Source organism: Xylanibacter ruminicola, assembly GCF_900107775.1.
Lineage (GTDB): Bacteria > Bacteroidota > Bacteroidia > Bacteroidales > Bacteroidaceae > Prevotella > Prevotella ruminicola_C.
Genome location: NZ_FNRF01000002.1, coordinates 530,829 through 645,398 on the forward strand (window position 1 = coordinate 530,829; position 114,570 = coordinate 645,398).

The following is a 114,570-nucleotide window of genomic DNA, read 5'->3' on the forward strand; positions in this document are numbered from 1 at the left end:
ACAAAATAACAGAGTAAAGTGAGCGAGAAAAGTATTTCATATTTTGTGTTGTCTATTTAAAGATGTAGTCATACTCGTGGACATTGAACGAAGGACAGGCCTTGGCTGCGAATTCGCGGTGGCCATGAAGAGTGGCTTGTGGGTAGCGTTTGTGAAGTTCCGTCAGGATCTTCACGAATGCTTCCTTCTGGGCTGGTGTTCGGGTATCCTTCTCGGTAAGCTTAGCGTCTTTAGCGCAACCGCCGACATAGCAGACTGCGATGGAGTGCTTATTATAACCTGAGCAGTGTATGCCAGGGATGGACTCATCCAGGCATTGATGGATGGTGCCGTCGAGGTATATCAGATAGTGATATCCGATGTGGGACCAGTGATTGTCCTTGACGTGCATACGTCTGATATCTTCGACAGTCTGGACTCGGCCTTCGGGCGTAGCCGTGCAGTGGCAGATAATCCTGTTTATCTCTCTCATTGGATACCTCCCTCCTCTATTGTGTCGAACCTAGATTTTAGTTCGGCAAACTTGGTGTGAATGTATATACTCACGCCAAAGATAGAACCTGCGTATATTAGGCACTGGGCGAAGAATAAGAGTACTGAGTCTGAGATAATGCCTGTAGGGGCAACTATGAAGCCAGCTGTCGCCAGAGCTACACCTGCTATAAGCATGGCGATTGCCGAATAAATTTGGATGTCTGTCCTTGTTTCTTTGGTCATGATGCATTGGTTTAAATTTGATGGTGCAAAGGTATTTCATGACTCTGTTTTATGAAAAGACAGCATTTTCTTTGTTTAGTTCTTTAATTTTTGTATATTTGCAGCAAAATCGCGAACTATAATAGTATATATTATGATTATTACTTCCACAAATGACATTAAGGGATATAAGATAATTAGATATCTTGGCCTTATAAATATGAATGTTGTAGTCGGAGTCAATTTCTTTTCTGACTTCTTTGCATCGATCACAGATGTTTTTGGTGGTTATTCAACGGAATACCAATCGAAACTCGATAAGATATATGCTGATGCAATTCGTGCATTGGAAATTAAAGCAATTGCTTTGCGTGCTGATGCTATTATAGGCGTTCATTTTGATTTTGATGAAATCAGTGGAAAGGGCAAACAGATGTTTATGGTTACTGCTTATGGTACAGCAGTAATGGCCGAACCAATAAAAGAGGAGATTAAAAAGGTAGAAAGATACGAAGTATATGAGAGACTTTATAACTTATCTATATTTAAGGATAAGGGGGTAATTACTCCTGAGCAATATGATGAAGAAAAGAAGAGTATTCTATTTAGGTTTGAAGAAGCAATAAATAAGGAACTTGAAGATATAAAGGCTGATAATGCTAATAAAGAGGTCGAAATTCAGGCTCAACTTGCTTATCAAGAAAAGAAAGAGAAAGAACGTATTGAATTTGAAAAAGAAAGAGAGAAAAGAAGACTAGAGGAGATCGCGAGGATGTCTGAAAAAGAACAATTTGCTTTACTTAGAAAGGAAAAAGAGGAAGATATCAATAAGGCTATTGATGTTTTCACTACCAATGCTCCGCTTCTTCTGGTTAAAATAAGAGAATTACTTGAGAATAATATAAAAGATCCTAAGGAAGAATTGTCGAAATTAACCAAGTCTGAAATAGATTGTGCTAATTACGGTGATATGGGATTGAAACCAACTGATAATACTGCTTATTGTATTGGATTGTTCTTAGTAAAAGAAAGATATGCAGACGCTTGTAAATACTATATTGACCTTGTCAATGATGATGATATAAATGAAGCAATATCATATATCAATAGTGTATATGATATATTGTCCTTTAAGAGTCAATCAGCTTTTGTGGCTATGGCTAAGAATCTTGTCGAATTAAAGGTTTTAGGTAAAGAGGAAGACGCTATTTGTGAATTTGCTAATTATGCACTCTGTAGCCAGGAAATAGCTAAACAGGTAATTGATATGCTTTAATGGTTATAGCGACGATAGTTATCATCAAGGGCTTTGGCTACCACACCGACGAATGACTGGCCGATGTTATCAGCCAGGAAATCACGGAGGTTGAGAACTGAGGAATAATACTTTCGAGAGAACCACTTCTTAGCGACACGTCGCTTTTCACGACCAATATCCCCGGAGTTGCCTCTGGGGATTTCTTTTCCTGTTCCGAAGTCCTGCCAAAGTCCGTATTCTAGGAAGGCTTGAGACAAGCCTATCTCAATAAAACGGCCGTCAGCTCTAACTGGTAAAGCGCTGACGGAGTGCAGCAGCCTGCCTGTGTCGATGACATCCAGCAGCGTGATCTGCTCTTGCCAGATTTTAAGCATAGTGTCGTTGAAGGCGAGAACGTATTTCTCGCGCTCGCCTTGTGGATCGGGATGCTGATTCAAGTCCATTCCTCTTGGTTGAATTGTAAATCGGTGTAGGTATCAACGGCGATTTGGAAGTATGCGCAAGCGCAGCCTGAGAAGAAATAGCGGTCGATTTCCTGGAAGGAGATACGAGGGTCGATATAGATAGAGTGCTGCTGCAGACGAGTGTGCTCCTGGATCAGGACAGACATAAACTGTCGGAACAGCTCGCGCATGGCATCCATACAGGACTGACGGGCCACCATATTATCTATGGTGTGGCGCATGGCCAGGAACACCGTTTTAACACGGCGAGTGTGCGGTGTGTTATTGATGTCCGTAAATCCCTGTGAGATGTCGGACACGCAGACGAAAGCCGCTTTTGTCTGCAATTTGGCCAGGGCTTCTTCGAAGCCGTCAAGCCCAGAAACTCGACAGAAGGTGAAGTGCTTGGACTGAGCGAACTTGTTGCGCTTGGTCAGGTCTTCAAAGAACGATGTGGCATCCCAATTGAAGGTGTCGTTGTTCTTTGTTTGTGTCGGCTGTTCAGGCGTATGTGGGAGAAATGGTAACATGAGTAAAGGTATAAGAAATAAATGTAAATGCTTGGTAAATAGGCTGTTGTTTAATAACGGCGAAACAATCTTGCTAAGGCTTCTTATAAGCCTTTCGAAGCTCTTCGGCTTCCTTCGCCTTAGCGTCAAGCTCGGTGAGGGCGCGCCAAGTATCCATCTTCAGGATGCGCTCTTCTTTGGTGATATCGCCACCTGTGAGGGCGCGGATCATGGCATTCGTACTGTCACGCAACTGGCTATAGATATCTGGCTGGCTGCTGCCCAGCAGGTTGCCTTCGCCTTTGGCTGGGGCTGGTTTGTAGAAGTTCGAAAAGAGCGAGGCAAAGTACTGTTTGAGTGAGGCCATCCAGTAGAAAATACCTACAAGATGGGCTTTCGTGGGCTTCACATGGTCGCTTCCGTATAGGATTTGTGCCATCTGAAGCAACAGTTCATCCTGCTGTGTGTTGAGATAACCCTGGAACAGGTTGTCAACATACAGATATTGCTCAAACGGAACCTTCTCGAAGTCCGCTGGCAAAGCACGGTGCTTGCCGATACGTGCGATACGAATGGGCATTGGGGCGAAGGAATCAAGGAAATCAAGAACTGAGGTGGCTTGCTGAATCTGCCTGGCTTTGAGCACAACCTGCTCTTTTCCTCGCTTTATGAGGAAACGATGGCGCGGCAGAGTGGCAAGCACCTTTAAGTGATTCCACTTCATGAGGCAGAGGGCCTTGACCTCTGCTGCAGACAAGTCGCGTGCGAATAGGTGAAAGACCATGAGGAGTTGCTTGTCTGTGAGTTCGGCCCAATTGGTGGGCGATTTTATATTGAATACTTTCATGTCGCAAAGATACATAAGCAGATATAATGTGTAAAAGACACCATTATCATTCTTCATTTATTAAAGAATCCTAAATATTTCCTTATTCCCTATCAAAAACGGCCAATAAAGGCTTTGTAACGTTTTGTTATTCGTATTATGGAATAAGTAAAATTGTTAAATATGAAACTTGAATTAAGAACAGCATTAGAGTTAAAGTATAATGCATTTATAGGCGAGACTTTTGAGGAACTGGTGTTTCCAGAAGGAATGATAGAAATTCCAGGATCATTGTGTGAGGATTGTCGCCAATTAAGAAAGGTTGTACTGCCATCAACTATCAAGCGTATCGATGTAGGTGCGTTCAACGGTTGCATAAAACTTGAAGAAATTAACTTGCCTGATGGCTTAGAAGAAATTGCGGATGACGTTTTCCAAGGTTGTCACGCTTTAAGAAATATCACACTACCTCCTGGCCTTAAAAGCTTAAGCCCAGAAATATTCGATAACTCCGGTTTGGAGACTATCGAATTACCTGATGGTTTGGAGAGCATTGGGTATTGGGCTTTCTATGGTTGCAATTCCTTGAAGTCGTTAGAAATACCTTCGTCAGTTAGAGAAATTGGGTTTGGCATAGTCTCAGCTCATGATGATTTCAGACTAGTTTGTCATGCAGAGGGCTTTCATGTAGAGAATGATGCCCTTATTGATGACAAGAATAAAGAACTGTTGTGTTGCTGGACTACACAAGAGCATTATGTGGTACCTGAATGTGTTGATAAGATTGCATGCATCAGTAATAATGCCTACGTCAAAACCATCTCGGTAAAACAATCTGTTGAGCTAACAACAGAAGATACTTTTGCTTTTGACATGGGCCTGAAAGAAATAGATTTTAAAGGCGGAGCCACAGGAATTACAAAAGATACCTTCTATCTTTGTAATTATCCCGATAAGATAAAGGTAAATATTATATAGTATGATGATAGAATATAACAAACCGATTAAGAATGACGGAAGCGAGGCCTTCCGCAAGTGTGTAATGGATTTCTGTTTGGCACCAAAGATAAAAACTATCCGAATCACAAAAGAGGACATTGAACAGTTGCTTATAGACAAGGAACTGACTGTGGTTTTTGATAAAACCAATAACTTACAGGACATGATAAATGATCTCCAGTCCAGCAAAGAGCGTTTCTCAACGTGTATCATAAAGATGGTATATCTAAAGATTAATCCACATTGTAACCCAAAGGTTGAAGAAGTGTTCCCTCTGAATGATTTTATTAGATTGTTTGCTAACACGGAAACTCCCTTGTGGGGATTTGCTTCAGACGGAAGTGTGGTGGCGAGGATGGAGATTATGTATGCTTATAGCCCCAAATAGTCAGAACATGAACAGGCGCGGTTTCCTAAGCAATCTATTCATATCATCCAGCAGGGCTGCATTAGAAAATACTATGCAGCCCTGCTGGATTATTCCGTAGCCATCGGGAAAAGATATATCTTGGGAACTGTAATAGTATCAGGCATAGTGTATCCCCATTCTGGAGATTTCAGTTTCACAAGAGGCTGTACTTCCATAAAGGTCCAATGCCATTCATCCCAGTCCTTGACATAATCTTCGTATGTTGGATAGTAGTCTTTGGGATCATTCATTTCCCAATCTTTTCTTTCTGATTCCTTTGTGATTTCCCCAACAACAATGCATGGTAGGAAGGCAAAATAAGGAGCATGGACAGCAGCAAATACCCTTTCGCCTTCAGAAAAATTTAAAGCCTCATGAAAATGTTCCTCTCCAGGAATGCATATTTGAAGAGGAATTTGGTTAGCATCTTTTTCAATTATAAAAGCAACCAAACCTTCTTTTTGTGGATTATCTTTTATGTATTGACAGGCTTCTTCTACTGAATCAAATTTTCCCAATAGAAGGTCCTTGAGATTCCACCATTGTATGTTGTTCTCATTTATAATTTCAATGGAAGATTTATCTACTGAAGATTTAAACAACCCCAATAGATTATACCGTTTACTTGTAGTTGCCCGTTTGATGGTTCTCTTTATATTGGCCATAGTTTACTATAGTTTGTAGTTAAGATATTTATTCCAAAATTCAAAAATCTGATTCGGATGAGAGGCTATTACTAATTTTTGCCATTCAAGTGCAATAACGTTATTTTTATATTCATCAGCAATATACTCGCTTAAGAACTGGTTCAACTGGCGATAGGTATGTGGATTATTTGCGTCATAGACGAAAACGACATACTTATTCTTGTCAGTTGTACGAATCGTATTCCTTAAAAGCTGATAATTAGTTCTGAATTCTTCCCCATATTTGACTTTCTTCTTTAATGCTGGACATTCGTCCAACTTCTCAGAGTAGAAAGAATCATACTTCTCTTGGTGACGAAGAAATTCATCTTTATTCTTACGAAATGTTCCAAAGCCGTTTTCAGTATATTTTATCTCGAAGAATACCTCTACATCGCCAGACCTCAAGTAGAAATCGAAATTGGTGCCTTTTGAATTCTTTGTACGTTCCCCCTGCCATTCTTTTTCTTCTTGCTCATATTCGAAGAAACATTTAGCATTGTTGGAAAATGATACAGGAACATCCGCTGTCTGAAGAATGGTGAAGAGTTCCTTTGTAGGTGTTCCTTTTTCTGAGATATAGGGACGAAAGAAATTATAGCACATCATCTGTGACGAATTAAGATGATGAGCATATCTATGTAATTGTTCTGGAGATAACAAGAATGTCTTTGTCTCAGCAATGCTTTTCAGCGTATTATATTGCTTGACGGCGTCCACTTGTCCATCTTTCAAAGGCAAAATGTAAGGATAAAGAGTGCCAGGGTTTCGTAAATAGACTCCATCTGGTAATTCAGGATACGACTTTTTCTTATATTCAGTCAAATGTTTTTTAATCTGTTCTAAATATTTTGTCTGGCTCAGATTTCTTCCTGCATCTATCAATACCATTTTATATTTTGAGCCTCTAATAATAATCTCAATCCTATTCGCGCCAATCTTAAAAATCATATCATTATTAAGATTGAGCTTTACCCAATCACTTAAAACATGGTATACTTCACAATTTACAAATACTTCAATTTCACTATTACTATCCATATTGCTAATTGTTCTGAATTAATTTAATACTGGCTGGACCCCAGCTTTATATTGTAAACTTGATCTCTCCATGTTCACCATAAACATAGGTTGTACCACCTTGCTTCACGGTAACAGTGCTTGATGTATAACCAACAAGATTACCTGTCTTGTTGAACATAAAGCTGCCTGTCTCGCTGTAAACCATAACATTTGTTCCTTGCTGTTTGGCCATTCCTATCATACGATCTTACACTAAATTTGTGACGTGCGCAACTTTTATTCGGATTTACTTCACATATTCTTTATTTCCATTACTAAAACTTAATACGAATAACTGTTTGTTCCTAAAGCAAAAATGGAATATATTTGGTGGCAAATTATATAATTTTAACGGAACAAGCAAGTATTACTGGCTATATTCTACAAGCTTAGAATGTAGTGACTTATATGATCCTGACACATCTTTATAACAAGATGTGATAAATAGACAAGTGAATAATATTAGAAATAATATCTTCATAATTATTATAGGCTTTTGATATTTGGGGCAAATATACAAAAAAATCCGCTTAAAACCAGTAAGCGGATGATTTTTTTTTGTTTTGGAATACCTTTGGGGTGTAGAGTGCGGCGACGGGGGAGGTGTGCCAGGCGGGGAATATGTCTTCGTGTTCTCGGATGGTGTTGACTAGGTCGTAATAACATTGGGGGTGAACTTGGATGTTGTTTAGTAGCTCCAACTCGTAGGACTGCAGGGATTTAATCACCTGCTCTTCGAGGGGAGATGCGCTGCGGTGCTGGGTGAATACGTGGGAGCGGAAGACTTGCATCTGCTCGTGAGAGAAGTATGTGTCGGCAAGAACGGACTCTATCTTTATGAGACGTTCGCGCAGCTGCTGGTAGGCGTCCCAGATATGTTCGCGGATGGCGAGACGGCGGCAGAGGCTCAGGAACGGGAACATTGTGGCGGCGAAGTATTTACCTGGTTCGCTTTGCTGCCAGTCTGTTCTGCTGGAGAGACGGATGATGAGGGCTTCGATAGCGGCGTCGCGCTGAGACTCGAGAGAGGCGATCAATGCGCCGACGCGCTCACGAGAAGCGGGAACAACAGTCTGATTTGAGACGATGCCGAAGCCATTTGGGGTTAAGATCAAATCAAGCGAAGGGATAGCTGTCATATAGGCATGATAGGCAACGAGCTTTTCCAAGGGGTAACGGAAACGCTCGTTAGGACCAGAGCTGTCAGCTTCATCAATCTCGTCGAATATGGTTTCAGGAACAAAAGTGTCCATTACCCACTGCTCGGCTGACTCGAGATATGGGTAAAGCTTCTCAATCAATGTAGGCTCACCCTCAACGGTGGCCAGTACGTTAGGTATGAGCAAGCGCAGCTGCTCGTCGGTGGTAATCAGTTTCATTATTCTTCTGTCTTATTCGGTGTAACAAGCTTAGCGTCTCTATTTTCATCAAGCGTTGAAAGCATGATGAATGGACAATCGGGATGAACGCCTTCCCAACCGTTGAACCTTATAATGATATGGTGAACGGTGAAAAGAAGGTCGTGATATGGCTTCTGCAGAGCCTGAGCGATGGTATAGAGCTCACGCTTGTCAGAACCGGAGTTGTTTGTCTGACTCTTTCCTGGTACTGAGCCGACGAGGTTAGAATGAACGCGCATCGTAAAACACATCATGTTGACGGCTTCGATAATATCTGTCGACCAGTCGCCACCTTCCTTTTCCGTTTCTACCTTATTAATAACTACGTCATGTTGTTCGTGACCATCTGGGGAGATGTAGAACGTAGAGAAAAGAACCTTACCAGAGTTCTCCATACCCGTCAGGAAGTTGATGATTTTTTCCTTCTCCTCCACTACCCTATCCATCTGCTTCTTACGGTCGGTAATTCCTTCGGCTTTGAAGATTCCGTCCCAGAATCGATTGGCGATCTCGATGTGATACTTGATAGGTGCAGAATTCTTCAATTTAGCTTCCTTTGCCATGCCGATGAGACGCTTGATATTATACCAGTTGCCCTTAAATAGAGAACCATAATAAGGGATGGGATAATAGGTGCTGTCAGGTGTTGGAACACGGCTGACGATGGCGAACTTGCGGGTGCTGGATTTGGGCTTATTACCTTTAGCGGGCTTGAGACGCTCCTGCAGATCTGCCCAAGGAGAATGGAAATCCAGGAGCTCTATCTTCTCGACTTCGTCCTTACTGGAGATAGACTTTCGCCAGTTCGCATACAGGATATACGGTATGCGGCCAGACTTGTCTGCAGGAGCAAAACGGCAGTAGCAGGCCTCTTTGCGAAGAATACGTACAACTTTTGAACCATCAGAACTCAGAATGATGATAGACACACAAAAACCGAAATGTTTGAAATCCTGGCAGACACCGAGGAAATACGAGGCCAGAGAGTTATCCATCAGGAACTCCTGGACTTGTGACTTGGTGGCAGCACTGGCCTGGGATGTGTCATAGACCAGGCCGGAACCATAGCAGACTTCAGCGTTGAAGATCTGACAGGTGGATAGTGTCTCGTCGGACTCAATAAGCTCGAGAATGCGGTAAGGCATCTCGTTGTCTGCGCCCCAGGGCATATACTGGTAACCTTCGGCCAGTGTACGGGGGATGATATCATACTGCTCCTTGAAGACTTCGGAGCTGTTGACAGTGAATGCGGCGCTGGCTTTGAGGTCCGGGATGGATTCAACAGAGTTGAAGGAAACGAAATTATTCATATCGGTGATTTTTCTGGCAAAGATATGAATATGACTAGGGATGAAAAAAGACACAAAAAATGGCGAGCTTCACAGCCAGCCATAATCTATACAATTATATAATCTAACCCGAGGCAGGAATAAAACCTGTACTCACTCATTCTTGCCCTTCACAGGGGTATGAATGAAAAAATTTAGGTATGGGCAAAATGCCCATGGCCAAAAACCAAACGCAAAGGTACAAAGAATAAATGAAATACAAACATTTTGGCTAATAATTTTTGGAATTAGTGAGAAAATTGTAATTTTGCAGCAAAATGAAGAAAATGAAAGAACCAGATATACAAAAAGCAGATGTATCTACGGAGCTGGAGCTGCCGATGTACGATGCGATAGCAGCCGGATTCCCTATTACCAGTGACTATCCTGCAGACAGGCTGGATTTCAATCGCGACTTTATCAAGCACCCCGAAAGTACTTTCTATGTGCGTGTGAAAGGCGATTCTATGAAAGAGGCCGGCATCTTCGATGGCGACTTGTGCCTGGTAGACAAAGCAGAAGAGATGGTACACGGCAATATCGTGGCTGCGTATGTTAACGGTGGGTTTACGGTGAAGTACCTGGATACGTCGACTAAGGATCAGGGCTTTATCCGATTGGTGCCAGCCAATAAGGATTTCAAACCGATTATCATCGATTCATCAGACGAGTTTACTGTCTGGGGAAAAGTAATTTTTACAATTAGAGACTGGAGGAATAGCTATTGTTTGCCATTATAGATTGTGATAATTGCTTCGTGAGCTGCGAGCGTGTATTCAGGCCCGATCTCAACGGAAAGCCCGTCGTTGTACTATCGAACAACGATGGCTGTGTTGTTGCACGCTCAAACGAAGCAAAAGCAATGGGCATCAAAGCTGGAACTCCCTACTTCCAACTAAAAGACCTCTTTCCTGGACAGGAAATAGCGGTATTCTCGTCGAACTACGAACTGTATATCGATATGACCGACAGAGTGATGTCGCTTATCCGAAAGGAGGTGCCTGAATTCTATCGTTACAGTATAGATGAAGGCTTCTGTATGCTGAAAGGTATGGAGCATCTCGACCTGAAAGCATGGGGCGAGGAGATGCATCAGCGCATCAAACAATGCACGGGCATGCCGGTAAGCATCGGCATTGCCTCTTCTAAGACCTTGGCAAAAATGGCCAGTCATTTTGCCAAGAAATACCCAGGATTCCACCATTGTTGCTATATAGATAATGTGTCACGTCGCGACAAGGCCCTGGAACTTTATCCTATCAGCGAGGTTTGGGGCATAGGCCGACAGTATGCGAAGCGACTTGAAGCTATAGGCATCAAGACAGCCTATGATTTTGCAACTCAAAGCCGAAGTTGGATTCGATCCACCTTTAATGTGGTGGTTGAGCGCACCTGGCGTGAACTGAATGGCGAGGATTGCATTTTGCTGGAGGATATGAGCAAGAAGAAAAGCATCTGTACCAGCAGGAGTTTCCCCGGGATGGTGAACGACTTTGAGACGCTGCGAACCAGTATCAGCAACTTTGCCGCCCATTGTGCCGAGAAGCTACGCAAACAACAATCGGCAGCGGCGATAGTGAGTGTGTTTATCGATACTAACCACTTCAGAGAAGATTTGCCCCAGTATTGGAACTATGCCGAGGAACGACTGCTAACACCCAGCAGTAGCACACAGGATATCGTGCAATGTGCGCTGCGATGTACCCAAAGGATATTCCGACAAGGGTACCAGTACAAGCGAGCTGGTGTAATTGTGATGGGCATCTGCCCTACTTCGGCTGTACAGACCAACTTCATCGACTACGATTCCGAAAAATATGAAAAGAAGCGAAAGCTGGATGAAGCCATCGACCGTATCAATAGAATAAACGGTAGTGAAACTGTCGTGCTTGGCTCGCAACAATATACGGCCAAAGACGGCAAAGGTAAAGCAAGTGTTTTCCGAGATAGCATTAAGCACGACTTCCGCAGTCCGAGCTACACTACGAAGTGGAGCGACATTCCTGAAGCAGAATAAAAAAGTGGCTGGCTTTCACAAGCTGGCCACTTTACTCATTAAAATTTACTTATAGCTTAGTCAATTTCTAAAAGAAAAAGACTGTGGATCATACATGCCTTCACAGGTGGTATAGTCCCAAATACAAAATATCTTTTGCTGATGCTTCTGGCTAGTTTGATTTATACAAAAAGAACGTGGACTTGCGTATCCCACGTCTTCACACTCAGGCTCTGGATTGCCGTAAAGAAAAGAACATGAGACGACAAGCCCACGAATATATACGTGAACCGTCGTACCCCGTCTTGTTCTTTGTTTGAATTTTCCAGATTCGAGTGTGCAAGACAGAAGCGCGTCAGCTTCGTTAACCAATAAGATGCTGCAGAAGCACAGATGCATGAGCAGCAGGAACAGCGACGACCTTTTTAGTCCGCTTGTTCCGGGTGCAAAGATACGAAATATTTCCGAATAAGCGATAATTCTTCGGAAAAAGTTCGGCATAAAGGCATGCTACAGGTAGACTTCCATGCCGTTGAGCATGAAGATACAGCACTCGCGAGTCTGACGAATCTGATTAGAATCGAGCAGCTTGAACTTACGTGTGCCTTTGTAGTGGTCGTACTTGATACAGATACAGCGGTGCCACTCCTGGATCTCGCCCTTAGACGTCCATAGACGGATATCGACAGGCTCAGGACGGTTGAGAATCAGCCGGGCTGTGGTGATGTGGATACTATTCATTGGAGAAACTCGTTTTGGTCCGCATAAGTCCAGGTGAACTTCAAGCGGATGGGGTTAGAATTATTATCAGATACTTCTGATGATATATCAGATATTATGACTGGAGCGAACAGCCCGTCAGCAACTTCTCGAGTGATTTCCTGGGAAGAGAGAAGCTGAGTAAGGAACTGTGCTTCGGATAGTGTAAGTGGTGCTGTCTCCACTTCGTGTTTGACTTTGACGGAAGTGTCGTAATAAGCAACCTTATTACCACAGATAGCTTCAGAACGGTCGATCTCCGTTTTTGAATTAGTAGCGCCGAAAAGGCAAACCGTTTCCCAAAGATTAAAATTACCTTTGAACTGGAATGTATCAGATGGAGCGGTGGGTGAGAAATATATATTGAACTCGCGCTCCCCTATTCTATAAAAAACCCGATGTATGGTGGCGTTGTAAATGCCACTAAGCGCCAACAGATTCTGGAACCGCGCATAACTGGCCTCAGATGCGATGATTTTGGGTGTGTCGGACTGTTTATTGCCGAACGTAACTGTTGATTTGAGCATCGACTGTACTGATGGCATGTTGTAATAGATATCGCAATAGTTTGAACTCTGCTGATATGGCTGGGCATAGTTGTATAGCGTAAAGGGGCATGTTTGTGATAGCAATGCACTTTTGCGTGTAGTGAGGAAAGCGCCCAAAAGTGCTTGTTCTGCGCCTTTAAGTGATTTCAAATGACTGTATACTACCTTGATGACACCCGATGTGTAGGTAAAGTTCTCGTAATCCTTGACATTCAGGACGAACGAGGCGATGGCCAGCTTCTTTTGCAACATCGCTGACTCGACGATAGACTGGATGTCACGTACATATGCCTTCAATCCGTAGATATAGTACGCTGAGGAAAAGACTTCCACCTCGTCGATGCTTATAGTGACAGTGACTTGCGGTGTGAGCGATTCTATCTCCACCTCTTCAGGCAAGTCAGCTGTGAGGCATATGGAGGAAAACTTTGTATTGATAACGGTGGCCATATCTTTTTTCTGCAAAGATACAATTGGGCGGTGGGCGGGGAAAAGACACGAAAAGATGTTTAAAAAAAGTGTAACATTGTTTAATCTGCGCTAAATAATGTAGAATCAACAAAAAATGACGAAAAATAAACATCAATTCCGAAAGAAATGTATATCTTTGCAGTGGTTAAGGTTTATGGTTGATTAATTTAGTTTTTTAAGTAATTTTTTTCAGGAAAGGTTCGCTGGGAAGCGAGCCTTTTTTGATGGTATAAGGAACAGCTTATTTTAATTCTGTAAAAAGATAGCACTCCTTAAAGGAATGCTATCAATTCTTGCTGTGGCTCTGGAGCCATCTGAACCACTTTGGGCTCCTTCTTAGCGCGAGGCTTGCGCTGCTTCTTAGGCTTCTCTTCAGCCTCTGGCTGCTGGGCCTCCTGCTCTGCAGGCTTCTCTGGCTCGGCAGCAGCAGCTTCAGCTTTCTGCTTTGCAATTTCCTCTGAGAGGGCCTTGAGGGATGCATCCTCGATGCTATATCCTGTCTGCTTCTTCAGGAGAAAAGCGAAACGCATGGCTTTGTATGGGCTCTTGCAGTATGCCTTACCTTGTTCTTCACCTGTGATGGCCACCATCCAAACATTGTTCTCACTCTTGTTAGACTTCACTACTGAAATGATAATAACTTTTGCTTCCATAACTTTAATATTTTTAAATTGTTAGACTTATCTTTGAAATACTTTATTCTTAAACTTTATATACTTCGACATATGTGATATCTGCCATCAGATCATTGGCCATGCTCTCTGCTATCTCTGTAGCCTTAGCAAATGTATCGGCTTCAACCTCGTACTCGTAATACTCACCACCTTCGCAATTAACAACTACATTGTAGATATTGCCCAGATAATAACGCTTGTTATACAACCTGCTGTGGGTGAAAACTGATGTTTGTACATTCTGTGTCATAATTCTTATTTTTTTAATGTTTGACTTCTTGTTAATGATAAGCTCCGAGGAGCTTTTGTAATTTTTACGTGCATATAAGAGCAGCAATCGGAAAGAGCTTTAATGCAAGGAATTACCAGCAAAAATAACGGAATACCCCATTTTCTTTAGGCCCTGACGTGAAGAAGAAAATGCGGAAGGCTGCTGTGATTTTTGAGCAGGAATCGGGAGCTAGTGACCAGTACTTGAGGAGCACGGGATTGCGCTAAATTTGCAAAGGAAAAATAAGTAAAGGGCCTCATAGGTAGCTATCATGAGAAGTCCGACATGTATAGAGAATGTCAATGACACAGATTCAGCAAACATCCAACCCACGGCAGGTACTAACAAGTGCTATTGCTACCCCATCCTATTTTGGGCTATATCTGCATTGTCTTTCCTTTGTGTATAAGGTGTGGTGAGTGATGTACGAGGTATGTGTGCTGATTTTCCTATTTACCTTGTGGTACAGGGGATAGCTGAGAGTGGCCACTACCCTACTTTACTGGCAGATTACATCGAAGTACAGATAAGTTTTAGAGATTTGACGATAAAGTATCAAAGTAAGGATAACAAAAATGTTGAAGTGGAAAGCAAAATACCTCTTTCGTGGATGTGAAGGCATTCAAGCGTGAGATGAACAATGGATGGTGGCAAATCTGAGGATGTAGAACTGGATTATTTGGGACGTCTCCGGGAGACATCAAGCCTCTGGGACGTCTGCGGGAGACCTTTGAGACGCTTTCGGGAGACATTTGGGACGTTTTCGGACGAATTTGGGAGAAGCACGAGACAGTGTGTCTGCTAAATGAGAAAGCTGCAAATAACAGAACGGCGGACCTCACGGCTCGCCGTCTCAGACTTTTGGGTAATATAAAAAGCATTTGCTATTATTCAGCGTCCAAGAAGCCTCGCAGGAAATCCAAGACAGAGTCCAAAGAATAAGTCAGCGATGCCCACGCTTTAGCAAAAAGTAGAGTCTCACGACTCAATGTCTCAAATAGTCGGCAAAAACGATACAACCTCGCGGGGGAATGAGGGGTACGTTTTATGTCGCAAATATAGTAAAAAGAAAGAATTGTTGATTGATTTAGAGACAAAATATTATGATTTGTGTACTTTTTGGTTGTACGATGGAATAATATCCTTCTTTTTTTGTATTTTTGCATTGTATATTCTAATAACGACAATATGAAAGGTTTCTTGAAAGAGTATTGGCTTTCCGCATCTGTATTGCTAGCTTTGGCAATTATAGTTACATGCAGTACCAAAGGAACGGTAATATCTCATAACGCGAATACGAAGGAGTCAATAGCTATACAAGATGATACTAATGCGGAGGAATTTGATATTCAATCGATAGATATTCCTTCGCCTTTGCAAAATGTATCGGAGCAAATTCTTTATAGGAAAGGATATGTTGTCTCTTATAACAAAGATACAAAAATTCCTAATTGGGTTGCATGGCATTTGACTTCCGATCATACCACAGGTAGCTTTAAGAGGTCTGGGAATGCGTTTCATGAAGATGTAGATGTCCCATTACCTAGGGCAAATAACTATGATTATAAAGATTCGGGATGGAGCCGTGGCCATATGTGCCCAGCAGGTGATAATAAATGGAATCCTGATGCTATGTATGAGTCTTTTCTTTTCACTAATGTATGTCCTCAGAATAGAAATTTGAATAGTGGGGTTTGGAATCAGATTGAAATATCATGCAGGAACTGGGCTGATAGATATGGTGATGTTTATATTGTTTGTGGTCCAATCTTATTCAATCAAGAGCATGAAACGATTGGGCAAACACAAGTTGTTGTTCCTGAAGCATTTTTTAAAGTTGTTCTATGCCTTAATGGTGAACCTAAAGGCATCGGGTTTATATGTAGGAATACTGACGGAAATAGGAAAAAGGATATGTATGTGAATTCAATAAGTCAAGTTGAACGTGTAACAAAGATGAAGTTCTTTCCTCACCTTGATGATGATGTTGCAGAAAAAGTTAAGCACCAGTCTGATTTGTCAGACTGGTGATGAGAGTGAGGCACAATCACATTTTTGATACTGCCTCTGCTAAATCTTTTACTATCAATGTTCGTATATTCTTCTCCTTCTTTGTGATACCAGACTCATCCAGCTTAAGAAGTATTTGATGAGCGGTGTTGAATGTACAAGACATTGCCTTCTGTAAAGATGCCTCATTACATTTTCCGCCCTGCAGTAGTATAGAAACAGCTTGTATAATTGTATTTTTATCTATATCGCTGCATGAAATAGAATGCAACTTGGGTTGCTTTTCAGGTAAATCGATGGAATCAGACTTAATCCTATATGATTCAATAATAGGATGTGTGTTAATATACTGCGTAACGATGTCTTTCGTGTTTTTATCTATATACGGAGTAGAAAAATGCTTTATTGATGCTGTCGTAGGATCAAACAATAAAGCATCCCCAATTGCATATAAATCTACAGCGTCAGAAGAACCTAAAACAGACTTTGACTCGATAGATGATTCTAACTTAAAAGAAATACGAGCTTGGAATGCTTTTTTCATTTCTTCTGTAAGCATATTCCTTCTGATATTTTGACGTGTGGATGCGACAATATGAAAGCCATATTGAGCACCTTCTGATAGAATGTATTTCATTGTGCTCTGATAGTTAGAAAGTTGCATTATATCAGATAATTCGTCAATAATGATAATGATACGAGGTGTAAAACTGTGGCCTTCCAAAGGATCAAGTTCACCTGACAGATAGAGCTTGTTATATTCATCTATGTTATTACATGAGGCTTTTAAGAAATGGCTTTTGCGTAGGGTGAGATCTTCAGCCAGACCAAATAATAATTGAGCTGCAGAAACTGTCGTATCTGCAATGTTAGAACTTTCTCCAAATTCAACTAGATAATTCTTTTGAATGCCCTCATAGATATTTAGACCAGCACCTTTCAGGTCAAAAAGGGCTAACTTAAATTCGTATGGGAAGTAGCAACTAATAAGCGAGTAAATTATCGTATTCAGAGAATTGGTTTTTCCACTGGTAGGCTGGCCACCAATTAAAGCATGGCCTACTTTACTAAAATCTATCGACAATGGACAACCATCAGCCATAAGTCCTAAAGAACAGCAAAGTGAGTCTTTCGGCTTTTCTTGAGGAAGTATCGATTGGAATGAAGGAGCCATTGGCTGTTCTTTGATAAGCTCTATTCCGATTTTGTTTGTACCTGGAATGGGAGCAATAATTCTACAGCCTGTAGAAGAAATTGCTTCAGCAATCGTGTCTTTAAGATAGATAAGTTTTGTGATTCTTATGTTTGATGCAAGTGTTATAACAGCATAGTACATGGATGGAGTCTCACTAAAATCTATATCAGCAGTATCCACCTTGAATTCAGACAAAACATATTTTATATGTTCTTCAGCAGCTTTGGCTGCAGCTCGTTCCAAGATCATACCTTTAGAGTCTTTGACTCCAGTTGTTTTGTTGGATGATTTAGAAAATGAATCAACAGGCAGCTTGTATACTTTATCAATAGCTCTTGGGTCTTTGACTTTATATTTTCCTTTGATAATAATCTCTTTTATTGGAGCTTCCTGCTCAACATGGAGTATAGATTCAAAAGGTACTGTAACTATACCCAGACTATCAGACAACCATTTAAAGACGGTTATTAACTTTTGTACCTGATAGCCGGTTTTCTGATGAACTTCGGATATAAAAGAACATATCTTTAAACTGTTGTCCTGTCTGTCAGGCTGCAGCATTATCATTTGTTCTGCATAGCCTTCATCAATGATATCTAATAATATTCGACGCTCAGCGCGTAAATCCTTAAGAATACCATAGTCTGACAAAATGTAGACTAAACGCCGCTCTTTAATTATGTCACGGCCATAGGTACTTATTATCTTTTGAATTTCTATCTGAATATTCATATTACTTACGGTATTTATCTATGAAAGCTTGAGCTTCATTATATTCCTCCTGATTGAACATTCCTGGTTTAACGGTTAACCAACAATGTGGGCAAACACATTGGAGATTAGAAGGTCTATTATCATTCATGTGCCCGTTTTTATGGTGCACTTTCATATAATGATAATCCGTTCTTGAAGATACATGGGAACCACATAACTCACATGTATAGTCCTTTTCCCGAAGATAATTCTCAAGGATGTATTTCCCAAATTCATTTATAATAAGTGATTCCGCTTTCGATGGAGTCTTTTTGGTTTCTTCTGCATAGCAGATGGGGCATAGAGTAACTAGGTTTGAGTCTCTGTTATCTGCATTTTTACCATTTTTGTGATGAACCTTTAAGAGATGGAAATCAAATGGATTTGACAAGTGAGTTCCACATTTCTCACATGTGTAATTTGATTTTTTCAGATATCGATCCTTTATGGTCGCCCAGTCTTTTGTATATCCCCAATGGTCCACCTCTGTATCTGTGTCTTCGCTAATTGTTTCTCCTTCTTCTTTCAATTTTTCAACAAATTGGCTTGATGTAATAACATGAGGAAACTCATCAGATGCCATTTTTTGGCAGAACTTACAAAGAGGAAGATCTGTAACTTCCGTTTCTGTATCATCATTGTCTTTATCCCTGACAGTTACAGTTTCCACATTAGCACCTCGGTAGTCTGCATGAAAAGCACCACGTCGAATGAAATCAGATATTACTTCGCATTGACGAATATGAAAACGTGGTTTTCCATGTTCTGAAAGCCTATAACTACGCTTATACATGAAAATCTTTCTCAGTGTTCCAGTATCGTCTCTATAAAAAATACCATCATCCTGCATGACAATATTGTTGCGAATTTCTGATTCACCTAAATCTGTTACAGGCAAAGGGCGATATCCCTCTGCATTTCCTACATTATATCCTAATGAGCGCAACAAGTCTTTAAGCCCATCAAATGTATAAATAGGAGTTGGCTCCTCGTTATTGTGATTGTTATTTGGCATCTTTAATCTTTATTCTTTTTTACGAAGTTCTCCAATACCTCTTCACCAGATGTAACAATGCGGAATTCCACTCTTCTTGACTTATCTAGGTCAATAGGATTCTTAGAGTCATAGCAGAAGTTACCATCCGCATCAAGTGCTCTTCCGTATGAAAGACCGTTTGCTGTAAGCCAAAATTCTATCATTCTTCGCTGTTCTTCTGTGTAGTTGTTAAAAGCCGGCATATTTCTAATGTGCATCAAGACACTAACAGAACGAAGCTGTGAAAGAATAGTATTTGCTATATACGGGTCTTTGTTGAATTGAGGAGCAGGAACATTATCAGTATGGCCTTCAATTCGAATCTCTTTGATTTTCTCGTGAAGCGGGTCGTTAACGAGAATATCAAAATACTTAGGAAGGAACTCGTCGAGTATTTCCTTAAACTCTGGTGTTAAATCATAACTGCCAGTTGCGAACAAAACACTGGGGTTGTTGAAACGCATAGACAAGTCATGGCCAATTGTCATTTGCCATCTGGCTGTGTCGCTTTTAAACTTATCTACTAATTTATCATGCAACTGCGTCCTTGTGTCTACATAATCTGTTAGCACATTCTGGTTCTTCTTCACGCGACTGATATATGCAATCGCAATGAAGAGGAAAATAATCATCAAACCTGTCATCAGGTCAGATACAGACATCCATACATTATGTTTCGCCATACTTATCTCTTATCTTTAATCATCGCCTGAATACATACATCAAGCTGAGAGAGCGTTTCACTCAACCTATTGTAGAAGTGCTGGTCAAGGGTCTGAATTTCGCCTTGCAAGAATTGCGCGCTATCGTGTAGCTGCTTTTGAGCATCCATAAGATTCTTCTTGGCATCTGCCCAGAACTCATTGTTGTAGTCACGGAGTTTGTTAAGCTCTTCAAGTTTGTAAATAAGGTCATTGACAACTTGTGCAAAGTTACGCTGCTTTTCCACCCATTTATTCAAGTTCTCGGTGTATTCTTTATATTCTGCGATATTCTTAGAATTAGCTTCTGCTGCATCTCTCATTGCCTTTGCTGTAGCAACGAAGTCTTTATCTTTAGCCATCACTTGTTCAAGGCCCAGTACAATTTGATGTAGCTTTCCGCCGTCGTTAATAAGAAGTTTTGTGTCTGCTTCAACTTCTTTAAGCGTCGTCGATGTTTCTTCGAAGTTGGTATTCATTTGTGTGTATTTACTTGTCAACGAAGTAATCATATTCTTATTTTCCTCTTGCCATGTAATCATACGACCAACACTTTCGTTTAGCTGTTCGAAGTTTTCTTTTATCAGCTTACTTATCAGAGCGTTCATCTGTTTCTCGAACTCTTCAGTAACGCCCTTCATTACTTCAACCAATGCCTCAGTATTGCTCTTTCTCAATAGCTCAGAGAACTCCTCGAATTTCTCTGTTAAGAGGACATTAGTTTCACTCATCTTTTCCTCAATTTCAGTCACTTCGTCTCTGATAACTGGACTTAGTTTCTTTATTTCATCGATAATCTCATTCTGGGTTGAATAAGTTCCAGTAGAAGCTTCTACAATTTCAGCAACATTGTCGTTGACAGCTTTAACGGAGTCGTTGAGCGTGTTAACAGATTTAGTTTGATTTCCTAACGCTTCTTCGACGTTTCCTACAGAAATTGTTATACTTTCCAATCTACCATCGATAGCGTTATTAAGGTCATCCAACTTCTGGATAGTTGCTTCAAATCTATCCTTCAGTAAAGCTTGAGACTCACTATTAGTTTTAGCGATATCTGCAGCAACCGCACAAGTTTTGCCTACTATAGCAACACTCTCATTAGAGTGGCTTGCAATTTCATCTAAGGTATTTTTGATTTCATAATTAGTATGGGCAATGTCGGCAGTTATAGAACATGCTTTGCCTACAGTATTAACAACCTCATTTGTGTGGTTTGCCATAATATTCAAAGCTGTTCTCATTTCTTGAGAGTCTTTTGATTGCTCCTGAATCTTAGATAAAAGAGAAGTAAAGAAGGACTCTTGTTTTTGATAAATTAAGCCCATCTTATTTATAAACTCATCCTGTTTTTGGGTGATTAAGTTCATTTTTTCGGCACTGGCTTTTTCCATCTTTGCAACGGATTCCGTAATCAAGCCAGCAGCCAAATTAATGTCTGATACGCCTTTGTCTATGCTGTCATAGCCAGAACTTACTATTTTGGAAAGGAAAAGTGACCCTATCATACCAGCAAGTGATGTAAAGAAAGCAGTTTTCAAGCCGCTAAGCAATAGAGGAATACTTGCATCAAGATTGTTAGGGTCGAAATTTACAAGGCCCAGTGTGATACCTGCGAAAGTTCCAAGTACACCAATCGTAGAAATAAACGTTGGAAGGTTCTCTATCCAGCGTCTTTTTTCAATAAGTCGGTCCTGGTTTTTCTGATATACGAAATATATCCATGAAATAAGAAAACACAGTACTACTATACCTAAGAAGATGAACGAAATATAATTCAGCGTTTCTTCTGTGAAAAATGTCTGACTTATCTGATCCATATTTATTATACTTTTTATCTTAAACAATTTAATAGGTTATTTAATGAATTTTCATCATTGATAAGAACCTCGCGAGGCTTAGAACCCATGGCGGCACCTACCACGCCAGCTTTCTCAAGCTGGTCCATTATTAATCCTGCTCTATTATAACCGATGGCGAATTTTCTTTGAATAAGTGATGTCGAACCACTTTGATACATAACAATTAGACGTGCGGCATCATCAAAAAGTGGGTCTAGATGTGACAAGTCAATAGGAGGAAGTGGCTCTGGAATATAATCATCGAGTTCATAAACACTGAAATATCCTTTTTGCTTTTGGATGAAATTGCATACTTTATCTATGTCTTCAAATGAAGGTTGTGCACATTGTATTCTTAGTAGTCCACTGTTTCTTGCGGTAAAATACATATCTCCGTTACCTACGAGTTTCTCGGCTCCACCATAATTTAAGATGAGCCTTGAGTCAGTCGTGGTATTAACCCTAAATGAAATTCTTCCCGTTAACTCTGATTTAATGCTGGTACTTATTACGTCGGCAGTAGGGCGATTTGTGGAGATTATAAGATGTATCCCAACTGTTCTGCCTTTTTTTGCAATTTCGAGAATAATAGGTTCAAGTATTCTAGAAGCATCGTTCATTAGTTCACTATATTCATCAATTACTATGACAATGTATGGTAGGAACTTATGTCCGTCTGCAGGATTTAAACGTCTGCTACAGAATTTCTTGTTGTAATCTTGGATGTTTCTCGTTCCAGAAGATGCTATTAATTCATATCTAGAATCAAGTTCGACCTTTAAAGCGGCAAAGGTTTTAAGGGCTTGTTCAGAACTGGAGATGATTGGATTTTTATCATAATCCACATGAGCAGCCAAAAAATGATTTGCGATGGCAGCATAAGCGCTCAACTCTATCTTTTTAAAGTCAATCAAGACTAACTTTAAATCTGATGGATGTTTTTTGAATAGTAATGAAAGTAAAATTGTATGAATACAAATTGATTTTCCTTGTCCAGTTGCTCCTCCTATTAATAAGTGAGGTAAAGTACACAAATCAAACATGAATACCTTAGAGTTTGTTTCTTTTCCTATGACACAGGGGAGTTCCATAGAAGACCTTTCAAACTCTTTACAATTAACTATAGATTGAAAGTATAGACAATCTGGATTATTTCGCGGGACCTCAATTCCTAGTTTATTAGATCCAGGAATAGGTGCAAGAATTCTCACTCCCTTAGGGGAAAGGAACATAGTAAATTCTTCTTCTGCATCTTTTAATAACCCAAAACTCATTCCTGGAGCAGGTTCTATTTCCCAGAAGTCAACGTTTGCTCCCCTAACTAACTTGATAGAAGATATTTCAAATCTAAATGAATTCTTCAGAATTTCGATAATTCTATCACGTATTGAGTCTATTTCAGCCTTATCCATGTACGGTCTGTTGGGAAATTCAAGTAAATCCCAGTTAGGGAAGCTGTAATCTGGAAGGTCTCTATGTGGGTCATAGTCTTCATTAGTCTCAATAATTACGTTTTCCGTAGATACTTGTTCTGACACTTCTTTACTCTTAGTCTTTTTTGACTCATTCAGAAATGTTGGTTTTTCTTTAATATACCCCAAGCCATAACCGAAAGAATTAATTATAAATGAGACTAAATTTTGCTTGGTACCGAATTCATTCACATACTGTTGGCAGATGGATAATGATTCTACTTCCCAGCTGTTAACAGACGTCATCCTTTTAATGTATCCTTCATCTAACATGCTTAACAAAACATTTTTAGCTGCTGGATTATCCTTTAATAGATGAAAATCATTCAAAATATTAATAAATCCTCTATTGTTCAAGGAGGCACGCCCCAGTGTTGAGACTATAAATTTAATAGCTTCAGGAATGTCTTTAGGCTCATTTGTTTTTGGGGATTCTTCAACATAGGTATCTTTATGTCCTTTTACTTGTGTCTGTTTATCTTTAACATAGGAATCTATGAATCGTACTTTTTGGGGCTGAGGATCGTCAAAAATCAGTTCTTCTTCAGAATTATCTAGTAATTCTGATTGATTAGTTTCTTTTTGATTTTTATGACCAAATAATTTTGAGAATATATTCATTGTCGCTTTCTTTTATATCAGGTTAATAACATTCAAAATAAATGAGCAGTCAAAACCTTGGAAAACAAGGCGCTTAACATTATTTCCATCTCTTTGAACCTCCATACCATCAGAGTATGGGTTTATTCCAATTATCTTTGTATATGGGACTTTGATACTACGTGATTGTCCCATAAAGATGATGTTTTTATTTGTAACGTAAAGACTTCCCAGACCCATATTTTCCATATAACTGGTTTCTACAGGATGACCTTTGAATCCGCCAGTACGGTATGTTACACCTTTCATTACGCGGAAGCTAAATCCACTGTGACTACCAACGAATTCCTTTCGGACTTTCTCCTGATACATTGTGACGTTATTGTAGCACCAAAGCGCTGTTTCACCGCGTGTAAGAATAATAGGAGCTTGGATGTTGTAGCGTGGTGGACGGCCAGCCTGAAGGTCAGAAAGGATTGAGGATTGACCAAGCTCCTCGATATGTGAACCCTTCAAAGAAGGTGGGAGATTTATTAATGATAAGCCTAAAGTGGAAACATATTCATCTACCTTTTGTTGTTCAGATGGTGACATAAGACCATTTTTTAGGTAGTTTTTTCCTGCTTGACCCAGCATTTCATAGTACGCATCCTGCTGCTGCTGTCTAGTCAGTGGCATAGTACGCATTACTTGTTCAGAAATCTGCAAGCTGCGCTGTAGTTGCTTCTGGCCTGTAAAGTACTCTGCCATAAAACCTCTTAGCATTTTCTGGCAAAGCCTATCAAGTGCACCGGACTTGTTGATTTTGCTATACGATATTGTAATGCAACTCAAAAGATCTTTTACCTTCTGCAGGTGCTGAGTATGAAATGGCCAATGGATTACGTTTGCCCATTCATCTATGCACTTTGATGTAGAATCAGCGATGTCATCTTCTGAAGCGAAGTATGATTGTCTAGCGAGAAGTACGACCTTTTGTAACTCCTGCGGCGGCGTACTATTCTTAAAAAAAGAGCGAAGAGCACCCTCCAAGATAGTAATGCCTTGGATGTGCTTTTCTTCGCATTCTTTGTGAGCGTGAGAGAAAAGCCCTGCACCTTTACCGCAAAATTTACAATCTCCCATACTAAGTTTTATAAATCGTCGTTAGCTATATTGTTCTTTTCACTTTCTCCTATGTCAGAATTATGCTTATCCTCGTATACCATCGTTACGCATCCGTTCTGTGACATGCGTACAACAATAGTTCCCCCAGTTTCTTTGTCTGTAAAATATGATGAATACTGACAATGCTCATTGCTTAGAGCAGACATCTCATATCCATCCCCCTCATAATATGGTTCTGAAAAATATTCATAACTCTGAGGAGTGCCATATTTTGTTGTGAGTTTATTTTTCCACTCTTGATATTCTGATTTAAGAGAGAACCATATTTGTTGCTCTGGAAGACTTATCACAACTCTACATGTTAACATAGAAATAGGTGTTCCTACAACTAAAATTTGGCAATTATTTACACCTGCAAATTTTCCTGTTAATATTGCTACATTGTACTCGTGATTATATGAGTTTGTAACTGTATAACCTTGTGATTCGAGTTTTCGAATAAAATTCTGTACATTGCCCGTAATAGGAATTTGACGGAAAGTCAGGTGTTTCTTTCCATCATCAACATCTTCTACTTCAATATCGGGTTCTACTTTTGTTCCTGTATCCGTAGATACGGTGTCACTATTCATGGTTGGAATGTCTTCTATCCATCCTAATGCAAAAGCTATGCTTTTCAAAACATATTCAGATAAGCCTTCCTTGAAGCCATAATTGTCAACCAAGTTCTGCTTGTTATTTGCTATTATAGTTTCATAGTCATTCTGCGATTGACCTTCAAAAATAAATTTTGCCATCAGGCCCTCTGAAATCAAACTTTTTATTACGAACTTTGCTGCTGCAAATTCTTCATAAGCTTTAAAATCGCTTAGAATGTTCACTAGGCGAGCATCCTTCAATATATCTGCACTTTGCAGTGATACAATGTTTTTTAAGGCATTATATAGCTCCATAATTTTGGTAGTACTTAGTTATTTATATGATTACTTTTTAGAATATTCTTTTGAGAGTTGTTGCATCAAAACGTCGTATTTATTAAGCTGTTTGAAATAATCTTCTTTGGCACGACTTAAGTCCTTCTTGGCATAGTCAAGTTCGATACGTTCTTTTTCGTCTCGAATGAACTTTGTCCCAGAAATTTTATTCTCCAGCTCTTTTATACGAGTGTTAAGCTGCTGTACGCTGTCTTGAGTAGTATTAATCTGGTACTGGATGAAGTCTGTAATATGTTCCTTCAGTTCTTCGGGATTGTAGATAAACGCAATAGACATATCGTCCTTGCTTCCAATTTTGCTGAGTTGGGGCAGGTCGGATTCTATCGACAGTATTGTTTTATCTAAACCTTCATCAACCAGAAGTTTCATGACCTGAATATAGAAATTCACCAGATTTGTTTCAGCACCAAATGAATCGTCCATACCGTCAGAACCTAAGAATATGGCAGTTGGGAATTTGCCATCACCTTCATAGCAATAACGAAACTCGTTGATTGCTTGTGAGTCGCACAATGAAGTGGTCTTATTCAGAAAACAATCGTCGTCCCATGGAATTGGTTCATCCCATATAGGGTCTTCCTGGAATGAATAACATTTACCGTCGCCAATATGAAATGCAAACCAGTAGTCTTTGGTTTGAACATATACCATCAGCGTGCAGCCATAATGCTTTTCGAAGGTTTCTGATGCTAAGAACCTATCAAGATACTTTTGAGGTACGTTTGCTTTTTCCCATTCTGTTAGCTCGTTCTCTTGGGCATGCTTTTTTATTTTCTCGTTCCATTGGTAGATAATAGAGGAGAAAAGCTGTCTCATAGCTTTGTCGACATTCGTTGGCTTGTCTTTTACTGCTTCGGCTTTGGTCGTGCCAACAGCTGTGAATGGTTGGCCTTTGAAAAGGTCACCTCCACCGTTTTCGACAAAAAAGGTGATTGAATGCAATGCTGCTTCTGCCGCATATTCAGCACCTACGTCGCTACGGAAATATGGCTCACCTCCGTGACCATCACAAACAATGGCCACGGAGAGAGAGTCATCAGCTACAGCCATGGAGTAGTCTTGACAGACTTTGTCTGTTGCTTTATGACTTTCTCCTTGACAAGAAAAGCTATATGCTTTAATCATATATTACCCCCAATCGTCAATGTACTGACTGCTATCGACGTTGTTTACAGAGGTACTATCTGCTGGTTCTGCACCATCGATATCCTTAGCAGCGTCTTGTACGTCCTTAATTACCTGCTCCTGTTTTGTTGTGTCACCTGCAGTACTACTCTTACTACCAATCTGTGAAGATGTAACTGCGACAACACGAATTATTTGCTTCAAGGCCTCGATGTTGTGCACTGGTATTACTGCTTCAGAAGAACCTGTGAAATCTTTCAGCACGTCCTTATCAGCATCGTCGCCGATAGCAATTGCAATCTTAATAGCTGCTTTGAACCAGTTGTTATCTTTCAGTTTTCGAAGTCCTGACTGATAGTCATCTGTTGGACCACCATCTGAAAGAAGAATAATGGCTGGTGCAAATGAACCACTTGCTGCCTGCATAAAACCAGAACGAGACAGTTTTGCTGACAGTTCTTGGCATGCTTGGCCTAGAGATGTGAGGCCACCTGCTACAACATCTTGCCAAATGAAGTCTTTAGCAAGCTTAGGCTCGTCATACAGCCAAGTGCATCCACTTGAAAATTCCAGTGCTGCAACTTTAATCTCTGCGTCTGGGTTTGATTCAGAGATGTCGTCCAGCATTGGCAATACGTTAGCTACTGCGTCGTTTACGGCGCCGATTTTGTTACCTTCCATACTTCCAGATGTATCAATCAGGAAGAACAGGGTCATTGTTCTACGAGGAACACTTACGGTTTCGTCTAATAATCCCATAGTTCTACAGTTTATTTGTTATGCTAAAATTTCTCCTTTTGCGCCTGGTGCGCCTTTTATACTTGAACCAAATGAAATCTTCAGTCCGTTTAGTACAGGCATGAAGTCGTTTGGTTCTACAACTTTGACCTTTCCGCTTGGTGTATCAACATGCCAACTTGAATTTGTCAGATTGCGAACGATACACAATTTGTCGTCATTTGGGAAAACACCCACTTCTCCATCAGGTATGTTGTCATTGTCAATATAGAGCTTAGTTCCTGGAGTCAAGATAAGATTTCGGTTGTTTATCTTTAACTGCCTTGAAACATCGATGTCTTTACCACAGTTAATGCACTTATGACTTCCAGCCTTCAGGTCAAGGAAAGTCTCTTCGTGGCAGTGTGGGCATACTACTAATTCATCACGAACTTGTGTGATGATTTTCTGCCAGGCTTGTTCAATGATTCTCTTCTGAGGATTCTTTAGTTTATCCTCACTGAATTCTTCAATGAATGTGTCCTTGAGAAGAGATGGGAACACTGGCCAGCGACGAATAACATTCTGGTGAACGCCGCGGACAGGAAGATTGCTCTTGTCATTTGGGTTGAAAATAAAAAGTGCATCACTACCGTAGAAGCTCTTTTCATATTTCTCGGTCATACATGGGCATGCTACAACTTTTGCACCCTCGAAAGGATGGTTTGCATAGAAAAGCATGAATAGGATAACAGACAAGGAGAAGCGGTCGCTGTATTTGTCTGGTTTACCTCCAGCAACAATCTCTGGAGCCATATAGCGAGCTTTTCCCATAATGCCAGACTTTTCACCTTGTGGCATTACGTTGTCGTTATCGCATATAAGAACGTCACCATCTGTTGGTCGGATAAAGAAGTTACCATCGTTCAAGTCCTGATAACTGTAGCCGTGCAAATGAAGCTTCATGAAGCCATCACAGATCTTCATAGCTGCAGCCAGCATAGCATCGAAAGACTTGAAACTCTTCTTGGCCAGCAGATAGTTTCCGAATTCAAAGTAATCATTAGGACGAAGGCGCATGATATATCCATAGCTGCCTTTCTCTTTTACGGTCAGGTATTCTGGCCAGATAAAAGCATCACTTGGAGCTTTAGCATTCACGTTATGCTCCAAATTCTTGTAGAAAGCATCACCTGGGGATGTATGGTACCATTTAAGTGCCATCTCTTGACCTGCAAGATCAACGAGATAAACAGTTCCTTGTCCACCGCTTCCCAGTACTTTCTTAACAGTTGCGGTTGTTCCAATGGTCAAATTGACCTTGTCATTTACTTTTAGTTCCATATCTTGTTTTATTATAATCCTCCACCTGATAGTTCAATACTTGAAACCATTTCCAAACCTCCGCTATATCCACAGTTTGGACATGTAACGTGCTTTTGTCCATGCCAACAAACGACGGTACCACAGCCACAAATCCAGAATTGATTGGTGTGACAGTGGGGACAGCCAGGAAAATTAGCATCGTATATAACGGCACCTCTTACTTTATGCGCATCAAAACGCTCTCGAAGTGCCTTGGCTTTATCAATCTTGAAAGCCCAAACGAATTTTAGGTTGCCTCCTTTTGGGTCAACAGTAATTGCGAAGGGCTTTTTGGTCTCTTCGCATGCAGCCATTACTGCAAAGGCTTCTTTTGATACTGGTGTTATTTCTGCCATAACTACGTATTTGTTATAAACTTGTTGCACATTTAGCCACTAACCAAAACAGAGAACAGAAAATGACGATGGCCATAATTGTACTAACAACATTAGCTCCAGCTTCTGTTGCTTTTTCTGTAACGGTCTTTGTGTCCACAAAGAATTTGTCACATATAGAATATACACTATACTTTATTGTGTTAATAAAATTCTCTTCGAAACCATCGACTGTATATTTTTTACTATATCCATGAAGCTGGTCTCTTACTGCGATTGCTGAATTTTTAATTCTAAGTACATCCTCGTCAGTAGAATTATACCATGCAGGAGTAGAATAATAGCTAACTCCTACATAACCTCTGTTTGACTGCAACTCCATAGCTTTGTACTTATCGCGTAAAGTATAGATAGCCAAATTGAGTTTAGCACATGCCTTCAACAGATTTATAGCCAATATAGCCGAGTTGAAACTTTTAAAACCAGCAGAATCCTTCCCGAACTTATCGTTTAAGTAATCTGTTTTCATTTTCGATACATAAGGGGGATAATTGTATGAAGCCATCTGCTCCTCACTTAGATTTGAAAAATCATCAATAAGTGATGACAAAGGACCTGACATATTTTTAAGGTATGTCAAAGCTCTTTCAAAATTGATGGGAGGAAAGCTAATCAAAATGTGGTCACTCGTCATAACACTCGAACTAATTAATCAAACTTCAATTTAGGTAATGCATTCACAATGTCGACAGTTTGGACTGAGACATTTATAACGGAGAGTAGAAGATCCAGGATGTAACGGGGCTGGTGATGTTCACGAGCCCAGTCGTTAGCATCATTCCTGATGAGGGATTTTGTGTCTTGACTGACACAGTATCTCTCAACAATCCATTCAATAGCGGACTTACCGTTTACAATATATTCGTAGGCCTTAGCTGGAATATTTTCGATGGTGATATTACCGTTGAATATGATTGTGGACTTGTCCTGCTTAGACTTGAAACGCAGCTTATCTACAACTCGGAAGTAGTCATAGTCGGCATCTGTGCCTGTAAGCTTGCGGTCGCCATGTACGATTACTCCAGGATATGCAGGAACTGTCTCGTAGTTCAGATGCAAGTCGGCCAGCTTCTTTCCATACGTATAGAAGTCCATGAAGTCGTTCACGTTTTCTACGATAGGAATACGTGGTAATGACTTCTTAAGGTCGGCTGCAAAACGCTCGCGGTATGCAGGAGAGTGTAGAATTCCATATACATAGTAGAAAACCATTTCCTTTGTGATGTTTCTAGCTCCACCATAACGGCTTCGAATTTCTTTAAGAATCCAGTCTGTTATACCATCTCTACGAATATATTTTTCATTGGAAACATCATCAAAGAGCGAGCGTTGCTGAATTTTATTTTCTTCGTACCAATAAAGAGGAAAACACCTGGCGCCAGCACTTAAACTATTATAGTCCGTTATGGAATGTGTAATAGAAATCGGGTTTTCTTTATTATTACCCATACCACTAACGCATATAATAATATTCTCAGTTTCTTCTGATGGAAATAAATTTTTCCACTGAGCAGGACGTTCAATCAGAGATGAGTCATAATACACATATTGTTTCTGATATGGCCTATATACCGCCTCTTTTATACATGATTTATCATATTTGAGCGTTTTGTTGTTTGATTGGTATTTTTTTAAATTTGCAGACCAGCTTATCTTTGAAGGGTCAGAGAATAATTCTGAATCCTTTTTCCCCAACTGTGAATTGTAGACTTCTATCATGTTGGAAATAGATGATTGTAATTTTGAACAACCATATGAATACACCCAATTATCGCGACTTGTTGCAATACCTAAAACTATATTATTAAAAATACTCTTTGGCTTGATTGAATTCTTGTCTGGAGATACTGGAATAAGTGAATCATATAAGCCATCACGCATATTTATCCAATCATTTTTCTCATTTGGTTCTAATTCTGACCATTCAATATTACTTATAGAATTAAAATCATGAACAACCTTTAGCTTTTGCTCGCGAGTAAGGTAATCACCAATGTCGTGATAAAAAATCCGGGCTTCACCTCTTTTAGTAGGATTTTTTACAAGTAACGTTATCGTTATTGGTGTTCGGGTGCCTTCGCCAAAAACGCTTCCTCCTTCCTTTCTGCGCTGCTCTCCAGAGGTTCTTGCGTTTCCCCTCAAATTAAATACATATATTGATGTAAATTCATCACGTAGGCATTTACGCATACCTTCTTGAGTATTTCCATCTATCCACATGCCGTTACTGATAAAACCTATTATACCTCCTTCGTTTATAGAGTGGATACGGTCAGATGCCCAACGGAAAGCTTTTATATAGCTATCATATAGAGCATTTTTTAAAGTGGTAGATGCTTCTTTAACGTACGTTTTTTCTATTCTGCTATCAAGGTGCGGGTATTTCAAATTCTGAGCATCGTCATTTGCGGATTTTTGACCAATAGAATATGGTGGGTTACCAATAATAACTCGGACTGGAGCTTTCTTTTGGCGCTGTAGACGCTTTGAATTCTCTGGGAAAAGCTGGGAGAAGATATCGTTGTCACCGTGTTCATTCAGCTGGAATGTATCAGTAAGGCAAATACCGTCATACATTTCATAGCTGTCAGGATGCATTAAATCGTGATAAACAGACTCAATATTCACGTCGGCAATGTAATAAGCCAGCAGCACGATTTCGTTGCAATGGATTTCATTACGGTATTTGCGAAGCATGTCCTCCTTGCGGATTAGTCCACTCTGGAGTAGACGGGTAATGAACGTACCTGTTCCTGTGAATGGGTCGAGGATGTGGACGTTTTCCTCTGTCAACGAAGTATTGAATTCCTCTTTGAGGATGTCTTCAACAGAGTGTATAATGAAGTCCACACATTCTACTGGAGTATATACTATACCCAGTTTTTCGACAGTCAATGGGAAAGCGCCTTTGAAGAACTTCTCATAGAGGTTCTTGATGATGGTTTGCTTGCCCTCCAGATTATCAATGTTGCTAACGTTGTTTCGGACCGATGTGTAGAACTTGTCCAAAACAGCGGTATCCATCTCCATTCCTTCGGCCTCGAGAACGTCAATCATGTCTTGCATAGAGCGGGAAACAGCGTTGTTATTGACAAACTGATAGTCCTTGAAAAGTGCATCAAAAACAGGACGTGTAATCATGTGCTGTGCCAACATCTCGATGGCCTGGCCAGTGTCGACACTATCGTTGATGTTCTTGTGCAAACCTTTAACGAAGTCGTTAAAGTACTCGCGGGCTTTGGCGTTTTCTTTGATAAGAGTTGCAATACGCTGGATGAATTTCTGGGCAATTTCTCCAACGGACTTAGCCCAGTTTTCCCAATATAGCTTGTCGCCAACCTTCTCAACAAGGCGGGCATAGATGCCGTCCTGAAGTTCTCCGAACTGGAGTTCCAGCTGGCGGGCAACTTCTTCTCCTGAAAGCTGAATAGCTTCTTCTCCCACACGGTCAGGGGCTTCATGACCAACACTATATGTGCCGTGGGGAACACCTGCAACAGTAATCTTTGATGGACGCGTCTTGTTCAAATTAATTTGATTGACATGAGCGTTGAAGTTCTCATCATGAGAACGAAGGGCGTTGAGGATGGTCCATACGACCTTGAAACGCTCGTTGTCTACAAGAGCTTGTTCTGGTGTTACGTCATTTGGAACGATGACGGGTATGATAATGTAACCGTATTTCTTTTCGTGGTCGGTGCCTTTACCGAATGAACGCATAACACGACCTACAGATTGTACTACTTCAACTTCACTGTTTCGTGGAGAAAGGAAAAGAACAGCATCCAATGCAGGAACGTCGACACCTTCTGAGAGACAGCGGACGTTGCAAAGAACACGGCATTCGTTGGGGTCTTCTGCGTCCTGCTTAAGCCATGAGATTAGGCCGTTACGGGTGTTTGCATCCATTGATCCGTCAATATGCTTTGCATAGACGTTTACAACATCGGGACAATCCTCTTCACGAATAGATTCCTTATATTCTTCGCAGATACTGTGGAAATAAGTGGCAATCTGCTTTGAAGAGAAATTTGGGTTGCTCTTTGTGGGATTGATGGTTTGGCAGAAAGCAACAGCACGCTTCATCAGGATTGGGTCTTGCTCCTTAGTAACTCCGTTGTCGCCTTTGATACGCTTTGAAAGTCCATTGATACAACCGATAAGCTTTGTAGCATCGTCGAACTGGAGCTCTTTGATTTTATCCTTATCAGCAGCCATCGTGTACTGTTCCTTGATTCTTGTACGGATAGCCTGAGGAATGTCGTCTTCACTGACAGTCAAAACCAATACCTTATAATCGGTCAGAAGGCCCTGACTAACAGCATCGTTAAAAGTTAAACGATGGAATTCCTCGCCATAGATATCGACGTCGTCCATTGAGCAAAGAACATCATCATTTTCTTTAGCCTTAATTTTTACTGACTCCCTGTAAAGGCGTGGGGTGGCGGTCATATAGAGGCGACGTTTTGCACGAATGAAATCATTATTATGGATTTTCGTGAAGTTGCTTTCGGAGCGATCCTTCAGGATAACGCCTGTTGTACGGTGAGCTTCGTCGCAGATAATCAGGTCGACTTCGCGTCCATAAGCATCAATGGCTTCTTTGACAACATCGATACTCTGGTAAGTGGAGAAGATTACCGTTCTGCTATCGTCCTTGTCGTAGCGACGGAGCTGCTGAAGAATAGACTTGGTGTTCGTAGTAGCCGGAACAGCAAGGTCGATGATGCTGGCGTCTTCTTCGTCAGCGTCAATCATTTGACGAGTAACCTTGGCGTCAGAGCAGACGCAAACAGCCTTCAATGGGTCTTGCTTGTCTGCCATCCATGCATTCAGAGTCTGTCCAAGAAGGGCAATACTTGGAACCAGGAAAACGACAAAGGCGTCCTTGTCGGTCATTTGCTCCATGATTTTGAGCGATGTGTAGGTCTTACCTGTACCACACGCCATAATCAGCTTTCCTCTATCATGCTTTTTCTCAACGAAATACTCGTAGGCTTTGGACATGGCAATCAACTGGTGTCTCATTGGCTGCTTGCCAGATAGTCTAGCCTCGTCGCCATAGATGTTGTTGCGAAGCTTTTCCCAGTCTACAGCAGATATCTCGAGGTCATAGAGCGAAATGCGGTTGAATGGTTTGCTCAAGCCCTGTATTGCTTGTTCAGCATTCGGGCCCCATTTCTTGCGTGATGTTTGCACCCAAACAAGATTACTAAACTCTTTTGTCTGGAATGTATCAGCGTCAATGAAGGTGCGGCTTGCGTTTGCTAAGAAACTATCTACGGCAGACTTGTCGATGGTAGCGTCCTCTGCATAGCACTTACACTGGATGGCCCAGTAGTCGCCATATTCTGTTTTGGCAACAAGGTCGATACCAAGATCTTTGCCTCCAAAGGCCTTGCGACCAGGGAATTCTTCCCACAGCCAAACCTCTTCAAGCTGTGAATAACGTGGGTCGGTGAGGAACCAGAACTTCATCAGACGTTCAAAATCTGAACCTTTCGCCTTTTCTGTAAGTGATTTTAGGCGTATCTCGGATAATATATCGTTTATTGTCATTGTTGCTGTTACTTCTTTGTCTCAGGTTTATATTTTTAGTTGAACTTAATTGTATTTGTTGAAACCTTTGGCTTGTTATACTTCTTTCCTAACATAAAGCCTATAGCAAATGCAATTCCCAGCAAAAGAAGGACGCTAATAGCTACATACCATCGACCTTCAGGGGTAAACCATGCTGCGGGCAAATATTCATACCAATGTTCAATCATAATTTGTTTTTATCTAAATACAGAAACTCCCAAGCAAGTGTCTCGACAGGTGACCAAACCTTTTAATACACTGCAAGGGAGTCTTGTTATATCATATGTTGTTGGCATTTCTGCCTGGTGGGTCTTTGTCGGGTAGTAAGTATGGCTGTGCCAAAGTTTACTAATTGGCTACAAATTTACTATTTTCTTGGGAAAGATAAGGGGGAATAATTGATATTTTAAAATATTTTAAAAGTAGGGCGTTGAAAAGAGAATGTCTTGAGCTCTCTTGATTGAGATTTAAATATTGACAGAACTTTCGAATTTAGAAATAGATGGTGGTGTCGCCGGCCCATGCTGTGTCTATTGTAATTATAAGTTTAATACCTCCAGCCTGTGCGGCTTTGGTGATGTTATTTCTTATCTCCGGGTAGAGAGGATTTGCTTTTTCTTCGGGGTTCTTTATTACGTATGTTTCTACCTTTGTGGCGAAGCGGTGGATACTGTCCGTGGTGGCAGCTGGGAGGTGGGTGGATTCGTCATAATAGTTAAGCATGATGTTGCAATCGCGATTATCTTTGCTGCATGACGATGCGAACGAGACAGCGGCAAATGTGAATGCCACTATAAGAAGAGCGTGAAGACTCTTAATGGAGATACTTAAGCTTATATATTCTTTCATTATCATTATTGGTTTATGGTTGCAAAGATAGTGTTTTTTTTAGTATTATATTCTCAAAACACTATTTTTTTTTAAATAGTCCTGCTATCGATAAGTGTGAATACTATAGATAGCAGGACGAGTACTAGATATTTAATCTTTGGACATATGTTTGGTATAGAAATCCTGCAGGGGGAAGTCTTTGTTTGGAATGAATTCTATGTCATATGAAGTGGTGATGTGTATTATACTGTCAATTGGAATCTTGGCTGCACACTCATTTGTAGAGTCGTGGCAAAGAAGATAATATTTCGGGCAGTCGAACATGATATAGTACGGATGTACAACAATAACTTCTTCAGCTTTTTTGTTTGACTTACAAGTAATGAGAGCTGGCGATTTAGAACGGATATGCTGGTAAATAGACTTGAATATTTTACAAGCTAACTTAGAAGGAGTTTTCTTATAAAGCACAATAGGTTCACTTTCGACATCAACTTCAAGCATGTCAGAAAGCCTACGTGAGAGGGATTCGTAAATCAAAGTACCTTGTATAGGGTCACAAAAAAGGATAGACATCAGAGCCGAATGAAGATGTTCTATCTCATCAAAAGTGAACGTGTTTTTGAAAATGGAATTACCGATTTGTTCATAACGATAATAGTTCTCATAACTGCGACGTTCTACACGGATTTTCCTACGATATACATACCGGATTGTATCTATATCGTTTCTAATAGTGTTGCTTGAAACTGGTGGAAATCCGTTAGCCTCAAGTCCGTCATTTACTGCTTCCAACATCTCTTTTATTGAGCTTCCATGTAGTCTATTTAATAGGCGGTCGATGATAATTTCTCGAGCCGCAGCATGTTTTGTATTTGCCATTTTTGCTATAATTAAATCTAATGATCCGTAAACGAGATGCAAAATTATAAAATTAATATTCAATAATAACAGATACCACCAGAAAACAGTATGATTTCGGACACTTTTTCCGAAATACGAACTAAACTTTTACAAATAGACTGGAAAAGATTGCATTTTACATAATACCACCTAAAGATATGGGATATGTTTCATGCTGGGGGAACTTCTCACAACCGATGTACAGGGTATCAAAAGCATCGGTGCCGTCAGTACGATGCTCGAGCAGGTCCTCTTCAGACTCGGGCTGCTTCTCCATAGACTTGTTCTTGCGGAAGCCCAATCTACCCCGCTCTACCCCAGCCGACTGGATAGCCAGGATGAGATCGTCATTATTCTGGCGATTGAAGAACGGCATGAGGCGCTGCTTACCGGCGAAGCCCTGATTGATGAGCAGGTATTTCTCATCGTGGCGCATAGGGTTGCCTAGGTACACATCTTGTACCTGCCACCCGTGGCGCTCAAATTCATGGACGACGACGTAGCGGAAGTCCTGGTCATTCACGGCATAGTTCGAGCCGAGGGCCGTGGCGTCGTAGTAGAAGATGACCGTCTTGTTCTGATGATAAGCGTAGTATGCGCAGAAATCATCGACCAAGGCGGGAATCTTACGCTCGAACTTGACGTAGAAAGATTTGAGAATATTCAGGCGGGAGCCAGATGGCTGGCCGGCTACAATCCAGTTGATATTAGCATTATAGTCCATGCCGATGCAAATCGGGGCCAGGGGATTCACATCCTCGTCGGCGCGGCTGTCTATACAGCTGCCGAGGGTGCTGAACTGCGAAGCTGCCTTGATGTCGTAGTTCTGCTGTGACGTCTCCTTAAGGATCTTGTCGTAACCGAGCTCGTCGAGGTAAGCAAAGTTCGAGGCATCATACTTGTGATGCTCCTGCATCGAGGAGTAAAATCCGTCGTGTGTGATGCCGATACGCTGGCAAAGGATGGATGTCTGAAAGGTCTTGGGTGTCAAGTCACGTTTCATCTGACGCAGATACTCTTCGCCCAGGAGCTGCAGATTCTCAATGGTGCTGTACTCTTTGTAGTACACCGCCACTGAGCGGAACTTGTTGAGCGACTGGTCCAACCATTTCAAGTAGCCTTTCAGGTACTGAGGAATGGGCTGGTGTTGCTCTTTCAGACGGGCGATACGTTCCTTTGTTTCCCAAATCTTATAGATGGTGCCCTGAATGGTGGCAATCAGTTCTGGATCCATCTTCTCCCGATAATGCAGGAACCAGGAACCTTTCTGGGTCTGTGGCATATCGGATAGAACCATCATTGAGTGATTGAACGAATGATGGCCGAAGTACGAACGAATACCGCCGTTAGCGGGAAGCGTTTCATCCTTCAGTTTATTATAATCAATGAACTTGGCTTCGTCTATAAGCAGCCAAGAGAGTGTCAGAGAGTTAGAAGAACCAGGGCGGTCCTGAGAGATGATAACTGCTATGGAGCCGTTGTAGAACGTGATGACGTGTTCATAGTCAGCAGGCTCGGTAATAGGCTTGGCAAAGGACTTCGGGGGCTTGCGACCAACGACGTAGTGGATACCGTTGAGATATCCCCAGCGCTTCCATGCTGCAAGCAGACCAGGGATGGTGTTTGTCAGGCCGTGTTTGAATGTTGGAACCACAATTCCCCCAGTGGAACCGGGCATTCTCTGCATATTTCTTAAGACGAATGGCGAGGCTATGGAGTCTGTTTTACCGGTACGGCGACCAGCGACAATGACTGTTGTCTTGGCACCGATGTACTGTGCCATCAGCTGGGGCTTATTGAAGTACACGCGCTTTTCGTGCTTACGGGCTTCATTGTCCCATTGCTTTAGGAGTTCAGGGTTTGTATGAGGGGATTGTGTGGACATAATAATACCTTTGCTTTTAGGGCAAAGGTATTATTTACTGACAAGACGAAGAAAGACATGGAATATTGTTCAAATCGATACTTAGTAACAACCGCCAATTATCAACATCGTCACTCTTTTATTATGCCTTGTTAAATCTTTATTTTGTTAGGAGGATATGCTACGTTGTTCTTGAATAGGAGCTCCTGTAGCACATTGATATAATCATTCTGCTTTTCAATAATACTCTTAAAATCAGATAATTTATTTTCTGAGAGAAGTGAAGAAACCATACGAGACTCAAGAATCGCTGATTGGCTCTTAGACTGTTTACAACGCTTAAGGTCTTGTTCTAATTGCATGATTCTTACTCGCGCCTCTTTCAGTTTTCTCTTCGTTTCTGACGCATTCTCTTGAACTTTCTTGGCTTCAATGTAAAACCTCGCCCATTTATCTTGGTCTTTTCTATAAGCCTTGAGAATGTACTTCATCCTTACCTCGAAAGGAATCTCGTCATCATCCAGTATATATTTGCGACCGATAAACTCGTTGTCGCTCTCTTCTTCGTCTATTTGAGAATTAAATTCTTTCATTGATAAATAACTTGTTAGAACCTTGGTTTATATTAAACGAGTGCAAAGGTATATAAATCCATTTAATTAGCCAAAGGTTTATCTGGAAAATGCAGGAAAAAGGGGAAGATCGCCGATGTATTGAGCAATCAGCTGGGGAGTGTTGAAGTACACGCACTTTTCGTACTGGTGTGCTTCGGAGTCCCATTGCTTCAGGAGTTTAGGGCTTGTATGAGGGGATTGTGTGGACATAAAAATACCTTTGCTTTTGAGTCAAAGGTAAGTATTACTTATCGGTAGTAGAAAGATACTTACGCTATATCATTGGTGGCGGAAGTGGTCCGCGCCAATTGTGATTCTGAAACCACCAGTTCTTTTTCTTGCGCTTTCGTGGCTTCTTTTCCTCAGGCTCGGCTCTAATTATTGCTAGCACTACACCTACAAAGAATATTATTCCAAATATGTAAATCATTTCTTTCTTTTACTAAAATGTACAGGATCTCCTGTTTCACCAAGTCTTTCAAAGAAATTCTTTTTCTTTGGCTTTCGTGGCTTCTTTTCCTCAGGCTCGGCTCTAATTATTGCAAGCACTATACCTATAAAGAATACTATTCCAAATATGTATATCATATTTTATATTTTTCTTTTGTTGGCAAATATAGGGTATTATTTTGAGAAATGCAAGTTAGAAAGGAAAATTTTGCTATTCTTGGGGTTTTTCGTCGAAAATCTCCTCGAAATTCATGTCGGCTTCCTCGTACTCGATATTGAGCGTATCAGGATTAGAAGCGCCCAGTTCCTTGGTAAGCTTCTTGATACGCTCGTCGATATTTGGTACGGGATTGATACCTACTACTCGTGGGTCGGTCGTTGGGAAGAAGGGTTGTACCACAATCATGTGATAAGGTACGGCCGTTTCATCCTCGACATCGATACGGTTGTACTTTGCATAGCTGGTGGCGGCTTTCTCCATTGTTTTTGTATCCTTGCGCTTCTTTGCCATCTGGTATGTCTCGAGAATCATCTCGTTATAACGCCAACGGTGGAAGTCTCGGGTGGCCTCACTTAAGTTAGGCAGCAGCGACTTCACGATTTTCAAGTCAGCGTAGGCAGTGACTTTGCTCAGGCCGTAACGTTGCATAATCTCATCAACGAACTGGCGATCCTTGGCATCTGGGTTAGCAATGCACCAAGTGACCATATCCCGTAGGCGAAGGATATGGTCGACTTGGGGAATAGCGTACTTTTCCTCTAACTCAGATTTCTGAGTGTAGAGGTCCGTACGGGCGATATCGACGATACTTGGTAATGGCATAAAGAAGATACGGATTACAATGTTATTTACTCGTCGTCCTCCATATCCATGAGGTTTTTCTGAGCGTTTTCCAACGCGAGGGGGCTACCGACATAAGCCAGCTGCATTTCCTGGTGCAATAGTTTTACCTTTGATGCAGCCTTTCCTTTATGGTAGCGTTTGCTGACTTCTGTAGAACGATCGGCAATATCCTCGCGGAGCTGCTCGGCGGGGATATCGAATAGTACGGCAATATCTGAGATCTTCAGATAGATAGAGGCGTATTGCTCTACTTGATTAAGCTGTTCGGGGGTGTATTCTATTGTAGTCATCGTGATTATTCTGCTTGGATACGCTGAGAGAAAAGGTCAGTTAGCGGAACGCTGTGATTATTGATTAAATCAGTAACCTCTGCGTGGAGCGTGGCGAAAATGGCTTTGTCCGTAGAGATAAAAGCTGACTCGTGGCGATTTCCGCGTGTCAGATTCTGTGAGGTAATGACTGAGACTGTCTGACCGGACTCAGCCTGTACCAACAGGATCTTCGAGTGATTATCTGTAAGATAAGTACGCTCGATGACCTGCGTCATGAATGACCAGAGCTTCAGTGTTTTATTCGTGGCCTTGTGGTCGAGAACCAAATTAAACTCGGTGACTCTCCCACTCTTTTCTATGAAAAACAGGCGGCGTAGGAATTCCTCGGAGATTGAGAATGAAGTTTGCCACACCTTGGCATTTCCTACCTGCTCCAGTATCCATTCAAGGAGGTCAGCCACCTGAACGGCATTGGAGAGGTAGGCTTGTGAAGGACACTCTTGGAGCGGCTTCACAACGTCAGCCATAGATGCGGTACGCTTCATTCTTTCTTAGCGGTCTTCTTTGTGGTACGCTTTGCTGTGGCCTTTGCCTTTTTAGGCTTGGATTTTTCGGCTTCATCACTAGGATTAACCACATCTGGCTCGGGATTAACCGAAGTTGATGAAGAAGAGCCAATGATGTAATGATCGTAGATATCCCAGTTCGAGACACGTTTCTTATCGAGAGTAATGATTTCCTTCAGGAAAGGATATCGCTCGCTATCTGGACAGGTAGTGTTATCTAGGCTCAGTGTGCGCAACTTCAAATGCAGCTCACGCATACGATGAACGATATCCAGATTCTCTACATATAGTGCCTGAACTTCCTCAGGAAGTGAGTCATGATCAGCGCGCTTGCCTGATTTGAAGTCTGCGTATTCCGCTGATTTTTTGGGTGATACAGAATTATTATCTACTAATTCTGAAGCAACTACTGATGGAATAGCCAAATCTGGCTTAATCACAGATTTGACGATTTCATCGACTCTTGCCTGCATGGCTTCCACCTCGTCATGGGTGAGCTTCTGCAGGCGGAAATTGAGGTATTTCTGCAGCTGCCCCTTGATGAATTCGGCTTTTCCCTTGGGATTAACCGAAATATTATGGTACATGATACGGTTGCCCGAAAGCTGAAGCAGCATCAGGGCTCCGGCATCCCAATTCTTTTCACTGTCAGGTGTGTTCATCCAGGCCTGCAGGGTGTTCGTAAAAGTATTATCTTGATTCATACATTTAATATGTTTTGTACGGATTAATGTGAACTAAAATTCCATAATATACTTTAGAGTTTGTTGTTTATTCCGCTGAAAAACAGCAAGTTCTTGTTGTACGGCTCTAACGCTCGAAGCATTGCTTGAAGTGTCTGTCCTGTGGTAACAAAGTCATCAAAGCAGATAATATTCTGTTCATCTGGAACTTGTTGAACATCGAAGATGGCCCCTACTCGTTGTTTTGTCCTACAGGTACAAACATCCTCGTAGAAAGGAATGCCCAACAGGCGGGCAATCTGCTCGGAGATGCGAGTGGCAAAGTTCTTCACCAGGTGACGACGCTTCGGCGTGGTAATGATGCACCAGGAGCCGCGTGAGAGGTCCGGACCGATGATATCAGAAATAAATGATTTCATCGTGCCGGCAAAGAACGGAACCATCGAATCATCGGCTTTGATTTCGGTGAGAGTACGGCCATAGACGGACTTCTGCCAATACGAGAGGAAGAAGAGCCCGGAACGACGTGTCAGGCGTGGGCGCGGTGTGAAGTCGCAACGCGCTTCCACCGTCTTATCCCATCCTTTGCGCTTCTGTTCTGCAAAAATATCCTGCTCGCGCTTGGCCTGAATATCTTTCAAAGCAAGCTGCGCACTCCCGATATCAGGGACTTCTATCTCTGATAGCAGTTCGCCCATATCTATTGGAGTGCGCATCTTCTAGTGAGGTATTGAAGGATTAGTCGCCAATTGGCTCACTGTGATTAAGTATAGAGATTGTGAACCACAGCTCAATCGAATTTCCTGAAGCAGAGTCGCCTCTATAGACATCAATCGTATTTGGATAAGAGATACTGCCGCTCCACAAAGCCTCTGAGCCTCCGTTAGATACTGGAATCTTGGCTTCTGACTCTTTGTTGTTATAAACGATAGACAAACCATTCATGTTTTTGCCGGTAATCTTGATTGATTTTATCGGGCCATAAGCGCTTTGTTTGCCAAGTTTACTTACGGTATATGGATAATTGTTTATATATACTGTGTTATCATACGAAGGCGTACCACCTGTGCTGGTATTGCCACTTGACGAACTGCCTGAATTCTGGTTAGGATTACCCTCAGGATTGATGGTACCCTCATCGGCATCGATAGAGCCAGCATAGAAAGGCGCTGGGCACTCATCAGTAGCTTCCACGTTAATAGTGGTGGAAGTACTGCCTGTAGCCCCCTGTCCGAGGTCCTGAGTGACAGTAGTCTTGGTAGGCCACTTGTCAGAGCCTACCACGCGGAATGCGCCACGCATGTCCTCAACAAGGAACACGTTGTCATTGTTATTGAGGTATGCTGCAGCTGCGGTGGCTTCGGCTTCGACACCAGGGTGAACGGCTACCAGCTTGTTTAACTGTGTCTGTGAAGGAGATTCACCCTGAGCCTCAGAAGTCAGCTGCGACTTCTCAGCTATGATATCGATGAACTTCCACTTCACATCTGCGCGCAGAGTGAAGTCGCCTGAATACGAAGAAGAAGTAAGACGGCCGTTGGCATCATGCTGGAGCGTGGGCCACTTTACGATGTCATACTTAGAGATATAATAGATACGGCGTTTAACGCCAGGTAGCTCGGGGCGTCCTTGACACCAAGCTAGTGATTTTTGTATTGAAGAACAATTTGGCATGATGTATTATTAGTAATGGTTATTGAAAATTAAAGCAGATTAGTCACCCCATGACTCATCTTCGTCATTGCTGCTTGAGCTTGTAACAAGTTCGATGGTAAACCAGACAACAACTTTTTTGTTATCTCCCTGGCCCTCAGTGCGACGAATAGTTATTGTTTTGGGAGCAGTAATATTTCCATTCCATGTGGCTACTGTGCCTGCTGGGTATTCAACGTCTATATCAGATTCTAATTCTCCTTGATATTCATAGGTAATAGAAGTCATTTTCTTACCAGTGAATTTCATCGAGCTCAGATTACCTGCGATAGTAAGCTTGCTTCCCTTGGTGATATTATATAACACGCCATTGAGATATACTCCTGAGTCATAAACAGGAACGCTGCTACCGCCACCAGAAGAACTACCACCAGAAGACTGGCTAGAGTTACCATCCTCATTTATTGTGCCTTCGTCAACCACGATTCTTCCGGCATAGAATGGAGCGGGACACTCATCGGTAGCTTCTACATTAATAGTGGTAGAAGTGGTACCAGTAACTCCCTGTCCGAGATCCTGAGTAACAGTAGTCTTGGTAGGCCATTTTTCTGAGCCAACGACACGGAAGGCACCACGCATATCCTCGACAAGGAACACATTGTCATTGTTATTGAGGTATGCTGCAGCTGCGGTGGCTTCGGCTTCAACACCAGGATGAACGGCTACCAGTTTGTTCAACTGTGTCTGTGAAGGATATTCGCCCTGGGCCTCAGATGTCAGCTGTGACTTATCAGAGATGATATCGATGAACTTCCACTTCACATCTGCTCGCAGAGTAAAGTCGCCTGAATATGCAGCCGAAGCCAGACGACCATTGGCATCATGCTGGAGCGTGGGCCACTTTACGATGTCATACTTGGAGATATAATAAATACGGCGCTTTACGCCAGGGAGCTCGGGACGGCCTTGGCACCACGCAAGCGATTTTTGTATTGATGAGCAATCAGCCATAGTGTTATTAGGATTAAGCGTTTAAAATGGGAGCCAGAGCCTTCACAAGTACTGGCTCCCCAAAACTCAAAATTATGAATACAGAAAATGAAAAAGTTCGAAACGAATTCAAGAAAAAGCGATGTTTAGTCGCCAATAGGGCCGCTTGCACCACCAGTGCCGGCATTGTTGTTGGTACTTGTTGGCTCAGTACCAGCAATCTCAATGACCTTCAGGCGGCGCTTGTCGATAGACTCGAACTGGCAGCCGAAGAACATGGTGGCGATATATGAGAGAATGAATGGCTCATACTCCTTGACCATGACAGTCTCGGTGTCGCCCATCTGGTCATAGCCCACGAGCATGTTGATCTTGGGACTTACGTGGATGAACTTTGAATCAGCCTTGTTAGCCAACGGGCAGAGAATCAGCTTGCCGTTCGAGCCCTCGACGGCGGTCTGATTGTACTGGTTGTTGTAGTTGATACCAGCGTGGGTCAAGAGGTAGCCCTCGTTGTACTTGTCAGCGAAGTCCTGCGAACAGTACATGTAACAGGTCTGAGCGCGGAGATGAGGATCCAGAGAGAAGAGAACGGCCTTGGCGATATCCACGGCATTGGCGGTGGTGATTTCGTCGGTAAACTTCAAATAGTTGCCTTCCTCCTTAGAAATCTTTCCACTTGTGATTTCCTGGGCGGTGATGGTATCGAAGCCATCGAAGAGGTCGAGTGTTGTGTCACCAGATGCGTTGCGCTTACCCGCCCAGATAGCGTTGTTCAGATTCTCAGAAAGCGATTTGGCAATCAAGGCCAATACATGCTTTGCGGTGGGTGCCTGCATCTGTCCGTCGCCCTTTGTGTCGCCGATGGCACCGAGAAGGGTGCTGATGGCTGAGTTAGGCTCAAACTGGGCTACTACGGAACCGAAGAAAGTCTCCAGTGTACGGAAATCCATGTCGAGATTGAAGTTAGAACGGCGTGCTGGCTTGTAGGGGGCGAACTGTGCGTTGCCATTGAGAGCAGCCACGCTTTCCTTATAACGGATGCCTGGACGGCCTGTCATGAACTTCAGTGTGTCCTGAATGCCGATGATGGGCAACATGAGGAGGTCCTTGCGGTACTTACGTGCCGCGTCCTGGTACTCCTCGAGCGTAAAGTTAAGTTTTCCTGCCATAGGATTCTTTTAGTGTTTAGTGATTGTTTGTGTTGATGTTTAAGGGAGCGAGTCAAAAAGCGACTGAGCATTAGCACGAGACTCAAAATACTGTTCGGCCTCCGATTTTTCGGCAGGCTGATCGGTATGCTTGTCATTAACTACGTGGGCTGTAGTGTCACCGGGCTTCTGCTTCAAGGTGGCCACTTCTGCCTGCAGCTGTGTGTTAGAATCAGTCAGAGATTGCTTTTCACTCTTAAGAGTGGTAATCTGCGCGTTGAGGTCGCTGATGGTCTGTTTGTCTGCGCTAATAGCAGACTCGATGTCCTCCATCTGAGCGTCCGAAAGCGTGATTTTGCCTTCATTGCTCATCAGGTGCTCACAAGTCAGGATAGCACAGATAGATTTGAAGATCTTTTTCATTGGTGTTTGTGTTGAATTATTTGTTGATTGGATTTTCTGATTGCTGAATAACTGTCCCAATGCACCAAGGAACTTGGCGAATGCAGACTGCTCCTGGGCGGTGAGATGCATTGTGGGCATATTCGGGATGGGAATTCCTGCAGCAGACATTGCACAGGCCATTGTGTCGGTAAGGACTGGAGCTGATTCATCAGCGTAGTCCGTCAGCTCATCAACAAAGCCCCACTCCAGGGCCTCCTTTGCTGTGAGCCAACCGCCTTCTTTCATCAAAGCTAGAAGGGCCTCGGGCTCTTTCTTGCAACGTGTGGCATACATCTGGGCAATGTTAGCGTCCAGCTTGTCAAGGTCAGCCTTCTGGTGCTCGATATTAGCGATGAGCGCCTGCAGGCCGTCAGAGTTGAGCTGGCCCCACTCGAAGAAGCCTATGCTGCATTTATGAACCAGGTACATGGCCGATGAATCCATTGTGATGTGCTTGGCGCCGAGGCTGGCGATTGTTGCAGCCGAGGCGTTCATTCCAACGAAATGCACATTCACATTGCCATGGAGCTTGAAAGCCGAGAAAATACTCAAGGCGGTAGATGACTGACCACCGAGAGAGTCAATCAGAACGTTGACCTCTGTATCCTTATGCTTGGAGAGCACGTAGTCAACGTAATCAGCGTCGAAGTCATATCCTCCGACGAAACCTTTCAGGTGAAGCTGGTAAGTGTTAGTTTTTGTGTTGGATGCCATAATTCAAATGATTATGGCGCAAAGATAAATACCTTTTATATAGGGGGAAAAGACGGAAGATTACGGATTGTAGGGAATCAGAGCCTTGCGGGCGGTGAATGAAACCTCGTAGCGGTGAACTGAGGCTTCAGCATCGGGCTTTGAGGTGTTTTTGGTAACCTTTATTGTCGGGTATAGCTTTTCGCGCGTACCTAATATATAGTGATTGCCAGCAGAAGTGGTAATCAGAAAAGCCAAGGGCATACTTGTGGGAAGCGTGTCCAAAGTGGTGAACGACAGCTTGGCCTTTTCAATTTGTGTGTTGTTATCAGGCGATTCCTCTACTTCGCACGAAGGGATTGACTTCAGGGCTATTTCTGTAGCGCTGGAGGATATGGTGACTGGAAAGCCTGTCAGGGCTTGATAAATCAAGTCCGCAGGTAAGCTATCACAAGGCACATAGCTAATGGCGGTGATGCCGGGAAGAGATATACAATTCATAATCAAACAAATCAAACAATACCATAATTAGGACAAATACAGGCTTCAAGTCGGAATATTTTTCTTCTTTTTTCTGTTCAAAGCCGTTTTATAGCTATTCCTTTTGCGCTGGTATATCTTCTTGATAGTGTCTGATGATGTACCATCCTCTTTGATTCCTCGGAGCTCCATAAACTGATAGATCAGACCATTGAGCTCACTTCCACATCGGTCGATGTCGTGAAGATACTCCCAGAGATCTACCTTAAAATCGTTTTTCAACATTTCCAGCAGGCAACTCTTTCCATTCTTTGAGAGATAGTTATAGGTACGGGGGTCGTGACACTTGTAATATGGGATGCAGATTGCCAGTTCGCCTTCCTGCTGACGGGGAGGCATCACCCCATCAGGGAGCTTGATGGTGGATTTCTTCAAGAAGTCGCTCTCAGCAGAACCTCGAACGAGTGATATCGGCTCACTTCCACCATGACGGTGGATTAACCACTGGCGAAGATAAGATGGCATTTTAAGATATATACAAATCTGACTCATTGTAGTAATACTTTGCGTTTGTGCTGCAAAGATACTAAAAATCAGGGAGATAACCAAAAGACAAATCAAATAATTCAAACTAAAATTATAGATTCTCAAAAAGAAAAAATCTTCGATGAATTCGATGAAATTTTATTCTTTCTAATGATAGAAACGAAGCGTACGTATTATGAATGGGCGCACAAGCATGCACAAAACTGCGTTTGTGTATCTAAGTGGCTGATTATTAATATATTAACTATTTATTATCATTGCACAAACCCCTATTATTGTTGTGCAATTAGATACTTATTTGTGCAAATCATTATATTTGTGCAAGATTTGTGCAGCGTTGAGCTGGATTTGTGCAGAAGTTCAGGCATCTTTGCAACCGGCTTAGTGCCTGATCTTTAGTAACATACAGATTCCTTGTGCAGTCTTGTGCGGTGTTGTGCATGGATATTCTCGCGCGTGCGCGCATAAAAGCAAGAAATGTCAAAGCATAATAATAGGCCCCCGAGTGCTTCACAGCAGTCAGAGACCTTTCGCAAATGAATAACTAACCAAATTCTAAAAAATAACTTCTTCTTTTCTTTCAAGTTCATCTGCCTCAGTGGCAGAGAAATGTTCCAAATGCAATCCGTAACGATTCTGAAGTATTTCGTAGTCGAAACAGAGACAGCGGTCAAACTTGTATGCAGTCTGTCCATTAACGGTCTCTTTTATACCATCTTTGATGGAAATAAAGCGTTCGGACGATTTCTGTCCGAGATACGCGTTTCCTATCGTCAGGTAATAACGAATCGAGTCACGATCCATGATTATCTTCTTTTCACCTTCACGCTGGGCCAACTGCTTGTACTGAGAAACGAAGTTAATCAGACGCAGCATAAGCACGCGATGGTTTTCCTTGAATTCCCTTTCACCTTTGTCCGTCTTTAGCCTTCTTAATACCTTAATCTTAAAGTCGCAATCGAGATAAATCTTTCCCTGGTCGTAAAGTGTAGAAAGCGCGTTCCAAAGATTTCCAAGCTCATTGTTAGATGTCACCTCACTGTTCTGGCGTTTAATACCCTCTATACATAGCCGCTTAATATCGTCGTACTCAAAAGGCAGATTAAGCGTGGACTTCAGAGTTTTGTAACAAGTCAGCATGATAGACCAGTTACGCCAAAGGCGGTCTTCCACATTATTACCATCGATGCTGTCACACACCTCATTAGTAACATCGTTATATGTATCATAGAAAGCACTTTCAAACAAGGCTCTGTGTGAGAGAATCTCCATGGTCAGGTGCTGCAGCCCAAGTTTACGGATATCAGACAACCTATTGAAACGATCCTTTGCTTCGCGGTCATGAACCGTAGAGTCAGTAGGTAAATAAATCATTCTCGAGAACATCGCGATATCGAGTGTTGGCATCTCCTGTCCGCAGACGATTACACCGCAGTCGACAGGTGTACGCTCAATTTGTTTGCCGCGGTCCATATCCATTCGTGAGCGGCCGACACCGTCATATGCACCTTTGATAATTTCCACAATCCTCATGTCCAGCGTATTCTTATATTCGTCCAGCAGTACCAGTGAGTTAGCTGCCATCGAGAGCATTTGTGAAAGAGATGGAGCTGTGGTGTTTCTTAAGTTAAGGGGCTTGTCGCCGATTGTAAAGAAACGCATTAACGTGATGCCTAATTCTGTTTTACCACTTCCCTTCGGGCCAAAGAGATTGAGGATTGGGAAGTTTACCGTGTATGAGGTGATAATATCCCTATGGAGAGCAGCTAAAAGGTAACAGATTCCTATTTTAGCGTTGTCACCGAAGACAGAAGCCATCAGACTGGCCATATCTTTTAATTCTATGCTTGCATGGGTAGATGGGAGAACAAACTGCCGCTCGAAAGAAAAGTAGCTTGTGTCAGCTGCATAGATTTCCGAGGCTCCCTGCAGATAGTAATTATCCAAATGAGATTCTGCATCATGTAAGTGTACAATTCCCATGGCATCGGCCGGATACCATTCATTTTGATAGATGCATCCGTTGCCAAAGGTAAAGAAACCGCTGTGATGCCAGCCATACTGCCGGATGCGAACAGCCGTTTCTGTCTGCTCGAAAAGGTATGTCTTCAGCTTGGTCAATTCAGGCATACCTACCTTCCAGATAAAGTTGCCTATAGACTCTACCTTCACCATGAATTTCGGCTGTGAAACCAGTTCTTCTGCAGCCAATTCGAGGATACGTGTGGTGCCGTCGATATTCGTAATTTCATAGAGACGGCGTGAATCATCAATACCCATCACATGATAGAGGGGACGCATCTTGAAATTCGACCATTGCTTCTCGTTACCTTCGTCATCGCGGCTCCAGTAACAGTTGTGATCCTCGTAGAAACCATATATAAGCGGGTCGATACCCGTCCTCTTTGTCGTCGCCTTTGCTTTTTCTTCAGCCCGGCGGTGCTTAGCTTCGTTAACCGCGTTTTTCCAAAGGCCTTTATGGCCGTTGTGTTGCTTAACCAAGGCATCCAGAAGCGCCTTTTGCGTATATTCATCCTTTTCCAGGATAAGAACATCACATATCTGTTTGACGATATCAGAAATATCAGTCTCGGTAGAAGATTTGCGCTCGATGTCATCAAATAGCTTGTTGGCATACCAGAGCACAAAGTCCTCTTCAGCTAGCAGTTTAACCTGCTCTCTGTTCTGGAAGTAACTGTCTGCATCCTGCTTTCCACCACCCTCCTCCTCTGGCTTTGGTGGAATCTCCTTGACAGTGACACGGAAGCCTTCTTCCATGGCTGTACGACCGTTTTTGATGACCGCCTTTATGCCAGGAGCATCTGCATCGGGGATGAAGCACAGTTTTGGATGGAACCGCTTAAGTGTGTGCAGATGCTCCTTTGTGAGCGCTGTACCCAATGGCGCTACAGTATTTACCACACCAATCTGCTGCATTTTCATAACGTCGGGGCCTCCCTCTACCAAGTAGAAGAGCTCCTCGCGTGCCCCCACTTTCATTGCAGTATCCAAGCCGAATAATACGCTTGATTTATGGAATAACAGTGAGTCACGGCCGTTAAGATACTTTTGAACATCCTTATTATCAGAAAGAGTGCGAGCTGTATAGTTAATTACATTGCCCCACCGGTCGCGTACGGGAATCATCAGACGGTCGCGAAAGAAGGCATATTCGCTTCTATCGTCACTTTCAGCTATGAGTCCTGCTTCCTTACAAAGTTCCCAGCTCAGGCCTGTTGATTTGATAAAGTCAAAAAAACGTTTATTACCCTTTGGTGCATAACCCAGTCCTCGCTCCTCGATGGCCTCTTCCGACCAACGATGTTTAGCATAAGCCATCATAGCCTTAGCTTCTGGTGTATCTTCGTGGAGGCACTTTACATAGAACTCCTGCACCCGAGAATAGATGACCTGCATGGACTCTTTTTTCTGTTGCTCCGCCAACTCTTCGGGTGTAGGATCCTTTTCTTCAAATTCTATATTGAACTTGTTAGCAATTATCTTGCAAGCTTCATAGAAATTGACATGCTCGTGCTCCATGATGAAATGGATGCCGTTGCCTCCTTTTCCACACACAAAACAATGGCAGATTCCTTTGGCAGGACTCACCATGAAAGAAGGATTCTTGTCGGCATGAAAGGGGCAAATGCCTTTATAATTGACGCCAGCTTTCTTTAGCGTGATATAGTCTGATACTATATCAACAATAGGCTGATCGTTTATCTTATCTAATGTTTCAGGCTTTATCATATTTTTTTCTTGCAAAAATAGCTATACCTTTTCTTCTTTTGGAAGACATGGCTCTATACGTGGATTTTTCCAAGACTGATGGTGCTTCCGACTGGATTCTTTGAATTTTTCCATCAGCTCAGTAGCTAATTCCAGTGAACGAGGGGGCGAAATGACCTCCCGTTCACCTGTCAGTCTGTTGATTGCAGAGATAATATACATCATACTACCCTTTCTAAGGATGTAGCCCCTAGCCTATCTAACACCAGAAGGTAATCGAGGAACAGCTGAAATTCTTCTTCGTTTCTGAATCTCAACTGTTTTTTCTGGCAACTCCCATAAAATGTCAGGATTATATGACCTGTATCTGTTTTCTTTTTCTGTATTACCGGCTTACTCATTTTCTGTCAACTCAGTGTTAATTGTTACTTCTTTAATCATAGGGAACCATTCCATTAAAAGCTCAGCCGCCAAGATTGGAGCTGCTTGGCTTCTTCGATAATGCATGATAGCCCTTATATAGTCCTTAATAGTCCATTGTTCTTGGACCTTAATCTTATCTTTGTATCTTTGAATTCTGATTTTCATTACAAATTATTATTTTTAAATATTCAACATACTGTTTGTTTCTCTCGCAATAACGACGGGTGATGCGCCTGCATCCTTGATCGCATGTTCTACTTTTATCTGGCATTGCTGAAAAAAATATGCCCTGGCTACGGTCTTCCCAGAAAGTAACTCAGGGACTTTACCAGTTCGAATCATTTTGCTTTCAAGCCTGCAATCAGTTCTTTCTTAAAGAAGTAGAGTCTTCTTCCATCTTTGTGGAATTGAACCATCTTTCGCTGAACTCTCTTGTACATAGCCTGCACATCAACCTTAAAGAACTCAGCAGCTTCTTTAATAGTCATTGGTTCGTCGCTCATATCAATCTCGACTTGTCTGTCTGACTTTCTCATTGCTTTATCAGTTTACGCCATTCATTTTTATAGTCCGGGTCAGTAAGCTCCTTTCTTCTCTGTGCGAGTGTAACACCTACGAGTATCACACATAGCTCGTCATAGAGATATTTGGCATGAATAAAAACACCTTTCTCCTTCCCAATAGATCTATTGAATCGTGTCAACTGAACGTTGAGAGAAGTTATTGAACCATACGTAGGAAACTTGCCTTTTGCCACATCACCTGGTTTGATTGTCCTGAACCAGTATTCCTTATTCCTAATTTTCTCTGCCTTATACATATTATATATTATATATATTGGCCATTAGTAATGTTGAACTTAAATGCGTTACCTACTCTCTTTCCAGTCGGAATTAATTTTTTGATAATTTGTTTCATTTCGTAATTTATAATTTCATTAGTTAATATTTGATATAGGACAACTCCTTTAGAATTGCGGCACAAAAATATAGCAAATAAATCCAATAGAATTGCATCTTTTTCAAAAAGGCTACTAACTAACTAAGTCTTTAACATGCGCAACTAACAAAATTAAGAATATAATACATTAATTAACTGTTAACTAACTCACAAACCAACTTACTGACCCATAAACTTGTCTGTAAATGCTCTCTATATAATAAAATAGGTGTTTTTAGCAAATTATGTAAGAAATATATTTGGTGGTAACAAAAAAAATACCTATCTTTGCATCAACAAATAGTAAGCAAACTAACTAACATAGTTCTACGAACTTGTTGGAAAGTTAGAAATACTAAGTACGATATAGAGATATCACAGACTGCTTATCTTAAGTCGTTTGTTACCAGTTTGAAAAGAATTTGTTACCACATGCGGATTAGTAACAAAATAATTCGCAACTTGCTGATAATCAGCATGGGTTCGACTTTCTGCGGGTGTACAAAGAATAAAAGAGATGAGTTCAAAGCTTATCTCTTTTTTTTTATACAGAATTAAACAATCATGAGTATGAATAAGATAGTAGACGAAAAGAAATGAAGAAACTTTTATCAACTATTGTGCTGGCCATTGTTGCAACTGCCGGGTGGGCACAAACTCGAATATGGAATAACATTGTTACAGGCTATTCCAATGTACCATTTGTAAAAGTAACCAAGGTAGTACTTAGTGCCGACAGCACTGAGGTGTTCATGCATTTCGACATGCCAGAACGTGCTGCAGGCCAGGAAGGTGTATTGGCTGCGAAATCGCTACTCCAGGCCGACGGTAAGACCTACGAAGCAAAGAACGCCGTAGGTATGAAACTGGGGCAGCCCGTCAAGATACCTAAGGACTGTAAGGTAGACTTCTCGCTGGTGTTCGATGCCCTGCCAGCATCTACATGGCTGTTTTCTATAAGTGATCCCGGCATGTGGATAATTAATGCTGTACGCGATGCAGATGCGAATGCTGATGCTGATGTACCCCCCGTTGGCATCACCGACACCTATTGGCGCAACACGCTTACGGGCGACTGGTTGATAGGATTCGCCCAGCACCACGTTATATATAATAATAAGGTGTGGGATATCCTGAATCAGACCGAGCAGAAGGACACCTACGTGCTTACTCTTAACGACGGACTAACCATCAAGGTGGGCAAACTCAAGAAAGGCATCCGCCCCATCACCATCGGTACCGGAAAGGCCATTGCCTGCAATCCGATAACCCAAGAAGCCCTACCCGACTATCCTACCAAAGACACTCGCAAGGGATTTGTTGACAATGGCTATCGTGAGGGCGACAGCGTAACCATCGTAGGCTGGCTGAAGGATATGCCCGAGCAAGCTTGGAAACAGAGCGGCGAATTTGAAGTCGGGACAAGTAATTTTATCACCGATAAAACAGAAAGCTTTACAGCAAAGCTCGACTCGCTGGGACGATTTACACTCCGAATGCCCATACTCAATTCTACAACAGCAATACTCGACCCGCGAAGGTCTTGGGAATGGTCTGTATTAGAACCTGGAAAGACGTACTTCTTCCTGAACGACTTCACGACTGGCCAGAAGCTGTTTATGGGCGATGACGTACGTTTGCAAAACGAGCTTGTGGCTTGTGATGCAACATGGCCGGAGACACGCATCAATCCAGGCGAGAGCGCCATGCAATTCATGGAACGCGCGAATAAAGTCTTTGATGCAATCATAACCAAGATGCAGGCGGATATCACTCATCGCCCCAACCTATCGCAGCGCTATATTGATTATATTAAAGGTCTGTGTATGGCTGGGCAGGGCTATTCGATGATGCAGGCCAGATTCGATGTGCCTGGCAATATTCTGCCCAAGGAGTATATGGATTATGTCAACACCAAGTTGTGGCAGCCCGCACCTAAACCCTATACGCTCTATTCTGAATTCCCGCGATTTATGCGCGACTATCTTGACCAGCTGAGAGATGAGCGCCACTCTGTGAGCATTGATCCATACAGAATAACGTTGAACGACGGTGCCTATCCCATCATTTTGCGCCAGGCTAGGGCCGATGGCAAGGTATCGATTACCGACGAGGAGCTTGCCCTAATGGAGCGTTATGCAGTGGAATTTCACAAGGAGTATGCCAAACAAGCCAAGAACCAGAAGATAGATAGTCTAAACATTGATTTGGCTGGTACCGATTTAGATAAGCTTGGCATTGCGGAGCAGTATCTTGCCATTATGGAGCGTCCTGATGTGAAGAAGGCGATAGAGCAAGAAATCTCGTTGATAGATTTGTATTACCAAAAGCAGGCTATCGAATCGGCAACTACCGATAGGGCATTGATTGATCTGGCCTTGGCTCGCAAATTCTATTGGAAGCTTAACTCGTTCCGCAAGTCGCTTGACCCTTCTGATTTGAATTTCGCCAATAAAGAAATCAAGTTGGCATCGGCACTAAACTTTGTTTTGACCGAAAACGATAAGTATGTAGCTTTGGAGCATCAGGACTTGGCTAATGCAGCCAGTCTGCGACCGTCAACCGATGTGGCGAACATGACCGATGGCGAGAAGATGCTGCGTAAGATCATCGAACCCTATAAAGGCCGAGTAATCTATCTCGATGTATGGGGCACTTGGTGCAGCCCTTGCAAGCAGAAACTAAAGGACTCGTGGAAAGTAAAAGAGGCACTCAAGGATTACGATATCGTATATCTCTACCTCTGCAATGGCAGCAGCGACGCATCGTGGAAGAATGTCATCAAGGAGTACAATCTGACAGGACCAAACTGTGTTCACTATAATCTGCCAAAAGAACAGCAGAGTGCTATCGAGCATTACCTGAGTGTAAACAGCTTCCCCACATATAAGATTATCGATAAGCAGGGAAACATTCACGACCTAGGTTGGCTCGACGATCAAAATCTGGAGGCATTCAAACAGACTATGGGCAAGTTCTGCAAGTAATGTTTTGATAGTTTCAGGTTTATGATGATGTTTTACCACGTTTTATTTGTACCTTTGCAGCCCGAGATGTCTATTATAAATATGATATGGGTAATATAATGATTAGAAATATTGCATTTGATTTGGGTGGTGTGGTTGTAGCCTTGAGCTATGAACAGGCTGTTAAGCGATTCGAGGAGATTGGTCTTCGCGATGCCAGAAAGCATCTGGATGCGTTTTGTCAGAAAGGTATCTTTGGTGATTTGGAAAAAGGCATGATATCGCCTGAAGAATTCCGTTCGGAGCTGAGTCTGCTTGTGGGTCGTGAACTTTCTCACGATGAGTGTAAATTTGCCTGGCATGGCTATGTGGAATCTGTGCCACAAAAGAATCTGCAGATGCTGTTGAGATTACGTAAACTCGGCTACAAAGTGTGTCTGCTCTCAAACACTAATCCCTATATGATGCAGTGGGCCAAGAGTAACGAGTTTGATGGCAATGGTCACTCTATCGAACACTACTTCGATCATCTCTATCTGAGTTACGAGTGCAAACAGATGAAACCATCGGCAGAGATTTTCAGGATGATGCTCGACGGCCAGCAATCTTCAGCCGAAGAAACGCTCTTTATTGATGATGGACAAAAGAATATCGAAGCAGCGAAAGCACTTGGTATTCAAACGCTCTTTCCTGAGAATAACGAAGACTGGACAGAGCCACTCGAAAGATTATTAGGCATAGATAAATAATACTGTATCAAGAATATAAGAATGGAATATTTACCCAAAGATCCCGCTATATTGGTTTCGAGCGTGAACATGCTCCTGAGAGATGAGGAGTTTGACACGCTGGAATCACTTTGCTATAATTTTGGAACAGAACCTGCTAATATCAAGGATTACCTGTTAGGTCATGGATATGTGTATAGCGAAGAGCAACGTCAGTTCCGTCCTATTGGATATAACTCAGAGCAAAATGATAACAAAAGATAGTATCGAGACCGCCTATAGTTTCCTGCATCAAAAGCAGCGTATCTATGTTCATTCCACGCTCGACTGGCAGAAGGATGACATAGAAATGGCTATTGCTGCTTATGCCGACGATATGAGTCAGGAACTGTTTGATGCCATCAGTGGTGGCAGGGCTGATTTCTTACGCGATCACAAGCTGTTTCAAGATGATATCACCAAAGCGGTAGAGATACTCGAAAACATGCTATAATTTTTATAAAATCAAGAATATGAGTTTTTTAGATTTAGTAAAGCAGAGATATAGCTGCAGAAGCTATCAGGAGAAGAGTGTGGAACAGGAGAAGCTTGACTACGTGATGGAGTGCGTACGCTTTGCTCCTTCTGCTGTGAACAAGCAGCCTTGGATGTTCCGTGTGGTTAAGAACGATGCTGAAAAAGAAAATCTGCGTGAGTGCTATAGTCGCGATTGGTTTAATTCAGCCCCCATGTATATTATCTGCAGTATCCTGCACGATGAGGAATGGGTTCGTAAGGATGGCAAGCATCATGGCGATATCGATATCGCTATTGCTGTTGAGCATCTGTGTCTGGCTGCAACAGAGCAAGGTCTGGCTACCTGTTGGGTATGCAACTTTGATGCCGAGAAATGCAAGCAGCTTTTTACTTTTGCTGAGAATGAGGAGCCTGCCGTGCTGATTCCCATCGGTTACGCTGCCGACGAGGCGAAGGAAAAGAAACGCAAGGATATGGATCAGATTTGCAAATAATGAATAGCCGCCATTATTGGTGGCTATTTTTATTATAACGAGAAAAGGCTCGCTTCACAGCGAACCTTTTCCGTACAATTACTTAAAAAAACTAAATTAATCAACCATAAACCTTAACCATATTATCTATGCTGCAAAAGTACACATAAAACAGGAAATCAATGTTTGTTTATCGTCTATTTATGTTCAATCTACATTATTTGGCGCAGATTAAACAAAATTACACCGATTTTAAACATCGCCAGTCTATGCTACTGCATGCTTGATGTGACGTGCTGTAGTTTTGTTGGCATCGTAGAGAACGGTTATCTCACGAGTGCGTGGATTGTACTTGGTATCCTTCACACCATGGATACGCTCTGCCCGCGCCATCATCTTGGTAGGAGAATGACGATTATGTGGAATATGAAAATGAAAACTCCTATACTTAATGGGGGAATACCCTATATTTTCGTAGGATATTCCCTCATGAGTGTTTTTATGAGTGGTACATACCATGTTTTTGTTTCTTGGGCAGTGGGCGTGTGGGCGCCGGGGAAATGGAATGAGTGCTGGTAGTGCTCTAAGAAGAGTGGTTCGAAGTGGGCCAAGGTATCTTGCTCGCCAAACAGGCCCCAGATACGTTCGGGATTACGGCATGAATCGTTAGAGAACTGCTGGGCTTCCAGTTCAGCGAATTCGTTGATGAGTGCTTGGTCGATAACAAAATCCTGATTGCCGTTGGAACGCGGCGATTTGTATTGCTGGGCGCCGATTCGGGGGTTCAGAAACTCGGTCATCTTGAAATGTGGATTACCAAGCAGAGCGGGAATGCCTATAGCGGGAGCTATCATCTGGGCATAGAAAGAGCCACAGCTGTTGCCTACCAATACATCGGGCTTTTCGCGGTTGCACAAATCACGGATAAACGCTAATGCGTCCTTGGGATGCAAGGGCAGATCGGGAGTCAGTACGATAGCCTTGCCATCGAATGCCTCCTTTAATGCCTTTGCGGGCACACATTGGCCACTGGCGTAGAATCCGTGTAGGAATAGTATCTTAGGGGTATCCATTGGATGCTTGGTAGTGTTATGAGATACCTAAGAGTTCGATTTCGAAAATGAGTGTTGAGCCACCGGGGATGCCTGGTTGCGAGAACTTACCGTAGCCCATTTCGGCTGGAATGTAGAGTTCCCATTTGTCGCCCACATGCATCTGCTGGATAGCGATGATCCAGCCTTCGATCAGGTCGCATAACCTGCAAGCCAGAGGCACACCACCACGACTGCTATCAAACTTCTTACCGTTAATCGTTCTACCTGTATAATGCGCTGTGATAATACTGCGAACCGTTGGTTGGGCACTCGTCTGATCGCCCTCGCTTAATACCTTATAATATATACCCTTGGGCAGTGCCTTTACGCCCTCCTCTTTTGCTTTAGCCTCCAGCCAATCCTTGTTGGCCTGGATATATTCACGTTTCCCCATATTTTATATCTTAATTTTTCTTGCAAAGATAGTAGATTTTGCTGAATATTCGAGTTTTATGTGTAATTTTGTGCCCAAAATTAACAAATTATGGGATACATGGATAAGTTCACGAAGTCGGAAGACTTTCGTCGCGAAGAGTTGATACGAATAATCGAGCACTCTGTAGAGCACTTGACTCTACAGGAGCTCGAGGCATTATATTATGATATGACCACCAAGAATTTTATTAACGATTGAGGTGTTACCCCTAATCGCTGGTGGTTATTCTCTTCTTAAATTATAAGGATACGACAGTTTCCAGGGGGAATCTTCGAGTTTGAACTTCTTGGCGCCCTCTTGTGTGGCAGGAGTGCGTACAAGGGGAATGTCGGAGAGGTCCATCAGGTAATAATAATAGGCGAACAGCTGGGTTAAGCCGCCTTTTACCGAATAGCGTGCCGAGATATATTCGGGTGTGATGGCATCGTTGCCACGTATGGCTTCTACCTCTTTATTGTAGGCTATCAGTTTGGCTATGGCATTTTTATAGGATGCTAAGGTTGCTGTTGGCGATTTCTGAATCCAGCGCTGTAAAAGCTTGCGGTTGTACTGGGCTACAATCTCGCCTTCGCGCTTACGTCCCTCTATAAACCAGTCGGGTGTTTTCTTGGGGTTTTCGGCTGCTACGCGGGCACGCAGTTCGTCCTCGATGGCCTGCACCTGCTTGCACTCAGTCGACCCGAACCACTCTTTAATTATCTGCTTTACCAGTGGTGAATAAATATTGTAATAGAATCGTGGTACACCGCCCTGTTTTCCAAGCAGCCACGATCCTCTGTCGAAATCTGCAGCCTCGGTATAAAGCACGATGTCGGTATTCATTTTGTAAAGCGATGTAATAACAGCTTTCATCTTGTCGAGCACCTTATTATATTGGGGCCATTTCTTGTCTACGTGAATGGTATCGAATGGCTGACCTTTGCGCGCCTTCTTGGCAATCTCCATTCGTAGCTTATTAAATCTGTCGCTTTCGGCTTTCAGTTCCGGTTCGGGCTCGTAATTCTCCACGCCCTCGTTCTGTGGTCCAACTACACATACTGTATAGCGGGTCATTTTCTCACGTGTGTCTACTTCTGATGGATTAGGCAGTACGGGCAGATTCTTGTAAGCTTCCTCGTATGTGCTGTACGAGTATTTCTCTACTAGTGCCTTATGCTCCTCTTTACTGATTTTAAAGTCGGTTTGCAAGCCATTTCCTTCTTTGGCGGTATAGTCCCAGAACATGTGTCCACCCAGGTTCTGGGCGTAGTTGCGCTCCTCGGGTTCTACATAAAGAATGTTAGTTTTTGTTGTTGTACCTTTGCCTTTGCTTTTGGCTTGGGTTTTCTTCTGTGCCTGCATGGGAGCAGCTCCCGCTAACAGTAAAGCAGCAACACAGATGTAGAGATGATGTTTCATAAAACTGATTAATTGATTTTATTTTCTAATAATTTATTAAATATCGGATGCAAAGATACTAATAAAAAATGTAACTTTAATATCTTATGACACCCTCCGAACATATAATATGACTCAAAGAACATTGAATTCTCATTTTTTATGTCTACTTTTGCACCCGACAACGTGAAATATCGAATATTATATGGATATCAAGGACTTAAAACCAAGAACTGGAGCAGGCAGTTTACGAATAGCCGACAGCGACGAACTGGTGATTATGGAACACTTTGGTGGCGTTCCAGCTGGCAGGGTACGTCCCTTAGAGCATGGGCTCGTTATTATCTGTAATGCTGGTGTGGCGCAGTTTGAGTACGACGGTCATACTGTACAGTTAAGTAAGAACGACTTGTTTTTATTAATGGCCCACTCGGTGGTTGAGAAGTTTATGTCGTCGGTCGACTTTGATTGTCGCGAGCTATGGTTCTCACGCGGCGAAATGTGGAATATGAATATGTATGTAAAAAACAGTCTGGCCGATCTGTTGCCGCTCAAGCATAATCCTAAGGTAACACTGAGCGACACCGATGCAGCCCAGTTCGAGACCTACTTCAAACAGCTAAGTTACCACATGCGTAACAGTTCTCAGCTACTCTATCCCGAGATTACGCATTCTATCGTAGGTGCATTCCTGCTCGAGGTGCTATCGGTACTGCGTCGCGGCAATAACATTCTCAAGGATAACAACCTTATTAATAATAGCGGACTGCACGGCAGGAAACTGGCCGACCGCTTTGTACAGTTGGTTGAACAGAGCGATGGGCGCATACGTCGCGTGGATGAGTTTGCCCAGATGCTGAATGTTACGCCCAAGTATCTGTCGAAACTGCTGATGGAAACCATGCACCGCAAGCCTAGCGTTATAGTGGCCTTTTTTACGCTTCAGGCCATAGAGAACAGATTGCGATATACCGATATGACCATGCAGCAGATAGCCGATGATCTACACTTCGCCAATGCCTCGTTCTTTGGCAAGTACTTCAAGGAACACTCGGGCATGACACCGATGGAGTATCGCATCAAATATCATCAGGACGAAAAGAAATAATCCTACACCTATTATATAATTATACACGAAAATTAATTTATGGCTCTTATTAAACAGGATATCGAAACACTTTTGAATTTAAAATTAGTTGAGGCTGATGCCATTCGCGAGCGCAAGTTCCATGTATGTGTTGATGCAGTTAACTCTGACGATTGCATTGTTTTGGCAGAGTTGTTCCGTGCTCTTAACGTTGATTATCTGATGCTGCAGAACGACAAGTATGGCATTTTGAATCGTACTAAAAAGGATGGGTTCGACCTTGGTTTGGTGGTTGATACTCAAACCTGCAGTTTGTCGATTATTTGCGAAGATGGCACTATGTTTGGTCAGGACTATACGCTGGTTGCTGTAGCCGACTACGTGCTTGGCCGTACTCCAGGTCATACTGTTAGCAGTATTAATTGCACGCGGGCATTGCACGATATAACACTGAAACATGGTGGCTGTCACTATACCTCAGCTGTAGGTCAGACCAGCGTTGTGGAAAAGATAAAAGAGGTGGGCGCTGTAATTGGCGGCGAGGATAATGGTGGCATCATCTATCCCGAGTACAGTTACGAAAGCAGTGTACTGGTGGGCATTGTGCTTTTTCTCAGCAGTCTGGCTCAACAGCAGTGTACCGTTAGTCAGCTGCGCAGCACCCTACCCAACTACCACATCGTAAAAAATCATATCGACCTTGCACCCAGTATCGATGTAGAATCAGTACTTAAGAGAGTTGAGAATCGCTTTGTACACGACGATAGTGCACAGATAAGCGATGTTGACGGGCTAAAGATTGACTTTCCTGATCGTTGGGTATATCTGCACAAGGCGACTGCCACATCTGCTATTAGCGTATATAGCGAAGCCAAGAGCTTTGAGAATGCTGATAATCTGGCCAACCAACTGCTGCTGTTTATCTACAATCTGCAGAAGGATATTCTGTTAATCCGCAAAATACATATATGACATAAAAAATTTAAGGGGTATTCTCACGAATACCCCAGAAATAGACTAACCAATTACTAACTAAAAACAAATATGAATTCTTACTTTATTATTCCACGGTTTTTGATCGTGGCATTGAGAATGGCCATGTACTTACTCATCTGTTCGTCGTTAAGTACGTAGCTCATATGCTTCACATCAGTATCGATAGCGCGCTTAACCATAATCTCGCGCTCGCTACTGCTGTACTGTGTAGCATAACTCATCTCAGTATTAAACATGTTGTAGATGTTCTCTACAGCCTCTTTCTGATCGTTTGTCAGGTTCAGAGCGTCTGAGAGTCTGCTGATATTGATGTTCAAATCATAAGCAGCAACGTTGGTTGCCTCTGGGGCAGCTGCCTCATTCTTAGCAGAAGCTGTAGTCATGCACAGCAAAGCAACCAATGTATAAAATATCTTTTTCATCTTTTTACCCTTTCTTTTCTTTACTCGGAACGGTCTTTTTGCCGCCCTACTTTTACCTATTGTAGTTATCCTTTATGTCTTTTGACGATGCAAAGGTACGACGATTTTTGATAGAATGAGCATACTTTGTGTGTTTTGTGTGCGAACACAGTCTTTTTATTGACCAAAATCAAAACCTTGATTTATCTCAACAGTGTGCTGATTACACAAAAAAATAGGCTTAAACGAAAAAAAAGGGCGGAAAATTTGCAGGTACCAAATAAAAATGTTACTTTTGCACCCGCTAAAGGAGACCTGCCGATATGGCTCAGTTGGTAGAGCAACGCATTCGTAATGCGTGGGTCGCCGGTTCGAGTCCGGCTATCGGCTCTTCTAAGCAAAACTCAGAGATCTTATTCAGTGTTGCGGAATTAGCACATCGGTAGTGCACGGGCTTCCCAAGCCTGGGAGGCGGGTTCGATTCCCGTATTCCGCTCATAGATGTAGAGGGCATTGAGCCCTCTACTATTTTTTATCTCAAGCGCAGACCATCACCCACACGAATCTGGTAGTCGGGCGTCAGATGGTTCATCTTATACAGATTCTTCAGACGGATACCGTATTTCTGGGCGATAGTGTACATCGACTCGCCATCGCGCACGTAGTGCAGTCGGCCCTTGTAATCCTTTGGTGCCTTGCGCTGTTTCTTCTTCAGCCATATAATCTCGCCCTCTTCCAACTTGTCCTTGCGATGACGCTCGTTGTATTTGGCTATCTTGCGGTAGCTGATGCCAACCTCCTCGCCTATCGACTTGAAGGTATCGCCGCGACGGGCAATCATATAATAGTTCTTATTAAATATCTTGATGGAGTGCAGCGAAGCACCGCCCACCTCTTGATCCTTGGTGCGCTGAGCCATAAAGTGATCGTAGCCCTTGGCACTGTCGTACTGGTAGAGCTTATACATCTGTATAATCTCAATCAGCTTCTCGGCATAAATGGGATTTGTGGCATAACCGGCAGCCTTCAGTCCGCGAGCCCAACCCTTGTAATCGGTGGTTTTCAGATTAAACAGCGAACGGTAACGCTGGTTGGCTGCCAGGAATTTCGAGTGGTCTTCGTACGACTCGTAGGCATTGCTGTACACACGGAAACAGTCGTTACGCGCATCATCATCGTGATACGTACGTGGACCCGTCCAACCGTTATTGCACTTAATACCAAAGTGGTTGTTACTGGTGCGGGTGAGCTCACTTCTACCAGCACCGCTCTCCAACAACCCCTGCGCCAAAGTAATAGATGCAGGTATGCGATAACGCTGCATCTGCTCGATGGCAATGTCCTTATATTGATCTACATATTGTTGATAGGCTTGATTCCATCTGATCTGCGAAAACGCCGAAACCGACAGGAAAAAAGCTATGAATACTATAAATTTTCTCATATTATGCATTTTATTTGTGCAAAAGTAATGATTTCTCTCGAATTATTTGTATTTTTGCAGAAAAATATAGGATTTTTATGAGAGAACTGGAGCTAAAGTCGGTAATTAAAGTGTACGCCATGGAAGAACTGAGTGCTGATGAACGCCACTTGGTAGAGCTTGCTATCGAGGCTACAAGCCGCAGCTATGCCCCCTACTCTAAGTTTTGTGTAGGTGCAGCAGTACGTTTGGACAATGGTGTTGAAATTATAGGTTGCAATCAGGAGAATGCAGCTTATCCATCAGGCTTATGCGCCGAGCGTACCGCCTTGTTTGCAGCCGGCGCTCAGTATCCCGATCAGCCTGTACGCATGCTGGCCATTGCCGCTCGTGGTACTCATGGCGATCTGGAAGAAGAACCCGTTGGTCCTTGTGGCTCATGCCGTCAGGTCATCATCGAATCTGAGACTCGTGCCAAAGCCCCCATACGCATTCTGCTGTACGGAAAAAAGTACGTATATGTGATTGATGGCGTAAGAGAGCTGATGCCGCTCACTTTCTCTGAATTTTAACGATAACATCCCAATCCCGCCGCCGTCGATAAAACATCGAGGTGGAAATCGTAGTCAAGGTTGTCTTCATCAATCTTGATGAAATGGGCTTTTCCTTGAATCTCGTCATTGGGTGATTCCCAGATAATATCGTTGAAATGGGCTGTATCGTCAATCTTGGGTGTTCGTAGCAAGCTGTGGGTGAACGTATAGTTAAACGCTGCGCCATCTTTGGCCTGTTCGCCTATCAGTACATCATCGTCGTAACCTGTGATGATGGTGCCTTCGCACATCATATTATATAAAGGTGATGTTTGGTTGGTAAAACGCAAGGCTGCTCCACGCCCACCTGTAAAGGGATAGAATTGCGCCAGGGTGCAATACACTATTTCTACCATTCCACCGTTAATATTCACGCAGTCGCCCATCGCATTCGTCAGCTGACAGTTCTCCAAGCGCACGTGCGCATTAGTTAACTTTATGCCGTCGCCCTGACAATTATGTACCACGCATTGCTGCATTTTAAGGCGATAATGCGTGCTGTCGATGGCTGAAGAATCGCAAATCAAACCTTGATTAGAATTACGTATCTGTGTGGTGTTCAATACGTTATTGTTTGATATATTGTAGAATCTGATACCCTTCCACTGACCAGGCACGCGATCGTATGGCAGATACGAGAACATACGATCCAGACGGTCGCCACGCATGGTGCAGTTGTCGGTATGCAGTGTTCCATATACCTCCATCCCAGCGTCGGCATGGAAGTAAAGTGTGGTGTTACGGATGGTGAGATGCGCCCCTTCCTTTACGATGAAATCGCCGTATATCACCAAAGGCTTATCTGATTCTATCACCGAATCGCGCTCAATCACGGGCTGCTCGCATTTGATGGCATCCCAAGCCCATGCCTTCAAACAAACGCTCTGTTCGGTACCGCTCTCCATTAAAAACACCAATTCATCGGTAATCTCTTTGGGCGTAGTCTGATAGGTTTCATACGGCGTTATCTCTACAACCACAAGAACGCTGTCGTTCTTACGAATCTCAACATCGTTGGTTTGCGAACCATTGTTGTTGTCCAGATACATGCCATCCACATTAACGCGAAAGCCCGTCTGGTTGCCGCGTTTCAAGTGTACGCTTTGCAGTTTCACGCCATTATCATTTCGGTTGTTTACCCAGAAGGTATAGGTAGATGATGCCGTACGGCTGAATACGGTATCCAGTTTGATAGTGTCTGAAGGAAAATCGAGGCGCAAGCCTGTACTGGTCGAGAACGAGTCGTCATCGGCGCAGGCCACCAGGCCCAGTATCAGTGATATAAAAAAGAAAATCCGTTTCATCTTAATGATAAAACGGATTATTCTTTAATTTATTGTGTAGATTACTTGCCAAAATAGCGTTTCAGCAATCCAGCAAAGCCTGCACCATGACGGGCCTCGTCCTTAGCCATCTCGTGAACGGTGTCGTGGATAGCATCGAATCCGGCAGCCTTAGCGTTCTTGGCAATACGGAACTTATCCTCGCAAGCACCAGCCTCGGCAGCAGCACGCTTCTCCAGATTGGTCTTGGTGTCCCATACGCACTCGCCCAGCAGCTCAGCAAAGCGTGAAGCGTGATCGGCCTCCTCGAAAGCATAACGCTTAAATGCCTCTGCAATCTCAGGATAACCCTCACGGTCGGCCTGACGAGCCATAGCCAGATACATACCAACTTCGCCGCACTCACCATTGAAGTGTGCACGCAGGTCGTTAATCATCTCTTCCGATACACCCTCGGGCTTACCATCGCCAATACGATGAACGGTAGCATAAGTTACGTCGCCATCGTCCTTCAGCTCAGAGAACTTAGAGGCAGGAGCCTTACAGATTGGACACTTCTCGGGAGGATTCTCGCCTTCGTAGATGTAACCACAAACAGCACAGATAAATTTCTTTGTCATAATTGTAATTTGTTTAGTTATTAATACATGATATTTTGTTAGTACAATATTCTTCTGCTGCAAATATAAGCATAAAAAATAAATCCCGCAAGTATTTTGCAGGATTTATTTTAAAATGTTGCGTAATTATGTTATTTCTTACGATATTTACTCAGCACGGGAATCTCTTGGCAGAGTGCATCGGCCAGCAGATTGGCTACCACTCTGGCGCCATATATATTATAATGTGTATTGTCCTGCTTGCCCTTTGGCTCCGATGGCTCTTCGCCGGGTCGATACCACATGTGCAGCTTCTTAGACGCCTCGGTTCCCAAACCCTGCTCCAGGTTGTGGGTAATGGTGTTGGCATCTACAAAGTGGCAGTTCATGCGGGTGGCCACATCCTTTGGTGCCACACGATACAGGCCGTGGGTATCGTAAAGCGTGTCGCCCTCAATCATTTTCACGCCGTCCTTAAAGGTAGATGTGCGTAGCTTCTCGTCGTCGTCGTTCTGAGGTGCTACCACAAAAAAGTTGCGACGCACTACCGGGTTCATCAATACTGGAATGCCACCACGCTCGCGGGTTTCGCGCACGTATTTGGCCAGATTGTAGTCGAATGTTGAGCCTGGATCGGTATGGCGATCGGCTTTGGGTTTCTCGTCGTTATGGCCGAACTGGATAATCACATAGTCGCCTGGTTTGATACGTTCCAGTACCTTGTCCCAGCGGCCTTCGTTGATGAAACTCTTCGAGCTGCGACCGTTCACAGCGTGGTTATCTACCACAATGTAATCGGCATCAAAGCACTCCTGCAGCATCATACCCCACCCGCGCTCCTGCTTACCACCAGTTGTATCCTTGTTGGCTGCTGTTGAGTCGCCAATCACAAAAATGGTGGTGTGCTTGTCGGGAGTCATCGCCGTAAAAAGCAATAATCCGCCCAAAAGGAGTGAAAACGTAAATTTCTTCATTGTTTTAATTGTTTTAGTAGAAATCCCCCTCCAACGTGCGGAGGGGGATTGGATAGTTATATCAACGATTATGCAAGAATCGTTTTGATGATTTCGTCGATGGTGATCAGACTCTGCTCACCAGTTTCCATATTCTTCAGTGTCAGCTTGCCGGCAGCCATCTCGTTCTCACCAGCAAGTGCTACAAATGGAATCTGCTTAGCGTTAGCATACGACATCTGCTTCTTCATCTTGGTCGAATCGGGGAATATCTCTGTGCGGATGCCAGCCTCGCGAGCCTTAGCAACTGATGGCAGACAGTAAGCTGTCTCCTTATCGCCGAAGTTGATGAACAGCAGCTGGGTGCCGTTGGTAGCATCCTTTGGATAGCAGTCGAGTGCGTTCAACACGTCGAAGATACGGTCTACACCAAAGCTGATACCTACACCCGAGATACCAGGCATACCGAAGATACCAGTCAGGTTGTCATAACGACCACCACCAGTGATCGAACCAATCTGTACGTCGAGTGCCTTAACCTCGAAGATGGCACCTGTGTAGTAGTTCAAACCGCGAGCCAGAGTCAGGTCGAGCTGAATCTCGTTCTTCAGTCCGAGAGTCTTCAGTGTGTCGAGAATAAAGCGTGTTTCCTCAACGCCCTTCAGTCCAGTCTCGCTGGTAGCCAGAACCTCAGCGATGGTGTTCAGCTTCTCGTCGTTGGTACCCTCGAGCGAGATGATAGGCTGTAGCTTCTCAATCTGCTCGTCAGAGAGTCCGTCCTCACGCAGCTCCTGGTTCACGTTGTCGAGTCCGATCTTATCCAGCTTGTCGATAGCAACGGTGATATCCACAATCTTCTCGGCAGCACCGATTACCTCGGCGATACCAGTCAGGATCTTGCGGTTGTTGATCTTGATCTGAACACGTACGCCGAAACGGCTGAATACGGTGTCCACAATCTGCATCAGCTCCACCTCGTTCAGCAACGAGTCGGAACCTACGATGTCGCCATCAAACTGCCAGAACTCACGGTAACGCCCCTTCTGTGGACGGTCGGCGCGCCAAACGGGCTGCATCTGGTAGCGCTTGAAAGGCAGCTGCAGTTCTTCGCGATGCATCACCACGTAGCGGGCAAAAGGTACGGTCAGGTCGTAACGCAAACCCTTTTCGCAGAGTTTGGCTGCCAATCGCAGCGAGTTACGCTCAGCCAGTTCCTCGGGTGTAACTTTCGAGAGGTAGTCGCCCGAGTTCAGCACCTTAAACAGCAGTTTGTCGCCTTCCTCGCCATATTTACCCATCAGTGTGCCGAGGGTTTCCATAGCGGGGGTCTCTATCTGCTGAAAGCCGTAGAGCTGATACACCTGTTTGATGGTGTCGAAAATATAATTGCGCTTCGCCATCTCCATTGGCGAAAAGTCACGCGTTCCTTTAGGAATACTTGGTTTCTGTGCCATTTATTACTTTCTTACAATTGTTTGATCGCGGTCGGGGCCGATAGAGATAATCTTGATAGGCGTCTCTAACTGAGCCTCGAGGAATTTGATGTAATCGTTGAACTCTTTAGGGAACTGATCCTCGCTGGTAAACTTGGTCATGTCGGTCTTCCAGCCTGGCAGCTCCTGATATACGGGCTCGATACCATCCTCGATGTTGTATGGGAAGTAATCGATCTCCTGTCCGTTCTGCTTGTAGGCTACGCAAGCCTTGATGGTGTCGAAACCATCCAACACGTCGCTCTTCATCATAATCAGCTGGGTAACACCATTCACCATGATAGAGTACTTCAGGGCTACCAGGTCGATCCAACCGCAACGACGCTCACGACCGGTAACAGCACCGTACTCGTGACCCAGGTCGCGAATCTTCTTACCTGTCTCGTCGAACAGCTCTGTGGGGAATGGACCTGCACCTACACGTGTGCAGTAAGCCTTCATGATACCGTAAACGTCGCCAATCTTGTTGGGACCGATACCCAGACCTGTGCAAGCACCAGCGCAGATGGTGTTAGATGATGTAACAAAAGGATACGAACCGAAGTCGACGTCGAGCATAGTACCCTGAGCACCCTCGCAAAGCACGCTCTTACCACTCTTCAGCAGGTTGTTCAGCTCGTGCTCTGAATCTACGATAGGGAACTGGCGCAGGTACTCGATACCCTCCAGCCATTTCTTCTCTACCTCGGTGATGTCGTACTCAAAGTTGAGCGACTTCAGGATAGCCTCGTGGCGAGCCTTTGCCTTAGCGTACTTCTCCTCAAAGTTCTCAAGGATATCACCAACACGCAAACCGGTACGGCTTACCTTGTCGGTATAAGTAGGACCGATACCCTTACCGGTAGTACCTACCTTATCCTTACCCTTCTGAGCCTCGTAGGCAGCATCCAGCACACGGTGGGTAGGCATGATAAGATGGGCCTTCTTTGAGATGTGCAGACGGCTGCGCAGCTCATGTCCGCTTGCCTCGAGTGCCTTGGCCTCTTCCATAAACAGGTCTGGAGCCAGCACTACACCATTACCGATAATGTTTACCTTGTCGCCCTGGAAAATACCTGAAGGGATTGAGCGAAGCACATACTTCTGACCCTCAAACTCCAGCGTATGACCAGCGTTAGGACCACCCTGAAAACGGGCAACCACATCGTACTTAGGGGTCAGTACGTCGACCACCTTACCTTTTCCTTCGTCGCCCCACTGCAAGCCCAGCAGGACATCTACTTTACCTTTGTTCATTTTTCAGTTTTATTCTTGTTGTTACTTTTCTTTTTCGCGGTTGTTGTCTTCTTGCGCTTTGTCATCTTGGTCTGACAGCTACTGCACACACCGTAAACATACAGCGTAAAACCGTCTTTTCTGAATCGTTTCAGATGCATATTCTCCACAGCAGCTATGATCTCAGGCGATTTAACCTCAGTAACCTTACCGCACATGGTGCAAATCTGATGACAATGACTCTGGTTGTCGTAGCAGGCCTCGTATTTGGTCGAGCCTTGAAAGCGGTGCCTGACTACCAGTCGGAGCGACATAAACAGATTCAGCGTATTATATAAGGTAGCCCTGCTAACGGGGAAATCCATCTCCTGTGCCAGTCGGGCTTTCAGGTCTTCAAGTGTAAAGTGCCCGTTGATGCTGTAGATGGCTCTGAGGATGGTGTATCGCTCAGGTGTCTTGCGATGATTGTTCTTCTCAAGATAGTTGTCCAAAAGCCTTTCTACGGCCACAATTACACTTTCTTTCATCTGAATCTATCAAGAAAACCGCACAAAGGTACGCATTTTCGGGCAGATAAAAGAAACTTTATTTAAAAAAAATCTAAATTAGCCTTTTTTAATGCACTTTTTGCAAGACGTTCGTATACTAATCCAAGTTCTGCAAATCTAATCATGGCATTCATGGCTGCTTTCTTCACCATTAAGCTGTTGCCTTCGAGGGCTGCTAACGCCTGATCGATAAACTCGTTGATGCCACGCTCGTTGGGCTCCTGTTTGTTCATAAACAGGCGCGACAGAATATGGAATCCGCACAGCTGATACAGCTCCTTATCCGATGCCATCCAGGTGTAAGCCTTGTCGGCAGCATAAGGCAGATACTGATATAAATTAAATGAAGCTTGCTCTGCAATCTCCTGACTATCAGTTTGTTCCATCCATATATCTACTACTTCAGGCAGCATCTTGTCGGCTGGCATCAGCATGGTGGCCAATATCTTGCATTCGCGCACGTTTTCCTTCCACAACGCTATTGCTAAGTCGTAGTTCTTACCGATTTCATCGGCCTTAGCCTTCAGTCGTGGCAAGGTGGCACCCCAGTTCAGTTTGTAGTTGGCGCCTTTATTGCGCATAGAAGCAGCAACCATTCCGTCCATCATCAGACGGAATGATTGCTTAATCTCTTTTATCTGTTGGTTTATATCCATCTCAAATTTTTAAATTAATGTGCCATACTCCGCGCTGTAGCGCAGCATCTGATGGGCATAACTCTCGCTGTAGCTTACCGTAATGTCGCTTATTTCGCCGTTTTCGTCGTAAACGGGCATCAGCTGCGGATTGATAAAGCCCTTGTAAGGTGCCAGGTTCAGCTTCTTGTATCTGTCTAATACTTCAGCGTGCAGCTCGGCATCTACCTTTACGGCATAACGCTCCACCAAGTCGCGGGCAGCCTCGTAGTCGCCTTCGCTCTTAATACGCTGAATCTCAGCCAGCAAACGGGCAATCAAGGTGCGTAGCTCGGCATAATCGCTGATTTCAACGTAGGTCTTACCCTCGCGTTTCACCAGTTTGATTGCGTCGCCGTTCTCGTAGCACCAGTGGGCTATCAGCGCGCGGTTACGCATGTGCGCCTCCTCCAGCTGGTTGCCTGGGGTGATACGTATCAGCTGCGTCATCAAGCCGTTCATCATATAGGTATAATACTGCGATTTGTACGCCTCTTCGTCGGGCACTAAGCCTAACTCTACCAGCTTCTTGTCGGCTATATAGTACAATCCGAACAGGTCGGCTCTCGCCTCCTCTATCGTGCTGCTGTAAGCCTTCAACGCATCGGGATCAACGCCTGGCAACAGCTGTCCGCTACCATGACCTAAGCACTCGTGCAGGTCGGTATGCAGGTCGTCGCACACGTCGCCGTATTTCTCAATCAGGCGCAGTGTCTCTTCGTCGCTCACAAACTCCTCCTTAAAACCGTTACCCTTCGCGGCCTTGTTATACGCATCGGTAATGTTACTGATGGTAATGCTCTTACTGCCGTAAGCAGCACGAATCCAGTCGGCGTTTGGCAGGTTAATGCCGATGGCCGTAGCGGGATATTCGTCGCCACCCAGCATAGCGGCACAAATCACATTGGCCGATACGCCTTTTACTACTGGCTTACGGAAACGCTCATCTACGGGCGAGTGATCCTCGAACCACTGGGCGTTCTGGCTGATGGTTTGTGTGCGATGGGTAGCCTCTTCGTCGATATACTCCACCAGACCTTCCCACGAACCTTTCAGTCCTAATGGGTCGCCATACACCTCGATAAATCCGTTGATAAAGTCGATTTTCGATTCCTTATCCTGCAGCCATTCTATACAATAATGATTAAAGAACTGCAAGTCGCCTGTCAGATAATACATAATCAATAAAGTAATGCTTGATTTCTGCTTATCATTCTCGGCCACATCGTAGGCTTTTCTTAACCAATATATAATGTGTCGGATGGTGTTGCCATACTTGCCGTCGGCTTTCCATACCAGCTCTTTTACCTCGCCGTTCTCCTTTACCAACGTCGAGTTCAAACCATACGAAGGTGGTGTGTCGTGCATTTTGTTCTGCTGCTTCTGCTGCTCGTAAAATGCTTCGGCTTCGGCCTGTGTCACACCATCGTAGAAGTTCATGGCCGATGTCAGCAGCAAATCCTCGCCGTCGGCCTGATTCACACGTTTAGGCATCACCTCTTCGTAGAAGATTACTGGGAAGAGTTCGTCGCACATCTCGTCGATGGTCTCGCCCGATTTCAGCGGCAACTTGCATGCTTCAACCTGATGCAATGCCTCGCGCAGATACTCGGCCGAGAAGCCAGGCTTGAACTTTTCGCAACCATAGTGATGGTGAATACCACTAGAGAACCACACGCGCTTCAGATACACCTCAAGAGCCTTGAAGTCATCGTTGTCGTGCGGCATATTCATATCAACATATACAACCTCCAACATCTTGCGGATGCGGAGGTTGTATTTTCCAAACTGATCAAATGTAATGTCTCGTCCGAACAGCGTTGCTTTCGACAGGTAGTAAACTAACTTTTTCTGCTGTAACGATAGCTTTTCAAACCCGTTCAAACGATAACGGAGCATTTGCAAGTCAGCAAAACGCTCGTCTTGATAGTTAAATCCCACGCTTATTTAGCATTTTTTGGTTTGCGACCACGTTTTACGTTTGTTACCTTCATGGTTGGGTGCTGCTCCAGGTGCTGCAGGCGGTAGTCGCGTGGAGTCATACCCATCACGCGATAGAACGAAGCGTAGAACGACTGGCGGTTAGCAAAACCTACCATATCACTCACCTCCTCCATGCGCAAATCCTGATAGCGCTTGTCAACCAGAATACTCATCGCCTCGTCTATTCTATACTTATTTACAAACGAAGTATAGTTCATGTGGAAACGAACGTTTACCACAGCCGAGATGTAACGTGTGTTTGTGCCTAAATCCTCGGCAAGTTTCTTTGCCGAATAATCCTTGTCGCGATACTTCTTCTGCATGACGATGATGTTCATGATTTTTTCCTGCATCTCGTCCATCATTTTGGGGCTTACCAAACTTCTGTAAGCCGCTGCCTTCTCTTTCTTTTCAATAATGTTGTACTTTGCCATTTGCTTTTTTGACCTTTATTTTTAACGATGTGCAAAGATAAAAAGTTTTTTTCATTTAACAAAGACAAACGCCGAAAATTTACAAAAAAAGTATTACCTTTGCCGAAAAATTGAAAAAATATGGATATTTTTGGCATTTTACGACAATATTTCGGCTATTCTTCCTTCCGTCAGAACCAAGAAGACATCATCCGCCACGTGATTGCTGGCCGCGATGCCTTGGTGCTCATGCCCACGGGTGGTGGTAAAAGTATTTGCTATCAGATTCCCGCTTTGGCGCTGCCTGGCACCACCATCGTTGTTTCACCGCTCATCAGTTTGATGAAGGACCAGGTTGAAACGCTCCGTTCGAATGGTATCGAGGCCGAAGCTCTGAACAGTGGAAACGATCCTACGATGGATACCGTGATTCGTCGCAAATGCTTAGCCGGACAGATAAAACTGCTGTATATCTCGCCCGAGAAACTGCTGGCCGAGATGGATTATTTCATGCAGCATCTGCAGATATCACTCTTTGCTATCGACGAGGCTCACTGCATTAGTCAGTGGGGGCATGATTTCCGCCCCGAATATACCCAGTTGGGTGTGCTGCGCGAAAAGTTTCCAAACGTGCCTATGATGGCACTAACGGCCACCGCCGATAAGATTACCCGACAGGATATTCTTACGCAACTTAAATTAAGGAACGCGCGCGAGTTCGTGTCGAGTTTCGATCGTCCTAACCTCAGCTTGTCGGTAAAAAGAGGCTACAAATCGGCCGAGAAAATGCACTTTATTCTCAACTTTATCAAGGCGCGCCCCAACGATGCGGGCATCATCTACTGCCTGAGTCGTAAAACCACCGAAAAAGTGGCCGCCGACCTGCGTAAAAAGGGCATCAATGCCGCTGCCTATCACGCTGGTTTGTCGGCATTCGACCGCAGTCAGACGCAAGAGCAGTTCAAGAACGATCAGCTGCTGGTGGTTTGTGCCACCATCGCCTTTGGTATGGGTATCGATAAGAGCAACGTGCGCTGGGTGATTCATTACAACATGCCCAAGAGCATCGAGAGTTTTTATCAGGAGATTGGCCGCGCCGGTCGCGATGGTGCCCCGGCCGATACCGTGTTGTTCTACTCGCTGGCCGATATCATCCAGCTTACTGAGTTTGCCCGTCAGAGCGGTCAGCAGGATGTGAATATGGATAAGTTGAAACGCATGCAGGAATATGCCGAGTCGAACGTGTGCCGCCGCCGCATACTGCTGAACTATTTTAGCGAGCAGACCGACCACGACTGCGGCAATTGCGACGTGTGCGACAACCCACCCCAGCGCTTTGATGGTACCCGATACGTGCAGATGGCCCTGAGCGCAGCCAAACGTGCCAACGAGGATATTCGCATTTCAACCATCATCGAGATACTGAAAGGTATGCGCTCGCCTGCTGTGATGCGCCAGGGGTTCGACCGCCTGAAAACCTTTGGTGTGGGTCACGACCTGAGCCTGACCGACTGGCAGGACTATCTGTTGCAGATGCTGCAGATGGGTTTTATCGAGATTGCCTACAACGATGGCAACAAGGTAAAGGTAACCGCCATTGGCGACGATGTACTTTACGGTCGAAAAACAGCCCAGCTGTGTGTGGTTGATCATAGTGCCAAGGAGGCGCCCAAGAAGAAACCCAAGCTGCGTTTGGAGATACCCACCATCACCATTCCCGGTCTGCCGCCAACCACCGGTATCGAGGATCCCAAACTGTTCGAGGCTCTTCGTCAGCTGCGCAAACAGTGTGCCGAAGAAGAGGGCTTCCCACCTTACATCGTTTTCAGCGATAAGGTGCTCCATTCGCTGGCCACCATCAAGCCCACCTCGCTGGCTCAGTTTGGCAACATCCAGGGCATTGGCGAGCACAAAAAAGGCAAGTATGGCGAGCGTTTTGTATCGCTCATCCAAAAGTACGTTTAAGGGCGTTTTTACACCTTATTTATATTAAAAGCGACAAAGAAACTAAAAAAAGGGGCATAAAGTGCCTAATTTTTGCTAAAAACGAGCACAGATTGGCAATTTTGTGCAAAATTATTAGTACCTTTGCATGGTAAAATCATCCAAAGATGGCTAAAAAGAAGATACTATTTATCAATCAGGAGATCACTCCTTACGTCCCCGACAATGCATTGTCACTCATGGGAAAGAACCTTCCAAAGGTTATGCAGGAACGCAGTCACGAGATTCGTACCTTCATGCCAAAGTGGGGTAATATTAATGAGCGTCGTGGTCAGTTACACGAAGTCATCCGACTTTCGGGTATGAACCTTATCATTAACGACACCGATCACCCTCTTATCATCAAGGTTGCCTCAATCCAGTCTGCTCGTGTGCAGGTGTATTTCATCGATAACGACGATTACTTTGGTAAGCGCCTGATAGAGCGCGATGAACAGGGTGTAGAGTACGACGACAATGGCGAACGTGCTATTTTCTTCGCACGTGGTGTACTCGAAACTGTAAAGAAGTTGCGCTGGGTGCCCGATATCATCCACTGTCAGGGTTGGATGGCAGGCGTAGTGCCTTTCTATGTAAAGACCGCCTATCGCGACGAGCCCTCGTTTGCCGAGACCAAGGTTGTAACCTCGCTTTACAATAAGAGCATCGAAAAGGATTTCGGTTCCGACTTCAAGCAGTTCATGGAGTTCCGCGATGCCAAGCCCGAGTTGCTTACCGATTATAAGGATACATTCGACTTCGACGAGTTAGGCAAGTTGGCCATCGACTATAGCGATGGTGTTATCCAGGCTGTGCCCGATGCAAGCAAGGTGCTTAGCGATTATGCAGCAGCCAAGAACAAGCCACTGCTCGGTTATCAGGAGGACTTTGGCGATGCCTACGAGGCATTCTATGAGTCGCTGTATGCCGACGAGGCCAAGTAAGAGAAATAAAGTCCAAAACAACGATACATGAAACTAAGATTGTTTACAGCGATTGCAATCACCGCAATGGCGATGGCATCTTGTAGCGAGGATACCGAAACTATCGGCTCGTCGATTACCAACGAGAGCGATAAGATGGTGTTCTCTACTGGTGTGTACCAGGCTACATCACGTTCCATCATGGCCGATTCGGTGTATTCAAAAACCTTTGATTGCTATTTCGGAAAGGTAAAGGATCCTGAGACCAACTCGTACGTAAAGAACGAGTTTATGGCTCAGTTTAATATGCTCGAAGGCTTTTCGCTGCCCGATAAGAGCACTATTCTTGGCGAGAGCGATGGCGATATCGCTGCCGACTCGTGCGAGATCTGGCTTATATTCGACCGTACCAAGTGCTACGGCGACTCGCTCACACCTCTTAAGGTAAAGGTGCGCGAGCTGGCTAAGCCTGTCGAGGATGGTTCGTACTACAGCAGTTTCGACCCCGTAGTCGAGGGTTATGTACGTAAGGACGGCATTAACAAGAATTCGTCGTTCGCACTCTCAAACCTGCACTATTCCGATAGTCTTCGCAGCACATCTGGTTACGCCGAGTTTGCAAGCATTTCGCTCAACGATCCTTATACCGATAAGGACGGCAATACCTATAATAACTTTGGCACCTATATCATGCGCCAGTATTATTCTAACCCCGAGAAGTTCAAGAATGCCTATACCTTTATCCACAAATTGGTTCCTGGCTTCAATTTCGAGGTTTCAGATGGTCTGGGCGTAATGGCCAATATCCAGCAGATCGACCTGGTTACACAGTTCCGCTATAAAGACGGCGATTCTACTTATACAGCCACTATCTACCAGTCGTCAACTCCCGAGGTGTTGCAGACTTCACATATCGAGAACGACAAGGCTGCGCTTAACCGTCTGGTGGCCGACAACAGCTGCACCTACCTCAAATCGCCTGCTGGCATCTTTACCGAGGTAACTCTGCCTGTTGATGATATCTCGCTGGCTCATGCTAACGACTCACTGCTGTCGGTAAGCGTTACTTTCGAGCGCGAGAACAGCGGCGTACAGAACACCAAGTATCCCATCGGCACCCCACAGAATATTCTGATGGTGCAGAAGGATAGCCTGTACTCGTTCTTCGAGAATAAGACCATGTACGATTACACCACATCATTTATGGCCACACTCAGCACCAATGCTTACACCTTCAGTAATATTGGTAACCTGATTACACAGATGGCACGCCAGAAGGCCGAAGGCCTGAAGAGCGATGCAGCCTGGGAGGCCAAGCACCCCGATTGGAACAAGGTGGTACTGGTACCTGTTGCCACCACCACCAAGACATCCTACGATAGCTACGGTTATAGCACCACTACCATCTCGGATATTCACAACCAGCTCGGACTCTCAAGCACCAAGCTTGTTGGTGGCGCTAACTCGCCTATCGAGGTGAAGGTAATCTATGCCAAATTTAAGCAGTAAACAGTTATGGCCGACGGATTTTTAGAGAAGCATCACGAGGATTACGAAGCCCGCAAGGCGGCTTGGATCCGTAAGAAGAAGCATCTGCCGAAAGCTAAGCCCAGAAATATAGAGCGACCCGATGACGAGTCGCTCTAATTTTTTGTCTCCGCTTGGCGGAACCTTATCCTAAAATCTTGAACTTAGCAAATTTCAGCAGTAGCTGTTTGGTACCAGCATTGGTAAATTCTACCGTTGCCTTGGTGTTCTCACCCGTACCCTCTATACGTACCACCGTACCCACACCAAAGCGCATGTGCTCTATACGTGCCCCCTCGCGCAGTTCGCTCGCACTCGGGTCGCTCGCCATGGGTCGTGGTGCCACTGCGTTATACACACGCTTAAAGTTGGTACCAAACGGGTTCACGGGCTTTTCCGGCTGTCGTGGAGCCACCGCTCTCGGCTTCGGGTCGGCCTTAAACTGCGTGGCCACCGGGCGTGGGTTCTGCATCCACTCTGGGCCCTCGCTCTCATATCTGCTGCTACGGCTGTAACCACCTGTGGTACCAGTGCCGTAAGCCCCGCCATCGTAGCGGTTGTAAGCCTTACGCTGGGGCGCACCAAAGCTGCCTGCCCCACCCGCTTCGCTGTGTACCTGCAGCAGTTCAGGGTCGATATCACGAATAAAGCGCGATGGTGTGTCGTACTCCATACGTCCGTAGCGGAATCGGTTCTGTGCACACGTCAGTATGCAGTGCTTCTCGGCTCGTGTAATCGCCACGTACAGCAGTCGTCGCTCCTCCTCCAGTTCTCGCATCGAATTGGTACACATCGGACTTGGGAAGATGTTTTCTTCCAGTCCCACCACAAACACCGTTGGGAATTCCAGTCCCTTGGCAGCGTGTACCGTCATCAGCACCACCTTATCGTTGCTGTCGCCATCGTCGCTGTCCAGATCCGTCAGCAGCGCCACCTCCTGCAGGAAATCAGGCAGATACACCTCGTCGCCCATATCCTCCTCGCGTCGACTCTCCACAAAGTCCTGCATACCACCTAAGAACTCCTCCAGGTTTTCCTGTCGCGATATGTCCTCAGGGTTGCGTCCGCTGTAGATGTCCTTGCTGATGCCCGAGTTCATAATGATATCGTGGCCCAGCGTGTAGGCATCCTCCGTTTGCAGGCGCTCTATCCAGCCCTCTATCAGCTGGCGGAAGTTCTGTATCTTCGTCATCGTGCCCTTGCTCACGTCCATCGGGAACAGCACTGGGTCCTTGATTACCCGCCACAAGCTTACCCCGTAAGCCTGCGCCGTTTGTATGATTTTGCCCACCGTGGTGTCGCCAATGCCGCGCGCCGGGTAGTTGATAATGCGCTTAAAGGCCTCCTCATCATCCGGGTTCGCTATCAGGCGGAAGTAGGCTATCACATCCTTTATTTCCTTACGCTGGTAAAAGCTCAGTCCGCCGTAAATGCGGTATGGTATGCCGTCCTTGCGCATCTGCTCCTCAAAGCTTCGGCTTTGCGAGTTAGTGCGGTACAGTATGGCAAAGTCGCTCCAGTTGCAGTTGTCCTGTCGTTTCAGCTTCTTAATGTCCTGTGTCACTATCAGTGCCTCCTCACGGTCGCTGTAGGCAGGCTTCAGCTGCAGCTTTTCTCCATGCTCGTTTTTCGAGAACACGTTCTTCGGTATCTGTCGCTCGTTGCGTCGTATCAGCGAGTTTGCTGCCTGTACTATTAGCTGTGTCGATCGGTAGTTCTGCTCCAGCTTAAACAGCTTGGCATTGTTATACTGGCTTTGGAAATTCAGGATGTTATCAATATTGGCACCACGAAAGCTGTAGATACTCTGCGCATCATCGCCCACCACGCACACCTTCTGTCGCTCCTTGGTAAGCTGATACACAATCTGCTGCTGCGCGTAGTTCGTGTCCTGATACTCATCCACCAGCACAAACCCGAATTTCTCTACGTATTTCTGTCTTACCTCCTCGTTCTTCTCAAACAGCACCCATGTCTGCACCAGCAGGTCGTCAAAGTCCATCGCATTCGCCTGTCGGCAACGCTCCGCATACCTTATATATATATTGGCCACTTGCGGGCGCTTCTGTGTGGCATCATCCGCAGCCCAGGCACTCTGTTGGTACGCCTGCGGCAACAGTAAGTGGTTTTTGGCCAGCGATATACGGTCGGCCACCGACGATTGCTTGTACACCTTGTCATCTAGTCCCATCTCTTTAATGATGGTCTTTACCAGCGATCGTGCATCCGTTTGGTCGTAAATCGTAAAGTTCGCGTTGTAACCTATCTTATCCGCTTCGGCCCTCAGTATGCGTGCAAACACACTGTGGAAGGTGCCCATCTGCAGGTAGCGAGCCTGCTCCTCGCCTACCAGCCGTCCTATACGGTCCTTCATCTCGCGTGCCGCCTTGTTGGTAAATGTCAGCGCCAGTATCTGCCAGGGCTTCATCCCCTGTTCCAGTAGCCAGGCAATCTTATACGTCAGCACACGTGTTTTACCCGATCCTGCACCAGCAATCACCAGACTTGCGCCGTCGCAGTACTCCACTGCAACGCGCTGACTGTCATTTAGTTCGCATAGTATATTGATGTTCATTCTTATCCTTTCTTGTATTGCAGATGCAAAGATACTACAAAAAAAAGTAATAGACAAAATTTTTCGAGAAATTCGCACAAAAAAGACACGAAGTGACACAGGAAACAGAAACAGTTTTAAAATAGCGCAGGGGGTGTAAAACATTAAATTTATGATATTAGTATTTATATTTTATATAATATATATATTATATAAAATATAATCTTCAGAATGAATTAATAGGATGGCTTAAAATAAAAACTGTTTCTGTTTCCTGTTTCCATTATTGACCATCTTTTCTATTTTAACAATTCATTAACAGTTGATATTTCGGTATATGACGAAAATTTCGTACCTTTGCATTGTCGAAATAAAGATGGAGATGATGCTCCCGCGCGAGGAAAAAGATTCTCCCACGTGCACTAAGAAAATCTGCCACGCGTGAGCGCAAAACCAACATCAGAGTTGAGACAAGCAAAATGTAAAAATGTAACAATTAAAAAATTTAACAACAACACAAAAATTAAACTAGAATTATGGCATTAAAAGTTAAAGCACAGGAAAAGTTGCAGAAGATTGGCAAGTATGAGGGCACTTATCGCTACATCATGATGCCGGAGTTGCACACCTCGCTCTCGCAGGAAAAGGTGATTAAGGAGGCTGCCCTTCGCAGCGGAGTAAGTAAAGGCATTATGCAGGCCTGCTGGGATGCGGCTGGCGAAGTGATTAAGGCCTGGGCCACTGAGGGTCACAGCGTTGCGCTGCCCGGTCTGGGAACTATGCGATTCGGCATCCGCGCCAAGAGCGTGGCCAAGGTGGATGAGGTGAAGGCCGGACTGGTAACCAGTCACCGAATCATCTTCACACCCGCAGTGGATCTGAAGGACGAGCTAGCCAGCACCGCTATCCAGATTACCTGCTACGACCGCGACGGCAAGGAGATTAAGCGCGTGACCAGTACCGACCCAGGTACAGTTGAAGACAACGAGAATGGTGGTGGTAGCAACCAGGGCGGCAATACCGGTGGAAACACTGGTGGCGGCGGTAATACCGGAGGCAATACCGGTGGCGGTGGCAGTGGCGACGAGGATGAGTCGTACGGAGACTAAGGGCTGGGGCGAAAGCCCCACCCTACCTATTGAACATTAACCATTCTTGCTTAGGCAAGCGTATTAAAAATAACGATTAAAACCTTAACCATTATGACAAAGAAAGAAACATTTAAGTTCATCGTGCAGATGATTGCAAGCATCGCAACAGCAATAGTAACGGCGCTAGGAACGACATCGTGCATCGGGGCTTAGCCCCGAAGCGCCACAAGTTCTTGGACAAGCCAAGCGGCATAGCCGAGCGGCATGGGCCTTTAGAATATAGCCAAGGACCTGCACTTGCGCGGCCCGCCACGCATACTGCAGCAGGCTCTATCCTATCACCCTCAGGTTTCAAATCGAAGCCTGAGGGTATTTTTATACGTTCTGCTGGTTAATCAGGTTAACCACGACATTTAACAGGTCCTGACTCTCTACAGTTTCTGGTACTCCCTGATTACTGATAGCACGACCAGCCACCTGCACCAACTGACGCAGTTCTACAATCTGATCTTTACGGATTCTATCGTTGATGGCATAGCCTTTAACCAAATAGTCTTTTATAATCTTGCGAGCCCAGATACGGAAAGCAGTACCACGTTTGCTATAAACGCGATAACCAACGGAGATAATGACATCGAGACTATAAAACGGTACAGGCTTCTTCACGCCATTAACGTGTAAAAAAAGCACGTCATTATTGTCTCGCTCCAATTCGCCCTCCTTGAAGGCATTCAGAACGTGGTGCGCCGTTTGAGGGCACACCTTGTAAGAATCTTATTTAAAAGCGGTAAATTTATAGGATTTCTCTGGCTATCCAGGCACATGCTTCGGCATCGGCGAGGGCATGATGGTGGTTCTCGAGTTCATAACCACATAGCTTAGAAATCGTATGTAGCTGGTGATTCGCGGCATTTGGGAATGCCTTACGAGAGGCTACACATGTACAATGAAATTCATAATCTGGATAGTCCATCTGATAACAACGGAACACAGCCTTTAAGCAACTCTCATCGAAAGCTTTGTTATGTGCCACCAGAGGCAAACCCTCAATCATTGGCTCAATCTGTTTCCAAACTTCCGGGAAAACCGGGGCCTCTTCGGTATCCTGACGAGTAAGCCCATGCACCTGGCTACACCAATAATTATAGTAATTGGGCTCAGGCTGTATCAATGAATAGAAGGTATCCACAATCTCGCCATCTCTCACAATCACAACTCCTACTGAGCAAACACTAGTTCGCTCGTTGTTAGCAGTCTCAAAATCTATTGCAGCAAAATCTTTCATTTGTCGTTCTTATATTTATTCCACATTTGTTTAGAAATTTCAAATACACTATTATTTCAGTATCTTGAGGAGTTGTTTGTCGGAGGCTTGGGGGCAGATGGTTTGCATGTGGGCGAAAATACGTTGAAAGGATTCTTCGGGAGTACGAGAACTCTGGTTAGCATCACGACCGTAAAGGCGCTCGGGCGTGGTGAGAAGCGACCAACCCCAGCCGTACTCACGACCGTGACGGTCGTGAGGATACACAAAATCTTCGGTAACGATACGGGTGGCCATCTGCAGGCGGGTGACATAGCCATCGAACTTACTACGCATCTTAGGACCGGTGAAACCACACTGGGCGCGCAGCTCGCGGGTAATCAGACTGCCCTCCTGCTCTAAAGTGAAGAGAATTGCCTCGTCGATACTGCCCTCATGGGGCGCAGGACACTTGCTACGGCGGTAGTTACAGAATTCGGACCACCACTCACGACTGATAAAGCCTGCCTTGCCGGCAAAGAACTTACCATACACATGATGCCCCTCGGTGATGATGCTGCCCTTCCACTTCCACAACGGCCAATCCCAACCGCCATCGCTGAACACGACATAACGACAATCATCAGCCACAATCTCCTCGGCCGAGAAACCGCGAATACCACTATCGAGCAAGGGCAAAAAGCCAATGCTGCTAATCAGCTCAGTAAGTTGCGCACTGTTATGAACTTCGGGAAACATCATACGAACATTAGTTTTAGGGAATGAAAAAAGCTCCCGTAAAAACGGAAGCTCTAGATTTGTAGTCGATAGGGGAATCGAACCCCTATGCCAAGATTGAGAATCTTGTATCCTAACCATTAGATGAATCGACCAGCATGTCAAATTATCGACCAGAATGTCAAAGATGTTGTAGTCGATAGGGGAATCGAACCCCTATGCCAAGATTGAGAATCTTGTATCCTAACCATTAGATGAATCGACCAACATCGACACGCTCTCGTGGAGACTTCCTGAGGCGGAAGGAGGGGGATTCGAACCCCCGGTACGGGAACCCGTACGGCAGTTTAGCAAACTGCTGGTTTCAGCCACTCACCCATCCTTCCAAAGGACCTTAGAGTACCAAACCTTGGGGCATCTCCTCGATTGCGGGTGCAAAGGTACGACTATTTTTTGAATCCTCCAAATTTTTATTCGACTTTTTTTCGAAAAAGTTATTTGAAAGCTACCACCTGGGTAAGCGTTGAGTCGAGATAAAAGGTATTCTGCAATGTGTCGCCCTGATATAAGTATCTCATTCTCAGATAGAACAGATCGCCAGCGGGTGCTTTGGCATACTGGATACCGCTTTTGAACAAGGGTGCACCATTATTTCGCATTTTTGCCACAAGTGTGTCGTTAATGTGACGTGTGGTGCCCAAATCGGCAAAATCAACACCCGAGGTCTCTACCCCATCCTGCATATTCTGAGCCACAAAATCCTTCACCGTCTGCTCGGCGGTGTACTGCTTTCCGCACGAAGCGAAAAGCAGCCCACCCAAGCAAAGGGTTATATTTATAATGTACGCGCGCGTATGCATCATTTCTGCGGAATGTTTTTAAGTACATCAAGCAGATGATCCCATACCATCTGTACGGTTGGAATGAGCAGACGTTCGTCGGGGGTGTGCACATAGCGCAATGTGGGACCGAAGCTTACCATATCCAACTGTGGATAGCGCTCTGAGAACAAACCGCACTCCAAACCAGCGTGGATGCCACGAACCACGGGCTCCTTACCGAACAGTTTTACGTAGCTCTCGCGAACAATCTTCTGCAACTCAGAGTTGGCCTTCATCTTCCAAGCGGGATAGCCGTCGCCTGATGTAGCCTCGGCACCTGCCAACTGGAAAGCGGCACGGATGGTGGCACACATATTGTCGAGGTTTGACATGACGTTACTGCGCTGGCTCGACAGAATCTCGATGGCATTCTCGGAAGAGTGGATGCTGGCGATGTTTGAAGAGGTCTCGACCATACCGCCGAGCTCCTCGTCCTGACAGATGGCGTAGATGCCATTATCAACAGCCTGAACAGCCCAAACAAAGTTCTTGGCTACAGCAGGGTCGATAACAGGCTCGGCATCGGTGCTCTCCATGCTCCAAACCATCTGGGTGTCGGTAACATGGAACTCGTCCTCAACCTCGGCTGCAAATACATTCCAGTCGGCCTTTACGTTCTCCTTTACATCGTGAGGTACGGCAATCACGAACTGACCATCGCGTGGGATGGCGTTGTGCAGCTTACCACTGTGGAACTGAGCGAGCTGGATGCCCTCGTAACGGTTCATCTCCTGATACAGGAAACGAGCGAGGATCTTGATGGCGTTAGCGCGCTTCTTGTTGATATCATCACCTGAGTGACCACCAACCAAGCCCTTGAGCTGGGCTTTCATGAAGAAGCTCCCCTCGGCTGCCTGCTGGCGCTGGAAAGTGAACTTGGCAGTAGTGTTGCGACCACCGGCGCATGATACGAAGATTTCGCCCTCGTCCTCAGAGTCGAGGTTGATAAGGTAGTCGCCAGTCATGAAACCAGCCTTCATGCCCTCGGCACCGCTCAAGCCAGTCTCCTCGTCGCGAGTGAACACGCACTCGATAGGACCATGCTCAATGTCATCGCTTGCCAGGATGGCCAGCTCGATGGCACAACCGATACCGTCGTCGGCACCCAGTGTGGTTCCCTCGGCTGTGAGCCACTCACCATCTACATAAGTCTTGATGGCATCCTTATCGAAATCGAACTCTACATCTACCAGCTTATCGCACACCATATCCATATGGCTCTGCAGGATAACGGTCTTGCAGTTTTCCATACCCTTGGTGGCGGGCTTGCGTATGATGACATTACCGGTCTCGTCGACTTTTGTATCCAGATTGTGGCTCTCGCCCCATGATTTCAGATACTCGATCATCTTCTCTTCGCGCTTAGATGGACGCGGAATTTCGTTAATCTTCGCAAATTCTGCGAACACAACTGCAGGTTTTAAATCGTTTTTATTCATTATTAATGCTTTTTTTTATTGATTTCGCTATAAAATGCTTAACTTTGCAGCCGCAAAGATATAAAAAATGATTGAGACTCTACTCATAACCACGTTAATAATTGCTATATGCATGGCATTTTTGCTCGTAAAGGTGCTTTTAAAACGCAACGGCGAGTTCTCATCGCAGCACATTCATGATTCGCAGGCGATGAAAGACCGAGGTATACACTGTGTAATGGACCAGGATCGCGAGCTTCGCACCAAAAGTCCGTTTGCAGTCTCGGAGAAGTAAAACATTGAGAATGTAATAATTCAAAAATGTAAGAATGTAAAAATTGAAAATTGAAAATTCAAAAAAATAATAATTAAAAACAGAAAATGAAAAAGTACATTTTTCCAGCACTGGCCATCGCAGCTATGATGGTATCGTGCAACAACCAGACTCCAAAGATGGATGAACAGCCCGCTACTACTAGCGGCGAGGGTATGAAGATTGCCTATGTAGAGGTTGACTCGCTGATGACTCAGTACAACTTTGCTAAGGACTACAGCGTAACCCTGCAGAAGAAGAGCAACAATGCCCGTAACACCCTGAACCAGAAAGGTAATGCCCTGCAGGCTGCTATGGCAAACTTCCAGCAGAAGTTGAACAACAACGGTTTCCAGAGCCGTGAGCAGGCTGCCAGCCAGCAGGCCGCTATACAGCGCCAGCAGAACGACCTGCAGGAGTTGCAGGCACGTTTGGAGAACGAACTGGCCAGCGAGACAGCTAAGTTTAACGAGGCTCTGCGCGACTCACTGCAGAACTTCCTGAAGGCTTACAACCAGGATAAGAAGTTTGACCTGATTCTCTCGAAGGCAGGCGACAACATCCTGATGGGCAACAAGAAGCTGGATATTACTCAGGACGTGATCAACGGATTGAACAAGCGCTACAAGCCAACAGCTAAGCCTGCTGCCGAGAAGGCCGAGGAGAAGAAGGCTGAAGAGAAGAAGTAAGTTTTAGTAATACTTTATAAAAAGAATAGGAGCTCCGCTGATTGGAACTCCTATTTTTTTTGTGTTATGGAATGAGCAGCGATGAATCGCCGTAGCTGAGGAATCGGAAATCGTTGGCCAGCGCATAATCGTAGATCTTATGCCAGTCGCCCTTGACAAAGGCACTCACCAGGAGCAGCAACGTAGATTGTGGCTGGTGGAAATTGGTTACCAGCATTTTTACGATGTGATACTGATAGCCTGGCGCGATGATAATCTGGGTACTGCTGTGCAGCACTTCGAGACCGTGGGCATCCATCCAGGCACCAAGGGCCGTGAGCGACTCAACGGTGCTCGTCTGAGTATCGGTATCGTAAGGCTCCCACTGGTTTACATGCAGATCGTCCTCGGATGCCTCGGGGTTCTGCATCACCTTCAGACCCATATAATACAGACTCTCGAGTGTACGCACGCTGGTGGTACCAACGGCAATGGCACAGCCATCGTGGGCCAGCAGCTTGCGGATGGTGTCGCGACGAACCGAGATATACTCGGTGTGCATCTCGTGACCCTGAATTTCCTCGCTCTTCACAGGCTTAAAGGTTCCGGCGCCCACATGCAGGGTGAGCTCCTCGCGCTCGATGCCGTGAGCATCAACCGCAGCCAGCACCTCGGGAGTGAAATGCAAACCTGCAGTAGGTGCAGCCACGCTACCCTTGATTTTTGAGTAAACCGTCTGGTAGGTGGTCTTGTCGCTCTCCTGGGTTTCGCGGTTCAAGTATGGCGGAATGGGCAGTTCGCCCATGGCATCGATAATCTCGGCAAACGAGAAGCCACCGGTCCACTCGAAATCGATGCGGTGCGAGGTGCCGTGAATAGGACCACGTGTAGCCGTAACAACCACCTGCTGACCCTTTATCTCGATTTCGCGACGAAGCGTGCCTTCCTTCCACTTCTTAAGGTTGCCCACCAGGCAATACCATGCGCACTTCTCAGAGGTCTGGAACATCAGTTCGTAGTCCGAAGGCTGGGCAGGCTCGAGCAGGAACACCTCGATGAGGGCACCTGTGTCCTTGCGGAAATGCATGCGCGCCTGGATGACCTTGGTGTTATTAAACACCATGAGTGCACCCTTGGGCAGATACTCGGGAAGGTTATAGAACACATCGTGACTTACCTGACCCTGACGGTAGATCAACAGCTTGGAGTGGTCGCGCTGGGCAATAGGAAACTTTGCGATACGCTCATCGGGAAGCGGATAGTTATAATCGCTGATACGAATATGTCGTGGATCGGAATTCATATAATACAAGCTTTAATAAATACAAAAATTACGGTTAAAACTAGTACACCTACAGGCCAGTTGCAGTCTAAACGGCGATAGCAGCCCGGGGTGTATTGATCGGGATTGAGATTACGTGGTGTGTACATGCCACGGGTAATACGACGATAGAAGAAATAAACACCGGTGCCCACAGCCACACCCCACATCAGGCCAACCATGATGTCGCCTGGGAAGTGTACACCCAGATACATGCGGGTCCAACAGTTGAGCAGCGACCATATGACCAGTGCGATTGACAAACGACGGCTGCGCACCATCCATATAAAATACACGGCAATGCTCATGGTGTTGGCTGCATGCGATGAGAAGAAGCCGTACTTGCCGCCACGATAGCCATCAACAATATCAACCAGCGTGCCAATCTGGGGATCGTGCGTGGGGCGCCAACGGGCCACAAGGGGTTTCACGATTTCGTCGTTGAGTGTACCTGCTATCAGGATGCACAACCCAGCACCCAGCAGCACATACAGCAAACGGCGGAAATTATCGTTATTCTTCATCACCATATAGAACAGCGACAGATAGAGCGGTATCCATGTAAGACCGTTGGTAAGCATGCGCACCATACGGTCGAGGAACAGCGAATCGCTGCCGTTAACGGCCAACAATAACTCGCGGTCGAAATCAATCAACGTCTCAAACATAGGTATTAAATCATTTCTATTTTCTTACTCTCCAGCCAACCTTTCTTACCGTCGGCCAAACGAACCTCGCGCCAGCTCTTCATCGAGTTGTCGGTAATCACTACCTTGGTACCCTCGTGAAGGATAAAGAGGTCGGTACCGTTCTGGGCTGGCGTGCTCTTGACGGCCACCGATGGGGCTACCACGATGGCACCCTGGCGATACAGTAACTGCTGGCGCTGCTGCCAGGCAAAGAAATTGCTGAACACAAACACCACCAGCAAGGCGATGCCGCCAAAGAAACCTAACTTCTGCACCCATACACGGGCCGAGAACAGATAAACCAGGAACAGCACAATCACAATGGCCAGCGACACGAGGGCCATACGTCCCCACCCGTCGACACTCATCAGATTTACCAACGAGCGGTACCAGGTAACGAAGAACATCTCGCTCTCGGGCACAATCTTATCGATGGTTTTTGAGCGGGCCAACTGCAGGTTGAAACGGATGTCGGCATCGCCTGGCGAGAGCAACAGGGCGCGCTCGTAGTTAAGCACGGCACGGGTGATATTCTCGGTGCGATAGTAGGCATTACCCAGGTTATAATACAGTTCGGCCGAAGCACCCTGCTTGAGCATTGACTCATAGCCCTTGATGGCCTCCTGATAATTGCCGTTGATATAGGCGCTATCAGCCTCGGCCTTGGTAGCAGCCTGGGCAGCCATAGGTGCCAACAGCAGCAACAATACCAAAGTAGCGGCTTTCTTACTACCCTTCTTCATCACCTCCTCGATCTTCTCGATGGCCAGTATGGCCTTATCGTAAACCTTACTCATATTTCCCTTTGGATCGCCTGGAGCGTAACGCTCAAACTCGCACTCGTCGATGGCACCGATAAACTTATCGATGATGGTCTGATGTACGCCACGATCGGCCAGCTTCTGACTGATGTTATCGTGCGACAACTGAGCCACAGGGATATTGAGTTTATCGCCCACATAACCCCACAAGGCACGCAGCACCTCGTCGTAGAACTCGTTAGGCTTGTTGTCGGTCATCAATCGGGCAGCCAGCTTCAGACGCTTGGTAGCCACCTTGTTGGCCTTCTTACCACGCATCTTGGTAACATTAGCGTTGTCGATGGCACGCTGACGGAAGATAACAAACAGCGTGATGAACACCACTACCAGCGCAGCGATGATAATCCAATAAGCAGTTGAGCCGAAGAAGAAATCGTTGGTGAGATGCTGATCGGCATCGCCTGTCTTGATAAAGCGGATATCCTTATTCAGCTCATCCACATCCTCCTGACCCGAGAAATCACTCACCGAAGCACTACCAGAGCCCTTGGCCACATCGAGATGGAAGCCCTCGCTCTTTACCGTTTCGTAACGCTTGGTAGCGGTATCGAAATAAGTAAACTCAACGGGTGGAATATCGTACTGCCCCTGATGGCGTGGTACAATCAGGATATCGTAGATCTTCGAACCCTCAAGTCCGGCTGTGGTCAGCTTGGTCTGGTCGGTCACCTTGGGCTCGTACTTATCAAAGTCCTTTGGCAAGTTCAATACAGGCTCTTTGATGAGTTTGAGGTTACCCGTACCACTCACAATCACACGCAGTTTGATAGGATCGTTGGCCTTGGTCTCTTTCTTATCGAGCTGGGCCGAGATATTAAACTTACCTACTCCACCCGAGAATGTGGCTGGGCGCTGTGGCAGCGGATCAACCTGAATATCGATACCAGGAGCCACAATCTTTTTCTTCACCTCTACGTAGCCTGAGCCACCGTTGAAGAATGCCTCGAACGGATCCACATTACGATTCTGCTGCACCACGATACCCTCGAAGGTAATCGACGGAATCTGCAGTTTACCAGTGGTTTGTGGGAACATCACATACTGGCTCCAGGTGCAGGTGCGATATGGACGACCGTTGACCGTCTCGATCGAGAACGACTTCTGCTGTGGCAGATCCACCTCCTGGGTATAGAAGCTCTTCAGGTCGGGCATGTCGCCACGCAGCTGGGTGAGCTGTACCAATGTATAAACCTTATAGGTGAGCAGGATGGGCTCCTGCTCGTAAACACGCTTTTTGTTGGCGCTTACCTTGATAAACAGGTCGCTACCCGAGATACGACTACCGGCATCGCGCATCTCAGCACCATCGTCGCTATTCTGGCGCGAATTAGAGCCAGAGCCCGAAGCCGAGCCCGACACCTTGATGGTGAGCGATTTTGAGGTAATCTTCTTGCCATCTACCACCGCATAAGCTGCAGGGATGGTAAACGTACCATTCTTGGTAGCTGCTACTATATAAGTATAGGTAATAGACGAGGTTGACGAGGTGTGACCATTAATCATCTGATAGCTCGACTGCATGGAGCGGTTCGGGCCAATGAGCACCTCGAACTCAGAGGGGATATTACCAGCACGGAAATCGGACACGTTCTGTGTATTGACCGTGTACGACAACCGGAACTGCTCGCCCACCGCAACATGCGATGGTGCTGATGCTGTTAATGTTTGGGCCACAGCCAGCGCCGTGGTCATTACCATTGCTATAAATATCGCTATACGTTTCATTACCAATTCTTTAATACATTACGACGCTGCGGCTTCTGCTGCTGTTTCTTCATCTTGTCCTGCGTCATCTTCTCGTTCTGGATGGCGGCATTCAAGAGCTGCTCGGCATTATCCTTACTCATCTGAGGCTTCTGCTGCTGTTGCTGCTTGTCGTCTTTCTTATCTTTGTTCTGATCTTTCTGATCGTCCTTCTTCTGATTGTCTTTCTTCTGATCGTCCTTGTTGTTCTGATTCTGCTGCTGGTTCTGGTCCTGCTTCTGTTTCTGCTTCTTGCAGAGAACCAGGTTGTAGCGGGTTTCGTCGTCGTTAGGATTCAGGCGCAGGGCATTCTTGTAAGCCTCGATGGCCTCGCCATACATCTTATGTGTCTGACAAATCACACCCATGTTATGATAGGCTGCAGCCTTGCGCAGCGGGTTGGTCTCGATACGGGTGGCCTGCTCAAACTGCTGCACAGCAGCCGAATCCTTCTTCTGTGCCATCAGCGCATTACCTAAGTTATAGGCTGCCTGCGGATTCTTAGGATTCTTCTCTACTGCCTTACGATACGACACCTCGGCCTTATCGTACTGGCCCACACGGAACTGCTTGTTACCCTCGCGGATATACTGGCGATCGGTCTGGGCGCTGGCCGTGATGGCCACCAGCAACAAAGCTACGGTAGCAGCGGCCTTCTTCTTAGAACCGAAAAGCGACAGGCGCTTGAGCAGCGGATTGCGACGGTCGAAGATGCAGATCTCGAGAATGAGCAGCAGCAATGCCAGGATGGCCACAGCCTGGAACTGCTCGTCGAACTCGCTGTAAACGGTGCTGGTAGTCTCTTTCTTAGCCAACTTTGAAAGCTCGTTATCCAACTGGTCCTGAGCGGCGCTATTATTCTCTACATGGATATAGGCACCGCCACCGGCCTGAGCCACCTGGCGACACATATCCTCGTTGAGGGCCGACATCACCGTGTTGCCCGTATTATCCTTCATATAATCGCCTGTGCCTGGAATGGGGATAGGCGCGCCTTGAGTTGAACCCACACCCAGCACATACACACGCATACCAGCTTTTTTGGCAGCTTCGGCAGCCTCGAGTGCCCCACCCTCGTGGTCCTCGCCATCGGTAATCACGATAATGGCCTTACCAATACCCTCTTCCTGCGTAAAGCTATGGGTAGCCATATCAATGGCACGGGCAATATCAGTACCCTGGGTAGCCATCATCGAGGGGTCGATACTCGACAGGAACATCTTGGCCGACACATAATCGCTGGTGATAGGCAGCTGAACGAAAGCGTCGCCAGCAAACACCAGCAAGCCAATCTTATCGTTGGTGAAGTGGTCCACCAGATTCTCGACCATCATCTTACTGCGATCCAAACGGCTGGGCACAATATCCTCGGCCAGCATAGAGTTACTGATATCCATCGCAATAATGGTCTCGATGCCGGTACGCTGCTCGTTACTGATCTTGGTGCCGAACTGCGGACGGGCCAGCATCACTATCAGTAATGCCAAAGCGCCCTGCAGCATCCAGAATTTTACTGCGGGACGGAAACGTGACACATCGGGCATCAACGAACGCAGCAGCTTGGGATCGCCAAACTTACGCAAGCGTTTCTTCTGATTGCGATACGTGAGAAAGCGGATGATGGCCAGCACTGGTATCACCGCTAAAAGATAGAGATATGTAGGGTCAGCAAATCTAAACATAATTACGGTATCCTCCTAAATATAGTTACACGCAGCAGAATCTCGAGCAACAGCGCCAACACAGCCACAAGTGCAAAAGGCTGGTAGGCCTCGTAACGCTTGCTGAAGGTTTTGACGTTAAGCTTCGACTTTTCAAGCTGGTCGATTTCCTTATAGATTTTACGAAGTTCGTTGGTATTGGTGGCGCGATAGAAATCGCCCTCGGTAATGCTGGCAATCTCGCTCAGCGTCTTGGTATCGATCTCAACAGGCACATTCACATACTGCACACCACCGGCCACAGGCATAGGATAAGGTGCCACCTTATTGGTACCCACACCAATGGTATAAACGCGGATGCCCAGACTCTTGGCAATCTCGGCAGCGGTTGATGGCGAGATATCACCACGGTTGTTACTACCATCGGTAAGCAGAATCACCACCTTGCTCTTAGCCTTCGAATCCTTGAGTCGGCTCACGGCGTTGGCCAGTCCCATACCGATAGCGGTACCATCCTCGATGAGTCCGCGTGCGGCAATATCGGTACGCACATTCTGCAGCAGGTTCAGCAGCGAGGCATGATCGGTGGTCATGGGGCACTGGGTGAACGATTCGCCGGCAAAAATGGCCAAGCCAATATTATCGTTGGGGCGACCAATGATAAACTCAGAAGCCACCTGCTTGGCAGCCTCGATACGGTTAGGACGCAAGTCCTCGGCCAGCATACTGGTAGATACGTCCATAGCCAGCATAATGTCGATACCCTCAACGGTCTTGCTATCCCACGAGTTCTGGGTTTGAGGGCGAGCCAGCACCATGACTAACATCACAAATACCAGCAGTCGGAGCAGCATGGAAAGGGGCATAAGCTTAACCTTCCAGCTTTTTGGCGCATAGCGGAAGGCAAACGTATCGCTCATCCGCAGCGTGGGCTCGGTTTTCTTTCTGTACATCACATACCATATAATATAAGGTATGATGAGCAGAAGCAACAGCAGATATTCTTTATTGGCAAATTCCATTTGTTCTGTTTTAATTCAATAACTGATAAAGGGTGTAAGCCACAAAGCCGAACAATCCGGCACATACCACCGAGATAAGGGTGATGACGGTTTTGAGCAGGCGGCGCGACTTCTGTGTGCGCTGATCCTCCTCAGAGAGCTGTGGTTTAACCTTTTCTTCTACAGGCTGATTCTCGAGCTTGGTCTGATTGATGAAGTCGATGGCGCTCACCAGATTCTTATCGTTCTCGTTGATAAGCGTAGAATACTTGGCGAACTTAACCAGGTCGGCAGTCATAAACAGCTCGCGCAACTCGTCGAGTGCTTTCTGATCCTGCGAGGCGGTCAGTCGTTCGATAATCTCGCTACTGGTCATCTCCATCGCATTAAATCCGTAACGCTCCTCGATATACTTACGCAGGGTGTCGGTAAGCTTGGTGTAGTACTCCTTCGAGTTCTCCGAAGCCACCATCTTATCGGCCTTAATCTGTTCAATCTCCTGCATGGCCTTCTGATGTGGCAGCAGGCGCTTAACAATGCGGATATGGGAGATGATGGGCTTGTTGTCGCGCAAACGCAGATACAGATAATAGCATAATGCCAACAGTACCAGCATGAGCACACTCAACCAGAACGGCAAGCTCCACTCGCTCCAAAGGAACGGGTTGTCCTGCACATCCTTAGGACCAAAGAACTGATCTACCTTAGTGGTATCCACATCGATGGTGAGCACCTTCAGGGCCAGACTCTTACTCTTATACTGCTTACCATCCACCTTCACAGTCAATGGTGGCAGATAATAAAGGGTATCGTCGAACGAGGTGAGTGTGTACACCATCGTGCGGGCTTCGAATCCATCACCGATATCCTGCTTCTGCTCCTCGCACTTCAGCACCTCAACACCAGGTGTCATCATCTGTGTGGGCTGAAACTGCGGGAACTCAACCTTCTGACTGGGCTGCACATTAGTAGTGAGTCGCAGGTGAGTCTGCTGACCAACAAAGATCTGAATCGAGTCGATTTCAACCTCGACAGATACTTGTGCAGAAGTCAGCAGCACATTGGCTATCAGCGATATAAGAAGAAAAATACGTTTCATTTAACTACGTTGTTTAAATAGCAGTAGCAACGATTTCACAAAGTCGTCGTTAGTGGCTATGCTCACATTGTCTACATTGCTCTTATTAAAAGTTTCCTGCAACTGTGCCTGACGGGTTAACCAGTATTTCTGGTAAGCCTGACGCAGTTTCTTGGAACTTGTATCCACATACTGCTCGTAGCCAGTTTCGGCATCTACAACCTTCATCAGACCCACATCGGGCAACTCGCGGGCACGCTGATCGTACACCTGGATGGCTACCACATCGTGCTTGCGATTGGCAATCTGCAACGACTGCTGGAAATCGCTACGCACATAGAAGTCGCTCAGGATAAAGGCTGTGGTACGACGTTTCTGGACACTCGACAAGAACTCGATGGCCTGCTTGATATCCGTACGTGTTGACTCGGGTTTAAAGTCGAGCATCTCACGGATAATGTACAAGATATGCTTGCGGCCTTTCTTGGGCGGGATGTACTTCTCGATCTTATCCGAGAAGAATATCACACCAATCTTATCGTTGTTCTGAATAGCACTGAAGGCAAGGGTGGCAGCAATCTCGGTCACCATATCGCGCTTCATCTGCTTCTGGGTGCCGAAATCAAGCGATCCACTGACGTCGATAAGCAGCATCACCGTCAGCTCGCGCTCCTCTTCGAACACCTTTACATAAGGACGATGGAAACGAGCAGTCACATTCCAGTCGATATCTCGCACATCATCACCGAACTGATACTCGCGCACCTCACTGAAGGCCATACCCCTACCCTTAAAGGCAGAGTGGTACTGACCTGCAAAGATGTTTGAGCTCAAGCCGCGGGTCTTGATCTCGATCTTACGGACTTTCTTGATGATCTCAGAGGTTTCCATCAGGGCACTTCAACCTTATTGATAATCTTCGAAACAATCTCCTCGCTGGTAATATTGCTGGCCTCGGCCTCGTAGGTAAGTCCGATACGGTGGCGCAATACATCATGAGCCACAGCACGAACATCCTCAGGAACCACGTAGCCACGACGCTTAATGAAAGCATAAGCGCGAGCGGCCTTAGCCAGGTTGATGCTGGCACGAGGCGAACCACCAAACGAAATCATATCCTTGAGATCCTTCAAGCCATAACGCTCGGGATAACGGGTGGCAAACACGATATCGGCAATATACTGCTCGATCTTCTCGTCGATATAAACCTCGCGAACTACGCTGCGAGCCTTCAGAATCTCCTCGGCTGTGGTTACAGGGGTAACGGTAGGCATCTCGCCTGTAATATTCTCGCGGATAATCTTCTTCTCCTCCTCGAGTGTAGGATAATCGATTACGACCTTGAGCATGAAACGGTCGACCTGTGCCTCTGGCAGAGGATAAGTACCCTCCTGCTCGATGGGGTTCTGTGTAGCCATCACCAGGAAGGGGTTAGGCAACTTAAAGGTCTGACTACCGATGGTAACCTGCTTTTCCTGCATGGCCTCGAGCAGTGCACTCTGCACCTTGGCTGGGGCACGGTTAATTTCATCGGCCAGCACGAAGTTGGCAAATACAGGGCCCTGCTTTACCTGGAACTTCTCGTCCTTCTGCGAGTAGATCATGGTACCGATCACGTCAGCAGGGAGCAAGTCGGGGGTAAACTGAATACGACTGTAATCTGAATCGATTAACTGCGAAAGGGTCTTAATGGCCAAAGTCTTAGCCAGACCAGGCACACCTTCCAGCAAAATATGTCCATCACTCAACAAACCTATCAAAAGCGAATCAACAAGATGTTTCTGACCTACGATGACGCGGTCCATTCCACTTACAAGATTTGTTACAAATGCGCTTTGTTGTTCAATCCGAATATTCAACTCTCGGATATCAATAGCTTCTGCCATAATATTTATATCTTTAATTGTTTTCTAAATTTGACTGCAAAAATACTTTTTTTAAAGGACTTTGCCACACTTTATCAGTCTAAATAATATTAAAAAAGTTTCCCAAAACCTAAGTTTTAAGAAACTTTTTCATTATTTGCTGATTTAGTTGGCTGTTGCGGCCTTCTTTTTCTTCTTCAACTGCAATTTTGGAATTTTGATTTCCTGACCAACCTTGAGTGGTGTAGAGGCTTTGATGTTGTTGAATACCTCCAGATAACACTCCATATCGGGACCCAGAACACGACGTGAAATCTTTACAAGATTGTCGCCTTCCTTCACCTTCACCGTACGGTCGGTACCAATAATACGATAGGCGCCCAGGCGTACTCTTACGTCCATCGCGTCGTACTTATCGGCAATAGGATTCGACTTGGCCTCGGCCTCTTGCTTAGCCTTGGCTTCTGCCTCTGCCTTAGCTTTGGCTTTTGCTTCAGCATCGGCCTTGGCCTTTGCCTCGGCATCTGCTTTGGCTTTAGCCTCTGCAGCCTTAGCCTCCTCAGCGGCCTTTGCTTCAGCAGCTTTGGTATCAGCCTCGGTTACAGTCGGTTCTGCAGGAGTCTCATCCACTACAGCTTCAATATCAGGGGCAGCCTGTGGCTCGGGAGCGGTTTCCTTCTGAACATGGATCACAGTCTCGCTGCTCTCATCAGGCAGGAAGTTGGCATATGGATAATGATTACCCAGCAGATAGCCACAACCTAAGCCAATGATACATGCCAGCAAGGCCAGTACCCATTTACCAGCCGACTTTCGTGGACGGGCCGACTCAAACTCATATTCGGGTTCTTCGTTCTCGGGCTCTTCCTCCTCTACTACCTTTTCTGGTGCAGGTTTAGAAACAACCTCGTCTGTTACGCCCATACTCTTAAAGGCTGCAGCAAGCTCTTCGTCGGCAGTCATCTTGCGATTCTCTACTACGGGAGCAGGTTCATCCAGAACTACGGGTTCGGGCTCTACCACGTGTGCTCGCTCAGGAATTACGACGGGCTCGGGATCTTCCTCAAGCATATCACGCAGCGACTCTTCGGTAATCCTTGTCTCGTCAGAAAGTTGTGTTACAACAGGTCTAACGGGCTCGGGTTCAGGAACATAAACGGGCTCTGGTTCAGGAGCATAAACGGGTTCTGGCTCGGGAGTATATACGGGCTCTGGAGCCACAACAGGCTCGGGCTCTGGGGTATAAACAGGCTCAACAACAGGTGTTGGCTCTGGGATCACCACAGGCTCTGGCTCGGGAGCTACCACAGGCTCAGGCTCGGGCTCAGGAATTGGTTCGGGTGCAGGAGCTGGTTTCTTGATGGTCTGGAACGAACTCAGGATCGACTGCAGATTAGAATTTGCAGCAGGGCGTGGTGTTTCAACCACCGGCTGAGCAACAGGCTCAGGAGCCACAATGGGCTCTGGCTCGGGAGCAACAAACGGCTCGGGTGCAACAAACGGCTCAGGAGCAACCACAGGCTCAGGAGCCACAATTGGCTCAAGCTCTGGAGCAACCACGGGCTCGGGCTCTGCGATGGGCTCTGGTTCAACCTTGGGTTCTTCGGCAGGCGAAGCAACATAAGGCTCGATAACCCACTCAGGAATATCTTCATCGTCGATATCTTCCAGAACTTTTGGTTCTTCCTTTGGACGAACTGTTGTCTCAGGACGAATAGTCATACCCAACTTCAGCTCCTCCTCAAGTTCATCATCGATATCGTCGTCGAACTCATCATCAAGTGACATCATTTCATCTACAGGCTCGGCTACGGGCTCTGACTCTGGAACCACAACTGACTCAGGAACCACAATTGGCTCGGGGGCCACAATTGGTTCAGGTTCCTCGTTACCACCAAAGTCAACCAATGGCATAGCAGCATGGTCATCCTCAATCACAGGCTCTGGCTCAGGAGCTACCACTGGAGCTGGCTCTGGCCCGGGAACCACAACTGGCTCTGGCTCTGGTTCAACAATTGGCTCTGGTTCGGGCTCTACGATAGGTTCAGCATCTACTTCTGGCTCGGGAACATCGGTGGTGGTGGTATCCACATCATCAAAGTCCACACCATCGTTCAGCACCACCGTCTCGAACTGAGCAAATGGTTTATTTACCAGTTCCTTCAGCAGGGCGTCGGGCACGAAGGTGATTTTACCGTGCCCCTCGATCAGCACACGCTCGCCTGTATTTACGTTTACGCTTTCACGATCTTCAACATCAATAATCTTGAACGTACCCAGGCCTTTGACTTTTACCAGTTTATCGGTTTCAAGTCGCTGTTGTACGATATCGAACATAGCACTTACAAACAAACTTGCATCGCGTCTGTTCATCTTTCTGCGCTCAACCAGCACATTGGCTAATTCTTGTATCGAAATCTTTCCCATCACTCAGCTCCTCCATTCTTTACACGTTCTTTCCAACTTACATTTGGCTTGAATGTAAGCACCAGTTTTGGTGGCACCAGCATGCGCTGTCCTGTAGAAGGATTTACCATGATGCGCTCCATCTTCTTCTTAACTTCGAATGTACCGAATGTAGGAATCAGCACTGAGTCGTCGTCCTGAAAATGGTCGCCCATTGCCTCAACTACGCAATTCACAAACTGCTGGGTTTCATCAGCCGAATAACCCGTGCGTTGCGCCAATTCTGTGATAAAGTCTTTATTGTTCATATGTTTTAATGATTGTGGTTCCATATAAATCAAATTCTTCCGAATCTGTAATCAATACATCATAGAAGTTGCCGATGATAAGTTTTGCCTCAGCTGCTGGTATCAGCACCTCAGGGTCAACTTCGGGCGAACAGAACTCGGTACGACCGATATAATAATCGCCCTCACGTCGGTCGATAATCACCTTGAATACCTTTCCAACTTTCTCAGCCTCGAGTTCGGCGCTGATATTCTGCTGGATACGCATAATCTTATCCAATCTACTCTGCTTTACATCCTCGGGCACATCGTCCTCGAAGTTATCAGCCGAATAGGTTCCCTCTTCTTCCGAATACGAGAAAGCACCCATACGCTCGAAACGCGCCCACTTTACAAAGGCCTTGAGCTCCTCGAAATCCTCGTCGGTCTCGCCAGGGAAACCAACCATCAGGGTGGTACGGATGTGGATGCCGGGCACCTCCTCGCGCATACGACGAACCAGCTCATAAGTCTCATCCTTAGTCACATGGCGACGCATACGGCTCAGCATGTTATCTGATACATGCTGGAGGGCGATATCCAGATACTTACATACATTCTGCTTTTCGCGAATCACGCGCAACAGATCCCAAGGGAAGTGTGTGGGATAAGCATAATGCAAGCGAATCCATTCTACACCAGGGATATCGGCCATCTGCTCGATGAGCTCATCGATATGCTGCTTGCCATCCAGATCCACACCATAATAGGTCAGCTCCTGGGCAATGACATTAAACTCCTTGGTGCCCTGACTTACCAGATAGCGCACCTCATCCAGGATTTCCTGCATGGGGCGACTCTGGTGCTTGCCAGTAATCAGCGGGATGGCGCAATACGCACAATGGCGATCGCAACCCTCGCTAATCTTGATATATGCATAATGACGTGGCGTAGTGATATGGCGCTTACCTTCGCAAGCGTTATACTCCTCGCCATTCAGGTCTTTCAAAAGCTTCTTATAATTAAATTTGCCGTACCAGCCGTCAACCTCGGGAATCTCTTTTTCCAAGTCGGCCAGATAGCGCTCAGAGAGACAGCCCATCACAAAGAGCTTCTCGATACGACCTTCGGTCTTGGCCTGAGCAAACTCCAGAATGGTGTTGATACTCTCTTCCTTGGCATCGTTGATAAAACCGCAGGTATTTACCACCACGATTTCACCCTGAGGGTCGTCGCTATCGTGTGTACACTGATAGCCGTTGGCCTCCATCAAGCCCATCAGAGTCTCGCTATCAACCAGATTCTTTGAGCAGCCCAGTGAAATGATATCTATCGTCTTACTCATTGAACAGCGAATCTACAAACTGACGTTTATTAAACAGCTGGAGGTCGGTCATGCCCTCGCCCAGTCCGATATATTTTACAGGTACCTTCAACTGGTCAGAAATACCAATTACCACACCACCCTTGGCTGTACCATCAAGCTTGGTGATAGCCAGCGAGGTGATCTGTGTAACAGCAGCAAACTGCTTTGCCTGTTCGAAGGCATTCTGACCGGTAGAGCCATCCAGCACCAGCATCACCTCGTCGGGTGCCTCGGGCAACACCTTCTTCATCACGTCCTTAATCTTCTTCAGCTCGTTCATCAAGCCCACCTTATTGTGCAGACGACCAGCGGTATCAATCAATACCACATCGGCACCATTAGCCTTGGCACTCTGCAGGGTATCGAATGCCACACTGGCGGGATCGCTACCCATCTGCTGCTTGATAACAGGCACACCTACACGCTCGCCCCAGATACACAACTGCTCAACGGCAGCTGCGCGGAATGTATCAGCAGCACCTAAGTAAACCTTCTTGCCGGCCTGCTTGAACTGCCAAGCCAGCTTACCTATGGTTGTGGTCTTACCAACGCCGTTCACGCCTACCACCAGAATAACGTAGGGCTTATGATCGGCGGGCAAATCCCAATTATCGTTATCATCCGAATTATTCTCGGCCAGCAGCTCGGCTATCTCCTCACGGAGAATGCGGTTAAGTTCAGAAGTGCTGACATATTTATCGCGAGCCACACGCTCCTCGATGCGCTGAATAATCTTCAATGTGGTATCTACACCCACATCGCTGGTGATGAGCACCTCTTCAAGATTATCCAATACATCATCATCAACCTTCGACTTACCGGCTACGGCACGAGTCAGTTTATCGAACACACTCGTTTTGGTTTTCTCCAAACCCTTATCGAGTGTCTCTTTCTTATCCTTACTAAAAAATCCAAATAATCCCATATTGCAATATTTTCGATTGCAAAGATAGGCATAATTTACGACACAACCAAAAAAAGAGGCCGCAAATTTCCTTGCGACCTCTAATTTCAATATAATAAATGTAAATTAGTTCTTGAAAAAGTCCTTAACGGCCTCGTTGGGAACCATCTGCTCGTCGAAGATGTAAGCACCAGTCTTAGGGCTCTTAACCATCTTGATTACCTTTGTGTAAGCGCGACCATCCTTTGAGCCTTCGTGGAGGGTAGCGACGGTTTTCTTTGCCATACTTCAGTCGTATTATTTAATCTCCTTGTGAAGAGTCATCTTCTTCAGGATTGGGTTATACTTCATAAGCTCCATACGCTCTGGCGTATTCTTACGATTCTTGGTGGTTACGTAACGGCTAGTACCGGGCATACCACTATTCTTGTGCTCTGTGCACTCCAGGATAACCTGAACGCGATTACCTTTAGCTTTCTTTCCTGCCATGATTTTAATCTCCTATCACTTTAATGTCCTTCCAGTCTACAAATCCTTTGGCAACAGCCTGCTTCAAGGCAGCATCCAGACCTACTTTATTGATCATACGAAGACCAGCAGCGCTAATCTTCAACTGAATCCAGCAACCCTCCTCTACGTAGTAGAATTTCTTGCTGAAAAGGTTAACGTCAAAGCTTCTCTTTGTACGGTGCTTTGAGTGAGACACATTGCAACCTATCTGTGCCTTCTTTCCTGTAATTTGACAAATCTTAGACATTTCTATCTACCTTTTTACTTGTGATTTACACTTACTTATTCCAAACAGCGTGCAAAATTACACAATTTTATTGAGATTCAGATAATTACACGACCGGAAATTCAAAGAATTAATAATTTTTAACCTTCTCGCTCGGGTCTGGGGGCATCTTCCTCCTTCAAAAAGCCCAAAAACATCTCCATGGCACGGTTGGTGGCAATGGCCAGATTGATGTCGCGACCAAAGTCTTCTTCCAGCTTCATGGTTACCACTTTTTCGGGACGTCCGCATGCCAACCAGATGGTGCCAACAGGAATCTCCTTGGTACCGCCGGTAGGACCAGCAAAACCGGTAGCAGAAATGGCATAATCGGTATTCAGAGCCTTACATGCTCCCTTTACCATAGCTATTGCAACCTCCTCACACACAGCGGTTTCCTCTTCGAGCAACTGATGGTCAACACCCAGCAGATTCTCCTTAACCTCGTTGATATATGAGATAATACCACCCTTGAAATACTTTGATGCGCCAGGCACAGCAATGATAGCCTCGGCTATGCGTCCACCAGTGCAACTCTCGGCAGTACTTACAGTCTTCTCAGTCTCCCAAAGGATCTCACTCACCTCTCTACTTGTTATCTTACTTTCAAAATCCATCTTGATAATGTTTAATCTTTAATGTTTAATGTTTAATCCTACTTAAACGTTACTTTACTGAATGCGGGGGCATCGATCGAGCAGAACTGCTTGTCCTGATACTTATAATAGCCCACGATACCAATCATGGCTGCATTATCGGTGGTATAACTGAACTTGGGGATATAAATCGTCCAACCATAACGCTTCTCGGCATCGTAGAACGCATTGCGCAAGCCGTTATTGGCGCTCACACCACCAGCCACAGCCACATGCTTGATACCAGTCTGCTTCACAGCCTTCTTCAGCTTCTTCATCAAGATATCCACAATCGTCCACTCCAGCGAGGCGGCGATATCTTCCTTGTGCTTCTCGATAAAGTCGGGATCCTCAGCCACCCACTTCTGCATCGAATACAGGAACGAGGTCTTCAAGCCCGAGAAACTATAATCGAGACCAGGGATATTAGGCTCGGCAAACTGATAGGCCTTGGGATTACCCTGACGAGCCAATCGGTCGATGATAGGACCACCGGGATAACCCAGCCCCATCACCTTCGAGCACTTATCGATAGCCTCACCGGCAGCATCGTCGATAGTCTGTCCAAGCACCTCCATATCGTTATAGGCATTCACCTTTACAATCTGCGAGTTACCACCCGATACCAACAGGCACAGGAATGGCAATGGCGGCTGGTGCTGATCGTCTTCGCTCTCCTTGATAAAATGCGCCATCACGTGTCCCTGCAGATGGTTTACATCAATCATAGGGATACCCAATGAGCGGGCAAAACCTTTGGCAAAGCTCACGCCTACCAGCAACGATCCCATCAGTCCGGGACCGCGGGTAAAGGCAATCGCTGTTAAATCCTCTTTGGTGATACCAGCCTTTTTGATGGCCTGATCCACTACAGGCACCACATTCTGTTGGTGGGCGCGCGATGCCAGCTCGGGCACTACGCCACCGTATGCCTCGTGCACAGCCTGCGAAGCCGTAACGTTCGACAGCAGAATACCATTCTTCAGTACAGCTGCCGAAGTATCATCACACGAGCTCTCTATACCTAATATATATATATCCTTCATCTTAGTACGTCAGTATCTCTACACCATGTTCTGTCATCACCAGTGTATGCTCCCACTGTGCGCTGGGCAGTTCGTCTTCGGTAATCACCTCCCATCCGTATGGATCGTCGGCATCGATGAACACCTTCCAGGTACCCATGTTAATCATAGGCTCGATGGTGAACACCATACCAGGAACCAGCAGCATACCGGTACCACAATGTCCGTAGTGCTCTACATCGGGTTCCTCGTGGAATTTCAGTCCCACGCCGTGTCCGGCCAGATCGCGAACGATACCATAGCCGTATTTCTTACAGTGCTTCTCGATGGCATGACCGATATCGCCCACAAAGCCATAAGGCTTAGCAGCCTCCATACCAATCTCCAGACACTCCTTAGCTACACGCACCAGCTGCTCCTTCTCGGGTGTGGTCTTACCGATGATAAACATGCGACTGGCGTCGGCGTAATAGCCATCAAGGATGGTAGTAAAGTCAACATTGATGATATCGCCCTCTTCGAGCACGTCTTCCTCCTTGGGAATACCATGACAAACCACCTCGTTGATCGAGGTGCACACGCTCATGGGGAAGCCTTCGTAATTCAAGCAGGCAGGGATGGCACCAGCATCCTCGCACACCTTGCGACAAATCTGGTCGATCTCGAGTGTGTTCATTCCAGCCTTAATCTCTTTGGCCACTGCGTCGAGCACAGCGGTATTTACTACACCCGCCTTACGGATGCCTTCTATCTGTTCAGGGGTTTTAATTAAGTCACGTGTTGGCACCAGCTTACCTTTGTTCTCCCAATACATAATGGTTTTATCCATCTCTGTGGGCTCCTGTCCGGGCAAGCAATGCCATCTTCTTTTTTTCTTAAATGCACTCATTTCACCTTATTATATATATAATCGGGTGCAAAGTTACTGCAAATTATGCGAATAACCAAAGGAAAATACTTTTTTCTTTATTTATGCGAGTTACATCCATCTACCACACCAGTGGTTTATATGTTTAATTTTTTCTTTATATATTTTGTTTTTTCAATTTATTTTCATATCTTTGCCGCCATAAAAAAAATATCACTATAAATCAAATTTATTCAGTATGAAAACAAAACTAATTCACAACCTTGCTACAGCGGCTATGATGCTGCTTGCAACCATTGTCGGTACAGGATGCAACTCCAATTCCGACAATCCCGCTAATGCGTCAAATTTATTAACTGATGCCGAGAAGGCTGATTTGCTTGAGCGAGCTTACGTATATGCACTGCCGCTGATGCTTATGGATGCCACCTATATCCATATGACTAACGTGGTTGACCCCGTTGGTCAGCAGGCACCAGCCAACCGTCTGATTCACGCCCGCGTGCTGGCCAACGCCAATACCAAGGAGGTGGTTACACCCAATGTGGACACGAACTACACACAGGTGATGATGGACCTCTCAGGAGATGCACTCGTGTTGCGCCTGCCACATACCGATCGTTTCTGTCTGGCTCAGATTCTTGATGCCTGGAGCAACTGCATAGCAGCTCCTGTTGCCACCGATATCGAGGGTGAATATGGTTACTTCTGTTTTACCGGTCCTAACTTTAAAGGCGAAGTGCCTGCCAACATGACTCATATCGCCAGCCCTACCGACCATGTGTGGATGCTGCTGCGTACTGTTTGTAAGGGTAAGGATGACCTGGACAACGTACATGCCATACAGGACGAGATGCGCACCTATATGCTGAACGACTTTGTAACTAACGGCGCAGAATATAAAGGTAAGGGAACCTACAACCCTGATTACGACTTTAAAGCTCCTGTGGACTACATCATGACTATGCCTATGGACAAATTCTTTGCTCGCGCCAATGAGCTAATGCTCACTAATCCGCCTACAAAAGCTGATGCCGAATGGCTGGCCGACCTGAAGCGTATCAACGTAGGCCCAGGTCTGAAGTTCGATGCTTCAATCTTCGGCAGTGAGGCAGAGACATTGTGGAAAAACCTCGTAACCAATATTATCGCTATCACAACGCCACGCAGTCAGCAGTTTGTGAAGCCCAATGGCTCTTGGCAGTTCTATGGCGAACCTATTGCAGAGTTCGGTACCGAATACTATTATCGCGCTCTTATTGCTGTGGCAGCTCTGGCAGCCAATCCTGTAAGCGTGGCCGTTTACCCACGTGCCAACGTGGATGCCAATGGACAGCACCTTAATGGCAATCATCGCTATCGTCTGCATATCACATCAGACAACTGGCCAGAAACAAAACCTTATGGTTTCTGGAGTGTGACTCTCTATGGCGAAGACAACTTCCTCTATAACAACGAGCAGAATCGCTATAATATCACAGACCGCGACAACTGGAAGCGCAATGATGATGGCTCACTCGACATTTATGTTTCGCACGAACAGGATACAGACCATCCCGACAACTGGCTGCCTGCTCCAGCAGACGACTTCCATCTCATCTTCCGTATCTACAACCCAGTGGATCGTATCGCCCATAACGAGTGGACGATGCCTGTCATCACCCGCTTAGATTGATATCCCAGATACCTCAAATTTACCCAAACACTAACCCCGCTCTACTATGATAGTAAAGCGGGGTTTGTATTAGGGTATATTGCAATTTATTTGATGCGGTGGCGGGGGCGAGATATCGTGGTGCTATCTGCAACTGCTCCGCGTGTGTAGTAATGGCTGCCGCCCCAGTAATCCCAGTCGTAAGAATTCTCGTAACGACGTGAGCTGTTGAAGAGGTCGAAGCGAACTTCCTTATGGCCATCATAGAACCTGCCACTGAAATGATTATCGCTCAGGGTGTAATGCTGGATCTTTAGATTACAGTTTTCCTCGATAAAGTGGATATAGATGGTGCCATACTCTACAACCCAGTTGAAATGGTTGGGAACATAGCCGCGATGATCGTAGTAATCTACCCAGAGACCAGAACCCTCGCTATAGGTGTAGGGGTCTTTCAGGAATGTGATCTCGGATGATACATAGCTGTAGCCATCCCAATCTTCAATAGACATATCACCCGTCCATGTGCCTTCGAGTGTGTAGGCGATTTCCTCATCGGTTTCGCAAGAGGTGAACGACAGTGTCATCAATCCCATCATCGCGATCATCAGTGTTGTGTAGAGCTTCTTCATAATTGTACCCTTTCTATTTTTTTTGTTAGACATTCGATTATTTTTGATATTGCAAAGTTAGATAATTTAGCTTACTCCTACAAAGGAAAATCCATAAACCATAATGGGGAATTCCCTAAAGTAGAGAGGAAAGTTGGTTAAAGTCCATATTCCGATAATCGGATATCTGGATGTCGGACAATTCGCTGATCGATTCTGCCGAATTGGTGGTTGCCAGTCCCACTACCTTCATCTGGGCAGCACGACCAGAACGCAGACCATTAAAGCTATCCTCGAAAACAATACACTCATCGGTGCTTGCACCCAAACGCGCGGCAGCTTTGAGATAACAATCGGGATCGGGCTTACTACGCTCGAAATCCTCGCTGGTAAGAATAGCATCGAACAACGACTTAAACTCGGGCTGATAGCGATACACAGCCTGCATCTTAGGCAGATTAGAGCTGGTAACAACTGCCGTTTTCACACCATGAGCGTGCAAATCGGCAATCATCTGCTCGAAGCCTTCGATATAGTCGTAATGCATGTGACTCTCGTATTCGTTAAGTCTATCTGTGATTACAGGCTGCTCTTTCTCCAACGGACCACTGAACCACTGATTGTAGATCTGTGTAAGCGTCTGACCTTTAATTTCGTGTTCCAGACCTGGACGTTCGGGGTGATAGAGTCGACACTGAGAACCCCAGAATATAGAATACTGGGGTTCTGTGTCGAATACTACACCATCGAGGTCGAAGAGTGCGGCTTTCAATGTGCTCATTTCTTCTCCTCCACTGGTACAAGATATTTGTCGCCGGTCTGCTTCAACAGATCACGGGCATACTGCTCAGGATAACCAGGACGCTCTGCACGTGCACCATGTCCATAAGGTGTGCGCAGGAAAGTGCCGTTAGCATCTGTTGGCTTAATGGCCATATCGTTAAACTTCACAATCAGATAGAAGGCCAGCTTCTGCCAACGGGCAATCATCTCGTCACCCTTCTTGCAGCTGTAATTAGTCAGGAACTTCACACGCTCCTCGGCTGTAGGCAATGCGAGGGCCTTAGCCTCGATCTCGGGCTGAAGCTGAGCATACGAAGCGTCGAGCGAATCGCGAACGGCCTGCAGGGTTGGGAACAACTGTGAGTAACGAGGATAAACCATATTGCTAACCCAGTTGCAAACCCAGAAAGCGTTGTCCATCGAGAAGGTTACGTCATCGGCACCCTCCTCGGTAAAACACTTGGGGCGACGTGTGCTGCAAGAGTACATAGGTGTGTAAGCCACCATGTTACCATCATCGTTACCAAACCAGAAGCAAGCACCAACCTCGCGTGGCATCCAGCTACGCATCTGTGAGATAAAGCTCCAAGCAGTCTGCTGGGTTGAGATAGGACGCTCGTTGAATACATCCTGCTCGCCCACCTTGAATGTAAGAGGTGTTGGACGATAAGGCATCTGATAGATACCGCCACCAATATTGGTATCGAGAGCGAATGGTGTGCCCTCGTAGTGATCGCGCATAGCATCGCGCAGATCCTGGATGGTTACCTTCTTGTTAGGGATAATCCAAAGTGGCATCTCCTTAGCGTTCTTCTCCTTACCGGCTGCATAGGGAACATACTCCGAGAAATCGTCAGCAAAGCGGTTGAAGAAACTCCAAACACGAGCCTCGCAGAAACGACGACCCGAGAAGTCGGGAGCAGCGTAGGCAGCATTATAGCTGAAGTCGGCATCCTTACCATCAAACCAGCCCATCGCACGTGCATAGCTTACCACATTGCTTGAGCAAAGCATCAGGTTGGGAACAGGCTTCTTACCGTTAACGGCATACTTCTTACCAAACAGGTCCTTCATCTTTACCTGTACATAGCGACCATCCAGGAACTTGGTGATACGACTTTGGTTAGCGTGAGCTGCTACAGCATTATCAGGAATGCGTACAGCTACCCAAACGGTGCGCTCCTTCGACTTGGTGCGATCAGGACCGCAGCCCATCATCTCCAGTATCCAAGCCTCGTCCTTATCAGCTACAGAGAAGGTCTCACCCTCAGAGTAGTAACCATACTGCTCAACGAGCGAAGTCATAATCTGCAGGGCCTCGCGAGCAGTCTTAGAACGCTGCAGGGCGATGTAGATCAGTGAACCGTAATCGATAACACCTGTTGAGTCGGCCATCTCCTCGCGACCACCAAAGGTGGTCTCACCGATAGTTACCTGCCACTCGTTAGAGTTACCAATCACATTATAGGTCTCGGCAGCCTCGGCTATCTCACCTAAATACTTGTTTGTATCCCACTCGTACACCTTACGCATATCGCCAGGCTGATGCTTGGCAGCGGGATAGTGATAGAGGGGCATGAATGCGCCATACGAGTCGGCATTATAAGTTACAAACACCGAACCGTCGGCGCTGGCTTTCTTGCCAACAATAAAGTTAGTACATGCCGATGCGCCCATTACGGCCATCAGCGCAATTGCTAGTATCAGTTTTCTTTTCATATACATTATTATAATATTAGTCGCAAGCCTTGAAACTCATGTCGAGTCCCTTAACAGAGTGTGTGAGTGCACCAACGCTGATGAAATCTACACCCTGTTCAGCATAATCACGGATGGTATCGAAGGTGATACCGCCGCTCGATTCTGTCTCATAACGATGGTTGATAATATCAACCGCCTTCTTGGTATCGGGCACGCTGAAGTTATCGAGCATGATACGGTCCACACCACCGTGATCCAGTACCTGCTGCAACTCATCGAACGAACGAACCTCGATCTCAATCTTCAGGTTCAAGCCTTTCTCATCGAGATACTGATGGCAACGATCGATAGCGTTTGTGATACCACCAGCAAAATCTACGTGGTTATCCTTGAGCAGAATCATATCAAACAAACCGATACGGTGATTGCAACCACCACCAATCTTTACGGCCTGCTTCTCGAGCATACGCATACCAGGTGTGGTTTTACGGGTATCAAGCACACGGGTGTTGGTACCCTCCAGACGCTTCACATACTTATCGGTCATGGTGGCAATACCACTCATGCGCTGCATGATATTCAGCATCAGACGCTCGGTCTGAAGCAGCGAACGGATTTTTCCTGAAACAATCATGGCGATATCGCCTTTCTTTACGCGGGTTCCATCCTGCATCAGCACCTCAACCTGCATGGTGGGGTCGAAACGGTGGAACACTTCTTTTGCAATTTCTACTCCTGCCAAGATACCATCTTCCTTAATCAGCAGATGGCTCTTACCCATTGCATCCTCGGGGATACAGCACAAGGTAGTGTGGTCGCCATCGCCTATATCTTCGGCAAACGACAGATCTATCAGTCTGTCAACCAATTCATCAACACTTAACATTAATTTTAAATTTTACTATTTTACTTTTATTTTGATTTTAGAAATAAATTCCGAATCCGAGACGTACGCCGAATCCTGAATAGTTGGAATCCTTGGTACTGTGCTCGTAATATACCTCGGGCTCAACAGTGAGCTTACCTGTGAGGAAATAAGCGTAACCTACGCTCAGCTCAGGACGGAAATCGCTGAAGTCGTCGCAATGTACATACTTGGCTGTAGCACCTGCATACACACCGCAACTCTCAAAATAATAACGCAATCCGGCACCCAACTGTACCACCGATGGAAAATCGGTCTGAGCACGATAACCTACCAAACCGGTAATCATCCAGTCGTCGGCAATCAGATAACCGCCTTTAGCATCAAGGTTGAAGGTCCAATCGCTACCCTTATGATAGTTCAGATCCAAACCTGAGAGCGAAGCGCCTACATACCACTTATCCTGAGTAAACACCTTTTCAGAATCGTTCAGATACTGTGCATTAGCACCGATTGCCATCATCAGGCCGATAGCAGCCATCATCAACTTTTTCATAATCATTACTGTTTTAAGTTATTATTCTTTCGATACCATAATACAAACCATACGATAGCTACACCCAGACAAACCACGCCATAAGGATAACCATCGTTGCCAAGACCCAGGAACTGCTTCGACACAAAGAAGTAGGTACTACAAACGGTAGTCATAAACAAGGCAGGAATCAGCGTAAGCCAGAAGCACTTGTTGTTGCGAACCAGATAAACGGTGATGGTCCAGAGTGTGAACACGCTGAGCGCCTGATTACTCCAACCGAAATACTGCCAGATGGTATTGAAACCATCGGGATTCTCAATCTGCCAAACCAGCATAGCGATAGAGATGGCAAACAAGGGGATACAGATAAGCAAGCGCTTCGGGATGGGGCGCTGATTCATCTTTAACCACTCGGCAACAATCAGTCGGGCCGAACGGAAAGCAGTATCACCCGATGTGATAGGTGCAGCAACCACTCCCAACATAGCCAGGATAGCACCAACAACACCCAACCACTCGTTACAAACCAAGTTTACTACAGCTGGAGCCGAAGTATGGAATCCAGCAGTAGCCTGCTCAATCAGCGTATAGCCTGGAGCGGGGTTACCATAGAAGAACCACGATGCTACTGTAGCCCAAATAAGTGCCACGATACCCTCGGTAATCATGGCGCCATAGAAGATGGGGCGACCCATTTTCTCGCTCTTTACGCAACGGGCCATCAGCGGACTCTGTGTAGCATGGAAACCTGAGATAGCACCACAGGCAATGGTGATAAACAAAGCTGGGAAGATGTTATCCTTCCAGGTATCAGGCTCGGTAGCAGCACCCATATTATACAGACTGTTCCAGAGCTCGGGCACTGTGGGCCAATGCAGGAACAACCACACCATCAGCGCAGCTGCCATAAACAGCAGCGAGAAGGCGAAGAGCGGATATATCTTTCCGATAATCTTGTCAATAGGCAACATAGTGGCAATGACATAATAGCTGAAAATGATGATAATCCACATAAGGGTGTCACCACCTATAGAATGCAGAATCTCGGCTGGCGAATAGACAAACACCGCACCTACTATAATGAGCAGCAGCACGGTGAACACCAGCATGATATTCTTGGTGGTCTTGCCCAGATACTGACCGATGAGTTCCGGCAGGCCTGCACCATCATGACGCATGGACAGCATGCCCGACAAATAATCGTGGGTGGCACCGGCAAAAATACAACCAAAAACAATCCACAGATAGGCTACCGGACCGTACTTGGCTCCCATAATAGCACCAAAAATAGGACCAGTACCAGCAATATTCAGGAACTGAATCATGAAGATTTTCCATGAAGGAAGTACGATGTAGTCTAGGCCATCAGCTTTGGCAACAGCTGGAGTCACACGGTCGTCGGGACCAAACACACGCTCTACCAGGCGACCATAGAAGAAGTAGCCTATCACAAGAGCAACGAGACTCAATACAAATGAAATCATCTTTCTTTAGCTATTTTTTGAATTATTTTTGTGCAAAAGTAGTGTTTTTATTTGAGAAATGGAAAAAATAAAGTAACTTTGCACCAAAATTATCAAAAAAAATATCATTTTGAAGACAATTATACATATTTTCGTGCTTTTAGCACTTGTGCTAAGTACCAAAGCGAACACGCCAAAACATGAAGTAAGAGCCGTTTGGTTGACAACCATTGGTGGCATTGACTGGCCTCACTCCTACTCTACACCTACCCAGCAGCGCGAGTTGATTTCGATTCTCGACCAACTGCAGCAGGCTGGTATCAATACCGTACTGATACAAACCCGAGTACGTGCCACCACTATTTTCCCAACCCCCACTGAGCCTTGGGACGGTTGCATTACTGGTCATCCTGGCAAATCGCCAGGTTACGACCCTCTGCAGTTCTGCATTAACGAGTGCCATCGTCGCGGTATGGAGTGCCACGCTTGGATTGTTACCATCCCCGTTGGAAAATGGAACGGTACAGGCTGTAAGCTGCTCCGACAGAAATACCCATCGCTGATCCGTAAGATTGGCGACGAGGGATATATGGATCCCGAAAAGCCACAAACGGGCGATTATTTGGCCCAGTTCTGTGCCGA

The 114,570-nt window shown here is 45.2% G+C and carries 117 protein-coding genes and 5 tRNA genes (2 of these 122 running past the window's edge); 27 read left to right on the plus strand and 95 right to left on the minus strand.

Annotation, left to right across the window (positions count from 1 at the left end; all coding sequences use genetic code 11):
- Nucleotides 1-40: the 5' portion of a hypothetical protein gene (locus tag BLU97_RS06265; RefSeq protein ID WP_139208872.1), read on the minus strand. Its footprint begins 548 nt before the window's first position; only the first 40 of its 588 coding nucleotides appear in the window; the start codon lies at nt 38-40; its stop codon lies beyond the left edge, outside the window.
- 12 nt (nt 41-52) lie between these two features.
- Nucleotides 53-472, minus strand: coding sequence for an N-acetylmuramoyl-L-alanine amidase (locus tag BLU97_RS06270; RefSeq protein ID WP_074760731.1), 420 nt, complete (start codon nt 470-472; stop codon nt 53-55).
- Between the two features lie 378 nt (nt 473-850).
- Between BLU97_RS06270 and BLU97_RS06280 the strand changes: the two genes are divergently transcribed.
- A complete protein-coding gene (locus BLU97_RS06280) occupies nt 851-1,972 on the plus strand; it encodes a YbjQ family protein (RefSeq protein WP_074760733.1) in 1,122 nt (373 codons plus the stop codon).
- Here the strand turns inward: BLU97_RS06280 and BLU97_RS06285 are convergent.
- From BLU97_RS06285 to BLU97_RS06295, 3 genes are all read right to left on the minus strand, one after another.
- On the minus strand, nt 1,969-2,397 hold the full coding sequence (locus tag BLU97_RS06285) for a hypothetical protein (protein WP_074760734.1): 429 nt from the start codon (nt 2,395-2,397) through the stop codon (nt 1,969-1,971). The two genes, BLU97_RS06280 and BLU97_RS06285, sit on opposite strands and share 4 nt — an antisense overlap.
- Nucleotides 2,388-2,927, minus strand: a complete 540-nt coding sequence (locus tag BLU97_RS06290) for a hypothetical protein (protein ID WP_074760735.1) — start codon at nt 2,925-2,927, stop codon at nt 2,388-2,390. The genes BLU97_RS06285 and BLU97_RS06290 overlap by 10 nt, the downstream gene beginning before the upstream one ends.
- A 73-nt stretch (nt 2,928-3,000) precedes the next feature.
- Entirely contained in the window at nt 3,001-3,753 is a 753-nt protein-coding gene (locus tag BLU97_RS06295; RefSeq protein WP_074760736.1) for a hypothetical protein, read from the minus strand.
- 162 nt (nt 3,754-3,915) lie between these two features.
- Between BLU97_RS06295 and BLU97_RS06300 the strand changes: the two genes are divergently transcribed.
- Together BLU97_RS06300 and BLU97_RS06305 are read left to right on the plus strand one after the other, a co-directional pair.
- On the plus strand, nt 3,916-4,710 hold the full coding sequence (locus BLU97_RS06300) for a leucine-rich repeat domain-containing protein (protein ID WP_074760737.1): 795 nt from the start codon (nt 3,916-3,918) through the stop codon (nt 4,708-4,710).
- A 1-nt stretch (nt 4,711) separates the two neighbouring features.
- Nucleotides 4,712-5,119 (plus strand): hypothetical protein, encoded by a 408-nt coding sequence (locus BLU97_RS06305; RefSeq protein ID WP_074760738.1) that lies wholly within the window; start codon nt 4,712-4,714, stop codon nt 5,117-5,119.
- Nucleotides 5,120-5,208: 89 nt separating this feature from the next.
- On the opposite strand, the gene BLU97_RS06310 is transcribed toward BLU97_RS06305, so the two are convergent.
- The 5 genes from BLU97_RS06310 to BLU97_RS06325 all read right to left on the minus strand — a co-directional run bounded on the left by BLU97_RS06310 (nt 5,209) and on the right by BLU97_RS06325 (nt 9,598).
- Nucleotides 5,209-5,805 (minus strand): hypothetical protein, encoded by a 597-nt coding sequence (locus BLU97_RS06310; protein ID WP_074760739.1) that lies wholly within the window; start codon nt 5,803-5,805, stop codon nt 5,209-5,211.
- Nucleotides 5,806-5,811: 6 nt separating this feature from the next.
- Complete coding sequence (locus tag BLU97_RS06315; protein WP_074760740.1) at nt 5,812-6,867, minus strand: PGN_0703 family putative restriction endonuclease; 1,056 nt, start codon at nt 6,865-6,867, stop codon at nt 5,812-5,814.
- 46 nt (nt 6,868-6,913) lie between these two features.
- Complete coding sequence (locus BLU97_RS15970) at nt 6,914-7,054, minus strand: hypothetical protein (RefSeq protein ID WP_175456298.1); 141 nt, start codon at nt 7,052-7,054, stop codon at nt 6,914-6,916.
- Nucleotides 7,055-7,418: 364 nt separating this feature from the next.
- The gene (locus BLU97_RS06320) at nt 7,419-8,267 is read right to left on the minus strand and encodes a DUF6712 family protein (protein WP_074760741.1); all 849 of its coding nucleotides are present in this window, start codon (nt 8,265-8,267) and stop codon (nt 7,419-7,421) included.
- Nucleotides 8,267-9,598 carry a hypothetical protein gene (locus BLU97_RS06325; RefSeq protein ID WP_254771672.1) on the minus strand — a complete coding sequence of 444 codons (1,332 nt, stop codon included), beginning with the start codon at nt 9,596-9,598 and terminating at the stop codon, nt 8,267-8,269. Before BLU97_RS06325 ends, BLU97_RS06320 begins: the two co-directional genes overlap by 1 nt.
- Nucleotides 9,599-9,894: 296 nt before the next feature.
- On the opposite strand from BLU97_RS06325, the gene BLU97_RS06330 reads away from it, so the two are divergent.
- Nucleotides 9,895-10,356: a LexA family protein gene (locus BLU97_RS06330; RefSeq protein ID WP_081352895.1), complete on the plus strand. Its 462-nt coding sequence runs from the start codon at nt 9,895-9,897 to the stop codon at nt 10,354-10,356.
- On the plus strand, nt 10,341-11,633 hold the full coding sequence (locus BLU97_RS06335) for a Y-family DNA polymerase (protein ID WP_074760742.1): 1,293 nt from the start codon (nt 10,341-10,343) through the stop codon (nt 11,631-11,633). Before BLU97_RS06330 ends, BLU97_RS06335 begins: the two co-directional genes overlap by 16 nt.
- Before the next feature lie 489 nt (nt 11,634-12,122).
- Here BLU97_RS06335 and BLU97_RS06340 read toward each other — a convergent pair whose 3' ends face one another.
- The 4 genes from BLU97_RS06340 to BLU97_RS06355 form a co-directional block, all read right to left on the minus strand.
- Nucleotides 12,123-12,353: a hypothetical protein gene (locus BLU97_RS06340; RefSeq protein WP_013065682.1), complete on the minus strand. Its 231-nt coding sequence runs from the start codon at nt 12,351-12,353 to the stop codon at nt 12,123-12,125.
- Nucleotides 12,350-13,171 (minus strand): hypothetical protein, encoded by an 822-nt coding sequence (locus BLU97_RS06345; RefSeq protein ID WP_175456316.1) that lies wholly within the window; start codon nt 13,169-13,171, stop codon nt 12,350-12,352. The genes BLU97_RS06340 and BLU97_RS06345 overlap by 4 nt, the downstream gene beginning before the upstream one ends.
- A 491-nt stretch (nt 13,172-13,662) precedes the next feature.
- Nucleotides 13,663-14,043, minus strand: coding sequence for a hypothetical protein (locus tag BLU97_RS06350; protein ID WP_013064634.1), 381 nt, complete (start codon nt 14,041-14,043; stop codon nt 13,663-13,665).
- A gap of 49 nt (nt 14,044-14,092) precedes the next feature.
- On the minus strand, nt 14,093-14,314 hold the full coding sequence (locus tag BLU97_RS06355; protein ID WP_013065252.1) for a hypothetical protein: 222 nt from the start codon (nt 14,312-14,314) through the stop codon (nt 14,093-14,095).
- Nucleotides 14,315-15,523: 1,209 nt separating this feature from the next.
- On the opposite strand from BLU97_RS06355, the gene BLU97_RS06370 reads away from it, so the two are divergent.
- Entirely contained in the window at nt 15,524-16,366 is an 843-nt protein-coding gene (locus BLU97_RS06370; protein WP_074760746.1) for a DNA/RNA non-specific endonuclease, read from the plus strand.
- Between the two features lie 16 nt (nt 16,367-16,382).
- Here BLU97_RS06370 and BLU97_RS06375 read toward each other — a convergent pair whose 3' ends face one another.
- The 33 genes from BLU97_RS06375 to BLU97_RS06535 all read right to left on the minus strand — a co-directional run bounded on the left by BLU97_RS06375 (nt 16,383) and on the right by BLU97_RS06535 (nt 52,896).
- A complete protein-coding gene (locus BLU97_RS06375; RefSeq protein WP_074760747.1) occupies nt 16,383-18,272 on the minus strand; it encodes a DNA translocase FtsK in 1,890 nt (629 codons plus the stop codon).
- A 1-nt stretch (nt 18,273) separates the two neighbouring features.
- Nucleotides 18,274-19,308 (minus strand): hypothetical protein, encoded by a 1,035-nt coding sequence (locus tag BLU97_RS06380; RefSeq protein ID WP_074760748.1) that lies wholly within the window; start codon nt 19,306-19,308, stop codon nt 18,274-18,276.
- 2 nt (nt 19,309-19,310) lie between these two features.
- Complete coding sequence (locus BLU97_RS06385) at nt 19,311-20,012, minus strand: flagellar motor protein MotB (protein WP_074760749.1); 702 nt, start codon at nt 20,010-20,012, stop codon at nt 19,311-19,313.
- A 2-nt stretch (nt 20,013-20,014) separates the two neighbouring features.
- Complete coding sequence (locus BLU97_RS06390; protein WP_139208875.1) at nt 20,015-21,847, minus strand: hypothetical protein; 1,833 nt, start codon at nt 21,845-21,847, stop codon at nt 20,015-20,017.
- 14 nt (nt 21,848-21,861) lie between these two features.
- Nucleotides 21,862-23,961, minus strand: a complete 2,100-nt coding sequence (locus tag BLU97_RS06395) for a DNA translocase FtsK (protein ID WP_074760751.1) — start codon at nt 23,959-23,961, stop codon at nt 21,862-21,864.
- 12 nt (nt 23,962-23,973) lie between these two features.
- A complete protein-coding gene (locus BLU97_RS06400) occupies nt 23,974-25,065 on the minus strand; it encodes a hypothetical protein (protein WP_074760752.1) in 1,092 nt (363 codons plus the stop codon).
- Between the two features lie 8 nt (nt 25,066-25,073).
- Nucleotides 25,074-26,000 carry a hypothetical protein gene (locus BLU97_RS06405; protein WP_074760753.1) on the minus strand — a complete coding sequence of 309 codons (927 nt, stop codon included), beginning with the start codon at nt 25,998-26,000 and terminating at the stop codon, nt 25,074-25,076.
- Between the two features lie 30 nt (nt 26,001-26,030).
- Nucleotides 26,031-27,167, minus strand: coding sequence for a protein phosphatase 2C domain-containing protein (locus tag BLU97_RS06410; RefSeq protein WP_074760754.1), 1,137 nt, complete (start codon nt 27,165-27,167; stop codon nt 26,031-26,033).
- Nucleotides 27,168-27,170: 3 nt separating this feature from the next.
- Nucleotides 27,171-27,926 carry a vWA domain-containing protein gene (locus BLU97_RS06415; RefSeq protein WP_074760755.1) on the minus strand — a complete coding sequence of 252 codons (756 nt, stop codon included), beginning with the start codon at nt 27,924-27,926 and terminating at the stop codon, nt 27,171-27,173.
- An 18-nt stretch (nt 27,927-27,944) separates the two neighbouring features.
- A complete protein-coding gene (locus tag BLU97_RS06420) occupies nt 27,945-29,228 on the minus strand; it encodes a protein kinase domain-containing protein (RefSeq protein ID WP_074760756.1) in 1,284 nt (427 codons plus the stop codon).
- A gap of 11 nt (nt 29,229-29,239) precedes the next feature.
- On the minus strand, nt 29,240-29,605 hold the full coding sequence (locus BLU97_RS06425; protein ID WP_254771673.1) for a TerY-C metal binding domain-containing protein: 366 nt from the start codon (nt 29,603-29,605) through the stop codon (nt 29,240-29,242).
- A 13-nt stretch (nt 29,606-29,618) separates the two neighbouring features.
- Complete coding sequence (locus BLU97_RS06430; RefSeq protein ID WP_139208877.1) at nt 29,619-30,206, minus strand: hypothetical protein; 588 nt, start codon at nt 30,204-30,206, stop codon at nt 29,619-29,621.
- Between the two features lie 86 nt (nt 30,207-30,292).
- Nucleotides 30,293-35,203 (minus strand): DEAD/DEAH box helicase, encoded by a 4,911-nt coding sequence (locus tag BLU97_RS06435; protein ID WP_074760758.1) that lies wholly within the window; start codon nt 35,201-35,203, stop codon nt 30,293-30,295.
- Between the two features lie 35 nt (nt 35,204-35,238).
- Nucleotides 35,239-35,412 (minus strand): hypothetical protein, encoded by a 174-nt coding sequence (locus BLU97_RS15975; RefSeq protein WP_175456317.1) that lies wholly within the window; start codon nt 35,410-35,412, stop codon nt 35,239-35,241.
- Nucleotides 35,413-35,716: 304 nt separating this feature from the next.
- Nucleotides 35,717-36,073, minus strand: a complete 357-nt coding sequence (locus tag BLU97_RS06440) for a hypothetical protein (protein ID WP_139208879.1) — start codon at nt 36,071-36,073, stop codon at nt 35,717-35,719.
- Between the two features lie 132 nt (nt 36,074-36,205).
- Nucleotides 36,206-36,937 carry a hypothetical protein gene (locus tag BLU97_RS06445; RefSeq protein WP_074760760.1) on the minus strand — a complete coding sequence of 244 codons (732 nt, stop codon included), beginning with the start codon at nt 36,935-36,937 and terminating at the stop codon, nt 36,206-36,208.
- 157 nt (nt 36,938-37,094) lie between these two features.
- Complete coding sequence (locus BLU97_RS06450) at nt 37,095-38,843, minus strand: hypothetical protein (RefSeq protein ID WP_074760761.1); 1,749 nt, start codon at nt 38,841-38,843, stop codon at nt 37,095-37,097.
- A gap of 131 nt (nt 38,844-38,974) precedes the next feature.
- Nucleotides 38,975-39,415, minus strand: a complete 441-nt coding sequence (locus BLU97_RS06455; RefSeq protein ID WP_074760762.1) for a hypothetical protein — start codon at nt 39,413-39,415, stop codon at nt 38,975-38,977.
- A gap of 447 nt (nt 39,416-39,862) precedes the next feature.
- On the minus strand, nt 39,863-40,024 hold the full coding sequence (locus tag BLU97_RS15980; protein ID WP_175456318.1) for a hypothetical protein: 162 nt from the start codon (nt 40,022-40,024) through the stop codon (nt 39,863-39,865).
- 73 nt (nt 40,025-40,097) lie between these two features.
- The gene (locus BLU97_RS06460) at nt 40,098-40,709 is read right to left on the minus strand and encodes a hypothetical protein (protein ID WP_074760763.1); all 612 of its coding nucleotides are present in this window, start codon (nt 40,707-40,709) and stop codon (nt 40,098-40,100) included.
- A gap of 26 nt (nt 40,710-40,735) precedes the next feature.
- Nucleotides 40,736-41,020 carry a hypothetical protein gene (locus BLU97_RS06465; RefSeq protein ID WP_013063214.1) on the minus strand — a complete coding sequence of 95 codons (285 nt, stop codon included), beginning with the start codon at nt 41,018-41,020 and terminating at the stop codon, nt 40,736-40,738.
- A 5-nt stretch (nt 41,021-41,025) separates the two neighbouring features.
- Entirely contained in the window at nt 41,026-41,547 is a 522-nt protein-coding gene (locus BLU97_RS06470; RefSeq protein WP_074760764.1) for a hypothetical protein, read from the minus strand.
- Nucleotides 41,544-42,272 (minus strand): hypothetical protein, encoded by a 729-nt coding sequence (locus BLU97_RS06475; protein ID WP_074760765.1) that lies wholly within the window; start codon nt 42,270-42,272, stop codon nt 41,544-41,546. Before BLU97_RS06475 ends, BLU97_RS06470 begins: the two co-directional genes overlap by 4 nt.
- Before the next feature lie 53 nt (nt 42,273-42,325).
- Nucleotides 42,326-42,949 (minus strand): hypothetical protein, encoded by a 624-nt coding sequence (locus BLU97_RS06480; protein WP_254771674.1) that lies wholly within the window; start codon nt 42,947-42,949, stop codon nt 42,326-42,328.
- 40 nt (nt 42,950-42,989) lie between these two features.
- Nucleotides 42,990-43,925: a hypothetical protein gene (locus BLU97_RS15985; RefSeq protein WP_175456319.1), complete on the minus strand. Its 936-nt coding sequence runs from the start codon at nt 43,923-43,925 to the stop codon at nt 42,990-42,992.
- A 39-nt stretch (nt 43,926-43,964) separates the two neighbouring features.
- Nucleotides 43,965-44,915, minus strand: a complete 951-nt coding sequence (locus tag BLU97_RS15990; RefSeq protein WP_074760767.1) for a hypothetical protein — start codon at nt 44,913-44,915, stop codon at nt 43,965-43,967.
- A gap of 125 nt (nt 44,916-45,040) precedes the next feature.
- Complete coding sequence (locus BLU97_RS06495; RefSeq protein ID WP_254771675.1) at nt 45,041-46,066, minus strand: hypothetical protein; 1,026 nt, start codon at nt 46,064-46,066, stop codon at nt 45,041-45,043.
- A 39-nt stretch (nt 46,067-46,105) separates the two neighbouring features.
- Nucleotides 46,106-47,203: a Clp protease ClpP gene (locus BLU97_RS06500; protein ID WP_074760768.1), complete on the minus strand. Its 1,098-nt coding sequence runs from the start codon at nt 47,201-47,203 to the stop codon at nt 46,106-46,108.
- 60 nt (nt 47,204-47,263) lie between these two features.
- Nucleotides 47,264-47,683 (minus strand): hypothetical protein, encoded by a 420-nt coding sequence (locus tag BLU97_RS06505; protein WP_074760769.1) that lies wholly within the window; start codon nt 47,681-47,683, stop codon nt 47,264-47,266.
- A 45-nt stretch (nt 47,684-47,728) separates the two neighbouring features.
- On the minus strand, nt 47,729-48,214 hold the full coding sequence (locus BLU97_RS06510; RefSeq protein ID WP_074760770.1) for a hypothetical protein: 486 nt from the start codon (nt 48,212-48,214) through the stop codon (nt 47,729-47,731).
- Nucleotides 48,215-48,763: 549 nt separating this feature from the next.
- On the minus strand, nt 48,764-51,958 hold the full coding sequence (dnaG, locus tag BLU97_RS06520; protein WP_074760772.1) for a DNA primase: 3,195 nt from the start codon (nt 51,956-51,958) through the stop codon (nt 48,764-48,766).
- Between the two features lie 372 nt (nt 51,959-52,330).
- A complete protein-coding gene (locus BLU97_RS06530; protein WP_074760773.1) occupies nt 52,331-52,525 on the minus strand; it encodes a hypothetical protein in 195 nt (64 codons plus the stop codon).
- A gap of 173 nt (nt 52,526-52,698) precedes the next feature.
- A complete protein-coding gene (locus tag BLU97_RS06535) occupies nt 52,699-52,896 on the minus strand; it encodes a helix-turn-helix domain-containing protein (protein WP_013063165.1) in 198 nt (65 codons plus the stop codon).
- 999 nt (nt 52,897-53,895) lie between these two features.
- Between BLU97_RS06535 and BLU97_RS06545 the strand changes: the two genes are divergently transcribed.
- From BLU97_RS06545 to BLU97_RS06565, 5 genes are all read left to right on the plus strand, one after another.
- The gene (locus tag BLU97_RS06545; protein WP_074760774.1) at nt 53,896-56,286 is read left to right on the plus strand and encodes a TlpA family protein disulfide reductase; all 2,391 of its coding nucleotides are present in this window, start codon (nt 53,896-53,898) and stop codon (nt 56,284-56,286) included.
- 98 nt (nt 56,287-56,384) lie between these two features.
- Nucleotides 56,385-57,014, plus strand: a complete 630-nt coding sequence (locus tag BLU97_RS06550; RefSeq protein ID WP_074760954.1) for an HAD family hydrolase — start codon at nt 56,385-56,387, stop codon at nt 57,012-57,014.
- Nucleotides 57,015-57,035: 21 nt separating this feature from the next.
- Nucleotides 57,036-57,257 carry a DUF4250 domain-containing protein gene (locus BLU97_RS06555; RefSeq protein ID WP_074760775.1) on the plus strand — a complete coding sequence of 74 codons (222 nt, stop codon included), beginning with the start codon at nt 57,036-57,038 and terminating at the stop codon, nt 57,255-57,257.
- Nucleotides 57,241-57,486, plus strand: coding sequence for a hypothetical protein (locus BLU97_RS06560; protein WP_074760776.1), 246 nt, complete (start codon nt 57,241-57,243; stop codon nt 57,484-57,486). Before BLU97_RS06555 ends, BLU97_RS06560 begins: the two co-directional genes overlap by 17 nt.
- Nucleotides 57,487-57,505: 19 nt before the next feature.
- A complete protein-coding gene (locus tag BLU97_RS06565) occupies nt 57,506-58,003 on the plus strand; it encodes a nitroreductase family protein (protein WP_074760777.1) in 498 nt (165 codons plus the stop codon).
- Between the two features lie 246 nt (nt 58,004-58,249).
- On the opposite strand, the gene BLU97_RS16325 is transcribed toward BLU97_RS06565, so the two are convergent.
- The 3 genes from BLU97_RS16325 to BLU97_RS06575 form a co-directional block, all read right to left on the minus strand.
- A complete protein-coding gene (locus tag BLU97_RS16325; RefSeq protein WP_262503159.1) occupies nt 58,250-58,378 on the minus strand; it encodes a hypothetical protein in 129 nt (42 codons plus the stop codon).
- Nucleotides 58,379-58,446: 68 nt separating this feature from the next.
- Entirely contained in the window at nt 58,447-59,055 is a 609-nt protein-coding gene (locus BLU97_RS06570; RefSeq protein WP_074760778.1) for a YqiA/YcfP family alpha/beta fold hydrolase, read from the minus strand.
- 16 nt (nt 59,056-59,071) lie between these two features.
- A complete protein-coding gene (locus BLU97_RS06575; RefSeq protein ID WP_013064915.1) occupies nt 59,072-59,470 on the minus strand; it encodes an FKBP-type peptidyl-prolyl cis-trans isomerase in 399 nt (132 codons plus the stop codon).
- A 90-nt stretch (nt 59,471-59,560) separates the two neighbouring features.
- On the opposite strand from BLU97_RS06575, the gene BLU97_RS15995 reads away from it, so the two are divergent.
- Nucleotides 59,561-59,710, plus strand: a complete 150-nt coding sequence (locus BLU97_RS15995) for a hypothetical protein (protein ID WP_155267563.1) — start codon at nt 59,561-59,563, stop codon at nt 59,708-59,710.
- A gap of 24 nt (nt 59,711-59,734) precedes the next feature.
- Here BLU97_RS15995 and BLU97_RS06580 read toward each other — a convergent pair whose 3' ends face one another.
- On the minus strand, nt 59,735-60,910 hold the full coding sequence (locus tag BLU97_RS06580) for a hypothetical protein (protein ID WP_074760779.1): 1,176 nt from the start codon (nt 60,908-60,910) through the stop codon (nt 59,735-59,737).
- 184 nt (nt 60,911-61,094) lie between these two features.
- Here BLU97_RS06580 and BLU97_RS06585 point away from each other — a divergent pair, with 184 nt between their 5' ends.
- Both BLU97_RS06585 and BLU97_RS06590 read left to right on the plus strand, forming a co-directional pair.
- Complete coding sequence (locus BLU97_RS06585) at nt 61,095-61,997, plus strand: AraC family transcriptional regulator (protein ID WP_074760780.1); 903 nt, start codon at nt 61,095-61,097, stop codon at nt 61,995-61,997.
- A 72-nt stretch (nt 61,998-62,069) separates the two neighbouring features.
- Nucleotides 62,070-62,948 carry a hypothetical protein gene (locus tag BLU97_RS06590; protein WP_175456320.1) on the plus strand — a complete coding sequence of 293 codons (879 nt, stop codon included), beginning with the start codon at nt 62,070-62,072 and terminating at the stop codon, nt 62,946-62,948.
- A gap of 80 nt (nt 62,949-63,028) precedes the next feature.
- On the opposite strand, the gene BLU97_RS06595 is transcribed toward BLU97_RS06590, so the two are convergent.
- Nucleotides 63,029-63,394, minus strand: a complete 366-nt coding sequence (locus BLU97_RS06595) for a hypothetical protein (protein ID WP_074760782.1) — start codon at nt 63,392-63,394, stop codon at nt 63,029-63,031.
- Nucleotides 63,395-63,690: 296 nt separating this feature from the next.
- Between BLU97_RS06595 and BLU97_RS06600 the strand changes: the two genes are divergently transcribed.
- Nucleotides 63,691-63,763 (plus strand) — tRNA-Thr (locus BLU97_RS06600).
- A gap of 35 nt (nt 63,764-63,798) precedes the next feature.
- Nucleotides 63,799-63,869, plus strand: a tRNA-Gly gene (locus BLU97_RS06605).
- 36 nt (nt 63,870-63,905) lie between these two features.
- Here the strand turns inward: BLU97_RS06605 and BLU97_RS06610 are convergent.
- Nucleotides 63,906-64,817 (minus strand): glucosaminidase domain-containing protein, encoded by a 912-nt coding sequence (locus BLU97_RS06610; RefSeq protein ID WP_074760783.1) that lies wholly within the window; start codon nt 64,815-64,817, stop codon nt 63,906-63,908.
- 77 nt (nt 64,818-64,894) lie between these two features.
- Between BLU97_RS06610 and BLU97_RS06615 the strand changes: the two genes are divergently transcribed.
- A complete protein-coding gene (locus BLU97_RS06615) occupies nt 64,895-65,368 on the plus strand; it encodes a cytidine deaminase (protein WP_074760784.1) in 474 nt (157 codons plus the stop codon).
- Here BLU97_RS06615 and BLU97_RS06620 read toward each other — a convergent pair.
- The 9 genes from BLU97_RS06620 to BLU97_RS06660 form a co-directional block, all read right to left on the minus strand.
- Entirely contained in the window at nt 65,365-66,693 is a 1,329-nt protein-coding gene (locus tag BLU97_RS06620) for a right-handed parallel beta-helix repeat-containing protein (RefSeq protein ID WP_074760785.1), read from the minus strand. The two genes, BLU97_RS06615 and BLU97_RS06620, sit on opposite strands and share 4 nt — an antisense overlap.
- Nucleotides 66,694-66,734: 41 nt before the next feature.
- Complete coding sequence (locus tag BLU97_RS06625; protein WP_013064684.1) at nt 66,735-67,292, minus strand: NADH peroxidase; 558 nt, start codon at nt 67,290-67,292, stop codon at nt 66,735-66,737.
- 131 nt (nt 67,293-67,423) lie between these two features.
- Nucleotides 67,424-68,245, minus strand: coding sequence for a rhamnogalacturonan acetylesterase (locus BLU97_RS06630; RefSeq protein WP_254771676.1), 822 nt, complete (start codon nt 68,243-68,245; stop codon nt 67,424-67,426).
- A gap of 68 nt (nt 68,246-68,313) precedes the next feature.
- On the minus strand, nt 68,314-69,678 hold the full coding sequence (gene hisS / locus BLU97_RS06635) for a histidine--tRNA ligase (RefSeq protein WP_074760787.1): 1,365 nt from the start codon (nt 69,676-69,678) through the stop codon (nt 68,314-68,316).
- A gap of 3 nt (nt 69,679-69,681) precedes the next feature.
- A complete protein-coding gene (locus tag BLU97_RS06640; protein WP_028908548.1) occupies nt 69,682-70,953 on the minus strand; it encodes an adenylosuccinate synthase in 1,272 nt (423 codons plus the stop codon).
- Complete coding sequence (locus tag BLU97_RS06645) at nt 70,950-71,459, minus strand: Fur family transcriptional regulator (protein ID WP_074760788.1); 510 nt, start codon at nt 71,457-71,459, stop codon at nt 70,950-70,952. The genes BLU97_RS06640 and BLU97_RS06645 overlap by 4 nt, the downstream gene beginning before the upstream one ends.
- Nucleotides 71,460-71,521: 62 nt before the next feature.
- Nucleotides 71,522-72,136, minus strand: coding sequence for a DNA alkylation repair protein (locus BLU97_RS06650; RefSeq protein ID WP_074760789.1), 615 nt, complete (start codon nt 72,134-72,136; stop codon nt 71,522-71,524).
- A 9-nt stretch (nt 72,137-72,145) separates the two neighbouring features.
- Entirely contained in the window at nt 72,146-74,053 is a 1,908-nt protein-coding gene (locus tag BLU97_RS06655) for a dipeptidyl peptidase 3 (RefSeq protein WP_254771682.1), read from the minus strand.
- A 44-nt stretch (nt 74,054-74,097) separates the two neighbouring features.
- Nucleotides 74,098-74,571: a helix-turn-helix domain-containing protein gene (locus tag BLU97_RS06660; RefSeq protein WP_074760791.1), complete on the minus strand. Its 474-nt coding sequence runs from the start codon at nt 74,569-74,571 to the stop codon at nt 74,098-74,100.
- A gap of 120 nt (nt 74,572-74,691) precedes the next feature.
- Between BLU97_RS06660 and recQ the strand changes: the two genes are divergently transcribed.
- The 4 genes from recQ (at nt 74,692) to BLU97_RS06680 (ending at nt 79,103) form a co-directional block, all read left to right on the plus strand.
- Complete coding sequence (gene recQ / locus BLU97_RS06665) at nt 74,692-76,515, plus strand: DNA helicase RecQ (RefSeq protein WP_074760792.1); 1,824 nt, start codon at nt 74,692-74,694, stop codon at nt 76,513-76,515.
- A 146-nt stretch (nt 76,516-76,661) separates the two neighbouring features.
- Nucleotides 76,662-77,477, plus strand: coding sequence for a glycogen/starch synthase (locus tag BLU97_RS06670; protein ID WP_074760793.1), 816 nt, complete (start codon nt 76,662-76,664; stop codon nt 77,475-77,477).
- Nucleotides 77,478-77,504: 27 nt separating this feature from the next.
- The gene (locus tag BLU97_RS06675) at nt 77,505-78,965 is read left to right on the plus strand and encodes a DUF4270 domain-containing protein (protein WP_074760794.1); all 1,461 of its coding nucleotides are present in this window, start codon (nt 77,505-77,507) and stop codon (nt 78,963-78,965) included.
- A 6-nt stretch (nt 78,966-78,971) separates the two neighbouring features.
- Nucleotides 78,972-79,103: a dehydrogenase gene (locus tag BLU97_RS06680; protein WP_074760795.1), complete on the plus strand. Its 132-nt coding sequence runs from the start codon at nt 78,972-78,974 to the stop codon at nt 79,101-79,103.
- Nucleotides 79,104-79,128: 25 nt separating this feature from the next.
- Here the strand turns inward: BLU97_RS06680 and BLU97_RS06685 are convergent, their stop codons facing one another.
- Complete coding sequence (locus tag BLU97_RS06685) at nt 79,129-81,558, minus strand: ATP-dependent helicase (protein ID WP_074760796.1); 2,430 nt, start codon at nt 81,556-81,558, stop codon at nt 79,129-79,131.
- A gap of 515 nt (nt 81,559-82,073) precedes the next feature.
- Here BLU97_RS06685 and BLU97_RS06690 point away from each other — a divergent pair.
- Nucleotides 82,074-82,646: a DNA-binding protein gene (locus BLU97_RS06690; protein ID WP_074760797.1), complete on the plus strand. Its 573-nt coding sequence runs from the start codon at nt 82,074-82,076 to the stop codon at nt 82,644-82,646.
- Between the two features lie 93 nt (nt 82,647-82,739).
- The gene (locus BLU97_RS16000) at nt 82,740-82,841 is read left to right on the plus strand and encodes a smalltalk protein (protein ID WP_175456321.1); all 102 of its coding nucleotides are present in this window, start codon (nt 82,740-82,742) and stop codon (nt 82,839-82,841) included.
- Nucleotides 82,842-83,003: 162 nt separating this feature from the next.
- Here BLU97_RS16000 and rhuM read toward each other — a convergent pair whose 3' ends face one another.
- From rhuM to BLU97_RS06730, 8 genes are all read right to left on the minus strand, one after another.
- Nucleotides 83,004-83,294, minus strand: coding sequence for a RhuM family protein (gene rhuM / locus BLU97_RS06695; protein ID WP_074760798.1), 291 nt, complete (start codon nt 83,292-83,294; stop codon nt 83,004-83,006).
- A gap of 127 nt (nt 83,295-83,421) precedes the next feature.
- Complete coding sequence (locus BLU97_RS06700; protein ID WP_074760799.1) at nt 83,422-83,913, minus strand: 3'-5' exonuclease; 492 nt, start codon at nt 83,911-83,913, stop codon at nt 83,422-83,424.
- A gap of 51 nt (nt 83,914-83,964) precedes the next feature.
- Complete coding sequence (locus tag BLU97_RS06705; RefSeq protein ID WP_074760800.1) at nt 83,965-84,633, minus strand: hypothetical protein; 669 nt, start codon at nt 84,631-84,633, stop codon at nt 83,965-83,967.
- A gap of 59 nt (nt 84,634-84,692) precedes the next feature.
- Nucleotides 84,693-84,764: transfer RNA gene (locus BLU97_RS06710), tRNA-Glu, on the minus strand.
- A 38-nt stretch (nt 84,765-84,802) separates the two neighbouring features.
- Nucleotides 84,803-84,874 (minus strand) — tRNA-Glu (locus BLU97_RS06715).
- A gap of 34 nt (nt 84,875-84,908) precedes the next feature.
- A tRNA-Ser gene (locus BLU97_RS06720) sits at nt 84,909-84,995 on the minus strand.
- A 108-nt stretch (nt 84,996-85,103) separates the two neighbouring features.
- The gene (locus BLU97_RS06725) at nt 85,104-85,472 is read right to left on the minus strand and encodes a hypothetical protein (protein ID WP_074760801.1); all 369 of its coding nucleotides are present in this window, start codon (nt 85,470-85,472) and stop codon (nt 85,104-85,106) included.
- Nucleotides 85,469-86,929, minus strand: coding sequence for an aminoacyl-histidine dipeptidase (locus BLU97_RS06730; protein ID WP_074760802.1), 1,461 nt, complete (start codon nt 86,927-86,929; stop codon nt 85,469-85,471). The genes BLU97_RS06725 and BLU97_RS06730 overlap by 4 nt, the downstream gene beginning before the upstream one ends.
- Nucleotides 86,930-86,996: 67 nt before the next feature.
- Here BLU97_RS06730 and BLU97_RS06735 point away from each other — a divergent pair, with 67 nt between their 5' ends.
- Both BLU97_RS06735 and BLU97_RS06740 read left to right on the plus strand, forming a co-directional pair.
- A complete protein-coding gene (locus tag BLU97_RS06735) occupies nt 86,997-87,203 on the plus strand; it encodes a hypothetical protein (RefSeq protein ID WP_013064708.1) in 207 nt (68 codons plus the stop codon).
- Between the two features lie 86 nt (nt 87,204-87,289).
- The gene (locus BLU97_RS06740) at nt 87,290-87,910 is read left to right on the plus strand and encodes an OmpH family outer membrane protein (protein WP_074760803.1); all 621 of its coding nucleotides are present in this window, start codon (nt 87,290-87,292) and stop codon (nt 87,908-87,910) included.
- Nucleotides 87,911-87,974: 64 nt separating this feature from the next.
- Here the strand turns inward: BLU97_RS06740 and BLU97_RS06745 are convergent, their stop codons facing one another.
- The 18 genes from BLU97_RS06745 to map form a co-directional block, all read right to left on the minus strand.
- On the minus strand, nt 87,975-89,192 hold the full coding sequence (locus BLU97_RS06745) for an S-adenosylmethionine:tRNA ribosyltransferase-isomerase (protein ID WP_074760804.1): 1,218 nt from the start codon (nt 89,190-89,192) through the stop codon (nt 87,975-87,977).
- Nucleotides 89,189-89,878 carry a phosphatase PAP2 family protein gene (locus BLU97_RS06750; RefSeq protein ID WP_074760805.1) on the minus strand — a complete coding sequence of 230 codons (690 nt, stop codon included), beginning with the start codon at nt 89,876-89,878 and terminating at the stop codon, nt 89,189-89,191. The genes BLU97_RS06745 and BLU97_RS06750 overlap by 4 nt, the downstream gene beginning before the upstream one ends.
- A gap of 5 nt (nt 89,879-89,883) precedes the next feature.
- The gene (locus tag BLU97_RS06755; RefSeq protein WP_074760806.1) at nt 89,884-92,445 is read right to left on the minus strand and encodes a BatD family protein; all 2,562 of its coding nucleotides are present in this window, start codon (nt 92,443-92,445) and stop codon (nt 89,884-89,886) included.
- Complete coding sequence (locus BLU97_RS06760) at nt 92,445-94,145, minus strand: tetratricopeptide repeat protein (protein ID WP_074760807.1); 1,701 nt, start codon at nt 94,143-94,145, stop codon at nt 92,445-92,447. The genes BLU97_RS06755 and BLU97_RS06760 overlap by 1 nt, the downstream gene beginning before the upstream one ends.
- Before the next feature lie 2 nt (nt 94,146-94,147).
- Nucleotides 94,148-95,146: a vWA domain-containing protein gene (locus BLU97_RS06765; protein ID WP_074760808.1), complete on the minus strand. Its 999-nt coding sequence runs from the start codon at nt 95,144-95,146 to the stop codon at nt 94,148-94,150.
- A 10-nt stretch (nt 95,147-95,156) separates the two neighbouring features.
- Nucleotides 95,157-96,224: a BatD family protein gene (locus tag BLU97_RS06770; protein ID WP_074760809.1), complete on the minus strand. Its 1,068-nt coding sequence runs from the start codon at nt 96,222-96,224 to the stop codon at nt 95,157-95,159.
- Nucleotides 96,225-97,094, minus strand: a complete 870-nt coding sequence (locus BLU97_RS06775) for a DUF58 domain-containing protein (RefSeq protein ID WP_033149296.1) — start codon at nt 97,092-97,094, stop codon at nt 96,225-96,227.
- Nucleotides 97,094-98,089 carry an AAA family ATPase gene (locus BLU97_RS06780; protein WP_028908619.1) on the minus strand — a complete coding sequence of 332 codons (996 nt, stop codon included), beginning with the start codon at nt 98,087-98,089 and terminating at the stop codon, nt 97,094-97,096. The genes BLU97_RS06775 and BLU97_RS06780 overlap by 1 nt, the downstream gene beginning before the upstream one ends.
- A 144-nt stretch (nt 98,090-98,233) precedes the next feature.
- On the minus strand, nt 98,234-100,495 hold the full coding sequence (locus BLU97_RS16005; protein WP_074760810.1) for an HU family DNA-binding protein: 2,262 nt from the start codon (nt 100,493-100,495) through the stop codon (nt 98,234-98,236).
- On the minus strand, nt 100,495-100,782 hold the full coding sequence (locus BLU97_RS06790) for an HU family DNA-binding protein (RefSeq protein WP_013064518.1): 288 nt from the start codon (nt 100,780-100,782) through the stop codon (nt 100,495-100,497). The genes BLU97_RS16005 and BLU97_RS06790 overlap by 1 nt, the downstream gene beginning before the upstream one ends.
- Nucleotides 100,772-102,085 carry a 30S ribosomal protein S12 methylthiotransferase RimO gene (gene rimO, locus BLU97_RS06795; protein WP_074760811.1) on the minus strand — a complete coding sequence of 438 codons (1,314 nt, stop codon included), beginning with the start codon at nt 102,083-102,085 and terminating at the stop codon, nt 100,772-100,774. Before rimO ends, BLU97_RS06790 begins: the two co-directional genes overlap by 11 nt.
- Complete coding sequence (ftsY, locus tag BLU97_RS06800; RefSeq protein ID WP_013064234.1) at nt 102,078-103,031, minus strand: signal recognition particle-docking protein FtsY; 954 nt, start codon at nt 103,029-103,031, stop codon at nt 102,078-102,080. The genes rimO and ftsY overlap by 8 nt, the downstream gene beginning before the upstream one ends.
- A 105-nt stretch (nt 103,032-103,136) precedes the next feature.
- Nucleotides 103,137-103,295 carry a DUF4295 domain-containing protein gene (locus BLU97_RS06805; RefSeq protein WP_006950479.1) on the minus strand — a complete coding sequence of 53 codons (159 nt, stop codon included), beginning with the start codon at nt 103,293-103,295 and terminating at the stop codon, nt 103,137-103,139.
- Between the two features lie 12 nt (nt 103,296-103,307).
- Nucleotides 103,308-103,499, minus strand: coding sequence for a 50S ribosomal protein L33 (gene rpmG, locus BLU97_RS06810; protein WP_013065340.1), 192 nt, complete (start codon nt 103,497-103,499; stop codon nt 103,308-103,310).
- 4 nt (nt 103,500-103,503) lie between these two features.
- Nucleotides 103,504-103,767, minus strand: coding sequence for a 50S ribosomal protein L28 (gene rpmB, locus BLU97_RS06815; RefSeq protein ID WP_013063140.1), 264 nt, complete (start codon nt 103,765-103,767; stop codon nt 103,504-103,506).
- Between the two features lie 119 nt (nt 103,768-103,886).
- Nucleotides 103,887-104,402 carry a CinA family protein gene (locus BLU97_RS06820; RefSeq protein WP_074760812.1) on the minus strand — a complete coding sequence of 172 codons (516 nt, stop codon included), beginning with the start codon at nt 104,400-104,402 and terminating at the stop codon, nt 103,887-103,889.
- A gap of 38 nt (nt 104,403-104,440) precedes the next feature.
- Complete coding sequence (gene tsaD, locus BLU97_RS06825; protein WP_074760813.1) at nt 104,441-105,466, minus strand: tRNA (adenosine(37)-N6)-threonylcarbamoyltransferase complex transferase subunit TsaD; 1,026 nt, start codon at nt 105,464-105,466, stop codon at nt 104,441-104,443.
- 1 nt (nt 105,467) lies between these two features.
- A complete protein-coding gene (gene map / locus BLU97_RS06830; protein ID WP_033149292.1) occupies nt 105,468-106,334 on the minus strand; it encodes a type I methionyl aminopeptidase in 867 nt (288 codons plus the stop codon).
- Nucleotides 106,335-106,551: 217 nt separating this feature from the next.
- Between map and BLU97_RS06835 the strand changes: the two genes are divergently transcribed.
- Nucleotides 106,552-107,988, plus strand: coding sequence for a DUF1254 domain-containing protein (locus BLU97_RS06835; RefSeq protein ID WP_081352897.1), 1,437 nt, complete (start codon nt 106,552-106,554; stop codon nt 107,986-107,988).
- A gap of 86 nt (nt 107,989-108,074) precedes the next feature.
- Here BLU97_RS06835 and BLU97_RS06840 read toward each other — a convergent pair whose 3' ends face one another.
- The 6 genes from BLU97_RS06840 to BLU97_RS06865 form a co-directional block, all read right to left on the minus strand.
- A complete protein-coding gene (locus BLU97_RS06840) occupies nt 108,075-108,599 on the minus strand; it encodes a hypothetical protein (protein WP_139208881.1) in 525 nt (174 codons plus the stop codon).
- 115 nt (nt 108,600-108,714) lie between these two features.
- Complete coding sequence (locus tag BLU97_RS06845) at nt 108,715-109,359, minus strand: HAD family hydrolase (RefSeq protein WP_074760814.1); 645 nt, start codon at nt 109,357-109,359, stop codon at nt 108,715-108,717.
- Nucleotides 109,356-111,080 (minus strand): dipeptidase, encoded by a 1,725-nt coding sequence (locus tag BLU97_RS06850; protein WP_074760957.1) that lies wholly within the window; start codon nt 111,078-111,080, stop codon nt 109,356-109,358. The genes BLU97_RS06845 and BLU97_RS06850 overlap by 4 nt, the downstream gene beginning before the upstream one ends.
- A gap of 16 nt (nt 111,081-111,096) precedes the next feature.
- A complete protein-coding gene (nadC, locus tag BLU97_RS06855) occupies nt 111,097-111,948 on the minus strand; it encodes a carboxylating nicotinate-nucleotide diphosphorylase (RefSeq protein WP_074760815.1) in 852 nt (283 codons plus the stop codon).
- A gap of 37 nt (nt 111,949-111,985) precedes the next feature.
- Nucleotides 111,986-112,483: an outer membrane beta-barrel protein gene (locus BLU97_RS06860; RefSeq protein ID WP_175456322.1), complete on the minus strand. Its 498-nt coding sequence runs from the start codon at nt 112,481-112,483 to the stop codon at nt 111,986-111,988.
- Between the two features lie 5 nt (nt 112,484-112,488).
- Nucleotides 112,489-113,949, minus strand: a complete 1,461-nt coding sequence (locus BLU97_RS06865; RefSeq protein ID WP_074760816.1) for a carbon starvation protein A — start codon at nt 113,947-113,949, stop codon at nt 112,489-112,491.
- Between the two features lie 109 nt (nt 113,950-114,058).
- Here BLU97_RS06865 and BLU97_RS06870 point away from each other — a divergent pair, with 109 nt between their 5' ends.
- Nucleotides 114,059-114,570, plus strand: the beginning of a protein-coding gene (locus tag BLU97_RS06870) for a glycoside hydrolase family 10 protein (RefSeq protein ID WP_074760817.1). It continues 955 nt past the right edge of the window; 512 of the gene's 1,467 nt are visible here — the first part of the coding sequence; the start codon lies at nt 114,059-114,061; its stop codon lies off the right edge, out of view.

Excerpts from the sequence above, each read along its gene's own strand:
- BLU97_RS06270 (WP_074760731.1), bottom strand. The coding sequence starts at position 472 with ATGAGAGAGATAAACAGGATTATCTGCCACTGCACGGCTACGCCCGAA.
- BLU97_RS06280 (WP_074760733.1), top strand. The coding sequence starts at position 851 with ATGATTATTACTTCCACAAATGACATTAAGGGATATAAGATAATTAGA.
- BLU97_RS06285 (WP_074760734.1), bottom strand. The coding sequence starts at position 2,397 with ATGGACTTGAATCAGCATCCCGATCCACAAGGCGAGCGCGAGAAATAC.
- BLU97_RS06290 (WP_074760735.1), bottom strand. The coding sequence starts at position 2,927 with ATGTTACCATTTCTCCCACATACGCCTGAACAGCCGACACAAACAAAG.
- BLU97_RS06295 (WP_074760736.1), bottom strand. The coding sequence starts at position 3,753 with ATGAAAGTATTCAATATAAAATCGCCCACCAATTGGGCCGAACTCACA.
- BLU97_RS06300 (WP_074760737.1), top strand. The coding sequence starts at position 3,916 with ATGAAACTTGAATTAAGAACAGCATTAGAGTTAAAGTATAATGCATTT.
- BLU97_RS06305 (WP_074760738.1), top strand. The coding sequence starts at position 4,712 with ATGATGATAGAATATAACAAACCGATTAAGAATGACGGAAGCGAGGCC.
- BLU97_RS06310 (WP_074760739.1), bottom strand. The coding sequence starts at position 5,805 with ATGGCCAATATAAAGAGAACCATCAAACGGGCAACTACAAGTAAACGG.
- BLU97_RS06315 (WP_074760740.1), bottom strand. The coding sequence starts at position 6,867 with ATGGATAGTAATAGTGAAATTGAAGTATTTGTAAATTGTGAAGTATAC.
- BLU97_RS15970 (WP_175456298.1), bottom strand. The coding sequence starts at position 7,054 with ATGGTTTACAGCGAGACAGGCAGCTTTATGTTCAACAAGACAGGTAAT.
- BLU97_RS06320 (WP_074760741.1), bottom strand. The coding sequence starts at position 8,267 with ATGAAACTGATTACCACCGACGAGCAGCTGCGCTTGCTCATACCTAAC.
- BLU97_RS06325 (WP_254771672.1), bottom strand. The coding sequence starts at position 9,598 with ATGAATAATTTCGTTTCCTTCAACTCTGTTGAATCCATCCCGGACCTC.
- BLU97_RS06330 (WP_081352895.1), top strand. The coding sequence starts at position 9,895 with ATGAAGAAAATGAAAGAACCAGATATACAAAAAGCAGATGTATCTACG.
- BLU97_RS06340 (WP_013065682.1), bottom strand. The coding sequence starts at position 12,353 with ATGAATAGTATCCACATCACCACAGCCCGGCTGATTCTCAACCGTCCT.
- BLU97_RS06345 (WP_175456316.1), bottom strand. The coding sequence starts at position 13,171 with ATGTTGCAAAAGAAGCTGGCCATCGCCTCGTTCGTCCTGAATGTCAAG.
- BLU97_RS06350 (WP_013064634.1), bottom strand. The coding sequence starts at position 14,043 with ATGGAAGCAAAAGTTATTATCATTTCAGTAGTGAAGTCTAACAAGAGT.
- BLU97_RS06355 (WP_013065252.1), bottom strand. The coding sequence starts at position 14,314 with ATGACACAGAATGTACAAACATCAGTTTTCACCCACAGCAGGTTGTAT.
- BLU97_RS06370 (WP_074760746.1), top strand. The coding sequence starts at position 15,524 with ATGAAAGGTTTCTTGAAAGAGTATTGGCTTTCCGCATCTGTATTGCTA.
- BLU97_RS06375 (WP_074760747.1), bottom strand. The coding sequence starts at position 18,272 with ATGAATATTCAGATAGAAATTCAAAAGATAATAAGTACCTATGGCCGT.
- BLU97_RS06380 (WP_074760748.1), bottom strand. The coding sequence starts at position 19,308 with ATGCCAAATAACAATCACAATAACGAGGAGCCAACTCCTATTTATACA.
- BLU97_RS06385 (WP_074760749.1), bottom strand. The coding sequence starts at position 20,012 with ATGGCGAAACATAATGTATGGATGTCTGTATCTGACCTGATGACAGGT.
- BLU97_RS06390 (WP_139208875.1), bottom strand. The coding sequence starts at position 21,847 with ATGGATCAGATAAGTCAGACATTTTTCACAGAAGAAACGCTGAATTAT.
- BLU97_RS06395 (WP_074760751.1), bottom strand. The coding sequence starts at position 23,961 with ATGAATATATTCTCAAAATTATTTGGTCATAAAAATCAAAAAGAAACT.
- BLU97_RS06400 (WP_074760752.1), bottom strand. The coding sequence starts at position 25,065 with ATGGGAGATTGTAAATTTTGCGGTAAAGGTGCAGGGCTTTTCTCTCAC.
- BLU97_RS06405 (WP_074760753.1), bottom strand. The coding sequence starts at position 26,000 with ATGGAGCTATATAATGCCTTAAAAAACATTGTATCACTGCAAAGTGCA.
- BLU97_RS06410 (WP_074760754.1), bottom strand. The coding sequence starts at position 27,167 with ATGATTAAAGCATATAGCTTTTCTTGTCAAGGAGAAAGTCATAAAGCA.
- BLU97_RS06415 (WP_074760755.1), bottom strand. The coding sequence starts at position 27,926 with ATGGGATTATTAGACGAAACCGTAAGTGTTCCTCGTAGAACAATGACC.
- BLU97_RS06420 (WP_074760756.1), bottom strand. The coding sequence starts at position 29,228 with ATGGAACTAAAAGTAAATGACAAGGTCAATTTGACCATTGGAACAACC.
- BLU97_RS06425 (WP_254771673.1), bottom strand. The coding sequence starts at position 29,605 with ATGGCAGAAATAACACCAGTATCAAAAGAAGCCTTTGCAGTAATGGCT.
- BLU97_RS06430 (WP_139208877.1), bottom strand. The coding sequence starts at position 30,206 with ATGTCAGGTCCTTTGTCATCACTTATTGATGATTTTTCAAATCTAAGT.
- BLU97_RS06435 (WP_074760758.1), bottom strand. The coding sequence starts at position 35,203 with ATGACAATAAACGATATATTATCCGAGATACGCCTAAAATCACTTACA.
- BLU97_RS15975 (WP_175456317.1), bottom strand. The coding sequence starts at position 35,412 with ATGATTGAACATTGGTATGAATATTTGCCCGCAGCATGGTTTACCCCT.
- BLU97_RS06440 (WP_139208879.1), bottom strand. The coding sequence starts at position 36,073 with ATGAAAGAATATATAAGCTTAAGTATCTCCATTAAGAGTCTTCACGCT.
- BLU97_RS06445 (WP_074760760.1), bottom strand. The coding sequence starts at position 36,937 with ATGGCAAATACAAAACATGCTGCGGCTCGAGAAATTATCATCGACCGC.
- BLU97_RS06450 (WP_074760761.1), bottom strand. The coding sequence starts at position 38,843 with ATGTCCACACAATCCCCTCATACAAACCCTGAACTCCTAAAGCAATGG.
- BLU97_RS06455 (WP_074760762.1), bottom strand. The coding sequence starts at position 39,415 with ATGAAAGAATTTAATTCTCAAATAGACGAAGAAGAGAGCGACAACGAG.
- BLU97_RS15980 (WP_175456318.1), bottom strand. The coding sequence starts at position 40,024 with ATGATATACATATTTGGAATAGTATTCTTTATAGGTATAGTGCTTGCA.
- BLU97_RS06460 (WP_074760763.1), bottom strand. The coding sequence starts at position 40,709 with ATGCCATTACCAAGTATCGTCGATATCGCCCGTACGGACCTCTACACT.
- BLU97_RS06465 (WP_013063214.1), bottom strand. The coding sequence starts at position 41,020 with ATGACTACAATAGAATACACCCCCGAACAGCTTAATCAAGTAGAGCAA.
- BLU97_RS06470 (WP_074760764.1), bottom strand. The coding sequence starts at position 41,547 with ATGAAGCGTACCGCATCTATGGCTGACGTTGTGAAGCCGCTCCAAGAG.
- BLU97_RS06475 (WP_074760765.1), bottom strand. The coding sequence starts at position 42,272 with ATGAATCAAGATAATACTTTTACGAACACCCTGCAGGCCTGGATGAAC.
- BLU97_RS06480 (WP_254771674.1), bottom strand. The coding sequence starts at position 42,949 with ATGGGCGAACTGCTATCAGAGATAGAAGTCCCTGATATCGGGAGTGCG.
- BLU97_RS15985 (WP_175456319.1), bottom strand. The coding sequence starts at position 43,925 with ATGCCAAATTGTTCTTCAATACAAAAATCACTAGCTTGGTGTCAAGGA.
- BLU97_RS15990 (WP_074760767.1), bottom strand. The coding sequence starts at position 44,915 with ATGGCTGATTGCTCATCAATACAAAAATCGCTTGCGTGGTGCCAAGGC.
- BLU97_RS06495 (WP_254771675.1), bottom strand. The coding sequence starts at position 46,066 with ATGGCAGGAAAACTTAACTTTACGCTCGAGGAGTACCAGGACGCGGCA.
- BLU97_RS06500 (WP_074760768.1), bottom strand. The coding sequence starts at position 47,203 with ATGGCATCCAACACAAAAACTAACACTTACCAGCTTCACCTGAAAGGT.
- BLU97_RS06505 (WP_074760769.1), bottom strand. The coding sequence starts at position 47,683 with ATGAATTGTATATCTCTTCCCGGCATCACCGCCATTAGCTATGTGCCT.
- BLU97_RS06510 (WP_074760770.1), bottom strand. The coding sequence starts at position 48,214 with ATGAGTCAGATTTGTATATATCTTAAAATGCCATCTTATCTTCGCCAG.
- dnaG (WP_074760772.1), bottom strand. The coding sequence starts at position 51,958 with ATGATAAAGCCTGAAACATTAGATAAGATAAACGATCAGCCTATTGTT.
- BLU97_RS06530 (WP_074760773.1), bottom strand. The coding sequence starts at position 52,525 with ATGAAAATCAGAATTCAAAGATACAAAGATAAGATTAAGGTCCAAGAA.
- BLU97_RS06535 (WP_013063165.1), bottom strand. The coding sequence starts at position 52,896 with ATGAGAAAGTCAGACAGACAAGTCGAGATTGATATGAGCGACGAACCA.
- BLU97_RS06545 (WP_074760774.1), top strand. The coding sequence starts at position 53,896 with ATGAAGAAACTTTTATCAACTATTGTGCTGGCCATTGTTGCAACTGCC.
- BLU97_RS06550 (WP_074760954.1), top strand. The coding sequence starts at position 56,385 with ATGATTAGAAATATTGCATTTGATTTGGGTGGTGTGGTTGTAGCCTTG.
- BLU97_RS06555 (WP_074760775.1), top strand. The coding sequence starts at position 57,036 with ATGGAATATTTACCCAAAGATCCCGCTATATTGGTTTCGAGCGTGAAC.
- BLU97_RS06560 (WP_074760776.1), top strand. The coding sequence starts at position 57,241 with ATGATAACAAAAGATAGTATCGAGACCGCCTATAGTTTCCTGCATCAA.
- BLU97_RS06565 (WP_074760777.1), top strand. The coding sequence starts at position 57,506 with ATGAGTTTTTTAGATTTAGTAAAGCAGAGATATAGCTGCAGAAGCTAT.
- BLU97_RS16325 (WP_262503159.1), bottom strand. The coding sequence starts at position 58,378 with ATGATGGCGCGGGCAGAGCGTATCCATGGTGTGAAGGATACCAAGTAC.
- BLU97_RS06570 (WP_074760778.1), bottom strand. The coding sequence starts at position 59,055 with ATGGATACCCCTAAGATACTATTCCTACACGGATTCTACGCCAGTGGC.
- BLU97_RS06575 (WP_013064915.1), bottom strand. The coding sequence starts at position 59,470 with ATGGGGAAACGTGAATATATCCAGGCCAACAAGGATTGGCTGGAGGCT.
- BLU97_RS15995 (WP_155267563.1), top strand. The coding sequence starts at position 59,561 with ATGGGATACATGGATAAGTTCACGAAGTCGGAAGACTTTCGTCGCGAA.
- BLU97_RS06580 (WP_074760779.1), bottom strand. The coding sequence starts at position 60,910 with ATGAAACATCATCTCTACATCTGTGTTGCTGCTTTACTGTTAGCGGGA.
- BLU97_RS06585 (WP_074760780.1), top strand. The coding sequence starts at position 61,095 with ATGGATATCAAGGACTTAAAACCAAGAACTGGAGCAGGCAGTTTACGA.
- BLU97_RS06595 (WP_074760782.1), bottom strand. The coding sequence starts at position 63,394 with ATGAAAAAGATATTTTATACATTGGTTGCTTTGCTGTGCATGACTACA.
- BLU97_RS06610 (WP_074760783.1), bottom strand. The coding sequence starts at position 64,817 with ATGAGAAAATTTATAGTATTCATAGCTTTTTTCCTGTCGGTTTCGGCG.
- BLU97_RS06615 (WP_074760784.1), top strand. The coding sequence starts at position 64,895 with ATGAGAGAACTGGAGCTAAAGTCGGTAATTAAAGTGTACGCCATGGAA.
- BLU97_RS06620 (WP_074760785.1), bottom strand. The coding sequence starts at position 66,693 with ATGAAACGGATTTTCTTTTTTATATCACTGATACTGGGCCTGGTGGCC.
- BLU97_RS06625 (WP_013064684.1), bottom strand. The coding sequence starts at position 67,292 with ATGACAAAGAAATTTATCTGTGCTGTTTGTGGTTACATCTACGAAGGC.
- BLU97_RS06630 (WP_254771676.1), bottom strand. The coding sequence starts at position 68,245 with ATGAAGAAATTTACGTTTTCACTCCTTTTGGGCGGATTATTGCTTTTT.
- hisS (WP_074760787.1), bottom strand. The coding sequence starts at position 69,678 with ATGGCACAGAAACCAAGTATTCCTAAAGGAACGCGTGACTTTTCGCCA.
- BLU97_RS06640 (WP_028908548.1), bottom strand. The coding sequence starts at position 70,953 with ATGAACAAAGGTAAAGTAGATGTCCTGCTGGGCTTGCAGTGGGGCGAC.
- BLU97_RS06645 (WP_074760788.1), bottom strand. The coding sequence starts at position 71,459 with ATGAAAGAAAGTGTAATTGTGGCCGTAGAAAGGCTTTTGGACAACTAT.
- BLU97_RS06650 (WP_074760789.1), bottom strand. The coding sequence starts at position 72,136 with ATGGATATAAACCAACAGATAAAAGAGATTAAGCAATCATTCCGTCTG.
- BLU97_RS06655 (WP_254771682.1), bottom strand. The coding sequence starts at position 74,053 with ATGCTCCGTTATCGTTTGAACGGGTTTGAAAAGCTATCGTTACAGCAG.
- BLU97_RS06660 (WP_074760791.1), bottom strand. The coding sequence starts at position 74,571 with ATGGCAAAGTACAACATTATTGAAAAGAAAGAGAAGGCAGCGGCTTAC.
- recQ (WP_074760792.1), top strand. The coding sequence starts at position 74,692 with ATGGATATTTTTGGCATTTTACGACAATATTTCGGCTATTCTTCCTTC.
- BLU97_RS06670 (WP_074760793.1), top strand. The coding sequence starts at position 76,662 with ATGGCTAAAAAGAAGATACTATTTATCAATCAGGAGATCACTCCTTAC.
- BLU97_RS06675 (WP_074760794.1), top strand. The coding sequence starts at position 77,505 with ATGAAACTAAGATTGTTTACAGCGATTGCAATCACCGCAATGGCGATG.
- BLU97_RS06680 (WP_074760795.1), top strand. The coding sequence starts at position 78,972 with ATGGCCGACGGATTTTTAGAGAAGCATCACGAGGATTACGAAGCCCGC.
- BLU97_RS06685 (WP_074760796.1), bottom strand. The coding sequence starts at position 81,558 with ATGAACATCAATATACTATGCGAACTAAATGACAGTCAGCGCGTTGCA.
- BLU97_RS06690 (WP_074760797.1), top strand. The coding sequence starts at position 82,074 with ATGGCATTAAAAGTTAAAGCACAGGAAAAGTTGCAGAAGATTGGCAAG.
- BLU97_RS16000 (WP_175456321.1), top strand. The coding sequence starts at position 82,740 with ATGACAAAGAAAGAAACATTTAAGTTCATCGTGCAGATGATTGCAAGC.
- BLU97_RS06700 (WP_074760799.1), bottom strand. The coding sequence starts at position 83,913 with ATGAAAGATTTTGCTGCAATAGATTTTGAGACTGCTAACAACGAGCGA.
- BLU97_RS06705 (WP_074760800.1), bottom strand. The coding sequence starts at position 84,633 with ATGATGTTTCCCGAAGTTCATAACAGTGCGCAACTTACTGAGCTGATT.
- BLU97_RS06725 (WP_074760801.1), bottom strand. The coding sequence starts at position 85,472 with ATGATGCATACGCGCGCGTACATTATAAATATAACCCTTTGCTTGGGT.
- BLU97_RS06730 (WP_074760802.1), bottom strand. The coding sequence starts at position 86,929 with ATGAATAAAAACGATTTAAAACCTGCAGTTGTGTTCGCAGAATTTGCG.
- BLU97_RS06735 (WP_013064708.1), top strand. The coding sequence starts at position 86,997 with ATGATTGAGACTCTACTCATAACCACGTTAATAATTGCTATATGCATG.
- BLU97_RS06740 (WP_074760803.1), top strand. The coding sequence starts at position 87,290 with ATGAAAAAGTACATTTTTCCAGCACTGGCCATCGCAGCTATGATGGTA.
- BLU97_RS06745 (WP_074760804.1), bottom strand. The coding sequence starts at position 89,192 with ATGAATTCCGATCCACGACATATTCGTATCAGCGATTATAACTATCCG.
- BLU97_RS06750 (WP_074760805.1), bottom strand. The coding sequence starts at position 89,878 with ATGTTTGAGACGTTGATTGATTTCGACCGCGAGTTATTGTTGGCCGTT.
- BLU97_RS06755 (WP_074760806.1), bottom strand. The coding sequence starts at position 92,445 with ATGAAACGTATAGCGATATTTATAGCAATGGTAATGACCACGGCGCTG.
- BLU97_RS06760 (WP_074760807.1), bottom strand. The coding sequence starts at position 94,145 with ATGTTTAGATTTGCTGACCCTACATATCTCTATCTTTTAGCGGTGATA.
- BLU97_RS06765 (WP_074760808.1), bottom strand. The coding sequence starts at position 95,146 with ATGGAATTTGCCAATAAAGAATATCTGCTGTTGCTTCTGCTCATCATA.
- BLU97_RS06770 (WP_074760809.1), bottom strand. The coding sequence starts at position 96,224 with ATGAAACGTATTTTTCTTCTTATATCGCTGATAGCCAATGTGCTGCTG.
- BLU97_RS06775 (WP_033149296.1), bottom strand. The coding sequence starts at position 97,094 with ATGGAAACCTCTGAGATCATCAAGAAAGTCCGTAAGATCGAGATCAAG.
- BLU97_RS06780 (WP_028908619.1), bottom strand. The coding sequence starts at position 98,089 with ATGGCAGAAGCTATTGATATCCGAGAGTTGAATATTCGGATTGAACAA.
- BLU97_RS16005 (WP_074760810.1), bottom strand. The coding sequence starts at position 100,495 with ATGGGAAAGATTTCGATACAAGAATTAGCCAATGTGCTGGTTGAGCGC.
- BLU97_RS06790 (WP_013064518.1), bottom strand. The coding sequence starts at position 100,782 with ATGAACAATAAAGACTTTATCACAGAATTGGCGCAACGCACGGGTTAT.
- rimO (WP_074760811.1), bottom strand. The coding sequence starts at position 102,085 with ATGAGTAAGACGATAGATATCATTTCACTGGGCTGCTCAAAGAATCTG.
- ftsY (WP_013064234.1), bottom strand. The coding sequence starts at position 103,031 with ATGGGATTATTTGGATTTTTTAGTAAGGATAAGAAAGAGACACTCGAT.
- BLU97_RS06805 (WP_006950479.1), bottom strand. The coding sequence starts at position 103,295 with ATGGCAAAGAAAACCGTCGCTACCCTCCACGAAGGCTCAAAGGATGGT.
- rpmG (WP_013065340.1), bottom strand. The coding sequence starts at position 103,499 with ATGGCAGGAAAGAAAGCTAAAGGTAATCGCGTTCAGGTTATCCTGGAG.
- rpmB (WP_013063140.1), bottom strand. The coding sequence starts at position 103,767 with ATGTCTAAGATTTGTCAAATTACAGGAAAGAAGGCACAGATAGGTTGC.
- BLU97_RS06820 (WP_074760812.1), bottom strand. The coding sequence starts at position 104,402 with ATGGATTTTGAAAGTAAGATAACAAGTAGAGAGGTGAGTGAGATCCTT.
- tsaD (WP_074760813.1), bottom strand. The coding sequence starts at position 105,466 with ATGAAGGATATATATATATTAGGTATAGAGAGCTCGTGTGATGATACT.
- map (WP_033149292.1), bottom strand. The coding sequence starts at position 106,334 with ATGAGTGCATTTAAGAAAAAAAGAAGATGGCATTGCTTGCCCGGACAG.
- BLU97_RS06835 (WP_081352897.1), top strand. The coding sequence starts at position 106,552 with ATGAAAACAAAACTAATTCACAACCTTGCTACAGCGGCTATGATGCTG.
- BLU97_RS06840 (WP_139208881.1), bottom strand. The coding sequence starts at position 108,599 with ATGAAGAAGCTCTACACAACACTGATGATCGCGATGATGGGATTGATG.
- BLU97_RS06845 (WP_074760814.1), bottom strand. The coding sequence starts at position 109,359 with ATGAGCACATTGAAAGCCGCACTCTTCGACCTCGATGGTGTAGTATTC.
- BLU97_RS06850 (WP_074760957.1), bottom strand. The coding sequence starts at position 111,080 with ATGAAAAGAAAACTGATACTAGCAATTGCGCTGATGGCCGTAATGGGC.
- nadC (WP_074760815.1), bottom strand. The coding sequence starts at position 111,948 with ATGTTAAGTGTTGATGAATTGGTTGACAGACTGATAGATCTGTCGTTT.
- BLU97_RS06860 (WP_175456322.1), bottom strand. The coding sequence starts at position 112,483 with ATGAAAAAGTTGATGATGGCTGCTATCGGCCTGATGATGGCAATCGGT.
- BLU97_RS06865 (WP_074760816.1), bottom strand. The coding sequence starts at position 113,949 with ATGATTTCATTTGTATTGAGTCTCGTTGCTCTTGTGATAGGCTACTTC.